The organism is Cellvibrio sp. PSBB023 (genome assembly GCF_002007605.1).
Classification (GTDB): domain Bacteria; phylum Pseudomonadota; class Gammaproteobacteria; order Pseudomonadales; family Cellvibrionaceae; genus Cellvibrio.
Map to the genome: position 1 here is coordinate 4,320,514 of NZ_CP019799.1, position 115,343 is coordinate 4,435,856.

Genomic DNA, 115,343 nt, shown 5'->3' on the forward strand with positions numbered 1-115,343 from the left:
GTCGCCATTACCTCGATCCACTGACCACGCCAGCCTCTGCATTGAGTGGTGACGTCTCGATCACACAGAGCAATAGCCCATTTCCCGCCACCGATATCATTAAGCGCTGGGCACGCGAGCATTTGCAATGACCCAATTGTTGCCTGCATTGACCCCGGAGCAGCTTTTTGCGCAATGCAAACTCGATTATTCCCTCTCCGAGTTGCGCACACTCACAGGACTCGATACCGCCATTTTCGATTTGCTCGTCAGGCAACCGATTCTGGATTTTGCAGAGCTTGTCCAACTCGCGCCCGCGAGCGAGTCGCATCACCACGCGGGGCCAGGGGGACTACTAACTCACACACTCGACGTTATTACCCTGGCGCTAAAAAAGCGCCGTGGTTATCAGCTTCCCATTGCTGGATCACTGACGGAAATAGCCAATCAACGGCACCTGTGGACATATGCCGTATTTGTCGGTTGCCTACTTCACGACATAGGCAAGCTGTCAGCCAATACCCGACTAGTGCCGGTCGCAAAAGACGGGACAGAAAAATCCTGGACACCCCATAGTGGCCCTATAACGCAACTAAAAAATATTAAGGGCTATCGCGTTGAGTTTCGTAAAACTCCTTACCAATACCATGCGCACTTGGCGCTCACTCATTGGAGTTTGGTACCGCAATACGCTCGCACCTGGTTGATTGAAGCCAGCAACATCATGGCTGAATTAACGGCCTGGCTGTGGGGAGATAAATTTGAATCAGGAACCATCGGTGAAATTATTGAATCTGCCGATCGGGAATCCACCGCGAAAAACCTGCAGCTTCCAATCGACAAACGATTCAGCAACCAAATTCCGGTTATAGACCGTTACCTCAAAATCATTCGTCAGTGGATTCAGGACGGTGCCATCAAAATTAACACCAACGGTGGGATGGGATGGGTTGATGAATATGGGCACCTGTACTTGGTGTGTCGCTCACTCGCTGAAAAACTCATTCAGGAATGCAATTCACAGGGGCTTAAAAGCCTCCCACAAGATCCTGTCAGGGTATACGACATACTCCAGGAGCATGGCTATGCGCTGTCGATGGAGGATGGCAGAGCCATTTGGCCAATTCGGGTAAAAACTGCAAGTTATGAACACAAGTTCACCTGCCTCAAGTTTGAAGGCAGGAAGCTGACGCTCCCATCCAGGCCACTGAGGGCACTGGAGGGTGTGATAAGTATCTGGGGCAATGAAATACAAGAAACGGCGCAGGTTACACAGGAACCTGCTGAGGAAAGTGTAAAAACATACGAACAGGATTCTGCTGCGGTCACGCAGGACACTGCTGCAATTCAGGAAACTGAAAAAACACAGGATGGAAGTACACATGCCGCTGACACAGCGGAGACTGAGGCAAACATTGCTGATATGCCATCGGATGATGAAATTATGGCGGCGATAGCCGCCTCTGAGGAACCTGAAATATACAGTGACACACTGGAACCGTCGGCAGAGGCCAGTGGATCACAACAGGATGGTGCGGAGGGTATGCAGGAAGCTGGCAGGAATACTGCGGGGCAATCACAGGAGAATGCCAGCGAACCTAGTGAAATTGGTGCAGTGGCTAGTAACGTTGGCCTAGTTAGGAATCTGGAGTACGAAGCCCCGGATACTGGGGCAAAATTTTTGGCATGGCTTCAGAGAGGCCTGCTTGAAAAAACGATCCTCATCAACAATCCCACCGCTGAAATCCACATTGTGGAGGATGGCGTCCTGATGATCGCCCCCGCGATCTTTAAAACATTTCTGCGACTACACAACCTCCCAGAAGATAAACACAAGAACCTGTCAAAACGCTTTGGGAACCTGCGAAAGCATATCCGCAATGGTGACATGAACATTCACCCCTATTGGGTTAGCTCATCTAACCGCGCCTCTAAGATTAATGGCTGGTTACTGCCATTCAACGTCATTTATGAAAATGACTATCCGGTACCTAAGCCCAACAAGTACATCAAAAAGAACTTGGGGGCGACAATGAATAATTAATCGCTATATAAAAAAATGTTATGAGAATCAAATCACATCAACAAGGCGCGCCAATACTCATCTGGCTATTTCCAAGTATATTTCGCGCCGCCTAAAAACTAGCCACGGTCGTGATTAAACCTCACGAGGGCTTTAGAAGCATGGAGACTTCAATGTATCTTTTAGACGTTGCAAAAGAATTTGCAGATATCAATATTTTTAATGACTACACACACAGGACGCTGCTCGAAAAAGTTAAAGTTTTTTGTGAGCGAAGCGGCGTGGTTACTCTGGAGGATGTAAATCTAACAAGTATTACAAGGTTCAAAAAGAAGACCTTGGAGGTGGCGAAGCCAGTCACTTACAACGGATACATTCGGTATATGCGATTATTGATGGACTACGCCATATCCATGGGCTACACCCAGCACAAAGAAAACCTTTTCAAAACTATTCGTCTGGCTCCTGTAGGTGAGATACCGCGCAAAGTCATGAATATGGATGTCATCGACACAGCATGCCGCCACATCGCACAAAATGCAGACGAGTATCGCCCCAGTGGTTTTGGCTAACCGTCATTTACACGCTTTATTACACAGGCATGCGGAGAAGACAGCTCGTTTCATTAAGGCTCAAAGATATTGATTTTGTGTCGTCCCAAATCACGCTCAGCTATGACGGCTCGAAAACACACCGAAGCTGGGTCATTCCGATGCATGAGACGGTCAATGCCCGGTTGCACGATTTGGTTCTGCGCTCTGAAGCGGCCCTGGGGCGAAAGCTGAAGGCGAATGACTTGCTTTTCTCTGTGGGGAGATTTTACCCGCGTTACAGAATGACTCGGGCAGGAGGAATGAAAGCGGAAGCTATTACTGGTTTTTTTAAGCGGCTGAGCAATAAGTTGGAAATTTCTATCGGTGCTCACCGCTTTCGTCACACGCTTGCTACCGAGCTGTGTAACCCACCTGGGCAGGAAGCCCCGGATATTTTTGCTGTACAGGCTCTTTTAGGCCATACCAGCATACAAACAACGCGGAGTTATACTGTAACAAGTAAAGCGAGGATGGAAACTTTGATGGAAAATGTGAGAGTGCCTTTTTCAAAAAGCTATTCGTGAGTTTGACTTTTGAAAAATTGACAGTAATTATAGGAAGGTTCTTCGCGAAAATACGCGAAGAACTGAGCATTGCTCACCGCTGTACAGAGGCAGATCTGTACCCACGAGAGGTTCATTTACTGAACCGCATGTTTGAAATACCCACCCCACTAAGCCAGTGGGGCAGGTGCTCTGATGTATGGTAGCTAGAGGCGGACTTGAACCGCCGACCCCAGCATTATGAGTGCTGTGCTCTAACCGGCTGAGCTATCTAGCCATAATTGAGAGGCGCGCATTTTGGCGACTGATGGGCGTGCTGTCAACCCCAAAAATCACCTTTGTGGTAATGCCAGCGGCGGCGGATGGGGGTATCATGCGCGCTTTGTTTTATTGCTTGCCCAACTTATACCGCAAACCCACCGATAAATAGGTTCACGATGGAATTTTTCGATCTCGCTCCCGTTACCCGCGCCCATGGCCTTGTGCATTTGCCTGGTTCCAAGAGTATCTCCAACCGCACGCTGTTGCTGGCGGCCTTGGCGCAGGGTGAGACGGATATTCGCGACTTGCTGAAGTCTGATGATACCGACCGCATGCTGGAGGCCTTGGCGGCGCTGGGTGTGAGCGTGACCAAAACTGGCGAGAATGATTATCGCGTAGTTGGCACGGGCGGCAGTTTTCTTAATAAAGAGGCTGACTTGTTCCTCGGCAATGCCGGTACGGCGTTTCGCCCGCTGACGGCGGCGTTGGCGCTGAGCGGTGGCACCTATAAATTGCACGGTGTGGCGCGTATGCATGAGCGCCCGATTGGCGATTTGGTCGATGCGCTGCGTCAGATAGGTGCAGATATCACTTATCTCGGGCAGGAAGGTTTTCCGCCGTTGCTGATCAAACCTGCGCAGATCGCTGCACATGGCAGCATCAAAATCCGCGGTGATGTGTCCAGCCAATTCCTGACCGCTTTGCTGATGGCCTTGCCCATGACCGGCAAAGAAACCCAAATCGAATTAGTGAGTGAGCTGATCTCCAAGCCCTACATTGAGATCACGCTCAAGTTGATGGCACAGTTTGGCGTAAACGTTCAGCGCGATGGTTGGGAGCGTTTTACCGTGCCGGCGGCGACGGGTTATGTCAGCCCTGGCACTGTTTATGTAGAGGGTGATGCATCCTCCGCTTCTTACTTCCTCGCGGCAGGTGCATTGGGCGGTGGCCCGCTGCGCGTGCAAGGCGTCGGTGCCAATAGTATTCAGGGAGATGTGGCCTTTGCCGATGCGCTTGCTGCAATCGGTGTGACTATTACCAAAGGTGAAAACTGGATTGAAGCTTCAGCGCCGTCGCTGCCGCTTAAGGCCTTTGATCGCGATTTCAACCATATTCCCGATGCCGCTATGACTCTCGCGGTTGTGGCGCTGTTTTGCGATGGCCCCTCGCGCTTGACCAATATCGCCAGTTGGCGCGTGAAAGAAACCGATCGTATCGCCGCGATGGCGGCCGAGTTGCGCAAGTTGGGTGCGATTGTGGAGGAGGGGGAAGATTGGCTGCGCATTACACCGGTAAAAAATTTAATTGCCCATGCGGCAATCGATACCTACGACGATCACCGCATGGCGATGTGCTTTTCGCTCGCCACTTTTGGTGGTGTGCCGGTGCGTATCAACGATCCTAAATGTACCGCCAAAACTTTCCCCACCTATTTCGATGTATTTGCATCGGTAGTGAAGTAAGGGCGGCGGTTATGGATAAGGAATTATTTTCGCTCGACTTTAAGGTGCGTGACTATGAATGCGATATGCAGGGCATAGTGAACAACAGCGTCTATCAAAATTATCTGGAGCATGCGCGCCACGAATATTTGCTCGCCAAAGGCGTGGATTTTGCCGAGCTGACGCGCCAGAAAATTCATCTAGTGGTTGTGCGTGCCGAACTGGATTACAAACTGCCTCTGGCCAGTGGCGACGAGTTTTATGTCACGGTAAATGTTGAGTCGTCATCGCGTGTGCGGTTTGATTTTTTGCAGAATATTTATCGCAAGAGCGACAACAAACTGATGCTTGCGGCCAAAATCACTGGCACCTCGCTCAATGAACGTGGTCGGCCCTTTGTGCCGGAGGTTATTGAGCGGTTGTTTGGCAGCAATACTGATACGCTCTAGTTCCCATCCCGTGCACTCGAAACCGTATAGCGGCGCAGTAGAATCTCAGCGTTGCTGTACGGTTTTTTGTTTATCAAGAATTGGCTGTATTTTTCTGAGGTGATGCCTATGTCGTACCAAGCACTGCAACAGCACTTTGTAAAAATTTCCCACTTTCAGCACCTGTCAGCTATTACCCAATGGGATCAGGCCGCAATGATGCCTGCCGGTGGCAACGACGCGCGCGGAGCTGCATTGGCTGAGCTCTCGGTATTAATTCATCAGCTCACTACGGCACCGCAATTAAGTGACTGGATTGATGTGGCTGAAAATGAACCTCTATCTCCCACTGAAAAAGCGAGCCTCGCCGCTATAAAACACCGCTGGCAGCAGGCGACCTTGTTACCGGAACAACTGGTGATGGCACAATCGCTTGCCAATTCCGAGTGTGAACACGCTTGGCGTGAACAACGTACCAACAATGATTGGGCCGGGTTTAAAACCAATTTAGCCAAGGTCGTGGATTTGGCGCGCGAGGAGGCAGCTATTCGTGCGGATGCTGCTGGTTTAAGCCGCTACGATGCCATGTTGGATATTTATGAGCCGGGCATGAGCAGTGCAACTCTGGATGCATTATTCGGCGAAGTGAAAACATGGCTGCCGGATTTTATTGTGCGTGCCGAGGCGCGCCAGGAAAGTAGAAATATCATTCATCCACAAGGGCCGTTTCCTATCGCACAGCAAAAAGCATTAGGGCTGGCAGTGATGAAACAGTTGGGTTTTGATTTTAATCACGGCCGTTTGGATGTGAGTGCCCATCCATTTTGTGGCGGCGTGCCAACAGATGTGCGTATTACCACACGCTATGACGAAAACGATTTTATGAAAGCGCTGTTTGGTGTGATCCATGAAACCGGACATGCGCGTTATGAGCAAAATCTACCAAAAGCCTGGGCCGGTTTGCCTGTGGGCGAGGCGCGCTCCATGGGCGTACATGAATCGCAAAGTTTATTTTTTGAAATGCAATTGGCGCGCTCAGCGGAGTTTGCGCAGTTGCTGGCGCCCATGGTGAAAGATTTTTTGGGGCGCACGCAAGATGCGGCCTTTAGTGAGCAGAATATTTATGCGCTTAATACCCGTGTAAAACGCGATTTTATCCGTGTGGATGCCGATGAGCTTACCTATCCTGCCCATGTCATATTGCGTTATGAAATAGAGCGCGCGTTGATTGAAGGCGAGATAAGGGTGGATGATATTCCTGCACTGTGGAATGAAAAAATGCAGGCCTATTTAGGCTTGTCCACAGAGGGAAATTATCGCCATGGCTGCATGCAGGATATTCACTGGGCCGGTGGTGCGTTTGGTTATTTCCCGTCGTACACCTTGGGTGCTATGTATGCTGCACAAGAGTTTGCGGCAGTGGAGCGTGTTGTTCCGCAATTGCGTGGCAAAATTGCGGCGGGTGATTTTGGTGAACTATTTGATTGGCTGAATACTACTATTTGGAGTAAGGCCAGCTTATTAGCAACCGATGAACTGATGGTAACAGCAACGGGTGAGCCCTTGAATGCCTGCTACTTTAAAGCGCACCTTGAGCGCCGCTATTTAATGGGTGAATAATGTTTGTTGGTTTTGATTACGGTACGTCCAATTGCGCCATGTCCTTTATCCATGAAGGTCGGGCGCAATTAATCCCACTCTATGACAATAATGCATTTGTACCTTCCACACTCTATGCGCTGGAGCGTGCGTTTATCGCTGAGTTGGTGGCGACGCAATTAACGGATGGCGATGATAAGCGTGCCTATGCCCAAAGTCGCGCTGCACTCTTAAGTCAGGCGCGTGCCGGAAAGTTGGAGCATGATCTTGAATCCGTGCGCGAGGGAATATTTTTTGGTACGGAGGCTATTGAACATTATATTGTCGCGCCCAGTGACGGCTATTTTATTAAATCGCCCAAGTCCTTTTTAGGTGCGAGCGGTTTGCGTCAGCAATCGGTCGATTTTTTTGAAGATGTTGTCGCTGCCATGATGCTCAACGTGAAAAACCGCGCAGAGCAATATTTACAAAAAACCATCACGCAGGTAGTGATTGGTCGCCCGGTGAACTTCCAGGGTATTAACGCACAAGAGAGTAACCAGCAGGCGCAATCGATTCTGGCGGCGGCGGGTAAACGCATTGGTTTTACCCATATTGAATTTTTATTTGAGCCGCTTGCTGCCGGGTTTGATTTTGAAACTCGCCTGACAGAAAACAAAACTGTCCTGGTTGTGGATGTAGGCGGCGGCACGACTGACTGCTCCATGGTATTGATGGGGCCGCAACATAGCCAGCAATTGGATCGTGCGCAGGATTTTTTAGGCCACACAGGCGAACGTGTCGGCGGTAACGATTTTGATATCCAGCTTGCGCAAAAAATACTCATGCCTCATGTCGGTATGTTATCGCCCTTGAAAACCGGGCTGCCCATGCCGCTGATGCCGTTTGTGAATGCCATGTCGATTAATGATATAGGCGCACAAACGGAATTTTACGATACCAAAACCGGCACCCTGCTAGAGCGATTAGCGCGGGAAACCCTGGAGCCAGAATTGCTTACGCGTTTTATTAATATGCGTGAGGGCAAACATAACTTTGCTGTTGTGCGCGAGGCGGAACTGGGCAAGATTGCATTGTCTACCCAGGCACAACACCGGTTTCCTCTGGATTTTATTGAATCCAATTTGGCCCCCGAATGCAGTGCCACCGATTACGCTAATGCCAGTGCGCAACTTTTGCAAAAAATTGCGGCATTAATCCGCGAGGCAACACAGCAAGCGGGCACTCACCCGGATCTGGTGTATATCACTGGCGGCAGCGCCAAATCGCCACTGATTCGCCAGGTGGTACGCGATTTATTCGGCGAGGAGATCGCTATTGTCGATGGCGATCACTTTGGCAGTGTGGCGGCGGGGTTGGGTGTGTGGGCGGAGCGGGTTTTTCACCAATAGTCGGGTAAAAACAGATTGAGATGTAAGAATCAACTGATTGCCAACAACTACGCAGCTGTGTGTCGCTCGTAGCTGTTGGATCTTGTTATAAGCCTATCAATTAAACGCTTTTCGTTCCCATCACTTCGCCCATTTTGGTGGGCGTTCCGGCTTGGTATTTATCATCCCATTGCATTTTGCCCTTGGCGAACAAAATGATGGCGGTGGAGCCGAGCTTGAAGCGGCCCATTTCTGCGCCTTTTTCCAATTGGATATTTTGGTAAGGGTAGTGCGAGGTGGCGATTTCGCGGCTGGCAAAGGGGGCGACAGCGCCGTCCCATACGGTTTCTATGCCAGCCACAATCATGGCGCCAACCAATACCACGGCCATAGGGCCAATGTCGGTATCAAAAATTGCGACCAAGCGCTCGTTGCGCGAAAACAGGCGCGGTACGTTTTCGGCGGTGACGGTATTGACGGAAAACAGGTCGCCGGGAACGCTGACCATGCTGCGCAATTTGCCGCCGTAAGGCATGTGGACGCGGTGATAATCCCGTGGCGATAAATACACCGTCGCAAATTCGCCTTCATTAAATTCAGCGGCGAGTTGTTCATCGCCACCGAGCAATTCTGCGGTGCTGTAGTCCTGGCCTTTGGCCTGGAAAACACGGCCGTTTACGATCTTGCCCAATTGGCTGATGGCGCCGTCAGCGGGGCAGACGATGCTGGTTTCGCGGGTATCTATGGGGCGTGCATCGGGCTTCAGGGCGCGGGTGAAGAAATCATTGAAGTGTTTGTATTCCAATGGATTCTCTTGCGCGGCGAGACTCATATCCACCTGGTAGCGTTTTACAAACCATTTGATAAACGTATTTTTGATAAAGGGCGTTTCACTATTGGCCAACCAGCCAGCGGCGCGCGACAGCGCATGTTGGGGAACCAGATATTGAAAGCCGATAAACAGTTTTGGATTCATGTGTTGTTATTGTTCCTGCGCGGGTCGATAGACCTTTTCTGACGGGATGGGCGATTTACAAAGTGACATAATAAGTGCCGGCGCAGTTTAACAAACTCGGCCGTGAGCGGCGACTGCCCCGGCATCATCTTCCGGGCGAAGCTGTGGTAAGGTGGCAGCCTCTGCGTTAACGAGGTGCCCTGTGCTGCAATTCCAGATTATCCCCGTCACCCATTACCAACAAAACTGCACCTTGCTCTGGTGTGATGAAACCCGTGAGGCGGCAGTGGTTGACCCCGGTGGCGATATAGCGCGCATTTTGGCGGTTGTGGCTGAAAAAGGGGTGACGCTACGCCAGATCTTACTCACCCACGGCCATATGGATCATATCGGCGGCACCGCAGAGCTGGTCGCGCAGGCCTCATTACCCGTCATTGGCCCCCATGCTGATGATGTATTCTGGATTGACCTGCTGCCGCAACAAGCGCAGATGATGGGCTTCAAGCCCGTTGCCGGTTTTGTCCCGGATCAATTATTGAACCATGGCGATAAGCTCAAGGTGGGAAATGCCGAGCTGGATGTGCTGCATTGCCCGGGGCACACGCCCGGCCATGTGATTTTTTATAACCGCGCGGCGCAATTGGCATTGGTGGGTGATGTGTTGTTCAAGGGCTCTATCGGGCGCACAGATTTTCCGCGCGGTAACCACGCCGACCTGATCAATGCGATTCGCACACGCGTATTACCCCTGGGCGACGACGTGCGTTTTATTCCAGGCCACGGCCCTATGTCCACCTTTGGCAATGAGCGACGGACGAATCCTTTTGTCGCTGATAAACATTACGGTTAATACGGCGGTATGTCGTTAGTGACTGATCTAAAAAAAACCAAACCGGGCGTTGATCCACACTGGAACCCCGGGTTTGATTTCAGCATTGTGCGCTCGGCCAAGCGGCGCAGCATCAGTATTGAAATTCGTCAGGCGCAGGTGGTTATCCGCGCTCCTGTGGGTGTGGCTGAGGTCTTGTTGCTGGACTTTTTGCGGCAAAAAGCGCAGTGGGTTCGGCAAAAAATCGTCGAGCAAACCCAACGATTGGAGCAACTTGAACCGCTGGTTGAGCCAGTGTATGGAGCGGGGGCGGAGCTACCTTTTTTGAATGAGCGTTTGACGCTGGTGATTGGGCGCGGTGCTTTGGCCGCCATTCGCCGGGTTGATCAACAGTTGCATGTGATTCTATCCACGCGCTCGCGCCTGCCCGATGAGCAGCAAATTCGCCAGTTGTTGATGCGCTGGTACCAACAGCAGGCGCTGCGAGTGCTAACCGATAAAACCCTGCAGTTAAGCACGCGCATGGGGCTGGTATGTACCGCAGTGACGGTGAAGGCGACGCGCTCCAAGTGGGGCCACTGCACCAATCGCGGGGCGATCCAATACAACTGGAATATACTGCTGGCACCTGAACACATAGTCGATTATCTTGTCGCACACGAAGTCTGTCATCTGCGCCATCAAAACCACAGCCGCGATTTTTGGGCTTTGGTCGCCAGTGTGTGTTCCTCTTTTGCGACCGATCGCGCCTGGTTAAAAGCGAACGGTGCGCGGCTCAGTTTATAAACACCAAAGGTATTTAGTGATGAATGACATTCCCTCTATTGAAAGTGCTATCGAACCCCTGAGTGATGATCCCGCTGAAAACCTGGATCGTTTTATTGTGGAAGCTATGGAGCTGGGCTGTGTCTGGGGGCTGCAAGGCCCGGATGGCTGGGCGCTGAGCGGCTCTGAAGACCACGACGATATCGATGTAATGCCCTTCTGGTCGCAAGAAAGTTTTGCGCGCGCGCATTGCCAAGATGATTGGAAAGACTACCAACCGGTGGCCGTTGATCTGGAAGAATTTCTGGAGGACTGGTTGCCCGGTATGCACGAAGATGTGTTGCTGGTAGGCATTAATTGGAACGATGCGCTGGAAGGTGAAGAGATTGAACCGCTGGATTTACTGGAAGAATTTGAACAGGAAATGAGCGATTAAGGTCTGAGCACAAAGGCGCCAGCCGCTAATAATAGCCATCATTGACCTGTGTTACATCGATATCCTCGCCGAATAATTGCAGGTGTAACAAATCCACCTCGTAGTCTTTGGCATACTCATCCAATGCTTTTAACGTGGCCACACCGGGGCTGACACTGTGCCAGAGCTGGCTGGTGTCATCGCGGGTTGCCAACACAAACTCCAGCGCGCCCGGAACGTGTTTCCGGCTCAGGTGACTAAACAGTTTGCGCTGTAATTGCAGCACGGAAAAATTAAAATCGGAACAGAGCCGCATCAGCAGCGGATACTGCGACTCGCGTCGATCCTGAAAACGAATTTCGCGGCTGGCGAAGAGTTCGTCCGGATCAAGCAATCGTTTGTGTGGTGGCTGCTGCATAGGATAAAGTCAGTTATACGTTAGTTGACGAATAGGCTGACCTTCGTGGTCGGGCGCAGTGCGACCTGCGTTCCAGTGTCCTGACGGGGGATAGAATAAAATGCCCAGTCTAGCGACTCAGTGTTACAAAACAAAAGACGAATAGACTGTTAAAAGCGCGTGGATTAGACCACAGCGTAGTTAATAGCCGAGTGCGCCCTTTCACATTTTTGTGGTTTCTATTTATTGTTTAATCGGAGCTTGACATGATTTCATCACCCAATCCCATCGCCTTGCAGGCAAAATCATGGATGCAGGTTTTTGTGGTTAGCCTGTGTTTATTGTTTGCAGGTTGTGCGGCAATCAAGCCCAAGCTGGAGCAGCCAACGGTTAAAGTCGCCGGGTTGCAATTGTTGCCCGCCCAGGGCTTGTTGCAGCCGATTGAGGTGAGCCTGTTGGTCACCAACCCGAATGATCGTGACCTGACATTGCGCGGTATGTCCTACGCCATTGGCATTGAGAGTTTTGATGTGCTGAGCGGCGTTAGCGATCAGTTGCCCACTTTGGCGGCTTATCAGGAGACACCGGTAAAAGTGGTTGTTACCGCCAATGTCTTGCAATTGGTGCGTTTGATTGAGCATTTTGGCCGCAATGGCATGAAAGAAAATGTTGATTATAATTTTTCCGCCAAACTGGATTTTAGCGCGTGGTTACCAGCACTGCGCGTGAATGAAAAAGGTTCAATCCCACTGGTTGCCAAAAAACGATAACACTCAGCCAGGCTGATTTTTCGCAACGCTATTTACACTGAGTTTTGTATTTTCAGGATATTCAATGACTGACGACATCGTACTGCCCGAAGCCGATGAACGCATCGCGCTTAAAGATTACACCGAGAAAGCCTATCTCGATTATTCCATGTATGTCATTCTCGACCGCGCCCTGCCGCATATTGGCGATGGTTTGAAGCCGGTACAGCGTCGCATTGTGTATGCGATGAGTGAGCTGGGCTTAAAAGCCAGCGCCAAATATAAAAAATCGGCGCGCACCGTGGGTGATGTGATTGGTAAATTCCATCCGCACGGCGACTCAGCTTCCTACGAGGCAATGGTGTTAATGGCACAGCCATTTTCCTATCGCTACACACTGGTTGATGGTCAGGGAAACTGGGGTTCACCCGATGATCCCAAATCGTTTGCGGCGATGCGTTACACCGAATCGCGTCTCACCAAATACAGCGAAGTATTGCTGGAAGAATTGGGGCAGGGCACGGTGGATTGGCAGCCCAACTTTGACGGCACGCTGGAGGAGCCGATGGTGCTGCCCGCGCGCGTCCCCAACGTGTTATTAAACGGCACCACCGGTATTGCAGTGGGCATGGCGACGGATATTCCGCCGCACAATTTGCGCGAAGTGGTGAATGCCTGTGTACATTTGCTCGATAATCCGCAGGCGACGATCAACGATTTATGCCAGCACATTCTTGGCCCGGATATGCCTACCGAGGCGGAAATTATTTCGCCGCGTGAAGAACTGATCAAAATGTACGAGACCGGGCGCGGCAGTGTGCGCATGCGTGCGGTCTGGCAAAAGGATGAAGAATCCGGCGATATTATTATCACCGCACTGCCGCATCAGGTGAGCGGTGCAAAAATCCTCGAGCAAATTGCTGCGCAAATGCAGGCGAAAAAATTGCCGATGGTTGCCGATTTGCGCGATGAATCTGACCATGAAAATCCCACTCGCCTGGTAATTATCCCGCGCTCCAATCGCGTTGATTTGGAACAGGTGATGCAACATTTGTTTGCTACCACCGAGCTTGAGCGTACCTATCGCGTCAACATGAACATGATCGGTATCGATGGTCGCCCGGCGGTGAAATCGCTGGTTAAAATTTTGAGCGAGTGGCTCAGTTTCAGAACGGTTACTACGCGCCGTCGTTTGCAGCATCGCCTGGAAAAAGTGGAAGAGCGCTTGCTGCGCTTGGCGGCCTTGATGGTGGTGTTCCTCAATGTGGATGAAGTGATTCGCATTATCCGCGAGGAAGATAATCCCAAGCCCGTGCTCATGAAGCGTTTCAACCTGATTGAAATGCAAGCCGAATATATTCTGGAAACCAAATTGCGCCAGTTAGCGCGTTTGGAAGAAATGAAAATTCTGGAAGAGAAAACTGCGCTGGAAAAAGAACGTGATGGTTTGCTCAAAATTCTTGATTCAGCGGTGAAATTAAAAAATCTGGTGCGCAAAGAATTAATTCAAATCGCCGACGCCTTTGGTGATGATCGTCGCTCACCCATTGTGGCGCGCGCCGAAGCACAAGCGCTGAGCGAAACGGAATTGCTCAGTGTTGACCCGGTGACGGTGGTGATTTCTGACAAAGGCTGGATTCGCGCCGCCAAAGGTCACGATATAGACCCAACCGGCTTGAGTTACAAAGCGGGCGACAGTTTCAAATTTGCAGTGCAAGGCAAGAGTAATCAGCAGGTTATTTTGATCGACTCAACCGGGCGCAGCTATTCAGTCCCAGCGCACAACTTGCCCTCCGCACGGGGGCAGGGCGAGCCTTTGAGTGGCCGCATCAGTCCGCCCAGCGGTGCAACCTTTGAGGGCGCATTGATGGGTGCTGATACGCAACGCGTGCTGATTGCATCCGATGCCGGTTACGGTTTTGTTGCCAAGTTGGAAGACCTCACCAGTAAAAACAAAGCCGGTAAAGCACTGCTGACCCTGCCGGAAGGTGCGCAAGTATTACCGCCGCAATTAATTAATTCACCCGAGCAGGTGCAGTTGGCTGCTGTGAGTAACGATGGCCGCCTGCTGGTATTCCCGGTGACTGAATTGCCTGAACTGGCAAAAGGCAAGGGCAACAAAATTATGAATATACCGGCAGCCAAGGTACAAACACGCGAAGAGTTTGTCGTGGCGTTGGCCGTTATTCACCCCGGCCAATTGTTAACCCTGCATTCGGGCAAGCGCTTTATTACCTTAAAAGCTGCAGACCTTGAGCATTACAAAGGCGAGCGTGGTCGCCGCGGTAATAAACTGCCGCGCGGTTTCCAAAAGGTGGATAAAGCAGAAGTGAGTGATAAATAAAGTAATGTAATAAAGGCGGTTATCCGCCTTTATTTTTGCCAGCTATTTTTTGCTGCACAGGCCCTGTGGCCGACAATCAATAATGGATCAGGAGTAGCTATGAGTGATAAAGAACAGCGTCGTCATGTGCGCACCAATTTTAGTTGCCGCATTAACATCGCCCATGACTCCATCGGCGAGTTGCAGGTTAAAACGCGCGATGTTTCCGATGGCGGTGTTTTTGTAGTGCTGGAGCCCGAACATATTCCACCGGTAGGTACACGCTTGAAAGGGCAGGTACAAGGTTTGATGGAAGATGCACCTGTATTGGAAATGGAAGTGGTGCGTGTAGAGCCCTCCGGTGTGGGCTTGCGTTTTGTTCAAGCAGATTAAGCTGGGGTAGGGCGATGAACTATTTGATGCGTGTGATGGTGGCGATGATTGCGTACCTGGCACTGCCAGCTTCGGCGGCAGTGGTGATTTTATATCACCATGTCAGCGATACCACGCCCAAGTCCACCAGCATCAGTCCCGCGGCGTTTGAAGCGCAGATGGATTACCTGGCCAAGAATAATTTTACGGTGGTGCCATTACTGGAACTCACTGAAAAATTGCGCAAAGGCGAGCCGCTGCCGGATAAAACCGTGGCCATCAGTTTTGATGATTCCTATGCGTCGGTATACGAATCCGCATTTCCCCGGTTAAAAAAACGCGGCTGGCCATTTACCTTTTTTGTGAACACTGACGCGGTTGGTACCGGAAAAATATTTGTAAATTGGGATCAGTTGCGTGAAATGGCAAAAGCGGGTGCAACCATTGCCAACCACAGCAGCAGTCACACCCACTTGCCCCGGCGCGAGGGGAGTGAATCTGCCGCGCAGTGGCGCGACCGTATCACACAAGATATTAATAACGCCCAACAAAAAATCAAACAGGAAATTGGAACTGCGCCCATGATCCTCGCGTATCCCTTTGGCGAGTACGATGTGGATGTGCAGCGCATTGCTAAAAAATTAGGTTACATCGCATTTGGGCAACAGTCCGGTGCGCTTTATGGCAAAGGTGATTTGCAGTCTGTGCCACGGTTTCCATTTGGTGGCAGCTTCACGGCGTTGGACGATTTTATTCTCAAGGTCAACACCAAACCTATGCCACTTACTGAGGTTGAATTTTATGGCGACAACAAACAGAAACAGGAAAACCTGATTGTGCGTGAGAGCGAAAAACCCTGGCTGGTGTTAACACTCAGCGATGATAGCCTGTTGAAAAAAATCAATTGTTTTGCCACTGGGCAGGGCGCTATTACCACGGCTGTTATCGACAATAAATTGTGGGTGCAACCAAATAAACCTTTAGGTACTGGTCGTACCCGTTACAACTGCACTGCCTATGCAGGAGAAAAAGGTCGCTTTTATTGGTACACCCAACAATGGCTGGCAACGGATAAACAAGGCAATTGGACCTACCGCGATTAGGTTTTTAAATAAGCTGGAAATAACCCCATTGAAATCATAGCCATTCAAATAACAACAATAAACGTGATGGTTCAATTAAGGAATTGATGTGTATAAATTAATTTTTCGTGGCGATTTGGTGGCGGGCGCAGAGCGCGCACAGACCATTGCCAATTTATCCCAGTTATTAAAACAATCTCCCGAACGCATAGAGCAGATATTGTTTAGCGGTAGTGCGCGGGTGGTTAAACGTGTCGATACACCAGACCTTGCGGCCAAATGGCAAAGCGCGTTTGCCAAAGCCGGTGCGCAATTAGTTATCGAGGCAGAAATAGCAACAGAAAAAGAAACACAAAAAGAAACACAAAAAGAAACGGAAACACAACAAGTGTTGGTTGCTCCTCGCGAACCAAACAATGAAGCAAAGCAAGAGACAGCATCGCTTGCAACTGAAATAGCAGGCGCGGTGGTGCAGGCCGAAGTGCCTGTGGAGGATGAAACCCGCGAGGCACCACAAAATAATAAACTCTGGAAAAATGTTTTAATAAGCTTGGCGTTGTTGCTGGTGCTTCTGGTCGCAAGTGTCGGGCTGCTCTGGCAACAGGGCTATCTGAATCGCTGGCTGCTATCGTCGGTGAGCGATGAAGAAAAAACCTTGCTCAATGCACTGGCCGATTCGAATTTGCTGGCTATCGCGCGTATGGATTTGGAACTTCTGCGGCGATTGGATTCCAGCGCTGCCAGCAGTGCAGCGCTGCAGGAAAACTTGCCCGGTGTGGATGCTGATTTTTGGTCAAGCCTTGAGCGCGCCGGCGTGAATGTGCCGCAGCAGGTAGCGCAAATCTATGCACTGGCTTATGCCGGCAATGAGGTGGAAGCAGCGCTATTAATCCGCGGCACTCTAGCCCCTGGGAAAATAAAAGGCTGGATTGATTCACGTTACGGTATTGATAAGGAAGATGAGCATGGCCTTTGGTTTTCCCGCATCAACCCCGACAATTGTGAAAAAGGTGAGCCGCTGCTTGCAAATCTTCAGCAGGGTCAGGTGATTCTTGGTTCGCCGGCTGCCGTCATGCGTATTGTCGGGCGCATAAAAGGCAATGCGCCTGCCGATTTAAATACCAACGACTGGCAAGAATCCCTGGCGGGGAAATTATTTTCACTCGCTATTTTTTCACCCGCCCGTTGGCAGGGTGATAATCAAGGCATGCTGCAATATGCCCTGGCAAAAGCAGCGCTAGCCATGAAGCCTGTGAGTGAAGTCTATGTGGATGCCGCACCTGACTTGGCTACACAAGGTATAAAACTTAGCGTGAGTATCAATAGCGATGACACCAAATTTATTCGCGATAGCCATGAGTTGGCAAAAAAATGGTTGGATGAAACCCGCAAGGAAATAGCCCAGGATTTTCCGGATGTAATTGCAACTTACAATCGTTTGAGCCTCAACTATTCCAGTAATCAACTGCAGGCCTCACTGCGTTTTGATCGCCAGATTAAAGATGAGCTGGCGAATTGGTTTGCCTCGCTCTTTCGCTTTTCCTCAGATCAAGGCACTGCCAATCTGGTGCAGCAAGAAGTGCTGAATGACAGCCCGCCGGTATTCACCGCCGCCACTATTGCACAGCTGCGCACTTTTTCTGCGCAAGACGAATTCATGGATGCTGTTTATAAAACCGTTGCCGGCCCTTTTGGTGTGGGCGTGGAATCGCTCGCACTCAAAGACGGCAAGGTAGAAATGAAGCTGGGCGTAAAAGCCTATGGCCTGCCCAATCTGGGTGATGAAGCTGTGCCTGCAGAGCTTGTTATTACTGATGTTACCGATGCCCAAGGCAATTCACTTTTACCCCGGCGTTCCTGTGGCGAGGCCGATGTACGTGCGGCTGAAGCCATTGCACACACCTATTCGAGTAGCCGATTTGAGGATGGCAAATTGGTATCTGGCCAGGTGTTGAGCGGCGAAAAAACTTTCTCGCTACCAGCGGGTGTGAATTTTTCCCAGATTGCGCAGATAAAGGGTTATATCGATTACCGTTTGCCCACAGCGGTAGAGAAAAAAGTGATTCAGGCACCGCTCGCTGGCAAAACAGTTGATCTGCATGGGTTGCGTGTTCGCTTTAAATCAGCGGCGGCAAGCAGTTTGGATTTTGAGTACAGCGGCGATACTGATCGCCTTTTGCAGGTGAATGCCTTGAATGCCAATACCCAGGTACTGGCGACCAGTGGCGCTATGCGCAGGGGAATGTTTTTTGGATCGGGTAAAGCCGCCAGTGTGGAGATCAAAGGTTCAGTGGCAGCCGCAGAAATTATGGTTGCCAGTGGGTTTGAACAACAGCGTTATGAATTTGCATTGACCCGCTTGGCGCCACCGGCCAAAGCGTTTTTCAGCGAGCGCGAAGTTCCGCCGCGGTTTGACGACAAAGCCTTTGAGCAGTTGTTGCTGGCCAAAGCGCCGGTGATTAATGAATTTCCGTTTTATCCCCCCAAGGCGCGTGTGACCGCTGCACCTGCGGAATTGGCGATTAATGATGTGCGCAGCAACAGTTTTGGTTTATCAATTGAAGGCGCAGCCTACACCGATTTGGCACTGCCACTTTACGGCCACATAGGTGTTGCACAATTGTTTATACAACACCTGGTAGATGCCGAGGGCAAACTATTTCCGGTGAACAAAACGGTGCCGCTGTATTTTGAACGGCAGGGTGGAATGACCTTTAATGGGGTTTATCAACCGGATGAAAAAACACCTTGGCTGCGCGCCGATTTTTCATTCAGGGCGGCCGATGTGCAGGTGGAAAAGATTAGCAAGTTACAGGGCGAGTTGCGCTTTTATCAGCCCCGCCACTTGCAAACTGCCAGCCTGCCGTTTGCGCTGGGGCCGATTTGGGGTGGGCCTAAATCCCGCGTGGAACTAATTGAGTGGAAAGCCGGGCGACTGGTGTTTAGTGTGCAGGGGAATTATGAGGAAATTGTGGGGCTTAAGGCGTTTAATGAAGCAGGTAAGCTGGTCAGCCAGCCGGCGCAATATTCTGCAATCTTTGGCGAGCCACAGCTAAATCTGGAAATTAGCGAAGTGCCAGCGCGTTTTGAAATTGAATACACCAGCGAGAGCGAAGAATTATTTGTGCCCTTTGCAATAGACTTGCCGGCGGGCAATTAAATCCGCTAACTCAGGCTGGCAATTCAGGCAAGAAACAAAAAACGCGCCGTTGATTGGCGCGTTTTTTTAAGGCGTGGTTGTTGATGACCACTTTTTAAGTCGAGCTTTTACTCAACTCATTTATGGGCGTACAACGATATTGATTTCATCCACCAATTGTTGGCCTTGGGCGTTGGTGACAACTTTATCGTTTTCATCGCGGACTTCGGCGCGCACTACCAGTTTGAGCTGCTGGTTGAGGGCGAGATCCAAATCCCCACTGACGGATAACTTGCCGGTTTGATCCAGGGTGATCAGGTCATCATCAAAGTCGTCTGATTTGGAATCCACAATCGACCAATTGACGTTATAGTCGTAATTGCTGTCTGTCGAATCATCAGCGAATGTGGCGGTGATGTTTAAGTCCAGATTACCGCCTTCGGTGACTGATAAATTGTCGGTGCCGCCGTTGCTGTTTTTAATCTCAATGGATTTGATTTGTTTTTTCAGGATAACCAGATCCAGCTCACCACTCTGGCCGCCACAACTGCCGGTCAGGACAACATCGGTTCCGGCATAGCTGCCATTCTTGGCAGTAATTTTGGCACCTTCGATCGTCAGCGATGCGCTCGGCGCAGCGGTCAAGTTACTGTTACTGGTAATAACGGCTGTGCTGTTGTCGTTGTAGGTGCCTGTCAGTGTGACGGTTGCGGACTCTCCTTCGCGCATATTCAGTGTTTTGTCGGAGCGCAGTGCAACGCTGACCAGGGAATCATTGATCGGGAAATTCAACACTGGGGAGCTGATGGTCTCGTCGCTGTTATTTTTCCCACGCGCCACAATGCTCACTGTGCCGCTATTTTTGGTGCTCAACTCGCCCTTGGTGTCGTCATTGAAACTGGCGAGTGTTGCGCCCTCGGTAATGGCCCAGGTCAGGGGGTATTCCAGCGTTAACCCGTTATCAAACAAGGCATTGGCAGTGAAGCTGGCATTTTTGCACTCATCGACTGAGCTGTTTGCCGGCGTTACGCTGATGCTGATCAGATTGGCATCGGACACAATAATATTCTGGGTAGTGCTCAGGCCGGCATATTCTGCGGTAACGATCAGCTCGCCCGGCTTACCGGCGGCGGTAAATAAACCGTTTCTAATACTGCCCAAACTGGTATCGCTGAGCTTCCAACTGGCTTTGCTGTTTAGGTTGGTGAGAGCGTTTTCGCTGTTGCGTCCATTCAGGTTGAGTTGCAAGGTGCCTTTGAAGTGGGCATAGCCCTCGTTGTCTTCCAATTCGATGCGGGTAACGCCATTTTTGCTGGCATCGACAGTTTGCGCAACGCGAGCGCTGTCGCCACCGCCGCCACAACTGATCAGGGCGCCGCTACCCAGAGCAAGCACTATGGCCAGTGAAATACGCTTGGTATTGATAAGGGTTGCCAGGGTCAGTGGAGATTTAGAACGCATAGGAAACTCCCAGGCCACAGCCATCGATACTTAAATTGTCATCTTTGAAATAGCGCGCGCAATCCAGCGCCCAATAATAGTTTTTGCCTTCTTTCACCCGGTCTTGCAGCGAGAAGCCGTAGCTAAACCCGCCAAAGCGATCTTTTTGGGCATTGCCAAGGCTGGGCAGGTGCGTTTCCAGCTCGGTAGAGGCGTAGCCCAGCAAAATGCTGACACGCAAATCGCCCGGCTCGTAATCTGGGTTGGAGAGGGTGATGTAGGCGCCGGTTTGCTGTTTGATCTCCAGCGTCATGCCATGTTTTTCTGCATTGCTCATGGGGACGCCCACCATGCCTTGCAGGCCTATGCCATCAAGCATGCCATTGGTCGCTTCCACATCGGCGCGAAATTGAAACAGGCTGGGGGAAAAGCTTTCGCCCGAGGCTTTGATTCTGGTGTAGGTCGCCTGACCGGAGATGTGGTATGCCAGAGGCAATCCATCCTGGGGTTGGGATTGCATCTGGGCAATCGCGCCAGCACTGCTGGCCAGTGCCAGGGTGCAGAGTGAAATAACCAATCGTTTACACATAGGTAATCCTTGCTGGGTGAAAGTTGGTGTTAATTATTCGAGTCTATCTCTTATTCGAGCTTATCCATTATTCAAGTCGGTTACTGCGAATGACGGTGCGTAATTCGTGAATGTACGCAGGGCCCCGGCTGGAGTATTTGCCCAGCTCGGCCACCATGGTGCTGCCGGTGAAGCGCGTTTCATCATGACGCAATTGCGCGCGCAATTGGCGCCAGGGGCGATAGGCATTGTGGGTGTTAATGTTGTTGAAGTATGCCGTAAGCGATTCTTCAACATTGTTAAATTTCTTAACCTCGTGTTTGGCGTTGGCTGCGCGGCGGCTGGGTACTAGGCCACAGCCCGGTTTATAGCACCAGTGGCCAAATAAATTGTGGGCTTCCTCGGCAAAGCGGGAGGTGCCCCAGCCGGATTCAACTGCCGCTTGCGCCATCACCATCGCCGGTGGGATTACATCCACCCGCAGTAATAAAATCTCTATGGCGCGCGCATCTTCCGGGTAGGTTTCATAGGTGACGTGGAATTTTTCGCGCAGCCGCGCCAAATTGCGCTTATTGACCCCGGTGAGTGTTGCGCTGCTGTCCCATTCTTCTTTGATCTTTAGCAACCGCTCGCGGGACTTTAACAGTTTGGTATTTTTTTCGTCGACCAGCGGGCGCAGCATCTCCAAAAATTGCGCTTTGCGCTCGGGTGTTTGTTCAATGGCGGCAAAGTCGGGCAACAGTGTATTGGAGGTAAGCTCATCGTCATCGAGTATGAGCTGTTGCAGCGGTACGGACATCATCCCTAACACCAGAATCAGGGTGGCGATTGGAAAGGCGATCAGTGCTAAACCCAACAGCCATTGTGACGCGTGTTTATTCATAACAGGGATTACCAACAGGTGAACAGGAAAGGGTTATAAATCGAGTTGTTTGCGCAGGGCTTCCATGCGCTTGAGGTTTTCCTCTTTGGTGAGCGGCGTTTCAATGGTCTCCGGTAGCAATTGCACGTTGGGTGCTGGCAACTCGGCGCCATTCATTACGCGCTCACACAATTTCAGGTAGTGACGCTCAAAAATCGGGAAGGCAACCTTCTCGGGATTGGTCATTAAAAAATACCAATCGCTAGCACACCCCGCGTGATAGACCGCCGGGTGGCTCCAGTGGTGCGCCGATTTCGGGCTGGGCGCGCGACAAGCTTCCACATAGGCGGCATGGGCATCGAGCAGGCCGAACTTTTCCGGATCGCCCTGACAGGCGCGAATCATACGGTTGAGGGTAGGTAGGTATTCCGATTCTTCTATCACCTTGCGCGCACCGCGCAAAATTGTCTCCGGCGCAAATTGCGCGAGCGAATTCAACCACAGGCGGCGCGCTTGATTGAGCAGTTCATTGTCTTTAAACGCCGCGTAATACTGGTTGTGATAATTGATGCGAAACAGCGCAAACACCTGATTGATCGCATCGATATGCGCATCCGTCGGTGTCGCCTGTTCACTGCGTCGGTCAGCTTGCCCAGCTGCGGTCGTTGAGCTGTTGTGCGAGGCTGCTATCTCGTGTGCGACCTGGTTGATTAGCGAATTGCTGTCCTGCATTTGGATTAACCTGCTGCGAATTAACGGTTGCCAGGGCGTGTTGTTTGGCCCAGTGGTATTTCACGTGTTGCAAAAATTTGGTGTTCCAACTGGCGTAGACCTGATTGCTGTCGCGCCAGAACAATACAAATTCGGCCACTTGCTGCTGCGCAAATTTCAAATCGATATTGGCCAGTTTCAAAACGTCATAGACATCTTTACTGGGGTTCCAGTTCTCCGGAATACGCTTGGGCTCGGTATCGTGTTCCAGCGCCGAGTGGTAGCGCTGCCACTGGCGTTTTACATGCTGGATAAACTTGCTGTTCCAGGTGCGGCCCACATCGCCGCGCTCCTGCCAGTAGACGACAAATTCCGGGATGGAATCCTCCACAAACGCGAGGCTGATATTGGCGTGTTTGACCAAGACTTCAAGGGCATCTTTACTCGGGCGCCACTGGCTGTGCATGGCGGTTTCCAAGTCGCGCTGAAGGAATTCGGTATCGCGGTCGCGGCTGTTGCGCTCTTGTTCTTCGCGCTGTTGGCGGGCGATTTGGGTTTCGTAGTTGCGCCATTTATGCAGCAAATCTTTTAAAAACTTGGCGCCCCAAGAGTGATTGGTCTCACCGCGCTCGCGCCAGTAGGTCACAAACTCGGGCACCTGCAGGCGTACAAAATCCAGCGGAATATTGTATTGGGCGATCTGGCGCAGCAGTTCCTGATCCGGCTGCCAGTTGGGTGATATCAGCGTCGCACCGCTATTGATCGCCGGGGCCATGGCTGCAATCGGCGCTATGGCGGCGGGTGCAGGCTGGGCGAAGGGCGCGGTGCTGGCATCATCAAACGCCAGGGTCAAGCGGCGGCTGTCCACATAGGGCGCGGAGGCGAGCAGGATAATGCCTTTGTCTTTCAAGCTGCGGCTGATGCGCTGTACATCAAAATCCGTCCAGAAAGGCATGAGTCGGCTCACCCAGCTTTCATCAATATCCAGCCACTGGCGATTGTTGGCCGGATGCAACGGCAAATAGGTTGCCATATCGCCCAAAATCGACAACATGCAGGCCTCTTCCAGCCCGATAGTGGCCGCCAGCGACGGGGAAATCAGCAGCGGGCGTTCCGGTAATAGCGATGAACTCATAATGCTCGGGGGCGTGTACGACCAGTTTAGGACAAAGGGGGGAATTGTAGGCCTATGGGCGAGTGCTTACCAGTAGCGCTTGGGTAGGGTAATAACCCTCATACCGGTTTGTCGCCAAGTCCATTTTTGCGGCTATGCTGATACTTAGTATGTTTGTATGGGCGCCAGTTTGGCGTTCTTGCTCCCATCCATAGAAAAAAAACAGGAAGCATTTGCCATGAAGTTGAACAGCCTCAACGCCAAAATGATGTCGATTATTGTGTTGGTCGTGATTAGTTACGTGATCATCCTGTGGGTGATGAATGCCCAGGCCAGCAAAATGCAGCGCGATCTGGCGGTCACCTATGCTGCCGAGCTGGCACAGCACGAAGCATTGGATGTGAAAAATCAGTTGGAAAATGCGATGAACGCCTCGCGCACCCTGGCCTATGCCTTGGCCGGGCTGCGCAAGGTTAACCCCGATCGCGCCGTGGCCAATGCGCTGTTGCGAGAAGTGTTGGCGCAAAACCCGACCTTTCTGGGGGTGTGGTCAGGCTGGGAGGCCAATGCCTTTGATAATCGCGATAACGACTATCGCAATACTACCGCCCACGATGCTTCCGGCCGTTTCCTGCCCTATTGGAATCGCGGCAGCGGCACATTGGAGGTTGAATCGCTGGTGGACTATGACACGCCCGGTGCGGGGGATTTTTACCTGCTGCCCAAAGCCAATCGGGCAGAGACCCTGATTGAGCCTTACATCTATAAGGTGGCAGGCAAAGACACATTGATCACCACCGTGGTGGTTCCCATTATTGACGCTGGCCGATTCCTGGGGGTGGCCGGTGTGGATATCGCCTTGTCGGATTACCAGGCCGAAGTCAGCAAGCTCAAACCCTATGAGACAGGCTATGCCAGCCTGTTTTCCAATACCGGCGTATATGTAGGTGATGCCCAGCCCGAGCGAGTTGGCACCCAGGTGGATGACCCGGAACTGGAAGCGGCAATCAGCGCTGGCAAGGTGTTGGGGCGCTACCGCTTTAACGATGTGTTGGATACTGAAACCTATGAGGTCTCGGTACCGGTGATTGTTGGTGCGACTACCACGCCTTGGTCATTCAAGGTCACTGTGCCCATGGAGCGCATGATGGAAACGGTCATTGCGATGCGCACCACGGCCATCATTATTGGCCTGATCAGCATTCTGGTGGTGGCGACGATTCTGATCTGGTGTATTCGTTTGTGGGTGTTAAACCCGATCGAATCGGCGCGTATCGCGGCGTTGCGCCTTGCTGACGGCGATTTGCGGGTTGCGATTCAGGTGCGCGGCGAGGATGAAATCGCCCAGCTACTCACGGCCATGCAAACCATGAGCGAGAAACTGGTCGCCATTATTGCCAGTATTCGCAGCTCTGCCGAAGGCTTGGTGCAATCGAGCGAGCAGATTGGCAGTACCTCCCAAAACCTGTCGCAAGCAGCCACCCAGCAGGCGGCCACCGTGGAGGAAACCAGTGCTTCGGTGGAGGAAATCTCCTCTGCTGTTGCGCAGAATTCCGACAATGCCAGCACCACTGATGGCATTGCCAGCAGCAGTGCTCAAACCGCCGCGCAAGGGGGCGAAGCCGTGCGCGAAACTGTGCTGGCCATGCGCCAGATTGCACAGAAAATCGGGTTGGTGGATGAGATTGCCTATCAGACCAACCTGCTTGCCTTAAATGCGGCGATTGAAGCTGGCCGCGCCGGTGAACATGGACGCGGGTTTGCCGTGGTCGCCGCCGAGGTGCGCAAATTGGCCCAACGCAGCCAGGAAGCGGCCAAAGACATTGGCTCCGTGGCGAGCCAAAGTGTGGCGCTGGCCGAGCGGGCGGGTAGTTTGTTGGATGAAATGTTGCCGGGCATTCGCAAAACAGCGGATCTGGTGCAGGAAATCAGTGCGGCCTCCCGCGAACAAACCACCGGGCTGGATCAAATTAATGCGGCAGTAAGTCAAATGGCGCAAACCACCCAGGTTAATGCCGCCGCTGCCGAGGAGCTGAATGCCACGGCTGAAGAGATGAGCAACCAGGCCATTCAGTTACAGGAAATGATGGAGTTTTTTAAAATCCGGCAGCGCTAGCCGTTATTTGCTCCCGGCGGTAACGCCGCCGGAGGGCAGGTAAATCAAAAACTGTGCCCCTTGGCTTTGATCCTCTGCGATTTCTATTTCCCCGCCCAATTTCTGCGTGATCAGGTTATACACAATCGACAAGCCCAAACCGGAGCCTCCGGTGCGGCGCGCGGTGGTAAAAAAGGGTTCAAAAATCTTATCGCGAATCTCGACGGGAATACCGCTGCCGTTGTCGCGGTAGTGAAGCAGTATTTTATCGGCATGGGTTTCCAGCGTGATGTGAATGCGTTTGTGTTCAGTGTGGGCAAAGGCGTGGTGAATGGAATTGGTAATCAGGTTAGTAATAATTTGCGCGATAGCGCCGGGGTAACTGTTGAGTGGTACTGCATCGCCGGGCGCCAGTTCGCAGGTAATATGATGTTTGCGCAACAGCGGCTGCAAGCCTTTGAGTGATAGTTCGATACAGGCGCGTAAATCAAATACTTCTTCATCACTGGCGATATGGATGGAACCGGAGAGTTTAAAGTCCCGCACCAATCCGGCAGCGCGGGTGAGGTTGTGGTTGATGAGTTGCAAGCCGTCGTCTATGGCTTGTAGGAATTGCGCAAATTCGTCTTCGCTGAGTTGTTCGTCGCGGTACAACTGCTGCACACGTTTTAATTCACTGGCGCAGTGGCTGGAGGAGGTGACAGCAATGCCCAGAGGCGTATTAATTTCATGGGCCAAACTGGACACCATGCGTCCCAGTGACGCGAGTTTTTCGCTCTCGATTAACTTGGCTTGGGTGTGATGTAAATTGCGCAGCGCGGTTTGCAGAATGTCAGTGCGCTCATTCACTTTTTGTTCCAACTGCTCGTTAATTTCTTTGAGCTTTTGTTCGTATTCGTTGCGTTGTGCCGCACTGACGGCACGCCCGTAGGTGTCGGCCAGGGCGCTGACAAATGCGATCTCTTCGTTTGTCCAATCGCGTGCATCGCCCTGGTGCTCACAACAAATAATACCCAGCATATTACCGCGATGGCGGATAGGGGCATCGAGCATGGAGGTAATGCCATTGGGGATTAAATAGTTATCGCGAAATTCATAGGTGCCGGGATCGGTGTGGGCATTGTTGGCGACTACTGCTCGCTCTGTATCCAGGCTATCAAAATAGCGGGGAAAATCCCGCCGTGCGAGGCACAAATCGCTATCCAGTTTGCACTCGTCGCCATCGATTAACATCTTGCCGCAAATAGCTTGTTTATCTTCAGTGAGCAGCCATATTCCCGCGCGATTAATACCCAGCCCGTGAATCGCGGCGGTGAGAATTAACAAACCGGCGCTTTGCATATCGCCTGCATCAATCATGGAGGACTTGGAGACATCCAGCAGTGTGTCGTAAAGATTTTTAGGCATAGGTTATTAATGTTGCATGTGGTCGGGGAAGTTGTGGCGAATCTCACGGAAGTGGTCAAACAGTTCCAGCGCGGCATCGGCTATGGCGGGGTCAAATTGTTTGCCGCTGCGCTCGCGGATGTACTGGATAATATCGTTTTCCTGCCAGGGTTTTTTATAGGCGCGCTCGGAGCCTAGTGCATCAATCACATCAATAATGGCCACAATGCGCCCTTCCAGTGGAATGTCGTCGCCTTTTAAACCGGCGGGATAACCATTGCCATCCCAATGCTCGTGGTGGGTGAGGGCAATGCGCGCGCCCATTTTTGCAATGGTGCGTGTGGAATTTTTTAACAGTTCATAGCCAATTTGTGCGTGGGTTTTCATCACTTCCCATTCGGCGTCATCGAGTTTTCCGGGCTTGTGCAAAATGGTTTCCGGTATGCCGATCTTGCCAATATCGTGCAGCGGCGAAGCGTATTTCAACATCTCCGCGTACTCGCTACTCTGGCCCAGTTTTAATGCAATCAGTTCACACATCAGCGCCACGCGCCGCACATGGGAGCCGGTTTCCTTGGAGCGCTGTTCAATGGCATCGCCCAGCACCAGCAGCAGTTCTTTTTGCGTTTCCTGAATATGTTCACGGCTGTGCAGGTTTTGGAAAATTAACGTGATGTTGGCGGCAAAGAGCGTGAGGATTTCATCCTGCAAGGCACTGTGCTCTTCATGGAAGCGGGTATAAAGCACGCTCTCGGTACTGCTGTTGGTGTGGTAGTAGCCAATAAAAATAGAGCCGTCGCGGTAGGATTGTTTTTGCGTCAGGGTTTGCTGAATGATTTTTTTGACATCGGCGGGCATGATGTCGGCACTCCAGTGAGTGTCGAGTTTGACTTCATCGCCGGTCGCGGCCAGCAATATCATTTCGGCATCGCCAAATAAATCCACATGCTGGCTGATTAAATACATCTCCGCCGTTTTAATGCCCAGCAATTGGATGGTGTGATTCAAAATAGCATTGCCAAATTGGTAAAGCGTTTGGCTGCGCAATACCGAGTCAGAGGCGGCAATGACTTTTTGCATGCCGCGTTTGCTGGTTTCAATGGTAATAATATCGCGATAGGAGCGAATGGACGAATACACACAGGTTTTTAATTTGGTATCGGTCAGTTCAGTTTTACTTTTGTAATCATTGATGTCGTAAGTGCGAATGACGGTTTCTTCCGGCGATGTTCCCGGCTGCCCGGTGCGCAATACGATGCGGGTAGTGTGATTGCCCAGCTCGTTGCGAATCTTGTGAATCAACTGCAAACCGGCATCGTCGCTCTCCATAATCACATCAATAAATGCCAGTGCAATATCCGGGTGATTTTGAAACAGGCTCAGACCTTCTGCCGCGCTATAAGCATTGAGGAACTGCAGCGGCAAATCATCGATATGAGTATTTTTCAGCACCAGTTGTGTAACGGCGTGAACCTGCTCTTCATCGTCGATAATCGCCACCTTCCAGGGCATGCCGGTGGCGCGTTTGGTAGTGGTCTGGGTTGTTGCCTGTTTTAGAAATTTCATAGTACACCTTCCTGAGGATGAAGAAAGTATAGGTGCAGATTGGCGATTAGCCGCCACTTCGTTAGACATTTTTGCCTTGTACAGGCCTTGTTACAGATTGATACAAACGCATGCGCACTGTTACACCCCTATGGACAGCAAATGATTAGGCTGTGCACATCAATGCATTAGCTATTAATCATCACATTTAAAAAGGAACCCGCTATGTATGCTCCTGCTGTTCGCGCATGCCTTCCCCTTGTTATCGGCCTGACCGCCTTGCCTGCGATGGCCGACTCGCCGCAACCTGAAACCGGTGTGGAGGAAATGGTGGTGCAGGGGCGTAAAAGTGATTACTCGGTGATTACTGAAAATGCGCAAAAAATTATCGATGCACCCGGTTCATTGGGCGATCCACTTATGGCCGTGTTCAGCCTGCCCGGTGTGTTAAGTGAAGGTGATGGCGGCGGTGCACCGGCGGTGCGTGGATCATCGCCCTCGGACAATTTGTACCGGGTGGACGGTGCGCCCGCTGGTTATGTGTTCCATGCGTTTTCTACTTCGATATTCAATGAAAATATCATTCAGGATTTCCAACTTTTTTCGGCGGGTTTCGGGCCAAGTTATGGTGGTGCTATCGGCGGTGTGTTTGACATAAAACTGCGCGACCCTCGCGATCAGGCCATAGCGACAAAAGTCGATGTATCGATTCTGCGCGCGGGCTTATTTGTCGAGGGCGCGGCGACTGAAAACTCGGCTTTTTATCTGTCTGCCCGCTCCAGTTTGCTGCAATATTTTTACGATGCTGACGAGGACGAAGAAGAGGATGGCATCAAGATTCAGGATGCGCCCGAAGACACGGATTACCAATTCAAATACCAGTACCGCTTGGGCGATCACCACAAATTCACCTTGAGTGCCAATGGTGCGACTGACCTGGTGGCGGCCGAGTTTACCGAGCGCTCAACCGAGGCGATGGAAGACCCGGATTTTGCGGGCGATGCCAAAGTCGAAAACACGTTCAACAACCAGTCCCTGCGCTGGCAATACGATTCCGGCAACGGTTCGCTGATGGATGTGCAGGTCGGCCACTATCGGGACAATGCCGATACCTTTTGGGGCGGCGATAAGTATTTTTTTGAATTGGAAAAAGAGGCCAGTTATCTGCTGGCGGATTACTCGCACGTGGTGGGCGCGGGCCATACCCTGTCGCTGGGTGGTCAGGCCCAGGTCAGTGACTATCGTTACCGCGGGCGTTTTATCAATTATGTCTGTACCGAGTTTGACCCGGACTGCCTGCTGCGTCGCGGTGAATTGCTGGAGCTGAGTGAACCCCTAAAGGTTCAGGAGCAACAGGTATATATCAATGATCATTGGCAGATGACAGAGCGACTGTCCGTTGACTTGGGGGTACATGGTCACCACAACGATTTGACCAACGAGTCCTTTGCCCATCCGCGTGTGGCTGTGTCGTGGGAGTTTATCGACGACTGGACCCTCAGCGCTGCCGGTGGCCGCTATAACCGTTTGCCTGATATCGACAAAGTCTTTGCCAGTTTCGGTAACCCGGAGCTTAAATCCCCCACCTCAAATCACTACACCCTGGGCATCAGGCACGAGTTGGACGACGGTTGGAGCTGGTCGGTGAATGGCTACTACAAAACCATGGCACAGTTGCCACTGGCGTCAGAGGTGGATGACACCAGCAAGCCGCCCTATACCAACAACACCGAAGGGGAAGCCTATGGTGTGGATATATTTATCAACAAGGATCGTATTGATCGCTGGTATGGCTGGTTTGCGATCAGTGCCTCGCACAGCAATCGCACCAACCAATTAACCGGTATCAAGCGGGATTACTATTTGGATACCCCCTTGGTCGTCAACGCCGTGGTGAATTACCAGCTCACCGACAACTGGAACCTGGGTACTCGCCTGACGGCGCAATCAGGGCGCGCCATTACGCCTATCGTCGGTGTTCAGCCCAATCCGTATTTTGAGGATCACCTGCTGCCGGTTTACGGTGAGCCCTATGGCGATAACCTGCCTCCTTATATCCGTCTGGATCTGCGCGCCCAGCGCCAAATGACGCTATTTGGTGTGCCCGGCACCTACAATATCGATGTGCTCAATGTGTTGAACCGCGAAAATGTCAGCGACCGCCATCTGGATTACAAGCGCACCCGGGAAACCGGACAGCTTTCCCTGAAAGATGAAGCGGGCCTGGGGCTGATTGTCTCATTGGGTCTGTCACTGCAGTTTTAGGTTGCGATTGAAATCGCTATGCCGACAGTATTTACTGGCGCCCTGAAAAGGGTGCCCTGCACACCTGGATAACAACGAGGAAATGTTGCTGATGTGGAAATGTGTATCTATCTCGCCCTTATCCATTGGGTTGCTGCTGGCCTGTTGTGTTGCCCTAGCGACACCGGCGATTGCGGGGGATTTATCCAGCGATATTCGCAAAGGTGCGGCGGGGCGCGATGAGGGCGACGGTGGTTATATTGAAATAGGCGCCGGTGTTGCGAGTTACACCAGTCCTATTCTGGGTATGCCCGAAGGCAATGAGCGGGATGAAATACACACCGATCCCTATCTCGATATCAATGCGCGTTACCAATATCGCGGATTATTTGTGGAGGTGTTTTCGCAAAGCCTGGAGCAAATTACCCTCGGATACATGTTTTACCATGGCGATAACTGGGCATTGGACTGGGTGGGGTTGGCGCAGCACGATGAGATGAGCACCGAGCAATCCTGGGAATACCGCAGCCTGAATCGGCGCCGGGGAGATTTTATGTCCGGGCCGCGCGCCACCGTGTATGTCGGCAACAACATAGTGCAATTGCACGCGCTGACTGACATCAGTAATACACACGGCGGCGAGTTGTACTCGCTCAAACTCGCGCGCTACTGGCAATACCGCAACTGGACCCTTCACGGCATTGTGGGCGCAACCTATCGCTCAAGCGATATCACGGATTATTATTTTGGCATAGATGAATCAGAGGCTTCGGAAAAGTATCCGGTGTATTCAGCCTCATCGGAAATTGCCTATGTGACCGAAGTGGGGGTGACTTACCCGATTAGCGAGAAATGGGTTTTTCGCAGTTTTATTCGCCGCATTGATATGGGTAGGGGAGCAACGCACAGCCCGCTTATTCTGGATGATCATGGCGAAATGATTTCCAGTGCCATCAGTTACGTGTTCTAGCGGGAGTTGTAGCAATGGAACATAGGGTTGCCCGCGCGCCGCAATTGAAAGGGCTATTAATCGCCATCTGCTTACAGGCATTTTGGTTTGCCAGTGTGAGCATGTTTATCACCATGCCGCCCTCTGCACAGGCAGAGACCGCCGTAGTCGACAGGGTGCAATTGCAGTTAAAGCCAAACCGTTGTGTGGCGTTGCACGAGGGGCAAGTGTGTTATCAAACTATCCAGTTGTGGTGGAGTGCAAACCAACCGGGCAATTATTGTTTGTATCAAGCGCATGCGAGCGAGCCGATTTTTTGTTGGCAAGATGTGTCTGAGGGTAAGTATCAATACGAATTTTCCAGCGATACCGCCGTGCAGTTGCAGATAATTGATACGCACACCAACACGCTCATTGTCAAAAATGTGGTGGAAGTGGCTTGGGTTTACAAAGCCAATACGCGCCGCAAAACCCATTGGCGACTGTTTTAACAACGCCCGCTTCTGCGTTCAGGATCTTATGAATACCGATATCCAAACCGATATTTTACTAGTGGAGGATGACGCCTCCCTCGCCGAGTGGATATTGCAGTATCTGCGTGGACACAATTACCAAATGCACCACATTACGCGCGGCGATCAGGTGCTGGTCAGCGTGAAGCAACAGCCACCGGCCTTAATTATTCTGGATGTTATGCTGCCCTACAAAAATGGCTTTGATCTCTGCCGCGAATTGCGCGGGTTTTATACGGGGCCCATATTAATGCTCACCGCCTGCGGTGAAGAAGCCGATGAAATTCTCGGGTTGGAATTGGGCGCTAATGATTACCTAACCAAACCTGTGCGTCCCCGTGTCTTGCTGGCGCGGATAAAAGCGCTGCTGCGGCGCGAGTCGGCCGAGCCTATGGATACGCATGCTCCGGAGGGGCAACTACAATTCGGGCAATTAAAAATCCTGCGCGATGCAAAAAGTGTGTTTTATGGCAATGAAATAATTCCTGTCACTGCCAATGAATTCGATGTGCTGTGGCTGCTGGCAAGCCACGCCGGGAAAGTGATTCGTCGCGAGGAACTGGTCACCCAATTGCGCGGCATTGAGTACGATGGTTTTGATCGCTCAATTGATATTCGTATTTCACGCCTGCGCAAAAAATTATTTGATAACACCGAACAACCCTATCGCATAAAAACTATCTGGGCGAAAGGTTATTTGTTTTCGCCTGAAGCCTGGGAGTAGTCATGCAACGGCTAACCCTATCGCTTTTATTGGTGGTGCTCACGGCAGTAGTTGGGCTCGGTTGGGGCATTGACCGCTGGTACAACACACAGTACGCCGATGAAGAAGACCCCGCCGTAAGTGCCTATAAAAAAATTGGCAGCGACATAGCGCGGCTAATTGATGCGGGCGCACCAACCCGTGAGTGGCTCACCGCCGCGAGTTTACCGACACAGTTGACCGCCTACGCCGATTTTCCCCTGCCGGACGATGTGCAAAAAAACTTTGAGACCGGCGCGCCCTTGCTGTTGAAATCTGGCGATCAGGTCTCGCTGCATTTTTATCTGGCGCGTCAGCAGCAGGTATTGTCTTTTACCTTGCCGGCGGAATTGAATTATGAAAACGACAATGCCCTGCGTTGGCTGCTGACGCTGATCTTTTACGGCGGTGTTATTCTCATGGTGCTGATTTGGTTGTATCCCCTATTGAGTCGACTCGCGCTGTTGCGCAAAACCGCGCAAGCGTTTGGTGCGGGTGATCTGCATGCACGCATCGCCGCCGACAAACATTCCTATATCCAAACTATTGAGCAAGATTTTAATCGCATGGCGCAGCGCATTGAGCAACTGGTTGACGACAATAAATTATTGTCGCGCGGTCTGTCCCACGATTTACGCACGCCGCTGGCACGTTTGCGTTTTGGTTTGGATGTATTGGAAGAAGCCAATCTGACAGCGGAGCAGCAACAAAATCTCGCCCATTTAAATCGCGATTTAATCGCAATGGAATCCCTGGTGGAGGCCTTGTTGAACTACGCCCGCCTGGAGCAAGCGACTATCACATTGACCACCCAGTCCATTTGCCTGGCGCATTTCGTAACGCAATTGCACAGCGATTTTTATTCCGAAGTGGAATTGCATATCGCCGCCGCCGCACAGGCGACCTGCTTGCAAGGGGATACTGAATACCTGGCCATGCTGATCCACAATCTGGTGCAGAATGCATTGCGTTATGGTTGCGGGCGAGTGCAATTAAGTGTGTTGCAATCGGGTAATCAATTGCAGCTATGCGTGGAGGACAATGGTTCCGGTATTCCAGAAGCTGAGCGTGAGAAAGTGCTTAAACCGTTTTGTCGCGGCACTGGCAGCCAGCATCAAGGGCGAGGTCACGGGTTGGGCTTGGCCATTGTGGAGCGCATCGCCCAGTGGCATGGTGCAGAGTTATTATTGACTGAATCGGCTGAGTTGGGCGGTTTGAGTGTGAGCGTTATTTTTGCCGGTAAACGATAGGGTTTTCGGATTAGCGAAACTATTTTCATTGTCAGCACCATTATGGTGCTAATTCTGCTGTTGTTTTCCTTCCTCTCAAAAAATGGGCGTATAAAAAATCCGCGCGTGTAATCGCGAGTAATAAGGATTCATGCTAAATTGCACCACGCAAACAGCCCCCCCCACAGATAAAGAATTACGCCTGCAGTGCGGACGTAGCACCCATACAATATTAATAAAAGCTCAACACAATAACAGGTTAGATGAATATGGAAAAATTCGAGGCACGTCAATTTACGGTCCGTTACAATAATATAATGCTGTATACGTTTCTGGCAGTGTTGTTGGTTTCAGCCTTGCTAATTAGTATCCAGACAATTAGCGAGACAAAAAATAAAAATACACAATTGATTGAACAATTCAAAACTGAAGCGATTGCTATTGATAATCTGATCGTTCGTGTTACGGTTTTGCTGGACTTAATGCAAAATAATGCGGAAGATTTTTTTCTCAACCCGCGTCCTGTAGCGAGTATTTATTTTAATGGTCTTGCTGATGTAGGGACGAACGAATATGGGCTTGATAATGTCCCTGCCCCTTATTCGATAGCGGATGCAGGTAATTTGACTGGCCAAGGTGACCTGGCCAGATTGTCACCAGAATTAAAAAACGAAATTGAAATGGCGTTCAATCTGAATAGCGATTTCAAATCTACCCTGAAAAGTGTGCCCAATGCGGCCTGGGTTTATTACACGTCTAAAAATAAATTTATTAACATCTACCCCTGGATACCTTCAGCAGAATTTAAATTCACCGATAAACTGTATAAGAAAGAGTTTTATACCTTAGGCGTTCCCGCAGCGAATCCAGGTAAAACTATTTTTTGGACATCTGTTTATCTGGATGAGGCTGGTAAGGGCGTTATGGTAACGGCGGCCAAGCCTGTCTATAACCAGGATGAGTTTCTGGGCACAGTCGCGATTGATTTTACACTGGATGAGTTGGGCAACTACGTTAAGGCGTTTCGTCCGGAGTTGGGTGAATTATCCATTATCAACTCTACCGGTCAATTGCTCGCGCATACCAAGCTGCCACTGACTGAAACCTCCGTCTTTAAGGATGCAATACCTGCCGGTGTTAATCTCGATGCGATTGCCCCCTCCTGCGCTGACCTGAAATTAGTACGGCTCAACCAAGGTTATCAGATGGTGTGTATCCAGCTAAAAAATGCGCCCTGGAAGCTTCTGTATATTGAAAAAAACCAGTCGTTTGTGAGCCGCATATTTTCGTCGATTGGAACTGTTTTTGTTGTGTTGTTAGCCTCCTTGGGAATTTTGCTTTACTTCATTAAAAAAATTACCTTTCGCGAATTTATCTATCCAGCCGCGTCTCTGGTTCGGCATATTTCAAAGCAAGGCATGGGTGATAGGGCGCCTAATCGGCGTGTGCCTGCTGCCTGGTTGCCTTGGTTTGCAAAAATCAGCGAAACCTTTCAACAGAACAGAAACCTGATTAATGAAATTAAACAAAAAAATACCGAGTTAACGGATCTCAATATCGCTCTTGAGCGCTATATGCCCAAATTTATTCTGATAGTGAGTTTAGATGAAGGTTGTGGTGCTACCAACATAGGGAGTTATTTTGCCAGTAGCCTCACGAAAAATAGCAGCGATAAAAAAACGGTTTATATGGAGTACCCCGCCAATACGCAAATGAGTGCTGCGTTTGGCTATGACGACAGTGAGCGGGTGCACAAGCACGCCAATGGGTTTGATATTTGGAATGATTTTGATCTGGGGGAGGTGCCAGAAGAAGCCGAGTCATCATTGTTAATGACCAAAATATTAAACCAGTATGCCAATATCGTTATGCATGCCACAGTCAAAGGCGATATCGACCATTTTATTGATGTGTATCTTGAGCCGTTATTCCGCTATACCAAAGCCATTGTGGTGATGGTGCCCAATACCGATAAAACAGGCGATAAAACCGCAGCAGTGATTAAAAGTATCCAGCGCCATGTGCGACAGGATCAAACTACGCTCTACACTATTTTGAATCGTGTAAGTGAAAATCTTGAAATTGATGTAAAAGTGAATTTCGATATTCCTTATGTTGCCGATTTGCAGCCAGTTACCCGTGCGGCGTTTAGCATCCCTGAACCTGCCGCAAAAGCGATCAATGAAATTGTTGAACGGATTGAGCGGGTGCATCAAGTCTGCATATTTATTCCCACGACGATTAATATCGATCAGCCGTTTGATTCAGCCATTTACGTCAATAGAACCATGGTGTTTTTGGGGGAGAAATTTGGCGGTGCGACATCTTCGCAAGCGCGCGGAGTATGGAATAGTGACGACTCCGGCATTGTCAATGAGGTTGTTCATCTGGTTGTGTCTTACACCACGGAAGATGATCTAAACCGGTTTGCCAATGAAGTCATTGAATTTATAAAACTACTCAAAGATGAGTTGCAGCAGGAAGCCATGGCACTCGAAATCAATAAAAAAATGATCTTGGTATAAGCCTATGCAGAGAATTAGCCGATTATTATTTTTACCTTTTATATTTTTGCTTGCGCTCAGTGCTAAGGCGGAAGAGGTTACCTATGCGAATGATAACCGTATCGAAATCCCGGTCGGGATTTACATCACCTCTTTATATGACCTGGATATTCCAGCAAAAAAATTTACGGTGTCAGCCTGGATCTGGTCAACCTATGACCCGGCATTGATGCCGGAAGATTATAAATTTCACAATAAAATTGAAATTACCAACGCGCGCACCTGGTCGATTATCGAGAACGAAAATTTCTCGATCAAAAACAGCGACGGCAAAATACACACCATGACCAAGTTTACCGCCGAAATAAATCAGGATTGGGATGTAAAACATTTCCCGTTCGATAAGCAAGAAGTGACGATTCATATCGAAAGTATTGAGCTGGATTCAAAACAAATTGTATTTGTGCCGGATACTACCAATAGTATGGTGGGCGATGAATTGACCTTGACCGGTTGGAATATTTTTCCGATTGAAATTCGCGCTTTTGATTATAAATACCCCACCACCTTTGGTATCCAAAGCGGTGCCAAGGGCATTTACCCCCGTATGTCATTTGTGGTTCCAATTGAGCGTTACGGTCACCGGATTTTCTGGACGTATTTTTTGGGCTTTTTTGTTTCTTACATCATCATCTGTATTTTGTATTTCTTTAGCGGTGAGCTGATTGAAAGCAGGGTGGGGTTGATCATGACCGCATTGTTCGCCTGTGTGGGTAATAAATACACCGTGGATTTATTATTGCCCTCCAATGATGTGTTTAGCTTGTCGGATCTGATACAGGTGGCCTCGTTTATTATTGTAGGCGTTGGTCTGCTGAGCAGTGTGATGCTGGTGGTGTTGATGCAGAAGGGAATGGAGGCGCTTGCGCATAAATTCGATATTGTCATCACATGGCTTGTCGCTCTGGGTTATCCCGCTGTTATGGTGTATGGCGTGTCCATGGCTCTGCAATAAAAGCCTTCCAATTATTCGATCCAAGCTTGCGCATTATGCTCTGGCAAAACCTGTGGGAAGAGGTGATTGAATTGTTGTAAATCCCTACCTGACTCCCCCTCTTTGAAAAAGAGGGGTTGGAGGAGATTAGGCTTGCGATACCGGCGTAGTCGGGTGATTGCCCCATTCCGCCCAAGAGCCGTGATAGGCGCGAATGTTCAAGCCTACCGCTTTGCCCACCAAATAGGTAAAGCCGGAGCGATGGTGGCTCTGGCAGTGGGTGACGATTCTTTTGTCCGCTGTAAAACCGAGTGATGCCAAATATTCACGCGCATCCGCGCGAATACGCAGCGCTTGATTGCGATCCATCAAGCTGGTCCACTCGCAATTAATCGCACCGGGAATATGGCCATTTTTCTGCGCGGTAATGCGCTCGCCACTGTACTCGGCAGGGCTGCGTGCATCCCACACCACAAAGTCGGCGCGATCCATTTCGCCCAACACATCGGTGACTTCCATCACTACCAGCGGGTCAATTTTTACATTCACAGCGCTGGGAGTGACAACGGGCATGTCCGTTGTGAGTGATTGGCCAGAGGCCATCCAGGCATGCAGGCCGCCATTCAGGTAGGAATAATTTTTATGGCCAATAGCATCCAGCGTCCAAATCATACGCCCGGCCCAGCCGCCACCTTCATCGTCATATACCACCACATGGGTGTCCGGTGTGAGGCCAAGGAATGAAAAGAGGCGATTGAGTTGCTCGGCGGTGGCGATCTTGCCCGGCACCGGCGCTGTACCGCAGACAATTTTTTGCGGCGGTACATGCACGGCGCCATCGATATGCCCTTGCAGATACGTCTGCTCGGCACACATATCAATAACCAGTAATTTGCTGGTGGGCTGTGCAAGCAGTGCCGCCAGTTGGGTGGGTTCGATGACAAAAGGTAATGCCATATTTTTATTCCTTTGAAAAAGTATAGAAATCCCCCCCGGCTGCGCCGCCCCCCTTTTTCAAAGTGGGTTATTGCTCCTTCCCTTTGAAAAAGGGAGGGCCGGGGAGGGATTTAGTTTTCGTTTAATGTACGCAAAATATAACGGTATGAATCCATACGGGTTGCACTGATTGTGCCATCTTCCAGCGCTTTTAATATCGCACAGCCAGGTTCATGGCGATGGGAACAGTCGCGGAATTTACAGTGGCCGATAAAAGGTTTGAACTCGATAAACCCCTCCAACACCTCATCCTCCTCCATATGCCACAAACCAAATTCGCGAATGCCGGGGGAATCGATCAAATGACCACCGCCGGGAAAATGCAGCAAAGTGGCGCTGGTGGTGGTGTGGGTTCCCTGCTGCCTTTCGGACAAATCACCCACGCGCAAGTTCGATTCCGGCAGCAGCGCATTCACCAGTGAGGATTTTCCCACGCCCGATTGCCCGACAAACACACTGGTGTAATCCGCCAGATAATGGCGCAACTCATCCAGCCCCTGCTCGGTTTTAGTGGACACCATCAATACCCTATAACCCAGCTTGCGATAGGTTGATTCCAAATAGGTGACTTTTTCGCGAGTGCTGTCATCAATACGGTCGATTTTATTGATCACCAATACCGGCTCTATGTCGATGGCATTGGCGGCGACCAGATAGCGGTCAATCAAATTGGCGTGGGGTTCGGGGTAGGGCGCGACCACAATCATAATGCGGTCGATATTCGCGGCCACGGTTTTCATATCGCCGTGCGGATCAGGGCGCTGCAGGGCAGAATCGCGCGGCATAACCGCCACCACCACACCCATAGGGTTACCGGTGCGCCAGACTACCCTGTCGCCTGTCACTAAAGAGCCAAGGTTGCTGCGAAAGTGGCAGCGCTGGTGTTGCCCGGCTTGCTCACCTTCAGTCGCCTCTACCACCACCTGGGTGCCGTAGTGGGTGATGATCAACCCCAACTGTTCAGGCCCCAAATCGCTTTCATTGAGCTGTTCATCGGCGACTTTATCGCGTTTCGCCACACGGGCGGTGCGTTCGTCCTGAATTTTTTCGATGCGCCATTGCTGGCGACGGGTCAGTTTGCGTTTAGACATGCGCTGATGATCTTGCTCTGTGAGGTAGGTGATGTTTGGCTAGACTGGGTAATTACTTTAAGCTGCGCGCAATTGTGCCCTATTTACGAAGTAAAAACCCATGTTGTCGAGGAATTACCCATGCTGAATGAAAACAACCTGATCTGGATCGATCTGGAAATGACCGGCCTCAACCCGGACACCGACGTTATTATCGAAATCGCCACCATAGTCACCGACGCCGATCTCAACATCCTCGCCGAAGGCCCTGTATTTGCCATCCATCAGCCTGACAGCATCATGTTAAATATGGATGACTGGAACACCAACCAACACGGCAAATCCGGCCTCACCCAACGCGTGCGCGAAAGCCAAATCAGCATTGAACAAGCGGAAGCCGAGACCATTAAATTTTTAGAGCAATGGGTTCCCAAAGGCAAATCACCCATCTGCGGAAACTCCATCTGCCAGGACCGCCGCTTTCTAGTACGCGGCATGCCCAAACTGGAAGATTATTTCCACTATCGTAATTTAGACGTAAGCACCGTAAAAGAATTAGCCCGCCGCTGGAGACCGGATGTCATCGCCGGCGTGAAAAAATCCGGCGCGCATTTGGCATTGGATGATATTAAGGATTCGATTGCAGAACTGCAGCATTATCGGGCGACGTTTTTTAGGATGGAATAGATTATGCGGAGTTGAAATGATAAGGGCGCCGGTTGGCGCCTTTATTTGGGTTTTTTGTTTCAGGTTTTGGTCAATAGCAGAAACCTAACCAATCAGAGGACGATACATTTGGTTTTTAAAATCAAGTGGGGAAAGTTTGCGGCCACCTCAATTTACTCGGAGATATTATTGTCGAGTTTTAATCAGCGACCAACCGTATCTGTGCGAGCCTCAACTATTTCATCTCTCGTCATTCGGCGTTTCTCTTCCAGATCTTCTCTTGGTAATTTGTGTGCGTCTATTTTCATGCGTTCATTATGCCAAGTGTTTTTAATTGTCGGATTAATACTTACGTTGCCACTTGGCTGGATTTTGTGTGTGTCGCCTTCGTGCTTGATGTATTCTCGCATCGCATCGCATCGCATTGTTGGCTGGCGAGCCATGAAGAATATGCAGACGGATTTAATCCTGGATGCACATAGTGTTTATTTTTTAGTACCTATATAACTTGTCGTCGACTCCAGTCCGTGCTTTCGAATAAACAATTCACCTTTCTCTAAAATATTATTGTCCTCAATAACCTTGAATCCAACTGCTCTTAACTTGTCTGGAAAATCCAAGCCATACAATCTAAGATGATCCCACTGCCAAAACGCATTGGTTCGACCCTCTGGAGTTGTAATGGACCAATCCTCATAAGTTGAGGATCGATTTATATCAATTGGAACGTCCAACAGTGCTTTCCCTCCTGGCTTTAGAACGCGAAACAGTTCCTGCATTGCCTTTCTATCATTATCGATATGCTCCAGGACATGAATACAAATTATCAAATCAAATTGATCGTCTTTGAATGAAAGTTTTTTTATATCTTCTTTGCGCATTGCGCGGCGGTGATCTATATCAACACTCAAGTATTCGACTTTAGGATTGCTGAGCAATAGCTTGGTCATTATTTGCTCAGGTGCAAAATGCAAAACCCTGATTGCTTCTTGATCATATTCAGAAAGTATTCTATCCAGGGTGTATTTGTAAGATCTGTGCCTGGGGTGAGAGTAGCATTCAGGACAGACTGATTTCTTAAATACAAAGTCATAGCCTACGTGGAAATCTACAAAGTGCTTTCCTGTCCAGCCGCACAGGTTACATTTTACCTGTTTATGTGGGGAAACTTTGTAAGCGCTACCAGCATCAAGCATGCCACCTAGTAGTTGTATCCATCTTTGCGAGGTAGACGATCTGTTGGTTGCCATTGCGTGGTATCTAGTATGCCGGGCAACCCTCAGTAGATTCCGCATTTTTATTCAACTCCTTATTCAAAAAACTTGTTATTAGCTCGCAGGCATTTTCTACGCCATTTTCGTTTCTAACCAAATTTGAGTAGTAAGCAATCATTTCCTGGTGCTGCTGGCTTCCTTCAATATGGAGCAGGATGTCGGCAACTCGATCAGCAAAAAAATCTTCAGGAAAGACAGAACCTCCTAAACCAAACATCATAACTCTCACACCGTTAGCGGGCTGGTCATACATTCGCGGCCTAACTATTTGAGGAATACCTGCGCGTAACGCCTGTGCAAGTGTACCTATGCCGCCATGATGAATCAGGCATCGAGATTGAGGTAAAAGATGGGAGAATTTGGCGTGCTCTAGATATAGTAAAGCGACGTCATTCACCTTTGTTAATTTATCAAATGCCGTCCTTCCGTGCTTGGCGCAAAATATCCCGGGTGAACCTAGTTTTCGACAAATTGGTATCATCTCTTCAATTAATGCCTCAACATCCTCGACGGCAGTGCCGGGGGTAAATACTATAGGCTTACCGTGAGCACGAATAAATGAATCGACAAACGTTTCTTGTTCACCCTCTATTTCCTCAATAAAGGGGAAGCCAACGAAGGTGTATTTTCCTGAGCGATTGTCAAAAGGTTCGCTAAACCACTGTGGCGTTAGCACAATTTCAGCAGGAACATTCATTTTGGGGACAATTGCTTTTTCTCTTCGGAAACTAAATTTTTGTATAAAATGATCCCAGCTACTCGCAACGGGTGCCAGCCCTAGCTCTTTTCTGTGAGCATTTAATTGATCTTTTACCTCGAATGAAAAACGTAATTTCATAAACTGCATTGGAATGGTGACATGGCGAATCCACCATGGACTTCTGTCAGAGTAAAAGCTCGCGCAGAGGATTGCATCCTCATAATTCGCGGGAATTTGGGATGGGGCGTAATGTGTATATATGATAGGAATGTCAAATGCCTCGCAGGCTAAGACTGCTGGGCTGAGATTGCCGTGAGTAACGACCAAAAATTTTATCCCTTGCTGAACTTTTTCAGAAATATAACTATAAGCAGCTTTGTAGCTTTTACCTATTACGTTTTCATACCTTTCTTTGCGGCCTTCCCGTGTTTCTCCAGACAGATCTGCGCTTTCTCGGGCGCGCAATTGATCTTCAGTACTGCCTATCGGGTAAAAGTCAACGCCTATGTCTTCGGCGTAGGAACGAAAATATTCGTTAGCTAGAAGTGTAGTGGGTATACGGCTACTCATCTTCTTTGCGATTGCTAGCAATGGGTAAACGTCACCGAGCGATCCAAAAGCGACAAAAAGTACTTCTTGTTTTTTCATTGTTCCGCTCTCTAAAGATTGTAAAACTACTCGCCGGTAGGCGAGTAGTTCTTGATATTGGATACTACGCAGTGCGAATTAATTGCACTTCCAGTAGCCATTGCCGTAGGAGTCGGTACTAACCCATTTGCAGGGTCTTGTTGGTGGTTGCGGGTAGGACACACAGCTATAAGTAACGGTGCTAAAATACGTTCCATATGGGCATTGTTGACCACCACTTACGGCTTTCATTTCATCTTTGGATAAAGTACGCATATCAATTTCCTTGCTTTAGTTTATTTGAAGAACACGCAAACTGCGTGCAAGCTATTTAACGTCCTTATCAAGCCAGTCAATCGCCAGCTTACATTTACACTCTTTCATTGAAAAAGCGCAAATTTTCCATGTTCTAGGTTTTTCCGATGTAAATACTTCTGTCTGCTGACTCTATGGTTTCAGGGCGATGCGCAACAATTACGCGAGTGATTGCCAACTGCTTGACGTACTTGTTAACCAGGGACTCATTTTGAATATCCAGATGGCTAGTTGCCTCATCAAGAAACAATATCCGTGGTTGTCGATAAAGTGCTCGGGCAAGGACTATTCGCTGTTTTTGCCCGCCACTTAAACTTGAGCCCATATCGCCTACCAATGTCTGGTAATCCATGGGTAGCTTAAGGATTTCATCATGTATGCACGCTTTGCTGGTGGCCTCGTAGATTTTGTTCCAATTAGATTCCGCTTCGAATAGGGTAATGTTGTCTTTTAGCGAGCCTGATACCAGTTGATCATCTTGCATGACACCGGCGATTTGACTGCGATAGTGTTTTATTTTCTTCAAAGGCTTTCCGTCGACTAAAATCTCGCCAGAAGTTGGTTCCAGAAGCCCCATAAGGCACTTAAGTAAGGTTGTTTTTCCGCAACCGCTTGGGCCAACTATTGCAACACTTTCACCTGGATGAATTTCAAAGGATACACTGGAAAATGCGTCTTCTTCCGCGCCGTCAAATCGATAAGTCAAGTCGTTAACGGTAATTTTCCCCTCAAGTGGGGGAAGGGTGATGCTGTCATCGGGTCTTGATGTGTGCTCATTGATGTTCTCTTTTTTGGTGAACACAATATCGCTAATTCTCTCTAAATGTATATCCAGCATTTTAAAGTTAACCAGCTGATCAATCAGGTTGTTGACGGCACTTACGAAGCTCACCTTAAAACTCATAAATGCAAATAGCATTCCCAGAGTAAAACTTCCATCCATTACCAGGAAGGCAGCAAGTAGTACAATAAGAATATTTTCCAAGCCAAAGAGAAGGTGTTGTGCTGAGGAGAACGCGATTCCCCAACGAGTAATTTTTATCTGCTTATTTATCGCGGTAGCTAGTCTATTCAACCAATGTTGTTGCCGGTTGTTTTCCTGCTGGAACAACTTGATAGTTTGAACAGCTCGCAGAGTCTCCATGAAGTGAGAGTTCTCATTGGCGTCCGCTATTAGTTTTTCATGATTTAGCTGTTTAAATGGCTCATAAAAGAAGATTCTCAGCCCAACATAAAGTGCAACGACACCCAGTACAAGAAGCGTTAGATTGATGCTGTAGTAGAGCATTACTGCAAGGGTTGCAAGTGCCATGATACCGTCGAGTAGTGTGCTTATTATGCCCGTAGTAATCATCTGCCTTATGTGTGTAAGTGATCCAAAGCGAGAAACCAGATCACCTATATGACGTTTTGTGAAATAACTTAATGGCAGTCTTGAAAGGTGATAGAAAAGATTGGCTGCCATTTGTATGCTCAGCTGACTTGTAAGCCGCAGCAGCAAAAATTCTCTGAAAATTGACACCAGAATTTGTGTAAGCAGGACAAACGTAAACCCCGCGCCTATGGAATACAACAGCTGATTGGTATTTTGATTTGGGATCAGGTCGATAATGATTTGCGAATAAAGAGGAGTAACTAATGTGAAGCATTCAATAAAGATCGATACAATAAATATCTGAATTAATGCCCTCTTTAGGCCACTAATTTTGCTCCAAAGGTCTGATATCCTAAGATGCTTGTATTCATTTTTCTTTTCAAATTCTGACGTGGGAATAAGTTCAAACGCCACTCCCGTGAACCGCTTGGAGAATTCCGCCAAGCTAATTTTTCGTCTTCCGTACGAAGGGTCATGGAGCACAACATGGTTTGAGCCGACGGACTTTAGCACCGCAAAGTGATTTATATCCCAGTGAATAATGCATGGCAAATTCAACTGCGATAGTTCTTCTACTTCAAGTCGGACGGCGCGAGATGCCAAGCCAATTCTTCCAGCGATATCGGATAACTGTGCCAAGTTGGAGCCGTACGCAGAAATAGGATAGGTTCTTCTTAGACTGGCTAAATCCACGGAGTAGCCGTGGAAGCCAGAGATCATTGCAAGGCACGCCAAGCCGCATTCTGCTGTTTCAGACTGCAGAACAATAGGTAGCTTTTGGTGTCGAGAGAAATCGAGAAGGTTTAAAGATTCGAAGGAGCTAAATCCGTTTTCTGGCTCGGGTATTTTCTGGCTATCAGTAGTCATGCGAGTTGCCCGAAAAATAGCGATTTTTAATCCATGAGATAACGGAAATTTTTCTGTTTCCCGTAGCAATGAAGAATGGCATTCCTTCTCCAAGGATAAATTCATTTTTATCAATAAATATTGTTCGTTGTTGAACTATTGCATCCACTCGAAGCTTGGGATGAGACATTTCATCTATGACCAATTTTTTATCTACTTTTTTAATTTTTGCAGTTACGTTGATCTGATTGTTATCTAAAATATTGGTTAGTTTTACATTAATTATTTTTTCTGGATAAAAGTGTTCCGTCAAGGTGGGTGGGGTATAGAAAATAGCAGTGATATTTTCTTTATCGTCTAGAGACAGTGTCCCTGAAAGTCTTTCAGAGACATCTACTTTAATCACGCTATTAAGGGTTATGCCAAGTACTAGCCATAAAGCGGCGAACACTACAAAGAATTTTGTGTGGTTCGGTCTCAGGATTACTTCACCATTTAATTTTGAATTGAATTCATCAATTACTTGCTGGCGAAACAAGCTAGGCACTTCTTTTTCATTACTCATTTCTGTCACGCAAAGTTATTTTTATTCTTCAGCTCGACGAATAAATCAGAGATTCGATGAGCATAGTCCATAGTAAATTAAGATGTCCCCGTATCTATTTAACTACGGGGTGGTGGGGTGGTATAGTCGTTATGACCAATAGTAAGATATGGGTTCTTTGCTGAACCGTCAACAGTTGATTTTTGTTGTGGCGTTTAAATTATCTTTAGTGTGGCGCTAGTATGTTTTTTATCGCAATGATTCTCTGCTGGGGGTATTAATAGGATTGAAGAGGGGCTTTGCCTATTTAATAAGGCAAGTTAAGGCGTGCTTGCAGGCGAACATTTTCCTCGGTAATGGCGCAAGTCTCAACTTAATTATCAGAAGTGGCGCGACTGATTGGCTTTAGGTGGTCAGCTGCAAGCCAGCAAACCCCACAAAAATAAGCACGAGGCTCACTGGCCGCCTTGGAATTTATGTTAGTGCATTCCACCTATCCCTAGATAAAACGCGTGCGCGAAAGCCAAATCAGTATTGAACAAGCTGAAGCCATTAAATTTTTAGAGCAATGGGTGCCTAAAGGCAAATCACCCATCAGCGGCAACTCCATCTGCCAAAACTGCCGCTTCCTCGTGCGCGGCATGCCCAAACTGGAAGATTATTTCCACTACCGCAATTTAGACGTAAGCACCGTAAAAGAGTTCGCCCTCCGCTGGAGACCTGATGTAATCGCCGGTGTAAAAAATCCGGCGCGCATTTGGCGTTGGATGATATTAAGGATTCGCTTGCAGAACTGCAGCATTATCGGGCGACGTTTTTTAGGATGGAGTGATTATATCCTTTGGGAGAGAAAGGCGACTTATTAGTCGCCTTTTTTTATGTGAATAAGTAGATGAAGTATGGCTTTTGGTTTTATGAAATTATCTATCGTTATCACTTTTTTATTAATTTTTATTGGTTTGTTATTGAATTTATATTCGGCACAAAATCAATTGTTGTTTGTTGTCATTAATTCATGGCTGCCTATATCCATTTTATGGATAGCGATTACCACCGTTGGCGATGGTGCGGTTGCAGACTGCATTTTTTACCTGTTTTTCAGGGGGCGCAGTGATGTATTGGCCAAAGGATTGGTTGGCGGTACAGCAGCTTTAATTGCATCGCAGGGCTTAAAGAAAGTGTTTTCCATTCCTCGTCCAGAGCACACAGAAGGTTTTAAAAATGATTTTCATCTGTTGACGGAGAGTATGGCTGTTACGAATTTTTCGATGTCATCTGGCCATACGGTGGTGAAATTTATATCTGGTGTGTTGTTGCTTTGGTATTTGAAACTGAGTGCTTGGAGAAAAATATTCCTCATTGCTGCGATGATTGCTGTAGCAATATCCCGTGTTGCACTAGGAGTGCATTGGCCTGCGGATGTATTGGTTGGTGCCGGGGTGGGCATGTTGATCGCGGTTGGTTGTGTATTGCTGCCAAGCAACATTAACAACAAAGGAGGCTTGTTAGTTGTGCATCTTTTATATTTGCCTTTTTTATTAATGCTTATCTACAACTACTTTCTTTGATGCTATGCAAGTTATGGCTCTTTTTAATTAACCTATTTATCCCAACTTGCTGCGTGGTAAGTCTATTAATCTCCGCCACCATCCCTACCACTATCTTCCCAATCCCTGTCATTATTTTTGTCGCTTAGGAAATAAACATTGCCTCCATCATCTGTATTGAGAGCCTGTTTGATGTGGGAGATTATCACCAAGTTGATATTAAAGGGAAGTTACGCGACATTACTGCAGTGCCCTTAGGGGGCTTTGCTTGGTGATCCTGATAGGTCAGGGTAAGGTTGTGTTTGTGGTAATTGACTGTAATGGTGCCGGTTCCGTGTCTATGCGATGATCTTATGTTTAATATTGGCGAGTGATTAAAGCCAGTAATCTAGTGTTTTATTAAGCGGTTTTGTTGTGTGAAATGGATAATAATCATGGACAAAATAAAAATGAAAAGTACGGAGCGTGAATCACTTAAATCAGCAGAAAACCTTCCTCTGGTGTCAATCATAATTCCCACTTTAAATGAGGGAAAATATATATCGCAAACATTGCAGCAATTGCATGATCAAACCTACCCCCAAAATCGGATGGAAATTATTGTCGTTGATGGCGGTTCAACGGACAGTACATTCGATATTGTTAGTCAATGGATTAACAGGTCAGTTTTAAATATAAAAATTTTACCAAATACTAAGCGGATATCGAGCTGTGCCCGCAATATAGGGGTGAGTGTTGCCCAGGGCGAGTACGTGTTGTTTATTGATGCTCATGTGTTTATTCCATCATCGCAACTAATCGAGAATATGGTGCGTGCAGCGCACCGTCAGAGCGCGCTGGTTTTAGGTAGACCTCAGCCGCTAACCCCTCCTGCGTTAAGCGTCTTTCAATCTGTAGTGGCAAATGTCCGTGGTTCAAGGTTCGGGCATTCCACCCGCTCATTTATTTATTCTGATGCTGAAGGATGGGTGAGTCCTGTGAGTGTTGGGGTTATGTATCACATTTCACTGTTTGATAAGGTGGGGTGCTTTGATGAAAGTTTTGATGCGGCGGAAGATGTAGATTTTAATTTCAGGTTGGAGCAAGAGGGATATAAGGCTTATATCAGTTCTGATTTCAAGGTACTTTACTACCCTCGGAAAAATATCGCGGGACTTGTGAAACAAATGTTTCGCTATGGTTTGGGGCGGGCAAGGTTTACGAATAAACATATTGGTGGATTACAGTTTGAAATATTCTTTCCTGTTTTTGCATTAATGATTCTATTGGTCATTGGTTTCATGGCATTTAATAGTTATATGCACATACTATGCATGACTTTTTGTGCGATTGGCTATTCGTCCTTGGTTGTTCTGTTATATAGAACTTTTGATGATGTGAAAGAATTGTTGCTCGCTCCTTTTGTTTTGCTGTCTATTTATATTGGTCTGGCGTTAGGGCTTTTGGCGGGACTAATTGAATGTCTTAATAAAAAATTCTGTAAGCGTAAGGAATCTTATAATGAATGAGCTGAGAGCATCAATTCAGGATCTTGGTTTTTGCCATATACAAAATGTTTTTTCGAGCGATGAGTTGGATCGCTGTGATTCTATTATTACAACGATGATGGAAAAAGAGGGGTTTATTGTCGATCTACTAAAAAGTGATATGTCGGGTGATTGTGATGTTAAACGGCAGCAAATGGAAATTTTAAGACCTTCTTTATTATCTGCCAGTTTGAGAAAGTCTCAGGTTTATAAGCAATGTTATTTAATAGCGAAGGAGTATTTTGGTGGTTCGGCTTACTATCTGTTTGATCATGCCATTTTTAAAATGCCGAATAGCACCACGATAACGCCTTGGCATCAGGATCAGGCCTATTTGGGGGATGACGTGATTATTCCCAGTTTGCATTTCTGGATACCGTTTCAGGATACCGATGCGAATAATGGGGCAATGCAGTTTATCAAGGCAAGTCACCATAAACTGCTGAAGCATAGATTGGCGTATCAACATAATTCACATGTGCTGACAGCAGTGGATTACTCCGAAAATAACTGTGTGAGTATGGATATTAAACGTGGTGATGTTTCAGTGCACACCAACTTCACATTACATTCAGCAACTGCAAACCATAGCGAATTACCACGTAAGGCCTGGGTTATCCATTTTGGCGAAAAACCGGAGATTTATAAGAGAGTTGCTAAAGTGAAAAACGGTTTTATTAAAAACATGAACCGCTTTTTACGCTCCAGTCATTAATAGGCTTCAATCTAAATGTATTGTGGCGCTTTATTGAGCACGGCGAGGATTTTATTGGCCTGATGCAAATATATAGCTGATTAGACTAAAAATAACCAGTCAACTTGAAAAAACGCTAATGTGGTTTACCCTTTTACGATGTATGTGAGGCGAATTGCCCCATCACATTGTTGTGAAAGAACAGGAGTTATTCACTCGTTGGTACTGTAATGCACTTTGCGTTACATCCTTTCCTTAGCCAAACAGTAAATAATGAAGCGTACATACAATTAATATTTACTGTAAGTAAGCCGGATAGTTATATCCATGCGCTGTTAGTAAGGTAACTCAAACAGTCGGCTGATTTTTATTTACTGGAGCATTTATGATTTTATGTAGTCCACGTTGGTGGCGCACCTGTATTAATAGTCTCTTTGCGTTATTTCTCATCAGTGTCGCGGCACATTCCCAAGCAGATGCTATCACTTATGTTGAAACCCAGACGAACAACGTCAATGGGGTGGCCGGACTCTTAGGTATCAGTGATGTGGCTGTCAGCCCTGATGGTAAGTTTGTCTACGCCGCATCCTACCAAGCGAATGCAATCAGTGTTTTTGAGCGTAATGCAGAAACAGGGCGATTGACCTACAGAAGTACGAATACTGGAGTATCTGCTGCTTTTAGCGTAGATGTCAGCTCTGATAACAAGAGTGTGTACGCGGCATCACCTACCGGTAGCGTGGTGTATGCCTTTGAGCGGAATCTAACCACAGGGGCATTGACCTCGATTGGTTCGGCATCAGGTTCACCAACAGGAGGTTTTGTGTCTGTTAGTGTCAGCCCTGATAGCAAAACAGTGTACGGCGTTGGCGGCAGCCCCAGTGGTTTGGTGGTGTTTAGCCGTGATATTGGGACAGGCGCTATTGCACGAGCGGCTGATTATGCTGATAACACCAACGGATATGCGTTGGGCCAGCTGTTTAGCCCCACTGCCAGTCCGATCAAAAATATCGCGTCAAGTGCCGACGGGCAGTTTGTGTATGTAACCTCGACCGTTGACAATGCGGTCACGCTTTTTAGCCGCAATGTAACGGGAGCGCTAACACAGATTGCTGTTTATGTAGATGGCGTGGCGGGTGTTGATGGTTTGCAGGCGGCGTCATCGGTAAAACTGTCTCCTGACGGTCAGCATCTTTATGTCACCGGTCAGGGGGAGTCATCTGTTGCTATCTTTGGTGTTGATGAAATCACGGGAGAGTTAACCTACATCACCAAAGTGACAAATGGCGTAAATGGCATTACCAATCTGCAGGGCACTCGTAGTTTGACGATCAGCCCGGATGGCAGATACGTATTGGTCAGTGCCATAAACTCTAGTTCGGTCACAGCCTTTTCCCGCGATGCTGCAACAGGTTTGTTAACGATTGACAGTGTTGCTATTAATGCTGTCAACGGGGTGACGAATATGTCTTCCCCATCGGGCATGGCGACAGACCCCCTGAATCGCCATTTATACGTAGCTGGGCAGGTATCAAACAGCCTGGTCGTATTTTCCTTGCCTACTCCTGCTATTAAATTATCAGCAAACACTGCTACAGCCATAGTATCTGGCCCTGCCATTACTTTGGATCCGCAACTTGAGGTGTTTGACTCTGACAGCCCTAGCCTTGCATCTGCAACCGTCACTATTAATAGCGGCTTCATCAATACTGATGCACTTGCAGTACAGACGGTGGCAGGTATTACAGCTGCTTATGATGCAGCTACAGGTGTGTTGACACTGAATGGCGTAGCATCGCTTGCTGATTATCAAGCAGTACTTAGAAGCTTGAGCTATCAGGCCGGCGCAGATCCTTCATTGGGGCAAGGTGACTCTTCAGCGAGACTGATCAGTATTCAGATTTCGGATGGTGAAAACACCAGTGCTGCTGTTGCTATTGAGGTGACTGTAGAAAAACCAAGTAGCTTTATAGTCAATTTTGTGGATTGGGATAGCACAGTATTAAGTTCCCAAGTGGTTGCAGCAGGTACTGCGGCTACGGCACCCTCGGCTCCAAGTCGCACGGGCTACAGCTTTACCGGATGGAGTCTGGCTTTTGATAATGTAACGGCTGATCTGACGGTGACCGCTCAATACAGTATCAATACTTATACGGTGATTTTTGACCTGAATGGCGGTAGCCGTACCGGTGGTGGAGCCTTAACCCAAACGGTAGATTATGGTCTGGCCGCGATGGCTCCGGTTTTTACAGGGCCTGCAGGTACCACCTTCACTGGTTGGAGTACCAGTTTTGATGCAGTGACTGCCGATTTGACCGTGACGGCTCAATACAGCATCAATAGTTATAGCGTCACCTTTAATTTGGACGGTGGTAATCGTACCGGCGGCGGCGCCTTAACCCAAACAGTAAATTATGGTTTGGCTGCGACAGCTCCTCTCTTTACTCCACCTCTCGGCAAAACCTTCTCAGGCTGGAGTACCAGTTTCAATGCCGTTACGGCTAATCTCACTGTCACAGCGCAATACACAATCAATACTTACACAGTGACTTTCGATCTGGATGGCGGTAGCCGTACCGGTGGTGGTGTCCTGGTGCAAACGGTTAATTACGGCGAGGCAGCAACAGCGCCAGTATTAACTGCTCCTGCGGGAAAAACCTTCAGTGGTTGGAGCGGCAGTTTCGATAATGTTACGGCTAATCTCACTATCACGGCGCAATACACTCAAAATAGTTACACAGTTACAGCGACAGTCGTCGGTGATGGAATCGTGACGCCAGCAACCCAAGAAGTGCAGTCAGGCTCTAATGCGATGCTTACACTGAATTTGTTGCGTGACGGTGATTACGTATCACTTGGCAGTAACTGTAATGCCACTTTATCTGGCAGTCAGATAACCACTTCTGCCATCACTAGCGATTGTGCAATCACAGTGACTGTTTACGCAGCAACTGTAGCGGCGAAAAACAGCGATAAAAATCTGGCAGTTAATGAGGCCAGCCGTTTTACGATAACGGGCGGCGTGGGCGATAAGCTGTTAACCGAAGCATCGCTCAAGCGTTCCGGTGATGAAACTGCTCTCGATCTCACTGATGCGAATGCGCTGGTCAAGTTGCAGTCTGATGGCAGCTATTTGTTCAGTTCCAATCGCACCGGGCGCTACACCTTGACCTATGTTGATTCCGTATCAGGTGAGCGTGTGACCCTGGGCTTTGATGTGCTGCCCTACATTGCCTTTACATCCAGTAAGCAACCGGTACAGCAAAACACAGCGACCAAGGTCAGGGTTTGGTTGAGTGACGAGCCAATTGAATATCCTGTTGTGGCAGATTTTGTTGCTACTGGTTCGACTCTGGCATCTGAGCAATTTGAATTAACGGCCGACGATAACTTGCATCGAACCTATGAGGTTACTGCCACTGCCGAGGTAGCTAATATCAGCCTCAAGCAAGAAGGATTGGTTGCAGCCTTGAGAGGTACTCCTGCGGTGCACACTTTGGCGGTACAGCAACAATTGCCGGCATTGGCTCTGACGGTCAGCGCAGCCCAAAATGGGCAGCAGGGTTCTGTCGTGACGACTGCTGATGGTGATGTTGTTCTGAATGTAGTGGAGCTCAATGGTATTAATGCGACTTACACTTGGTCAGCAGATGGATTGGTGTTGGTGACCAATGGTGCCAGCGCGAGCTTTAGCACGGGAACAGTACCGCAAGGTCTTTATACTGTGACGGTTCAGGCAACCGCCTTGGATGGTCGCACCGGTCAATATGATTTTGTTGTTCGTATTGTTGCTGATTGCCCTCTCAGTTCTTGTGCTGATACGGGCTACAACGGCGTTCCTGCTGTAGCTAATCCCCATAGCGCTACGTCAAACCGCCTTGCGTTGTGTCCATCTGTCGATGGTGCCACTAATCGTGTGGCTAGCTGCCAAGTTGAAGGTGCCGCTTCGCTTTATGCCGAGGCTCCAAGCCAATACACTTTGGCGCTGGGCGCACTTTCTGGTGATCAGTCTTGGGCAACGGGCCAGTTTGGCCTTGCCGTTAATGATCAAACCCTGGCTGATGATAAGGGCTATAGCCACTTGGGCGCGGTAGCGAATTTTGATGTGCTGGGCTTGGATCATCCGGGCGAGGCGGTATCGATTCTTGTGCCATTACCTACCGGCACCAAAATTCCCAAGGATGCTGTATGGCGTAAATACATTGCCAATCAATGGCGAGACTTTGCAGTTGATGATGACAATAAGCTCCACAGTGCTGCGCATGATGCATCAGGCTTGTGCCCCGGTGTATCTGCCGATACATGGATGGAGGGCTTGGTGCAAGGTTTTGATTGTGTTCGCCTGACCATTGAAGATGGCGGTCCAAATGATGCTGATAACACTGCAAACAATGTCATCCGTGATCCAGGTGTATTAGCTGTAGCACTGACACCGGAGCCGCCAGTTGAGCCTCCAGTGACTCCACCTACCGATCCTGTTGTTAAGGATGTGAGTGTCAAATCAGGTGGCGGTAGTATGGGCGGCGGTAGTCTATTACTGGTTGGATTGCTGGGCCTGGTCCGTTTCCGCAAAACGCTCGCGGCAATTATGTTACTGCCCTTGCCCGCGTTGGCGGAGGGCGTTTACTTCGGTGTGGATGGCCTGGCAGTAGAGACATCGGTAGAGAATACGAATGTCTCGGCCAAGATTGACAATATAGCCGGGGTGGCGGAGGTGGATGATAGTTCACGTACAGGCTGGCGGGTGTATGGCGGGTTGCCGCTTACCAATAGTCTTTTTGTAGAGCTTGGTTGGCTCGACATGGGCGAGATTACTACTCGGTTCAGCGGTATCCCTGAATCAACGAATCCTGCCCAGCTAACGGCTGTCGCTCCGCAATCTGGCAAGGGCTTTGAGTTGGGAATGCGCTGGCAAATGACAGACCGCTTTGAGCATCTCAAGCCAAGCCTCAGGGCTGGTGTTTGGATGATGGATTTCAAGCAACGCTACATTGAAGATGCAGGTATTAATCGTGACAGCGAGGGCGACAACGTCGCTTTTATTGGCGCCGATGCGCAATGGGTGTTGAGTGAACATTGGTCTACGAAGCTGGGTGTATCGCGTTACTACACTCAGGAATACGGCACTGTGACCCTTAACCTGGGCGTGGTATACAACTTCTAATAGTTAAACAGATCTTTGTTTGCCCCTAATGAATCATGCAAATGATTCATTAGGGGCTATTCACTCACAGAAATATATTTCCTTCCTTACGATTGAGCAGCATTCTGGGTAATCCAATTACTCGGATTTATTTTGCTTCATGGTAAGGACCAGGCAGCATACCGCGTGATTTATCGTTTACTGCAACCAAATTAGCTTGTGAAGATAAACCGTAGGTTTTATCAACCAGAGCACCAACGATTTGATCTGCAATCGCACCAACCAATGCGCCTACAAGTCCACCACCGCCATCACTCGAGCTCTGTTGTGCGAAAACTTTTGCTTCCCATAATAGTGTTCCGGTGCGGGTATCAACCAGGCGAACGGTAGAATCCACGACAGCAACAGATGAGATTACCTGAAACTTTTGTCCCCATTGATTGATGTGAACATACAGTACCGCATCAGCACCGGTAACACTGTGTATTTTATCCAACGGGACACTGTTCATTTCAGCTGGTGTTGGTAGGCCATTTTCTTTGAGTAAGGTATCAACTACAGCAACCGGAAAAACATAATAGCCTTTCTCTGCCAAGGGTTTGGATATTGTTGATAAAAAGGTATAGGTTGAGTTGACATCCGTTGAGTCGCTCATTGGCGGGATCACCAAAATGGATCGGGGTTTTGCAGCATGAAACGCCGTGTAGTCATAAGGTTTAACTGCGCAACCGGAGGTGATGGTGAGTATCAGTAAACCGAGTATTAATCCTAAATTTTTCATTTCATTCTTTCCCTTTTTCCAGACGAGTTAGCAATCCATCAACAAAAATAGCAGACTCAGGATAGTGAGCCAGCTCTTCATTCAGGGATAGTTTTGCCTGTTCACTATTGCCCATGCTGGCGTAAAGCATTCCCATGTGAGCAAAAACACCTGGTGGAACCGGCTTTCCTTTGCTCGCCGCTATTTCAACATCCTGACGCAGTTTGGTGAGTTGTTGATCTGCGGTTGCTTCTCCAGGGTTTTTATACATATCGTAAACAACTTGCTCGTAGTTGCCCCAATGATATGTTGTCTGATTATTGACACAGCCAGTCAGGCAGAGTGCCAGTACTAAACTTACTATTATTTTCATTGTCATTTTCCTTATTATTTCTCAATATTCCAAACGCCGTTCTGTAAATCGCGAACCATATTGTTTACCGCTTCGGTGATCGCATAATTCAATACTTTACCGTTGAGTGTGGCATCGTAACCCGCTGTGCCGCCAAAACCGACCACTTCGCGATTGCTCAATACGTATTCACCCGCTCCTTGAGTTGAGTAAATAATTTCCGAGGTTCTGACATCAACAATATTCAGCGCAACCTTGGCATAAGCTGTTTGTTTTTTGCCTGAGCCCAAAATGCCAAACAATTGCTGATCGCCAGTCACTTTGCGGCCGAATTCAGTTACATCGCCGCTGACTGCATAATTTGCACCTTTCAGTGTTTGGTTTATACCCGAGATTTTTGCTTCAGTCTCCAGGCCGCTCATGTTGTCGCGATCCACAACACTAAAGCGATTGGTTTGTTGCAGGTGGGTTTTCAAAATGGTTTTTGCCTGGTTACCCAGATTATCCACATTGGTAGAGAACATACCTTGCAGATACGTAGAGCGATTTTGGAAATTGCCTACGACCAATGTGTACTTGGTGCCTTGATAAGTAGTGCCGTGGGTTTCAACTGTCTGTGGGGTGATTTCGCGGTGTGACTCTGTTGCACAAGCGGTACATAATGCGATTAGGCAGCCAACCCCGATACTCTTTATTATTTTCTGGCCGATAAATGTAACCATTAAAAACATCTCCATTCGTTAATTTACAGTGAGTGAGCGTTACGCAAAGGTAGCGCTTATTTTTGTTTCACAAAAAACCACTGATAATAATCAGTGGTTTTTGATCTACAGAAATAGGGTTGTAGAGCAATTTATACGTTAAACAAAAAATGCAGCACGTCGCCGTCTTTGACTACGTATTCTTTGCCTTCTTTGCGTGATTTACCTGCCGTTTTGGCTCCTTGTTCGCCTTTGTATTGCACAAAGTCGTCGTAGGAAATGGTTTCGGCGCGGATGAAGCCTTTTTCAAAATCGGTGTGGATGACACCGGCGGCTTGCGGCGCTGTGGCACCTACCGGGATGGTCCATGCACGGACTTCTTTTACGCCAGCAGTGAAATAGGTTTGCAGGCCAAGCAGTTGATAACCGGCGCGAATCACGCGGTTAAGGCCGGGTTCTTCCATGCCCATTTCGGCAAGGAATTCTTTTTTGTCATCGCCTTCCAATTCAGCAATGTCAGCTTCGAGTTTGTTGCAAATCGGCACCACGATGGATTTTTCTTCTTCCGCGATTTTGCGGACTACATCCAAATGCGGGTTATTTTCAAAACCATCTTCTGCCACGTTAGCGATATACATGGTTGGTTTCAGCGTAAGCAGATTGATTTCTTTGAGCAGCGCAATTTCTTCTTTATCGAGCGGGAATGAACGCAGTGGCTTGGCTTCATTCAGGTGTGGCTGCACTTTTTCCAGTAAGGCTTTGATGGCCATCGCGTGCTTATCGCCGCCTTTGGCCGATTTGGCGTAGCGGTTAATGGCTTTGTCTACCGCTTCCAGATCGGCGAGGGCGAGTTCGGTATTGATTACTTCAATATCGGCCGCCGGATTTACGCCATTGGCTACGTGGATCACGTTATCGTCGTCAAAACAGCGCACAACGTGGGCGATGGCGTCGGTTTCGCGAATATTGGCGAGGAATTTATTGCCCAGACCTTCGCCTTTTGAAGCGCCTGCTACCAGGCCTGCGATATCCACAAATTCCATGGTGGTGGGAACAATGCGCTCGGGTTTAACAATTTCGGCCAGTTTGTCCTGGCGAGGGTCGGGTACTACCACTATGCCGGCGTTGGGCTCGATGGTGCAGAAAGGAAAGTTTTCCGCGCTGATACCGGCATTGGTCAATGCATTAAACAGTGTTGATTTGCCGACGTTGGGCAGGCCGACGATGCCGCAATTGAAACCCATGATGCTATTCCGCTAATGAGAAGTATGAAAAATAAGGGGTATAAATCGAAAGGGCGCGATTATACATGCTCGGCGTCTATTAGACGAAGTTTGCCCCGCTGCCAAGAGTGCTTGGATTTACGGATGGCTATTTTTTGGGATCGGTGTGCAGGTTTTTCATCGCCGTGTTCCAGTCACCTTTAAGCGCGTCGGGCAGGCATTGAATGGAGCGGGTGATCGCCTCGTCAATCAATTCCTGCTCGGCGGCGGGTGCGCGTTTCAGTACAAAGTTGGCGACTTGCGCGGCAACACCGGGGTGGCCGATACCCAAGCGCAGGCGAGGGAAGTTCTGGTTGTTGCCGAGGGCGGCGATGATATCGCGCAGGCCATTGTGGCCTCCGTGGCCGCCGCCCTGCTTAAAGCGTGCGACGCCGGGGGCGAGATCCAGTTCGTCGTGGGCGACTAAAATGGCCGCGGGTTCGACTTTGAAAAAGTTGGCCATGGCGCCAACGGACTGCCCGCTGCGATTCATATAGGTGGTGGGAATTAACAAGCGCAAATCGCGCCCTTGATAATTTACGCGCGCGCTCAGGCCAAAGTATTTGCTGTCGGTTGCCAGTGTGGCGCCGAGTTTATGGGCCAGTTCGATCACAAAATCTTGCCCGGCATTGTGGCGTGTGCGGTCGTATTCGCTGCCCGGGTTGCCGAGGCCGACAATTAACTGAATCGTGTTGGTCATGGTTGAGCCCTGGTAGTCAATGAAACGAGCCAATGGCTCAAAAGCAGAGTGCGGCGCGCATTGTCGCTTTAATAACACGCAAAAAAAAGGCCGGATCCGAAGATCCAGCCCTTTTCAGCAGTGGGTAAAAAGCAATTACGCTTCTTCGCCTTCTGCAGCGCCTTTCGGCTTCTGGATGGTTGCAACAGCCAGGTCGTGATCCGCGCCTTTTTGCAGGTCGGCAGAGATAACGCCAGATGGCAGTTTCAGGTCAGAAATATGGATGATAGTGCCAACTTCAGCAGCCGCCAAATCTACTTCAATGAACTCTGGCAACTGGTGTGGGAAGCAGATGATGTCCAATTGGGTCAGGTTGTGAACCACTTTACCGCCCTGGATTTTCACGCCTTTTGAGCCAGCTTCATTGATGAAGTGCAGAGGTACGTGAGTGTGTACCTTGGTTGACTTGTCAATGCGCAGGAAGTCCAAGTGCAGAACAACAGGCTTGGATGGGTGACGTTGAACATCTTTCAGGATCACATCTTGTGCAGTGCCATCAACATTCAGGCTGATGATGTGAGAGTAAAATGCTTCGTGTTCCAAGTGCTTCATCAGTTCGTTTTCAGAAACTGAAACGCTGGCTGGAGCTACGTTGCCACCGTAAATTACGGCAGGAACTTGTTTTGCCAAACGACGCAGGCGGCGGCTCGCACCTTTCCCCAAGTCGTTACGGGCTGTTGCATCTAATTTAAAGTCTTCAGACATGGTTACGTCCTCAATTTTCCGTGTAGATCCGCGACCAGAATCTACCGGGTTTCAGTAACCGCACAGCAAATGTTGTGCGGTGGTTTACCAGGTGCAATGTTGCGTTATGAATTAGCGAAACATTGCACTCAGGGATTCTTCATTGCTTAAGCGGCGCACCGCTTCAGCGAGCATTCTTGACAGTGTCAGGCTGCGAATACGCGGGCAATTTTTTGCGGCTTCGCTGAGCGGGATAGAATCGGCAACGACCAGTTGATCCAGCTCGGAATTGTTCAGGTTTTCGATCGCCTTGCCTGACAGTACCGGGTGGGTACAGTAGGCCACCACTTTTTTGGCGCCTTGGGCTTTCAGTGCTTTGGCAGCGCTGCACAGAGTACCAGCGGTATCGATAATGTCATCTACCAGCAAACAGGTGCGGCCTTCCACTTCACCAATAATGTGCATTACTTCAGCAACATTAGCGCGTGGGCGACGTTTATCAATAATCGCCAGATCAATACCCAATTGTTTGGCTACCGCACGGGCGCGCACTACGCCGCCGATGTCCGGTGATACCACAATCAGGTCTTCAAATTTTTGTGCTTCTATATCTTCCAGCAGTACCGGTGAGCCGTAAACATTATCAACAGGGACATCAAAAAAACCCTGGATTTGTTCGGCATGCAAGTCAACAGTCAATACGCGGTCAACACCTACACCTACCATCATGTCGGCGACCACTTTTGCAGTGATGGGTACACGTGCGGAGCGTACACGGCGATCCTGACGGGCGTAGCCGAAATAGGGAACTACGGCGGTGATGCGGCCAGCGGAGGCGCGACGCAAGGCGTCGACCATCACAATCAATTCCATCAGGTTATCGTTGGTGGGTGCGCAGGTGGGCTGCACCACAAACACATCGCGACCGCGCACGTTATCGTGCAACTCTACGGCAATTTCACCGTCAGAAAACTGGGACACAGAAACATTGCCAAGCGGCATGCCCAGGTGGCCAACAATTTTTTTAGCGAGGTCCGGGTTTGCGTTGCCGGTAAAGACCATTAAGTCAGTCACGTCAGATACCTTTTGGTGATTGCTGGGGTGATTGTTGGTGCGTGGATGCCAGAGCCGATACTTTCTGTTTGCGCAAAGCAGCGTTTTTTACCCTAAGGAATTCCAGCCGGTTTGGCGATTTTGGTTGGGTAAAAAAGAAAGTGTTTTGAATAGTCATGATGAGAAAATAGATGGCAGGGGCGGAAGGACTCGAACCTACGAATGGCGGGATCAAAACCCGCTGCCTTACCACTTGGCGACGCCCCTGTTGTTCTTGATCAGTTTGGCGGAAGCAGTTTGTAGAGCGGTGATTGGTTTACACCTTGTGCTACAAAACCGGGCAGATCACTGGGCAATAATGCCTGCACTTGCTGTGCTTTTTCTGCCGACTCAAAGCTTGCAAAAACGCATGCTCCGGTTCCCGTCATTCTTGCGTTGCGATCAAATTTCTGTAGCCAGTTGAGTGCTTTATCTACTTGTGGGTAGAGCCTTCTCACCAGTGCTTCGCAGTCATTTTTACCGCCCCGCTCAAGGAAGGCCGCCACTTTAATGGCCGACGTATCTCTTGTCAAATCTTTATGTAAAAAAATTTCTGCAGTGGATACATGGCAATCAGGTTGCACAACCAAAAACCATTTTGGCTGCATTTTAATAGGTTCTAACGCTTCGCCGACCCCTTCTGCCCATGCGGTTTGGGCATTAATAAAGACGGGCACGTCGGCACCGAGTTGCAAACCTATTGTTTGCAGTTGGTTTCTGGTTAGCCCGCAATTCCATAAATGGTTAAGTGCGACGAGCGTTGTTGCCGCATTGCTGCTGCCACCGCCAATGCCACCGCCCATGGGCAGTCGTTTGTGTAATTGGATATCCACACCGGCATCGGCAGTTTTGTAGGCTTCCAATTTGCGCACGGCTTTAATAATTAAATTTTGCTCGAATGCGACGCCGGGCAAATCGGGCGAGAGGGTGATCTGGCCATCTGTTCGGGTGCTAAATGTCATTTCATCGCCGTAATCAAGTAGTTGAAACAGGGTTTGCAACTGGTGATAGCCGTCGGCGCGGCGGCCGGTAATGTGCAAAAACAAATTCAATTTGGCGGGCGATAGCAGGGTCAGGCTAGTCATTCAGAGTATCCACAGGCTTTTAATGGGGCGCCTGATTGCCCAGTTGCCAGTCGCGAATCACCAGAATCAGGCGCACATCGTCGTGTTCAGCGGTGATTTTTCCTGGCAGGGTAAAGGTTTGGTCGGCGGGCGCTGTGCCGCCGCTGTGCGCACGGAAGGTGTAATTTTTGTAGTTGCTGTAGGCAATGGACCAGCCGCCTTGTTGTAACTGGGCGATCAAGCCGGATTCATTCTGCTGCAGATGGGTAATCCGCTGTTTTGGGGCAGGCACGCCGCGTACCCAGTAGGTGAGTTCCGCCACCGGTAAGGTCCAGCCTGCTGCTTTTTTGATAAGGGCTTCGGCGCTGCGGGCTTCCAGTGCATCGCTGCCGGTTTGTTCAAGACGTACCTTGCCGGGGGTGCCGGTGATGATCATGCGTTTCTGGCCGAGCGGGCCACTCAGGTTGATCTGGTAGTCGGCGAGTTGTTGGGCCCACTTGAGCGAGGCGCTGCCGCTCTCATCCGGGGTGCGAATACCCAGTTTTCCATTCAGTTCCCAGTGGGTGATGCGTTGTAATTGCTGCTGGTGAGCGACCAGATCCGGCGGTGGCGTAAATGAACCGCGATGGGCACAGCCGCTGATTGTCAGTAATAGCAGCAGGCAGATAAAACAGCGTTGCATCATAAGTCGGCCTTGAGGCGGTCAAGTGTTTCGCGAATGGTGTCGCTGTCCGGTTCCCGCTGTTGGGCTTCGCGCCAGATGCGACGGGCTTCTTCTTTATCGCCAATCACCCAAAGCACTTCGCCCAAGTGAGCGCCAATCTCCGCATTGGGAGCGGCTTCGTAAGCCTGGCGCAGGAGGTTTAACGCATCCGGGTATTTGCCGGTGCGGTAGTGGAGCCAGCCCATGGAATCGATAATGGCGGCGTCATCGGGTTTCAGTCGCAGTGCTTTTTCCAGCAATTCATAGGCTTCGCTGTAGCGCTGGGTGCTATCAGCCAATATGTAGCCCAGGGAGTTGAGTGCCGCCACATTGTCGCTGTCCTGTTTGAGGATTTGCCGCAGGTCGCGCTCGGTGGCGGGCAGGCGCTGGCGTTCGTTATTGAGCATGGCACGGGTAAACAGCAGGCGTGTACTGGTGGGAAAGTTGGCCAACCCTTCGTTGAGTACCTGCTCGGCTTGTTGCAGGTGTTCGTGTTTGATGAGTGTTTGGCCGTGCAGCACATAGAGCGCTTCGCTTTGGTCCGGGTAGCGCAGGCGCACACGATTCATGTGTTGTTCCGCGCTGAGGAAGTCCTCCTGGCGGACAAAAATATCCAGTAGTTGCAAGGTGGCGGAGAGGAAATCGTTGCCGCCATTCACTTGCAGGTAGTGGATGATCGCCTCTTGCAGGTCGTTGCTCGCCTCGGCCATGCGCCCTAAATAATAGTGGGCTGTAGCTATGTGTTGATCGCGATTTAGCAGCTCTTCAAAGGCGTTGTGCGCAGTTTCAAGGTCCCGCCGCTCCAGCGCAATAATGCCCAGCGATAGCAGCATGTCACCGTTGGCGGGCAGTTGCTGGCTGAGAATGGAGAATTGCTCCTGTGCCAGCGCCATGTCGTAACGGGTCAGGATGCGAGCATATTGTTGGCGCAGGCTGGTGTTTTCGGGGTAGAACTCCAGCAGATTGGCCATTTTGGTGATGGCTTCCTGGTCGCGCTTGAGTTGATGCAGCAGGTTTGCCTCCAAAATGGCGGCGGGGATGCTGCGCGGGTGCAATTTCAGGGTTTTGTGGACCTGTTGCATCGCCTCGTCGTATTCCCCGTTTTGCTGCAGCAATATGCCAGTGCCGACGAGCAGTTGTTCGTCCTCCGGGTGACGCTCCAACTCTTGCCTGAAGTCATCCAGCAGGCGATTTCTGGCATCGTCTTCAATACTGGCTGCGCTGGCGGCGATATTCTGGAACAGCGGCTCGCCACCTTCGTCCAGCAGGCGGCGCGAGTAGTCAAAGGCTTCGTGCAGTTGCCCTAATTGCAAGTGAGCCAGGGAGGCGTTGGCCAGTGCATCTTGATTATGTGGTGCTTCGTTGGCCCAGAGTTTTGCCATTTCCAGTGCCGTTGGGTAATTGCTTACATAGCGGGCGATCAGGGTGGCGCGCTCGGCGACTTGAGGGTCGCGGGTTTCGCGGGCCTGCTGCACATAGTTACCCAGTGCTAAATCATATTGCGCGCGGCTACCGGCAATTTCGGCGGTCAGGAGTGAGTAGAGCGTTTCTGTCGGGAAGGGGCGGGCGGGAATTTGTACATGCACTTCCGCTTCGGGCGACACTATGGCCGGTGCCTGATCCACTGCTGCCACACTGCGACTTGCCTGCAAGCTGCAGCCGCTCAGTACCCAGTAGAGGGTCATGCTCGACAGTATAAGAGGACGGTGTTTGATCATGCTCGACCAGCAACAGAATAAAGAGGGCGCAAAGAGGTGCGCGGCCGGACATCATAAACGGGCGACTGGCTTATAAAAAGAGGTCAGTTGTCATTAATCGTTAAAGTACGGCAATCCCTAGAGTCCGCGCTGTAAAGCGAGCTGCGGTTCCGCCAGCAACCGTGTGCGGGTACGCAAATAGGTCTGCTGGATCAAGTGGGCATCAACACTGGCGCGATGGCGGCGGGCGCCCAGCTCTTTGGTCAATTGCTTTTTGGTGGCATCCCACAGGAGAAGTTGGGCTTCGCTGGCGATCATCTCGATGGGGCTGAGGTGAAAGAGTGGTTGGACGCGGGCGGCGAAAAACAGGCAGTTGAGCCAGGCGCTGTCGTGCGTCCAGGCATCGCTATAGGCGGTGATGGAGCCCAGAAACTGGTTGAGTTCGGTGCAGACCTGACGAGCTGGTTTGCCGCGCTCCTGCAGTAGCGCTGTGCTGATGCCGTGCATGGCCTCAGCCTCGGCCGACCAGTGTTGCCACTCTGCCACGGGTTTTATCAGCGCGCAGTAGCGCTCGCCATTGGCCTTGATTGCCCCGATTTCGATGGGGTAACTGCGGGAGCCAAAGCCGGAGGCTTCAATGTCGATGATGGTCGGGCAGGGGTTGTGACGCATAAATTTTCCTTTAACGGCCTATCAGTATAGGACTGGTGCCCTGAATAATCTTGAAAAATAGCCAGTGTTTATGACCCTATTATCGGCTTGCCTCTTGTCACGCCAAGCGGCGAACCCGACAATACCGCCCTCAAATCACAACTAGCGCCCCCGATGACCCTGTTAGCCTTTGGCATAAATCACACAACAGCCCCTCTCGCGCTGCGCGAGCGGGTCGCGTTTGCGCCGGAAAACCTGCAGTCTGCAATGCAGGAGGCCTGCGCGCACGCGGGTTTGGCCGAGGTGGCGATACTGTCTACCTGCAACCGCACCGAAATTTACGCCTCCAGCGAGAGCGATGCCGCGGCGCTTCAGGCTTGGTTGGTCGCCCACACCGCGATTGATGCCGCCGACTTGAGCAACAGTTACTACTGCTACAAAGACCATGAAGCGGTGCGCCATATGATGAAGGTGGCTGGCGGTCTGGATTCGCTGGTACTGGGTGAACCGCAAATTTTGGGCCAAATGAAATCTGCCTTTGCGGTGGCAAAGGAGGCGGGTACCCTCGGCGCCGAGTTACATGCGACTTTCCAGCAGGTGTTTAACATTGCCAAGCGAGTGCGCACCGAGACGGCGATTGGGGAAAACCCGGTGTCGGTGGCTTATGCGGCGGTGAGTCTGGCGCAGCAGATCTTCTCTAATTTAAAGCAGGACACGGCACTGCTCATCGGCGCCGGTGAAACCATCGAGCTGGTTGCGCGCCATTTGGTTGAGCAGGGCATCAAACATATTATTGTCGCCAACCGCACCCTGGATCGCGCCCAGCGCCTTGCGCGCGAATGCAAGGGCGAGGCAATTTTATTGGCCGATATTCCCGAGTATTTGCATCGCGCTGATCTGGTGATCTCCTCCACTGCAAGCCAATTGCCCTTATTAGGGAAGGGCGCGGTGGAATCTGCCCTGAAAAAGCGCAAACACAAACCCATGTTTATGCTCGATATCGCCGTGCCGCGCGATATTGAAGAACAGGTGGGCGAGTTGGATGACGTGTACCTTTATACGGTGGATGATTTGCACGCGGTGATTGATGAAAACAAAAAGTCCCGCGTCGCCGCTGCCGATCAAGCGGAAGAAATTATTAGCGAGGGCGTTGAGCAGTTCCTTCGTCACCAGCGCGCGCTCAATGCGGTGGAAACAGTGAAAGCCTATCGCCAGAAAGCAGAACAGCTGCGCGACCTGGAATTACAAAAAGCGCTGCGCAGTTTGCAGGGCGGTGCCAACGCTGAACAGGTATTGCAACAGTTTGCGCGCAACCTCACCAACAAATTAATTCACTCGCCCACAACCGTGTTGAAAGAAGCGAGTGCCAGCTCCCGTCACCATGTTATCCAGGTGGCGCACGAACTATTTGAACTGTCGTTTACCTCCGACGGGTCTGTTAACCCTGCTGCTGATCCCGGCAGCGATGCAAGTGAGCAATAATGAAAGCGTCTATTTTAGAAAAACTGGATCGCCTTAAAGAGCGCTACGAAGAAGTGAGCGCGATGCTGTCCGAAGCTGATGTCATCAACAATCAAAACAAATTCCGCGATCTCTCCAAAGAGTATGCGGAACTTGAGCCAGTCGTGCAGGGTTACCAAAATTATTTGAACCTGCTGGCCAATATCGAAGAAGCCAAACACCTGTTGGTGGATGGCGACGATGATATGAAGGAAATGGCCGAGGAAGAATTAAAAGACTGCGAGGCGCAACTTGAGCCCATGCAGTTGGAATTACAAAAACTGCTATTGCCCAAAGATCCAAACGACGAAAAAAATTGTTATCTGGAAATCCGCGCCGGCACCGGTGGCGACGAAGCGGCGATTTTCTCTGGCGATTTATTCCGCATGTATTCCAGGTATGCCGAAACCCAGGGTTGGCGTGTGGAAGTGCTCAGCCAGAATGAAGGCGAGCATGGCGGCTACAAAGAAATTATCACCTTGGTTAGTGGTCAGGGTGTGTATTCAAAATTGAAATTTGAATCGGGCGCGCATCGCGTACAGCGCGTACCGGAAACTGAATCCCAAGGGCGTATCCACACTTCCGCCTGCACGGTGGCGGTAATGCCCGAAGCGGACGAAATGGAAGAGATCAACATCAACAAAGCCGATTTGCGGATCGATACTTTCCGCGCATCTGGCGCCGGTGGTCAGCACGTTAACAAAACTGACTCGGCGATTCGGATTGTGCATATTCCCACTGGCTTGGTGATTGAATGCCAGGATGAACGTTCGCAGCATAAAAACCGTGCCCGTGCGATGAGTTTGCTGGCAACAAAATTAAAACAGCAGCAGGAAGATGCAGCGCACAAATCGCTCTCTGACGAACGTCGCAATCTGGTCGGTTCCGGTGATCGCTCCGAACGCATCCGTACTTACAACTATCCGCAGGGGCGTGTGACTGATCACCGCATTAACCTCACACTGTATTCATTGGATGCGATCATGCAAGGCGATCTCGATCCGGTCGTTGGCCCGCTGGCGAATGAATATCAAGCAGACCAATTGGCGGCGATTGCGGATTAATGCACAGCATCACCGTTGCACAATGTTTGCAACTGGCGCGCGAACTGGAATCCATAAGCGATTCCGCGCGCCTGGATATTGAATTAATCCTTTGTCATATTTTGCAAAAAAATCGCACCTGGCTATTCACCTGGCCGGAAGCGCTGCTGACGCCTGTGCAGGCAGATAGATTCCAGGTTTTTTTTAATCGCCGAAAAAGTGGTGAACCGGTTGCCCATATTCTTGGCCAGCGCGAGTTTTGGTCGCTGCCACTCGCGGTGAATAATTCCACTCTGATTCCACGCCCGGACACCGAGTTGTTGGTGGAAACAGTATTGGATTTATTTGCGCAGGATGCGCCGCAGCAAGCACGTCGCGCTTTGGATTTAGGCACAGGAACCGGGGCAATTATTTTAGCTATCGCCAGCGAAAAACCTCACTGGAAATTACTGGGGGTGGATTTCTCGGCAGATGCCGTTGCACTCGCTGAATACAATCGTGCAGCCTTGGGTTTAAACCATGTTGCCATCGCGCAGAGCAATTGGTTTGAACATGTTGGCGCGCAACTATTTGATGTGATTGTTAGCAACCCGCCCTATATTGATCCGCAAGACCCACACCTGACGCAGGGGGATGTGCGTTTTGAACCCTTGTCCGCACTGATTGCCGATAACCAGGGTTTGGCCGATATTGAACACATTGTTGCGCAGGCTGGACATTACTTGCAGGCGCAGGGTTGGCTGCTGGTAGAGCATGGTTATGATCAGGCGCAACGGGTGCGCGATTTATTCACTCAGCGCGGTTTTGTGCAAGTGGAAACCCGGCGCGATTTGGGCGGTAATGAACGCATCACCCTGGGCAGGAAAAGTCAGGAGTAAACCATGAATGACGAACAACTGCGGCGCTACTCGCGCCAGATTATGCTGCCCGATGTCGACCTGGATGGGCAGGACAAATTGCTGGCAGCCCATGTGCTGATAATTGGCTTGGGTGGTTTGGGTTCGCCGGTGGCCATGTATTTGGCGGCGGCCGGTGTTGGGCACCTGACGCTGGTGGATTTTGACGCGGTGGATTTAACCAATCTGCAACGTCAAATTGTGCATACTACAGCGCGCATCGGCATGAACAAAGCGGCTTCGGCGGCGCAGAGTTTGCGCGAATTAAATCCCGATGTTCGAGTGGATACCATCGAACAATTGCTGGATGCCGATGCACTGCTTGCACAGGTTAAGATGGTAAGTCTGGTGATCGACTGCACGGATAATTTCCAAACCCGCTTTGCTATTAACGCCGCCTGCGTTGCGGCAAAAGTGCCACTGGTGTCGGGTGCGGCGATTCGTTTGGAAGGGCAGGTTGCCGTGTTTGATGCGCGCCTTGAAACCAGCCCCTGCTATCGCTGTTTATATGAAGAAGATAGCGATGATTTAACCTGTGCCGCCAATGGTGTGTTGGCTCCTTTGGTGGGGGTAATTGGTTCAATGCAGGCGCTGGAAGCGATTAAATTAATCTGTGGTTTTGGCACAGGCTTGGCTGGGCGCTTGCTGTTGCTGGATGCGCGCCACAGTCAGTGGCGCGAATTGAAATTGCCTAAGGACCCCTGTTGCCCCCTGTGTTCCAAGTGAACAGTCAAGGCCGGTAAAGCCGCAAATAAGTCTTGTCTTTTGCCCTGCGAGCTAATTAGTATTGCCGTCAATTTTCAGTGCCGGTTTCGTTCGGAATCTGTTGCCTTAATCCCCGCTTCCCTTAATTACTATTTCCCCATACAGGTATCAACATGAGTGAACAGAAAGATAGTTATGCTGCCGGTTTTTTCCCCCGGTTGATTTTTGGCTCGCGCTGGCTGCAACTGCCGCTGTACTTGGGTTTGATTGTTGCCCAGTGCGCCTACGTATTTCTCTTTATCAAAGAACTGACCCATTTGGTGATTGATGTCAATTCGCTCAGCGAACAAACCATTATGCTGATTGTGCTGGGCCTGATCGATGTGGTGATGATTTCCAACTTGTTGGTTATGGTTATCGTGGGTGGTTATGAGACATTTGTATCGCGCCTGCGACTGAACGGTCATCCCGATCAACCTGAATGGCTGAGTCACGTGAATGCCACTGTATTGAAAGTAAAACTGGCTATGGCGATTATCGGTATCTCCTCAATCCACTTGTTAAAAACCTTTATCGAGGCAGGTAACATCGGGCTGCCCGGCGCAAAATTCACAGAAGAAGGTGTGATGTGGCAAACCATCATCCATATGGCGTTTATCGCCTCGGCTATTGGAATTGCCTATACCGACGTGCTAATGCAACGCGTGAGCGCGGCGAACAAAAACGGCCACTAAATAATCCTGAGCGTGGGCAGGTCTTGCCCACGCTTTTCTTTCCTATCACTCGCTTGTCTTCCCTCTGAGCATTCGCTTTTTTATGGCAGCCCAATTGGCAAGGTACAAAAAACCGCAGCACGCAATTTCCTGGGGATTGCTGGTAATAATGCTGTTATTGCCGGTTGTGGGTGTTATCAATCTATTCCTGCACTTTCACACTGTGTTGCCTTTGGCCGCAATGGTGTTTACCAGCCTGCTTGCCTATTATTTTTATTGGCAAGACAAACGCCGCGCGCAGCGCAATGAGTGGCGTATTCCTGAGGCAAATTTACATTTCTGGTCCTTGGTGGGCGGTTGGCCGGGGGCGTTTGTGGTGCAGCAGCAATTTCGCCACAAAACCAAAAAAATATCCTTTTTGTCAGTATTTTGGTTGATAGTGCTGTCTCATCAAGTGTTATGGTTTGATTGGTTATTGATGGATGGTAAATGGCTGTTGTCAGTGTTAGCTTGATCGACGGCAGTTATCGCAACATAAACTTACAGAGAAGGAGCAGGCTATGAATATAGAAGTGAGTGGGATTTTAGGGCTTATTTTACTGATTTGTGTTGTCTACGCGATTGTAAAAACAACGCAAAGCAATGCCAGTACGGGTAACAAGGTGATCTGGATTGTTGTGCTCTTGTTGTTGCCACTGCTGGGTTTTATTTTGTGGTTTTTATTTGGCCCAAAATAAACCAGCTCGCCCCAGAGTGGGCATCGCTTGCGCGTTACTCTCTCTGGGGTTGCAATCCGCTTAGTTAAAAAAACCTTTCTTTAAGGCTTCATGCTGTTCCGGTTTCAAGCGCGGACCAAATTGCGAAACAACTTTGGCGGCTGCAAGGTTGGCAAATTCTGCGGCGGTTTTAAAATCCTTGCCTTGGTTTATCGCGTACAAGAATGCACCGGCAAACATATCGCCAGCACCGTTGGTGTCAACGGGAGTTGCGGCGGCGCCTGCTACCCGAGTCAAAGTGTTGCCGTCAAAGACCAGTGCGCCTTCTGCGCCGCAGGTAATGGCGAATTGTTTGCAATATTTTTTCAGGCCTTCACAGGCGTCTTCAATGCTGTGGGTTTTGGTGAAGCCAATCGCCTCGTCGCGGTTGCAGAAAATCAAATCCACGCCGCTGCCAATCATCTCCACCAAGCCATCGTAGAAAAATTGCACCATCGCCGGGTCTGACAAACTCAGTGCGGTTTTGGTGTTGCTGGCTTCGGCGTGTTGGCGCAGTGTAATGGCGGCCGCGCGGCCCGTGGTGGAGCTGACCAGGTAGCCTTCGATATAGACATAATGCGATTGGGCAATGGCATTAAGATCCAATTCATCCACGGACAGTGTTTCGCTAATGCCGAGAAAGGTATTCATGGTTCGCTCGGCATCGGGGGTAATCATCACCAGGCATTTGCCGGTAATTCCGGCTGGCGGAGTGATGTGCGCGGGAGTGGTAACGCCAGCGGCGTGAATATCATTCAGGTAAAACGCGCCGTTTTCATCGTTAGCAACTTTGCAGGAATAAAAATTATCGCAGCCAAAATAACTGGCAGCGATGATGCTGTTGGCGGCTGAACCGCCGCTGGCGCGATGGGATGCGACCAAATGATCGCTGAGGTAGTCGATTAAACTGTTTTGGCGCGCTTCATCTACCAAGGTCATCACACCTTTGGCTACCGCCATGCGGGTGAGGTCGGCATCGGTGAGGGTGATTTCGGTATCGACCAGTGCCGCGCCTATGCCGTAGATGTGATAGTGCTTGTTCATACGCAGTTAACCTTTTGCAGAAGAGTGTGGCGAGCGCCATGTGGGGCAGCATTATGCAAAATTCACCCTGAGCGATAAAGCACAACCGCTTGCTGTGCGGCAATTTACATTATTCATCCTCGCATTCACCGGGGGTGGCAGGTAAACTGGCGCGCATTATTTGCAGTTACTGCAACCGCTATTTTGCCTCTCTCACCAGTAAGATTTTTTCATGACCAAACGTCGCAGCAATACCAGTCGCACCAGCAATCGTCGCTCTAAATCCGCCCCGCGCTCGGCGCGCACTGGCTGGGCTTTGGCGCGTATGTGGATTGTGTACAGCCTGTTACTGGTTGTGGCGCTATTGGGTATTTGGACCTTCTACCTGGATTCGGTGGTGCGCGCCAAGTTTGAAGGCAAAAAATGGTCGCTGCCAGCGCGGGTGTATGCGCGACCGCTGGAGTTGTATGTGGGGCAGTCCCTGTTGCCTCCGCTGTTTGAACAGGAGTTGCGCGCACTGGGCTATCGCTTTGAGGGCAATCTCCAGGCGCCGGGGCAAGTGGTGAAAAAAGTCAGTGCCACGTCCAGCGAGGTGACTTATCACATTCACAGTCGCGGGTTTGATTTTTGGGATAAAAAAGAAGTCCCGCGTAAATTTATGTTGCGGGTTGCCAATGGCAGCGTGCAGGGGCTGATTGATTTGGCTGGTGCCGATTTACCGCTGGTGCGTTTGGAGCCGGAAGAAATTGGCGGCTTTTACCCGGCGGATAAAGAGGATCGCCTGCTGGTGCGTCTCTCGGATTTGCCGCCGCTGTTGGGTGAAACCCTATTGGCCGTGGAGGACAAGCATTTTCTGGATCACCACGGCGTATCGCCATTGGCGATTTTGCGCGCGGCCTGGGTGAATGCCACCAACGGCGGTGTCGTGCAGGGCGGTAGTACCATCACCCAACAGTTGGTGAAAAATTTCTATCTCACCAATGAGCAAAGTTTACTGCGCCGTAAAATTCCGGAAGCGATTATGGCGCTGCTGCTGGAAGCGCATTACAGCAAATCCGAAATTTTGGAAACCTACATCAACGAAGTGTTTTTAGGCCAAAGCGGCGCTCGCTCGATTAACGGCTTTGCCCTGGGCGCACAACACTATTTCCGCCAGCCGCTGCGCGAGTTGGATACCCACGAACTGGCACTTTTGGTCGGCTTGGTAAAAGGCGCGTCCTATTACAACCCCTGGCGCAACCCTGAGCGTGCAAAAGCGCGTCGCAATGTAGTCTTGGGTGTGATGCATCAGGAAGGCCTGATTGATGCGCAGCAACTCAAAGCGGCACAGGCTGCGCCCCTGGGCATAGTGGCGGAAGGGGAGTCGCGCAGCACCACTTATCCGGCGTTTATGGATTTGGTGAAGCGCCAGCTCAAGCAGGATTACAACGAAGACGATCTGCGCAGCGAAGGCTTGCGTATTTTTACCAGCTTATCGCCCATGGTGCAGCGGCAAGCGGAGCGCGCCTTGCAAGCGCGCCTGCCAGAACTGGAAAAACGCTTTAACACCAAAGGCGTGCAGGCGAGCATGGTGGTCACCTCGGTGGGTGGCGGTGAGATTCTGGCTCTGCTGGGCGATCGCGATCCGCGTTTCACCGGGTTTAATCGCGCGCTTGATGCCAAGCGCCAAATCGGCTCCCTGATGAAACCCTTTGTATTCCTCGCGGCACTGGAACAGCCGCATAAATATAATTTGGGCACCATTATCAGCGATGCCCCAGTCAGCTATAAATCGGGCGGTAAATGGTGGGCGCCGCAAAACGCCGACAAAAAAGATCACGGCGATATCCCGCTCTATAAAGCATTGGCCTTTTCCTACAATCAGGCAACCGCTCGTTTGGGTATGACACTGGGGCTGGATACTGTGGCCGATGTAGTCAAGCGCGCGGGTTACGAAGGTAAGGTTCCCGCACTGCCTGCCATGTTGCTCGGCTCGGTGGAGATGACGCCATTGGATGTGGCTGGCATCTATCACACCCTCGCCGCCGATGGCGTTTACACCCCGCTCAATGCCATTCGTGAAGTGTTGGCAGCGGACGGCAAACCGCTGAAACGCTATCCGCTGGAATTGGAGCAGCGCTTTGATGCAGAAGCCAGCTTCCAGTTGCAGTACGCCATGCAGCGCACCATGCGCGAAGGCACCGGGCGCAGCGCCTATAACCAGTTGCCTGCCAGTTTTGAGGTGGCCGGTAAAACCGGTACTACCAACGATCAGCGCGATAGCTGGTTCGCTGGATACAGCGGCGAGCATTTGGCTGTGGTATGGCTGGGGCGCGATGACAACAGCGCAACCCCGCTCAGCGGTGCCGGTGGCGCCTTGCAGGTTTGGTCGGAGTTTATGAAGCAGTTGCCCAGCCGCAGTTTGCCGCAGGAGCCACCGCCCGGCGTGAGTTTTGACTGGTTGGACGGTGCTACCGGCAAGCTCAGTGCGGAAGGCTGTATCGGTGCCTTGTGGCTACCGCTGCGCGACGACCAACGGCCACCACAATCGGCCGATTGCCTGTTGCCCAACAGCACTAACCCGGTAAAAAACTTCTGGCAGCGGCTGGTTAACTAGGCCGCTGTCACACCACCCCTCTTATCCCGCCAAAAATAAGTCACTCAGGTGAATCCGAAGCTCACTAGACTGTGTCTTAGTGTGTGAGTTGGGGGCAATAATCAACATCCTGCCCGGATTTTTCCTGAGAGGTTTTCCCATGACATTACTTCCTCGCATCTTCCAACGCCTGTCTGGCGTATTGGGGTTAGCGTTCTTGTGCGGATTGGCGCTGACCCTGCCCGCACAGGCGGCGGAGTTGGAAGGCTCGGTCGTGCCGCTGAACGCTAGCGCCCCGGCTGCCTTGCCTGCTCCCGAACTGGTTGAGCCCGCACCCAATGCCTCGTCATCCGCCATGCCCATGACGCCAATTGATGAGCCTGCGCCATCCCTGGCTCCACCTGAACAGCATTACGCTGCCATGCCTCAGGATGAGCAGGCGTTGGAGGCACTTGAGGAGCGCATGGAGCAGGTTCTCAGCCGACACAATCGCGGCAGTAATATCGATTTGTCGCAGTTGGTGCCTATCACCGCCATAGTATTTGCCCTGGGCGGCCCGATTTTCCTGCTGTGTTTTTTGATCACCAAACGCTACCAATATCGCCAATGGCACCAGCAAAGCCTGAATGACAATATCGACAAGTTCCTGGCTGCCGGGCGCGACATCCCGCCCGAACTGCTGCGCACCGATGAAGCCAAGACTACCGACAAACTGGGTAATCGCGACAAGGGCGTGCGCAATATATGCATCGGCACCGGAGTGCTGATTTTTCTCACCATCCTCACAGGGTTAGATACTGGCTCGATCGGGTTTATCTGGATTGCGCTGGGGGTCTCCCAAGTCCTGATCTGGCATCTCAACCAGCCCAAAGCCGGGCAGCCGCTTGCACCACAGGTTGAGCAGCAGGACTAAGCGGTAATGTCCCTTTCCGATCAGGAATTAATTGCGCGGGTGGTTAGCCGCCGGGATCAGCATGCCTTTGCGCAGCTGGTTCTGCGCTACCAGTCGGCCTTGCGTATTTGGGCGCGACGCCTGTGCAATGGCGACACCCATCTCGCCGACGACTTGGCGCAGGAGACCTTCATGAAGGCCTACGCTGCGCTGGGCGCGTTTCGCGCGGAAGCCAAGTTCTCCACCTGGCTGTATCGCATCGCTTTTAACATTGCGGCGAATCGCTGGCGCGCCAAGAAAATCGAATGGTGTGAACTCGACGAAAACGAAGAGATCGAAGCAGAGCAATGCAGCGTAAAACAATTCCACGCGCAAAAAGATGTGGAAGCCGCCATGCAAACCCTGAGTGCAGCGCAGCAGTTGGCGATTCGGTTGTGTTATGAAGACGGCTTTTCCCACGAGGAAGCGGCGAGTATTATGGGGATTCCCCTAGGTACAGTAAAAACCCATATCGCCCGCGGCAAAGCCAAACTGCAAACCCTGTTAGCATCCTGGCAGGATGCTCTGCCGCAATAACCGGCCACGTGAGGTTGATGATGAACGACAGCAAAACACTGAATACCCACCCGGCACAAAGCGATAGCTTTGACGATTTTTTGCGGCAGCAATTACACGCCGCTTACATTGATGACGATGGTTTTACCGCGCAATTCATGGCGCGTTTGCCCGCACCCAAAACGCTGAACCCCTGGTTGGAAAAAGCCATCATTGCTGTGCCGGTATTGCTGATCAGCCTGTTGGTGCTCAGCCATTTCCCCTGGCGCGAATTGGTGCAACCAGTTTATGGCTGGTTCTTATTGCAGGATCTGACCAGCCTGTTGTCGATGGGGGTTGCGGTATTTATCGCCTTGGTTGTAGCGCCGGTGGCCTGGTTATTTAGCGGCGAATCCTGACAGCGACGGATAATTTCCGTCGCCCTGCATCTTACTCAAGGGATTATCACTATGAACAAATGGTTAGGTTCTCTGGTTGCCGTTGTCGCCCTGTCACTGCCGGCCCTTTGTGCGGCGGAAGTGGCAGTGATTGTGCATCCATCGGCGGGAGTCGATAGCCTCACAGAAGGCGAGGTGGCGCAGTTATTTTTGGGGAAAAGCAAAAGTTTCCCCAACGGTGAGCAGGCGGTGCCCATCAACCAAAATGAAGGCTCCGCAGCACGGAAAACATTTAATGAAGCGGTGTGTAAGAAAAATGCCAGCCAGTACAAGGCCTACTGGTCGCAATTAGTCTTTACCGGCAAGGGTATTCCCCCCAAAGATGGTGGCGATGATGCCGCTGTCAAAGCACTGGTAGCGGCCAACCCCACCATGATCAGCTATATCGATGCCGCTGCTGTGGATGCTTCCGTCAAAGTGGTGTTCAAGGTGCCGTGATGGCATTCGACACGCCAACACCTATCCCCCTATGACTGAGCCTGCCTGGTGCGGGCTTTTTTCTGGGCAAATTCCATCACATAAATCCCTGCTGGCAGTCTAAGTAGGCTAAAATGCGCGCCTTTTTTACCCACATGTAGTCACTATTTACGCTTTTTACCTTTTTTAGTCGCACAGTCGCAGAGAAATTACCCGTGATCTCCACCGCTAATATCACCATGCAATTTGGTGCCAAACCGCTTTTTGAAAATGTTTCGGTCAAATTTAACAACAGCAATCGCTACGGCCTGATTGGCGCGAACGGCTGCGGAAAATCCACCTTTATGAAAATTCTGGGTGGCGATCTGGAGCCCTCTGCTGGCCAGGTGATGCTGGAACCCAACGTGCGTTTGGGTAAATTGAAACAGGATCAATTCGCCTATGAGGAATTCTCGGTGGTGGATACGGTGATTATGGGCCACACCGAACTCTGGGCGGTAAAAGCAGAGCGCGATCGTATTTATGCCTTGCCGGAAATGAGCGAAGACGACGGTATGCGCGTGGCAGAACTGGAAGTGGCTTTTGCGGAAATGGATGGCTACACCGCCGAATCCCGTGCCGGCGAATTATTGTTGGGATTGGATATTCCGATTGAGCAACATTTTGGTCCTATGAGTGCGGTTGCACCGGGCTGGAAATTGCGTGTATTGCTGGCGCAGGCTTTGTTTGCTGACCCCGATGTACTGCTGTTGGACGAACCCACCAACAACCTCGACATCAACACCATTCGCTGGCTGGAAGGCATGCTTACGCAGCGCAACAGCACCATTATTATCATTTCGCATGACCGTCACTTTCTGAATGCGGTCTGTACGCACATGGCAGATCTGGATTACGGCGAACTGCGTGTATACCCCGGTAATTACGACGATTACATGATGGCGTCCACCCAGGCGCGCGAAAAATTATTGAATGAAAACGCGAAGAAGAAAGCGCAAATTGCCGAGCTGCAAACTTTCGTAAGCCGTTTCTCGGCTAACGCATCCAAGGCGAAGCAGGCCACCTCGCGCGCGAAACAAATCGATAAAATTCAGTTGGATGACATCAAGCCATCCAGTCGCGTTAGCCCCTACATAAAATTTACCCAGAACAAAAAATTGCACCGTCAGGCCGTTACTCTGGAAGCCGTGAGTAAAGGGTTTGATCGCCCGCTGTTTTCCGACTTGAGTTTGCAAGTGGAAGCCGGTGAACGCATTGCGATTATCGGCCCCAACGGCGCCGGTAAAACCACCTTGCTGCGCTGTTTATATGGCGATTTGCAGCCGGATGCAGGCACGGTGAAATGGGCAGAGCAGGCCGAGATTGGTTATTTTGCACAGGATCACGCCGCCGATTTTTCCTACGACAGCAATTTGTTTGACTGGATGAAACAGTGGACCAAAGGCGATGAGCAGTTGGTACGCGGCGCACTCGGCCGCATGTTGTTTTCCAACGACGACGTGAAGAAAAATGTAAAAGTATTATCCGGTGGTGAAAAAGGTCGCATGCTGTTTGGCAAACTCAGCCTGATCAATCCCAATGTATTGCTGATGGACGAGCCCACCAACCACTTGGATATGGAATCCATCGAGGCATTAAACCTCGCGTTGGAAAATTACCCAGGCACTTTGATTTTTGTCAGCCATGACCGCGAATTTGTATCGTCGCTGGCGACTCGTATTATCGATATGCAGCCATCAGGTATTGTGGATTTCCACGGCAGCTACGAGGACTATTTACGCAGTCAGGGCATTTATACCGTTTAATCCCCAGCCCCAAAGCAACCCCCTCCCAACCTCCCCCTCAAAAAAGGGGGGCGTTGACTCTCTTTGGCCCTCCCTTCGACAAGGGGAGGGTTAGAGTGCGGTTCCTAGTCTTTGCTGCCTAAGTTAGTTAGTATCGGTGCTCGATAAAAATTGCAGCAGCCGGGTAGGAAGCATGGCAGATACCACCAATTTTGATTTTCTAAACGAACATGACCCCGTTTTTGTACAGCTTGCGGCAGCGGCTGAGCGTTCTTTCATCAGTGATCCTAACACTACGTTGATTAAGTTGCGCCAACTGGGTGAAGCCATAGCTCAGGATTTGGCCGCGCGCTGCAATATTCGCTTCGATGAACGCACCACGCAGTTGGAGTTACTGCAGCAAATTCGCCATGAGATTCGCCTGGAGCCTAATGTGCTGGAGCTGTTCCACTTATTAAGAGTGGAAGGCAATAAAGCGACTCACCAATTTAAAACCCACCACAAAGAAGCTATTACCGGTATGCGTGCCGCGCGCGAGCTGGCTGTTTGGTACCAGCGTGCATTTGGTAAGCAAGGCGCTGCATTTAAGCCAGCGCCGTTTGTGGCTCCTAAAGATCCTTCAATCGAATTGCGTGAGCTGCAGATTCACATTGCGCAGTTAAAAAGCCAATTAACAGCAACGAATCAGCAGGCATCCGGCAACACTCAACTGCAAGAACTGTTGCAGCGCGAAAAAGAAGAATATGAAGTGCTGGCGCAGCAGATGGATGCTGAAGCTCGCCAATACAAACAGCTAGCTCAAGATACTGAAAAGAGGCTTATCGCCCAGCAGCAAGAATTTGAAGCGCGAATAAAGCAGCTGCAAGATGATCTTGCCCTTCAGTCAGCTGAGCATCAAAAAATCTTGCAGCAACAAGTGGTGCAAGTCAGCCAAAAAACGCAAAAGGCCAGTGCACAATTAACGCTCAATGAAGAGTTAACCCGCGTTATTATTGACCAACAATTAATTGAGGCTGGTTGGGAGGCGGATACCCAAGAGCTGAATTACAAAAAGGGCGCGCGCCCGGAAAAAGGTAAGAACAAAGCGATTGCCGAATGGCCCACAACGGCGGGGCAGCGCGCAGACTATGTGTTGTTTGCCGGGCTAATTCCCATTGCCGTAGTAGAAGCAAAGCGCGAAAACGAAAACGTCGCCGGTAAAATTCCGCAGGCCGAGCGTTATTCTCGCGGCTTTAAAATGGATGCAATGCTGATGCCTGCTTGGGCGGAGCAGGGCAGAACCATCGCCTGGCCAGATGCTGCCGAAGGCCATTATCACATTCCTTTTGTCTATTCTTGCAATGGCCGTGCATTTGTCAAACAGTTAAAGGAACAATCGGGCACATGGTTTAGAGATGTGCGCGAGCCTTCCAATATTGCCGAGCCGCGGGAAAAATTTCATTCGCCGGCGGGCTTGTTGGATAAATTAAAACGCAGCCGTGAACTTGCCGAACAAAAATTAAAAGCCGAAGGTTTTGCTTACCTCAAGCTGCGGGATTATCAAGAAAAAGCGATTGTTGCTGTTGAGTCTGCACTAGCCAACGACCAGCGTAATTGTCTGCTGGCGATGGCAACCGGTACCGGAAAGACCCGCACCATTATCGGTTTGATATATCGCTTCCTAAAAGCTGAACGATTTAAACGCATTTTGTTTTTGGTGGATCGCACGGCCTTGGGTAATCAGGCATTGGATTCTTTTAAGGAAGCCAAGCTGGAAGAAAACAAAACCCTCTCCTCGATTTACAACATCGCCGAATTGGGCGATATGGCCGCCGAAGCGGAAACGCGCGTGCAGGTGGCTACCGTGCAGGCGATGGTAAAGCGTTTGTTTGCCTCGGATAACCCACCCACAATTGATGCCTACGATTGCATCATCGTTGACGAAGCTCACCGTGGTTATACTCTTGATCAGGAAATGACGGAGGGCGAATTAGCCACGCGCGATGCTGCGCAATATCTTTCCAGTTATCGCCGCGTATTGGATTACTTTGATGCAGTTAAAATTGGATTAACCGCCACACCTGCAAAACACACCAGCGAGATTTTCGGTAAACCCGTTTATACCTATTCCTATCGTGAAGCCGTGGCCGACGACTGGTTAATCGACCATGAACCGCCGATTCGCTATGAAACCTTATTGAGCAAAAATGGCATTAAGTTTGATAAAGGTTCGGCGGTCAGTGCGATCAATACCTACACCGGTGAAATTGAATCCGCCATGTTGGAAGATGAAATTAATTTTGATGTGGAAGCCTTTAATCGCAAGGTGATTACCGAAGGGTTTAACCAGGTTATTTGTGAGCAACTCGCCAAAGAGTTAGATCCTTTTGGCGATGAAAAAACTATGATCTTTTGTGCGACCGATTTACATGCCGATATGGTTAAACGCCTGTTAGATGAAGCCTTTATAGAAATTCACAACGGCAGCTACAACGAAGCAGCGGTGCGCAAAATTACCGGTAAAAGCGACAAGGTTGAGCAACTCATTCGCAACTACAAAAACGAACGCTACCCCACTATTGCTATTACCGTTGATTTGCTTACCACAGGTATAGATGTCCCCAAAATTTGCCATTTGGTTTTCCTGCGCCGTGTTAAATCCCGTATTTTGTACGAGCAAATGATTGGCCGTGCCACACGCCCTGCCGATGACATTGGCAAAACCGTGTTCAAAATTTATGACCCGGTGGATATATACGCTGCCTTACAAGATGTAAGCACCATGAAGCCGCTGGTGCGCGACCCCAATATCACACTCGAACAGTTGGTTGATGAACTGACTAATCCTGATACGCTTGAGAAAGGTTTAAATGCACCCGGTGTGCAAGCTGAAACCAGCCGTGCGCAAGATGTATTGGCAGAGCTTGGCCAGAAAATTATGCGCGTCATGCGTAAAGCGCATAAAGCGGCAGAGTCCAAACCCGAGTTAAAACAAAAGTTGGATGAACTGGAAAACATTTGGGGCGTTGCGCCGCAAAAACTGCATCAGCACTTGCATGAGTTAGGCCCACGCCAAGCGGCAGAATTTATGCGCCGCAACAGCGGCTTTTTAAAATCAGTAGATGAAGTGAAATTCATTCTGGGCAGTGAACATAGGCCGATTATTTATGAAGGACGCGATGAGCTTTTAACGCGCGAGCAAAACTTTGGCGTGCATGAAAAACCGGCGGACTACCTGCTCAGCTTTAATGATTTTATAAAAAACAATATCAACCAATCCGCCGCACTATCGGTAGTGGTGAATAAACCCAAAGACTTAACGCGCGAGCAACTCAAAGAAATCAAAGTGCTGCTGGATAACAACGGCTACAGCGAGACCAAACTCAAAGCCGCATGGCGCAATAGCACCAACCAAGAAATCGCCGCCAGCATTATTGGTCATATTCGCCAAGCGGCATTAGGTGAGCCACTACTCCCCTTTGATCAGCGCGTAAATAACGCTTTGCAAAAAATCCTTGCCTCACACTCTTGGCTGCCTCCCCAGCGAAAATGCCTTGAGCGTTTAGGTAAGCAGTTAGTGCATGAAGTCATTATTGATCACAGCTTCGTCAATACTGCCTTTGCGCAAGAGGGCGGTGCCAAACGAGTAGATAAGCTGCTGGATAATCAGTTGAATCAGGTCTTGGGGCAGTTAGCAGAGGAGTTGTGGGGCTAGCCTAACTATTTGTTAAGAAATGCAAATGTTATTGCTGGGTTGATGGTGAAAGATGAAGCTTTGTCCGCTGTCCTTAAACAAAGGACATTTGATAGGGCAACAACCATGAAGAGTCAAGACATTCTACTCCTTTTAAAACTGGTGTCCTTATACAAGCTGGAGCAGCATGAGTTGCAGCTTGGCCTGGAGGGAGGGGCATTGTTAGTCACTGCACAAGAGTACTGGTCCGGCGGTTCATGGCAGGGGTGGGAGCTGAGTGATGAAGACCCCGATATAGCACCAACTGTTCAAGCAAAGGATCGGTACAGCGTTAGAAATCTTGAGGCAATGACCGGCATTAGTAAAAGCGAAATCAGTGCATCGCTAAAGCGCTCGTTTAATGCAGGTTTGGCATCATTAGACCGTAAGGTAAAATTCCCAAGAGCAAATAACCGTGCCCTAAAAGAGTTTATTGTGCATGGGCTAAAGTATGTGTTTCCTGCCGGGCCAGGGAAAATCATGCGTGGTATACCTACATCGCTAGCGGCTCCGGTTATGGCTGGAAAATTAATGTCTGCAGGTGATGTGATTAATGTATGGCCAGACCCTACCGGTAATCAAAAAGGCCAATCCATTCAACCGCTTTTTAAATCAGTCCCCAAAGCGGTTAAACAAGATCCTGAGCTTTACAAATTGCTAGCGCTGGTGGACGCAATTCGCCTGGGTAATGCTCGTGAAACCCAGTTAGCTGTTAAGTTATTAGATGATGAATTGCAATTATGAGCCGTTACAACGCCCACCGTTTTATGATTCAGCAGGTAGCCCAGCAGCTTGGTAGCGATTTACTAAGCCAAGTTGCGTTTGTGGGTGGCTGTACCACTGGTCTGCACATTACCGATGAGTTCACCAAAGAAAAAGTACGCTACACCGAAGACGTAGACTTAATTATTCACGTATTGGGCTACACAGGTTGGCACAAATTCAGTGAGCAAGTGACTGCTCGTGGTTTCAAAATATCAATGGAAGATGACGTCAATTGCCGGTTCCGCTTGGGCAGTTTGTGTGTAGATTTTATGCCCGACGATGAAAATGTATTAGGTTACTCCAATCAGTGGTATAGCGATGCACTGGCGACCGCGCAGCCCTACCCAATAGATAACGGGATCATTATCCGTTTAGTAACACCTGGCTATTTTCTCGCCACCAAATTCGAAGCGTTTAAAGGTCGCGGCAATGGCGATTTACTCGCCAGTCGCGATATGGAGGATATTTTAAATTTGGTCGATGGCCGCGAAGAATTACTCACCGAAGTGAGGCAGCTAGCACCCGAGTTAAAAACCTATTTGACCAACGCATTTACCCTGCTGCTTGAAATGCCTGAAATTAACTATTTAGTGCAATCTACTGCTGACAACGATTCAGGCAGAGAAGATATTATTTTTGAGCGCTTAGAACGGCTAGCGAAACTGTAAACAAAACCCCACCCTAACCCTCCCCTTCGCAGGAGAGGGAACTAAAACTCCTCCCCCCTGTTGAGGGGGGAGGCTGGGAGGGGGTTAAACAACTAACGAGATGACCATGACCAACAACGATATAGTCCAAAAACTCTGGAACCTGTGCGACGTACTGCGCGACGACGGCATTAACTACAGCGATTACGTCACTGAATTGGTCTTGCTGTTATTTATCAAAATGGAATTTGAAAATACCGAAGCGGGTTTGCTGAATAAACACAAATTGCCCGAGGGTTGCCGCTGGGGCGATTTGAATTCCAAATCCGGTGTAGTGTTGATGAACTACTACAAACAAGTGCTGCTGGATTTATCTAAAAGTAGTGACAGTTTAATTTCAGCAATTTACACCGATGCCCAAACCCGCCTGCGTGAGCCGCGCCATTTGGAGCAATTAATTAAAACGCTGGATGGCATCGATTGGTTCAGTGCGCAAAAAGATGGCTTGGGTGATTTGTATGAAGGCTTGTTAGAAAAAAACGCCAACGAAACTAAATCCGGCGCGGGGCAATACTTTACCCCGCGTGCATTAATCGACAGCATCGTGCGCTGTATCAAACCGCAAGCAGGTGAAACCATTCAAGACCCGGCAGCGGGCACGGCAGGGTTTTTAATTGCAGCGGATAAATATATTCGCGATGCAACTGACAACTTAATCGACCTCAAGCAAAAAGATCGCGACTTTCAAATTCACAACGCCTTTATCGGTGTGGAATTAGTCCCAAGCACTCGCCGCCTTGCATTAATGAATTGTTTATTGCACGGCATGGAGGGCGATGACGAAGGTGTAGTGCATTTGGGTAACGCCTTGGGTGATACCGGCAAAAGCTTACAGAAAGTGGATGTGGTACTCGCCAACCCGCCGTTTGGCACCGCCAAAGGTGGCGAAGCCAGTATTACCCGCGACGATCTCACCTACAAAACCAGTAACAAACAGCTCGCGTTTTTGCAGCATATTTACCGCACCTTAAAACCCGGTGGCCGCGCGGCGGTGGTATTGCCAGATAACGTTTTATTTGAAGCAGGCCAAGGCAGCGATATTCGCCGCGACTTAATGGACAAATGCAACCTGCACACTATTTTGCGTTTACCCACCGGCATTTTTTACGCGGCGGGTGTAAAAACCAATGTGTTGTTTTTTACCAAAGGCACCGCACAAAATCCCAAGCAGGAAGAAGGCTGTACCCAAAATGTGTGGGTGTATGACCTACGCACCAATATGCCCAGCTTCGGCAAACGCACGCCCTTTGGCGAGCAACATTTAAAACCCTTTGAAGCCTGTTACGAACTTTTGCACTCCGTAGGTTGGGCTGAGCGCAGCGATGCCCAACAATCCGAACTCCCCGCAACCACGTCGCCCAGCCAGTGTTGGGCATCGCAAGCTCAGCACCAACCTACATTATGCGACTTCGCATGGATGGCGGAGGATGTGGAAAGAACACCGGAAAATTCCCGCCTACGAAATTTCACCCGCGACTACATACGCGACACCAAAGGCGACTCGCTGGATATTTCATGGCTAAAAGATAACGACTCAGTCGATGCGGCGAGTTTGCCCGAGCCAGATGTATTGGCAGCGGAAGCCATGAGTGAATTAACGGAGGCGTTGAGAGAGTTAGATGGTTTGCTTGCGGCATTGGGCGCGGGGGACCAAGCCAAGGTGCAGAAGGATTTGTTGGCAGAGGTTTTGGGGTTGGGTGAGGTGAAGGTGTGAGTGATTTTAATTTGCCGGAGGGTTGGTCGGTTTGTACTTTGGCTGACATTGGTAATATCCAAACTGGAAATACTCCCCCAAAAAAACAACCAGATTTTTACGGCGATAGTTTCCCAATATTTAAGCCTGGCGATTTAGATGCTGGCTCTAGAGTGCTTCACGCCAGTGAGTATTTATCTGAGGCTGGTCGTGCCGTGTCGCGATTTATTCCGGCAGGAAGTACCTATGTAACTTGCATCGGGGCGACAATCGGAAAGACTGGATTTGTGGTTGTTGATGGAACCTGCAATCAACAAATTAATACAATTACGCCTGAATTTGGATTAAGCCAAAAATGGATTTTTTATTGGATTTGTAGTCCGAATATGCAGACTGCAATCATTTCAAATTCATCAAGTACAACTTTGCCAATTTTAAATAAAAGCAAGTTTTCAAGTCTTGAAACTATAATTCCCCCCCTCGCCGAACAACAACAAATCGCCCAAAAACTCGATGAACTTCTCGCACAGGTAGACACCCTAAAAACCCGCCTCGACGCCATCCCCAATATCCTAAAACGCTTCCGCCAATCGGTGCTCGCCGCAGCGGTTAGTGGGAGGTTGACGGAGGAGTGGAGGGGAGAAAACAGGCTTGCTAATTGGTTAGAGACAACTCTAAGTGAGTGTTCTGATAGAATTGGTGATGGACTTCATGGAACGCCAAGCTATTCGAAAGATGGCGATTTTTACTTTATTAATGGGAACAATCTATCAAACGGTAAGATTGTCATTAAGGACAGTACGAAAAAGGTAAATTTTGAGGAATACAATAAGCACAAAAAAGATTTGAATTTAAATACTTTACTAGTTTCGATAAATGGAACTATTGGTAACTTGGCTCTTTATCAAGGTGAGCCTGTGATTTTAGGAAAGAGTGCGTGCTATATAAATTTTAAGCCTTTAATGAATAGGAACTTTGCATTTATTCTGCTCTCTTCGTTTAATTTTTTTGAATACGCTGTGCGTGAAGCAACAGGTGCGACAATTCAAAACGTTCCGCTAAAGGCCATTCGAAATTATAGGTTTTGTCTTCCTTCTCTCGAAGAACAAACCGAAATCGTCCGCCGCGTAGAACAACTCTTCGCCTACGCCGACCAAATCGAACAACGCGTAAAAGACGCCCAAGCCCGCGTAAACCACCTAGCTCAAAGCATCCTAGCCAAAGCCTTTCGCGGCGAACTCACCGCCGACTGGCGTGCGCAGAACCCGGAATTAATCTCTGGCGAAAATTCCGCAGCGGCGTTGTTGGAGAGGATTAAGGCGGAGCGGGAAGCGGTGGGGAAAACGAAGCGCAAAGTAAAAGCTGGCGTGGCTGTGAAACAGTAAATTTGATAGTCTCTACTTAATAGTCGAGCCTACCTTGAAAAGGCAATTGTATGAAACCGGTAAAAAATAGCGATCACCTAAGCGAAATCCGAATCGCGGGATATAAATCCATCGCGGAATGCACTTTAAAAATGGGGTGCTTGAATGTGCTGATCGGCGCAAATGGTGCAGGTAAGTCCAACTTTATTGGCTTTTTCCGCTTGATTGCAACGCTCTTGGATCATCGTCTCCAATCACTGGTCGGTAAAGCTGGTGGTCCCGACGCTATTTTGCATTTTGGTCGAAAAAAAACCGAGCGCCTAGCGGCGGAGTTATATTTTGGCAACAATGGCTACAAGTTTGCGCTGGAGCCAACCAACGATAACCGCTTGATGTTTCAACGTGAGGCGCTCTGGTGGAACGTGACAGGTGATGCTGGCGTGTGTTCTGGGCATTTTGAGTCAGAAGCTGAGCAGCATAAATCAAACATTAAACAATATGTTTTACCGCCCATGAGAAGATGGCGCGTATACCATTTTCACGACACCAGCGACTCTGCAAAAGTAAAGCAAATCCACCGCATTAATGATAACGATTACCTGCGTGAAGACGGTGCAAACCTCGCTGCGTTTTTGTTTCGATTGAAAACTCATCACACCAGCCACTACAAGCGCATTATAAAAACTATCCAGATGGTTGCTCCATTTTTTGGTGATTTTTACCTGCGCCCCACCGTGGATAACGCCGATTACATTCAGCTTGAATGGACTGAGCGCGAGCAGGATGTGCCGTTTAAGGCGAGCGAGCTGTCAGATGGCACGCTGAGGTTTATGTTGCTAGCGACAGTGCTTTTACAGCCAGAAGAATTTATGCCCAGCTCAATTATTATTGATGAGCCAGAGCTAGGCTTACATCCTTATGCGATTAATGTTCTTGCGAATTTAATTAAAAGTGCCAGTGAGGAACATCAATTAATTATTTCCACGCAGTCGGTCGAGTTGGTAAATGAGTTTGATGCAGAAGATTTAATTGTGGTGGATAAGGTCAATAGCGCTTCTACCTTTAAGCGACTTGACCTTAAAGAATTGAGCGTTTGGCTCAGTGAGTATAGTTTGGGCGATTTATGGAAGAAAAACCTGCTTGGCGGGAGGCCGCAGCGATGATAAGGATTAATGTGTTTGTAGAAGGGCAAACCGAAGAAACGTTTGTTCGCGACGTACTTGCACCTTATTTTGTTAATAGCCAAATTTATCTGTCTGCAACAATTGCCAGAACCAGCCCTGGCCATAAGGGTGGAATAGTAAGCTATGGAAAAATAAAGTGGCAGCTTGAAAACTTGTGCAACAGCGATCCATCTGCCTACGTTACCACCATGATGGACTATTACAAATTTCCGGAAGATTTCCCTGGGTTAGGTGACATTAAGGATGTTGTCGCCTTGCAGCGTGTGCAAAAGATAGAGAAAGCACTTTTCGTCGATATAGGTGCGCGCAACTTTATACCCAATTTAATGTTGCATGAGTTCGAAGCACTATTGTTTTGTGCGCCTGAAAAGTTCGGCGATTGGATTGATGAAGCTGCGCCAGTACAACAGCTGATTCAAATAAAACAACAATTCGATTCACCAGAGCACATTAATAACGATCCTAATACGGCGCCCTCAAAACGTATTTTGCGATTAATGCCTAAGTATAAAAAGCCGTTACATGGGCCCTTGATTGCAGGTGACATAGGGTTAGATGAAATACGAGCGCAATGCCCTCATTTTAATCAATGGATAAACAAATTATCTGCGCTGTCGCAGCAGAGGTAACTTATGGCTGTTTGGTTAGTTCGCGCCGGTTCTCACGGCGAATATGAACAAAAATTTCTGCAGGAAAATCGCATTTATTTAACCTGGGATTATTTAAATAGTCCGTTAGATAAATTACCGGAACGTGATGCCTTAATCAAAACACTGAGCGGTTTGGATGCTGAAGCTAAGCCTAGAAAACTGGTGAATCATGCTAGTCAGATTTGGCCCTTTGCGCATGATATGCAAGTTGGGGATCGCATCATATTGCCCTCCAAGCTCCAGCCGGTAATTTATATCGGAAAAATCACCTCCGGATATCATCACCAAGCGGATGCCGCTAACCCGTTCTATCACTGGCGCAGTGTGGAATGGTTGCCTGATGCTGTGCCGCGTTCCCATTTTTCGCAGGATTTGCTTTATAGCTTTGGTGCATTTCTTACCGTGTGCCGCATTACTCGTAATAACGCGGAAATGCGTTTAGCACAAATGGAAGCGAACGGGTGGAAAACGGAATCGGTTAAGGATCTTATTGCTCACACCAACGAATCCAATGAGTTGGATGCAACTGATGAGCAGGTTGATACGGACTTGGAGGAGTTAGGGCGTTCTCAAATCGTTAAATTGATAGAACGTAAATTTAAAGGGCATCAACTGACCCGATTAGTGACTGCCATACTGCAAGCTCAAGGCTACACTTGTTGGCAAAGCCCTGAGGGCGCCGATGGTGGGGTGGATATTCTTGCTGGCGATGGCCCAATGGGTTTTGGTAGTCAACGTATTTGCGTAGAGGTTAAATCTGGTGATGGTTTGGTTGATCGCCCAACGGTGGATAAACTCATGGGGGCAATGACTAAATTCAATGCCACTCAGGGATTATTTGTTGCTTGGGGCGGTTATCGATCCAATGTACAAAAAGAACTGGCATCCAGTTTTTTCCGTGTGCGTCTCTGGAGCCAGAAAGAATTGCTTGAGCAGTTATTTCTGGTATATGAAAAGCTGGATGACGAAATTAAAGCGGATTTGCCATTGATGCGTATCTGGACTGTGGCGCAGCTGGAATAAATCTTAATTGGCCTAGCCCCCTTCAAAAAGGGGGCTAGGGTAGGCTTGCCTTACGCCTTTTTCACAAACTCTGACTTCAACATCATGGCGCCAATGCCATCGATTTTGCAGTCGATATCGTGATCGCCATCCACCAGACGATTAATTTTTACCTTGGTGCCGACTTTCACCACCGACGAAGAGCCTTTGATTTTTAGATCCTTGATCACTGTGACGTAATCGCCGTCGTTGAGTTGATTGCCGTTGGCATCGCGCACGATTAGCGTGTCGTCATCACTGTTATTTTCAGTCGCTTCGCCGGACCATTCATGGGCGCACTCCGGGCAAACCAGCAGGCTGCCATCCTCATAGGTGTATTCGGAATTGCATTTGGGGCAGGGTGGGAGTTGGCTCATAAAATCAATCTCTTGGCTAATAAACAAAATACGCTTTAGCGTGTAATGGAAAACGATGGCAGCGCCCACTGTGCCTTGACGGCAATCAGGCGGATGCAGAGCACCAAGGCAATACTGCTGAGGGTGTTAATCAAGGTTGGGGTGCCCAGATGGTCTAGCAAGCAATAGGCGATTCCACCGGCAGCGCTGGCAGTGGCGTAAATTTCGCGCTTGAGTACCAGCGGAATATCGTTGCAAATTACATCGCGGATAGCGCCGCCAGCTACACCTGTAATCACGCCCATCATGATGGCTACCGGCGGTGAGACAAAGGATTGCTGCAGGGCGATTTGCACCCCAATCACGGTAAAGACGGCGAGGCCAAAGGCGTCCGATACAATCATGATGCGCTCATCAAAGCGGTGGCTAATGCGCCCGCCCAGCAGTGTCAGTATCACGGCGATAGTCACCAGCAGCAAATAGACCGGGTTTTTAATCCAGCTCACCGGGTGAATGCCCAGCAGTAAGTCGCGCAGGGTGCCGCCACCCAGGGCGGTGACAAAGCCAATCACCAGCACCCCGAAAATATCCATTGATCGCCTGCCGGCGGCCAGTGCGCCGCTGATGGCAAACACCAGTACGCCAAAGCTATCGCTCAGCGTTAACCAATCCACAGTCACCATTTATTTACTGCCTGTACCACTGGCGGGTTGGTTGGCGTAGCTGACACCGTGTTTTTCCAGGTATTCGCGGATCAGTTGGCGCACCACTTGCGAGGGCGTTACATCCTGCTCGGCACACAATTGTTCAAAGGCATCCTTTTTGGTTGGGTCAATCAACACAGTCAAGCGCGCTGTTTTTTGTTCCATAGCGATTTTCTCTTTATCGGTAGTGGATGTTGCTGACATCTTCCGGGTATCGAGCGGTGGCCGCACCCGGTTCAGGCGCGGCATTTTAGCGGGTTGTGAGGCAGAGGGTTTCATTTTTCCTGCTGTATTAAGGGTGTAATGAGAGTGGTCGTTAGTGTAACAACATTATAATGTTATGTTAATGTAATTATAATATTGTTATTCTGATGCGAGTGACGGTGAGCGCTCGCTTACGCCGTTTAAACTCTGTTGTGGTTGCCTGTATGAAATTGAAGTGTTTACTGGGGGGAGGTTCTGCCATGCCGGAAGGGAAAATAGTGCACAGTACCAGCGATAGTTACGGCACTATTTTGGTGGTGGATTACCCGCGCTACCGCGCACTCAGTTTCGATTCCATCTACGAGCAGAGTGGCTTTTATCTGGAAAAACCCTATGCGGTGGTGCACGAATACATTCGCATCATGATGCTGGTGCTGGGGTTTTCGGAGCCGCGCCACGCCACGCTATTGGGCTTGGGGGGCGGTAGCTTGCTGCGCAGCCTGCATCACTATTTGGACCATTGCGATTTTCATGTGGTGGAGCTGCGCGCCAAGGTATACGACATCGCCCGCGATTATTTTGATATTCCCGATGATCAGCGTGTATGGGTTTCGATTGAGGATGCCGGGTTGCAAATCCAGTCCAGTAAAGATGCCAGTACCGATATTATTTTTGCCGATTTGTACGATGCTTATCACATGAGTCCGTTGCAGGTGCAAAAGCAATTTGCCCAGGAGTGCAGCCGCACGCTCACCCGCAATGGCTGGCTGGTAATGAATTTTCATCGCCTGCCGGATACTCACTCTGCTTTTTTCATTGCCTTGACCGGGCATTTTTCCACCCTGTTGGTGTGCTCCGGTGAGTTTGGCAATCACATTTTATTTGCCTGTAAATCCCACTCCGTAAATTACGACCAGGCGCCCGCCAAGCTAAAAAATATGGAAGCAATTCTCGACGAGACGTTTATGCCGTTGTTTCATCGGCTCAAGCCGGTTGCATCCAGCGCGCGGGTTTAAAAGCTGGTTTTGATTTTTACCGACAGTTGGTACTTATCAATGTCCTTGCCGCCATCGAGCGGGTAGGACAAATCAATATGCGCGATATTGTGGATGCCTTCCTCACGCCCGCCGGTGCGGGTGCCGGAAATGCGCAGGCCTATACCGACATCGCGCAGGGTTTGCTGGTAGGTTTGCGGCACAGCCGTATTGCCCCATACCTGCCCTTGGTCATAAAACACCGCCGCGCCCATATGAAACAGCGAAAACCATTCTTTTTCGCCAAAATAGCGCTGCTCAATGGTTAACAGCCGCAAATGTTCGCCGGCTATAAAGCGGGCGGGATAACCGCGCAAACCGGTATCGCCACCCAGTTCCAGTGGTGTATCGGCAAACAGGTTTTGGCCATATACCTCGCTCGCCATGACATAAAATTGCCCGCGCGAAAAATTTTGCCAGTGGTAGGCAAGTGCGGCCGATGTCAGGGATTGTGTCGCGCCATTGTGATTGTAAAAGCCGGAACTTGCCCACTGGCTGGTCAAGAGTTGGGTGGGCGATAGCTGAAATGCTTTGGTGTAGTCCAGCGCAAGCAGAGTCGCATTATCCAGCGCTGGGGTTGATGAATGTACCTGTCCCAAACGCCAGCGAAATTGTGAACCGAGGTTGATATCTTCAATGCGATTAATTTGTTGAACATTACTCGCCTCAATAAACCGGTCGTGCAAATAGGAATATTCCAGCCACAGGATTTGGTAGTCGCGGTCATAGGGCAGGGTGAAACTGGGGGCGATATTGGGGGCGATATTGGGGGTGTTATAGGGGTCGTTATCGACATTCGGATTAGGGTCGGTATTAGGAGTGTCTTGCAGCGGCACCGGGTAAAAATGTGCGCTGACATCATCAAACCCTATGCTCAGGCGATGGGTTCTGTCGTCGTTGGAGCCATCCAGTTTTACGCCATAAAATAACGAGTAAAACCGATTGTCGTGGCCAAAGCGCCAAGCCTCTTCTCCGGCGTCAAACAGGCTGTCTTCGCGCACATAATTTTCATAATCCACCCCGGCAGACCAAGGGGTGCGAATAGAGCGAAACGGATTGCTGAAATGAAATTCCTGCGCCTGGCCATCGCTATTATCTGAATAGGCAAAGGACAATTGTTTTTGGTTGGCAAAATTCGGATCGCGGTAGGCGATGGTATCGCTGGTGCGCTCAGTGGTGGAGTCGTGCTCTATTTTTACGCTTTTCCCCAAGCCTAAAAAATTGGAGTCGTAAAGTCCGTAGCCATAATGGGTGCTGCCACCGGCTGTGGAGTAGGTCAGTTTGGGAACAAGCGTCCAGACCTCACGCACATCCACAACCACTTTGGTGGTGTCTGGTGGGGTGGCGTTTGCGGGTGATGCGGTGCTGTTGCTGTCGGTTTGTGCGGCGGTGCTGGTCACCTTGGCCGAGGCAAAATAGCGCCGCTCGCGCAAGCGTCGCTCGCTTTCGGCGAGTAAATGCTTGTCGGCAGGTTCGCCCTGCTTAAAGGTGAGGTCCTTTTTTATAACCTTGGGTTTGGTGTTGATGTGCAGGCGATTCACCAAACGAAACAGTGCATTATTTTCGTCGGGGTTGGATTCATCGAACACGGGATGCACCCGAATAACCACTTCCTCTATCACCGGTGGCGGCGCGCTCGTCGCACTCGAATGATGTTTTTTATGCTCATTGCCCCAGGCCTGGCTGCAGATGAGTACCCCACTGCACAACACAATTCCCACGTCGCGATAGAACATGATTTGCCTCTCTCGTGGCATCAATGGCATGGCTGAAGCAACCCGGCAGTGCATGGTCAAATAAAGGGTTATTTCATGCGGGTGACAATAGGTTCCTCAACTTAAGGGACGCTTAAGACAAACGCCGTGTTAGTCGGTTGTTGGCGATAGGGATGTTGTTGTTTTGCTATTTTTTATCTTTTTTTGCACCTTAATTTTCCCTTAAGTTTTCGTACTTATTCTGCACCCTGAGAACTCCCAAATCCGAGGGTGTAGTAATGAAAGAGCTGTCACTGAACCTGCAATCTGCAACCCCTGAAACCACGGCAACCCCTTGGCATATGCCGCGTTTGCCGCGCATCAGTATTCCCCGTTTTGGTTTGCACACACCCGGCTCGCCCGAGCGGGCGGCAGTAGAGGCTTATATTCATGACCGCTTTGCCGGTGTGCATCACGCAGAGGTCACCCATTTCCTGCCTAACATTATCAGCTTGCGCTGCGGTGGCGATTATTCTGCCGCCGTGGGCCTGGCGCCTGCCGGTAACGGCAAAGTATTTGCTGAACAGTATTTGGATGCACCTGTTGAAACGGTTATTAGTGAAAAACTCGGCTTGCAAGTTGCGCGCGATCAAATAGTAGAGATTGGCAATCTGGTCTCCACCTGGAAAGGCAGCAGCTTGCTGTTGTTTATTGTGATTGGCGAAGTCATGGAGCGCTTGGGTTATCACTACGTGATGTTTACCGGCACTCGCGAAGTGAAAGCCCTGCTTGCGCGCTTACGCTATTCCCCGGTTGTGCTTGCGGATGCGGACCCCGCACGTTTACCCGATGGTGGCGCCAGTTGGGGCACTTATTACGCCAACAATCCTCAAGTCATGTTTGGCGATAACCGCCCCGCGATGGAAGCGGCGCGCAAAAACCCAATGTATCGCGCCACAGTCGCGGCGATCAGTCGTCCCATTGAAAAAATCTGCGCCGGTTTTCGCGCGGTTAACCAGGACGCGCTAGCCAAAGTAGTGGAGCAATCTCATGAATAATATTCTTGCCGCCATCTACGCTCATGCCAGTGATACACCAGAAAAAATAGCCTTGACCGGTGCCACCACACAGCTGACCTATGCGCAACTTGCCGCGCAGATTGATTCACTCAGCGAGTGGTTTATCGCCCAACAGATTGGCCGTGCCGGTTTGTGGGGTGAGAATGGCATTGAGTGGATTGTGGCGGATCTCGCCGCCTGGAAAGCAAAAATAACGCTGGTGCCGCTACCGCGCTTTTTCTCTGCCGCGCAATTGCAGCATGTGTTGTCCGAGGCGCAGTTATCCTGCTTGTTAGTCTGCGGTGATATGGCCTCTGTCGCTGCCGTTAGCGCGCGCACCGCGTCGCCCATCGCTGGCATTTACCTTGATCAATTAGCTCTATCGACAACCGCAACGACAACTACAACTACCGACAGAAACGATAAGGCCATCGAAGGTATTGCCAAAATTACTTTCACTTCCGGCACTACCGGCACACCCAAAGGCGTGTGCCTGTCTACCGCCGCACTGGAAAATGTGACCCTGGCATTGGCGGAACGTATTTATGCCACACCCGGTACAGAACAAACCGTGCAACGCCATTTGACGTTATTGCCACTGAGCACGCTGTTGGAAAATATTGCCGGTGTCTATGTGCCCTTGTATCTGGGTAAAAATATTGTGGTATTACCCGGCGTCGCGCTTGGGTTTAGTGGGAGTTCGCAGTTATCCCTGCCCACATTGTTGCAGCAGTTACACGCACATCAACCCAATAGTGTGATTCTGTTACCGCAAATTTTGCAGGGTTTTGTCGCTGCTAGTTTGCAAGGGTTTAGGTTGCCGGGTTCGCTGGCCTTTGTGGCTGTGGGCGGTGCAAAAACCTCGGCGAATTTAATTGCCCAGGCGCGTGCATGCGGCATTCCTGTGTACGAAGGTTATGGCCTTTCCGAGTGCGCATCCGTGGTGAGTTTGAATGCGCCGGTTGCCGACAAAATGGGCAGTGTGGGCAAACCCTTATCCCATGTGCAAGTGCGTATCGACCAGGGTGTTATTTTTACCCGTGGCAATGCGTTTAGCGGTTATCTGAATGCGGAAGGGAAAAGCCTGCAAGGCAATATCGACTTGCAAGCCAACGCAGAATGGGTAAATACCGGTGACTTGGGTTATCTGGATGATGACGGATTTTTATTTATCACCGGCCGTGAAAAAAACCTGTTGATCAGCAGCTTCGGGCGCAATATTTCCCCTGAATGGATTGAAGCCGAACTGGGCTTGAATCGCACCATTGCCCAGGTCATGGTGATGGGCGATGCCCAACCCTTTTGCAGTGCGATTATTGTGCCTTATCCCCATGTGACGGCAGAGCAGATTCGCAGTGATATTTCCCGCGTGAATAAAACCTTGCCGGATTATGCGCAAGTCAAAAAATTTATTATCGCGCGCGAACCATTTACCGCCGCCAACCAATTGTTAACCGATAACGGTCGCTTGCGTCGCCTGGCGATCAGTATTGCTTACGCGGAATCCATTGATGCGATTTACGCCACAGCAGATTATCCCGCGACTATTTCTTCCCGTGAAACAGGCAGCCCGGCTGCAGGAGTTGTTTATGACATTCTTTGATCGTTTACAAACCGAAACCCAACACCAACGCAATTATTTACTGAGTGCGCCTATTATCCAGCGCTGCATTGGCCAGGGTAAATTCAGTTTGCAAGAGTACATCGCCTTTTTGACGGAAGCATTTCATCACGTAAAGCACACAGTGCCACTGTTGATGGCCGTGGGCAGTCGCTTGCCAGCGGAAAAAGAAAATTATCGCGAGGCAATTGCGGAATACATTGAAGAAGAATTGGGCCATCAGGAATGGATTTTAAATGACATTGCCGCCTGCGGTATCGACAAAGACACCGTGCGCCATGGCCGGCCAAATGCAGCGACAGAATTAATGGTGGCCTACGCCTATGACACCGTCATGCGCAATAACCCTATGGCATTTTTTGGCATGGTGTTTGTGCTGGAAGGCACCAGTATCAACCTGGCGTCACAGGCGGCGGATATTATCCAACAGCATTTGGGATTGCCGAATAAAGCCTTTTCCTACCTGCGTTCACACGGCAGCCTGGATCAGGAACATATGGTGTTTTTTGCCAAATTAATGAATGGTTTGGTAGAGCAAAAAGACATGGATGACATTGTGCATGCAGCAAAAATGTTTTTCACCTTGTACGGCAATATCTTCCGTTCGATTGAACAAACAGCGATTGCCCAAGCAGCCTGATCAGGAGCGCAGTCTATGAACATTCGTGGCAAAACCATTTTATTAACCGGTGCCACCGGGGGCATAGGCCAAGCCATTGCCCATCGTCTGGCGAGTGAAGGTGCGGTATTGATTTTGGTGGGGCGCTCGGTAACAAGTTTGCAGCAATTAGCCGCCAACCTGGATTTGCATCGCACGAAAGGTTTTGTGCTGGAGGCGGATATTGCAACCCATGCGGGGCGCGAAAAAATTCGCACGGCATTAATCGCCTTGTCGCAGCCAGTGGATGCCTTAATCAATTGCGCTGGCATCAGTTTGTTTGGTTTGCTGCCAGATAATGAACCGGAAGCGATTGAAAATGTGATTGCCACCAATGTTACTGCTACAGTGTTATTAACACGCTTGGTGTTGCCCTATTTGCATCGCCAGCAGGGGCGCATCATTACCATTGGTTCCAGTTTTGGCGGTTTGGGTTACCCCGGTTTTGCAGTCTATTGCGCCACCAAATTTGCATTGCGCGGTTTTAGTGAAGCATTGCGCCGCGAACTGCAAGCGGATGAATCGGCAACCGGTAATGTACAAGTGGCCTACCTTGCGCCGCGCGCCACCCAAACCGCCATTAATAGCGATGCGGTATGTGCCATGAATCGCGAATTGGGCAATGCTATGGATGAGCCGGAAGTGGTGGCATTTGCGGTGGAAAAAATGTTGCGTGCAACACAAATGCGCGATCGCAACATCGGCTGGCCTGAGCGATTATTTTTGCGCATTAACAGTATTTTTCCCGGCATTATCGACGGCGCCTTACGCAAACAGTTACCCATTATCCGTCGCTATGCAAAAGCGAATTCTCACGGCAGTACGGCGGCACTCACAGCCGGGCTTGAAAAAACAACGCAACCCAGTCATTCATAATCGAGGTGGAACCATGAAAACATTACTGATCAAGTTGCTGGCGATAATTACCTTCTGTGTTGGTGCCAGCTTTGCCATGGCCGATGAGGCGAGCGATTTACACGGATTGCAAACCCGTTGGGCCGAGATTAAATACAACACGGCAGCGGCCGAGAAAGAAAAAGCCTTTTTGGCGTTGATTGGCGATGCAGAAAAATTAACGGCTGCACACCAATCGGCGCCTTTTTTAATTTGGGAGGGAATTATTCGCTCCACCTATGCCGGTGTTAAAGGAGGTTTGGGCGCATTGGATCAGGTCAAACAAGCCAAAAAACTCTTTGAGCAATCCATCGCTCTGCAACCGGATGCGCTCAATGGTGCGGCTTACACCAGTCTCGGTTCACTCTATTACCAAGTGCCCGGTTGGCCCGTCGGTTTTGGCGATGACAAAAAAGCCAATGAAATGTTGTTGAAAGGCTTGAGCTATAATCCGGATGGCATAGACTCAAACTACTTTTACGGCGATTACCTGCTCGACCAAAAGCAGTACAAAAAAGCCGTTGTGGCATTGGAAAAAGCTCTTAAGGCTCCAGCGCGCCCGGGGCGTGAATCTGCGGATGCTGGCCGCAGAGCTGAAGCCAGTGCCGCACTGGCCAAAGCGCAAAAACATTAAAGAAGAATATTGGATTGATGACAAACATTCTTACCACGGAACGCTGAATGCAAATATTGTTAGTAGAGGATGACAGTTTACTGGCGGACGGCATTGTCAGTGCGTTAAGGCGCGCTGGCTTTGCCGTTAATTGGCTGGACAATGGCAAAGCGGCGTGTACCTATGTTGTCGCCGAGCCGCCGGATATTTTATTGCTGGATCTCGGCCTGCCCGACATGGATGGGCTTGATGTATTAAAACTGGTGCGACAAAAAAAACTGCACACGCAAGTATTAATCCTCACCGCGCGCGACACCACCACCGATAAGGTGGCGGGGCTGGATTCCGGCGCCGACGATTACCTCACCAAACCCTTTGCCCTGGATGAACTGCTCGCGCGCCTGCGCGTACTTGAGCGGCGTTTGGGCACAGCCTTATCTTCCCTGATCACTATTGCTTCTGTCACCGTCAATACGGCGCAGCATGAAGCGAACGTGGACGGTTCGCCGCTGAGTTTATCGCGCCGTGAATACATGCTGTTAAAAGCGCTGATGGAAAGTGCCGGTGTTATCCAAACCCGTGAAGGATTGGAAGCAAAACTTTATTCCTGGGGCGATGAAGTGGCGAGCAATGCCATTGAAGTGCACATCCATAATTTGCGCAAAAAATTGCCCACTGATTTTATTCGCACCCTGCGTGGCATTGGTTATATGGTGCCCAAACCGTGAAATCCATTCGCCGGTTTCTGGTGATCGTATTGGTAGCTATAGTCACCTTGGCAAATTTTGCGGCAGCGGTGCGCGGTTATCTGGGCAGTATGGATGAAGCGGAGCGCTTGTTTAATCAGCGCATGTTACAGCAAGTGGATTTATTAAATTACACCTTGCCGCTGCGTGCATCGCAAGCGGATGCCGGTGCGGTGATTGATTTTCCGGCGCGCCCCAGCGACATAGAATCCTCGCTGGAATTTCAGTGGGTGCGCAACGACGGCACATTGCTGGCGCGTTCAGCGGCCATGCCTGACACAGTGCTCTGTTCGCTGGAAGAAGGTTTTCGCTATTTTAATTTTAATAATTACCGCTGGCATTTATTGGTGACCGCCAGTGCCGATAAACAGAGTTGGTATATTTTGGCTGAGCGCGATGACCAGCGCTATCGTTTAGCCGAGTCGATGATTTTGCAGGCGGTATACCCCATGGTGCTCGCCATTCCATTAATCGCGTTAATTATTTGGTGGGTTGCTGGTGTAGGCTTGCGGCCTGTGGCCAAACTCGCCACTGAATTGCGCCAGCGCGAAGCAACGGATTTATACCCGATTGAGCAGCAGGATATGCCGATAGAACTGGTGCAACTCACCCAGTCTGCCAATGAATTGCTACGCCGTTTGGATGCCTCTTTCGCGCGTGAAAAACGTTTCTCCGGCGATGCCGCCCACGAACTGCGCACGCCGCTTGCTGCGCTAAAAATACACTGCGAAAACTTATTGCATGAATTGCACCCGGCACCGGAATCCGTTGTGAAATTGCAATTGGGTATTGAGCGCATGAGTTATTTGGTGGAGCAAATTCTGTTGCTCAATCGCACCGCGCCGGATCATTTTATGGGGCAATTTGAACCGGTGAATTTAACCCTGCTGGCCAAACAAGCGGTGGTGGATTACAGCGCACCACTGGCACAAAAAAATCACCAGATTGAATTTAACGGCGATGAATGTTGGGTAATGGGGGATCGCGCGGCGTTGGCAACATTGCTGAATAACCTGCTCGGCAATGCAATTAAATATACTCCGGCCGATGGCATTATTGTGGTGAACACCTGGCAACGCGGTAAGGATGTCGTGCTGGAAGTCATGGATAACGGCCCCGGCATTCCGGTTGCACAGCAAGCGCGGGTGTTTGATCGCTTTTATCGCATGGGCGGCGATCGCCACAACTCACAAACGCCTGGTTGCGGTTTGGGGCTGTCCATTGTGCAACAGGTTGTCGAGTTGCACGCGGCGCACATTGCACTCACACAATCGCGTTTTGATCACGGCCTGTTGGTGATGGTGACCTTTGCCGCCTGCTCACTGCCAGATAGCACAACCACGTTTGAGTCTGCACCTTCCCGAGTGTCTCATCATGAACAAAATCGCTAATTGCCGGATGCGCTGTGTGCTGTTGGTCGCGCTGTTTGCGGTGCAGTCGGTATGGGCCGATGTGCCTACCTTCACCATTGAAATACGCGGGCATTTATTTTATCCCGCACAATTGGTAGTGCCAGCCAATACCAAAATTAAACTCATTGTGATCAATCAGGACCCTACACCGGAAGAGTTTGAAAGTTACGAACTCAATCGCGAAAAAGTGATTATGGGCGGTGCCAAGGCCACTATTTTTATTGGCCCACTCAAGCCGGGTGACTATCCTTTTTTCGGCGAATTTAATCCCAAAACGGCGCAGGGTTTAATCCGGGTGGAGAACTGAGATGGTCGATGCCGTATTGTTAGTTCTGCGTGAGGTGTTGGAGGCCGCGCTGATGTTTAGCCTGCTGCTCGCCCTTAGTCGCCAGCAACACCTGGGCAGCGGTTGGTGGTTGTGGGCGCTGCTCATGGGCGTTGCCGGTTCCTGGCTGTTGGCACACTACGCTTACGCTATTGCAGATGCGCTGGACGGCACAGGGCAGGAATTATTAAATGCCTTTTTGTATGCAATGGTCGCGCTGTGTTTTGTGGTGCTGGCGCTATTGCTTATGCCCTTATTGTGGCGACCGGGCAACTCGTCGCACCACCTTGGTTTGTCGTTTTTATTTATCGTTATTGTCAGTTTTTCATTGATGCGTGAGGTGTCGGAAATCTGGATTTATCTCTCCAGTTTTGCCCCTCATTCCGATGCGCTGTCATCGGCGCTGATTGGTGCAGTTATTGGTACAGGTATAGGTTTGAGTTTGGGGGCAATCCTGTATTACGTGTTGGTATTTATGCGTCCGGTTTTTTTTCTGCCTGTTTTTTTGCTGATCGCCGCGCTCTTGGCTGGCGGTTTATCCATGCAAATTGCCAAACAATTATTGCAAATCGGTATGTTGGATTCAGCGGAGCCTTTGTGGGATAGCAGTTTTATTGCCAATGAACAAAGTTGGTTTGGGGAATTGCTCTACGCCTTACTCGGCTACGATGCGCAGCCAACGCCCATACAAATTTTATTTTACCTTGTCGCCATCGTGCCCATTTTGTTCGCGTTGATCTGGTCAGCATGGCGCTTGCGAGGAAAGGTTAATGCCTAGGTTTCGTGTCCTGATGACTGCTGCTTGTATTGCGCTTGGTGCGGCGCCGGTTTATGCCGACATCAGCCGCGTTTATCAGCCCTATGTTGAGCAGGGCGAGCGCGAGTTGGAGTACGGCGCCAGCCTGCGCGATGTGGGTGGCGAAAATATTTTATTAAACCGTGTCGGTGTCGGTTATGCCTGGAACGATAAGATTTTCACTGAGGTTTATTTGCTCACCGAATCCATCAGCCACGAGGGCGATGAAATTCGCGGCTACGAAGCGGAATTGAAATGGCAAATTACCGAGCAGGGCGAATACTGGGCCGACTGGGGCTTATTGGTGGAGGCTGGCGGTGCGCGGGATATTGATCGTCGCGAGCTGGCCGTTGGTGTGCTTTGGGCGAAAGAGTTGGGCAATCGCTGGGTCGCTACCGCCAATGGCTTTGTGGAATATGAATACGGCGATGATGTTGTCGATGAACTGGAAACTGCACTGCGCGCCCAGTTTCGCTACCGCTATTCGGCGGCGCTGGAACCTGCGCTGGAGCTTTATCTGGACGATCAGGATTGGGCGGTCGGCCCGGCGGTCATGGGAATCCAAAAACTCGGTGGGCGCAAACAGTTGCGCTGGGAGCTGGGCCTATTGTTTGGTTTGGATGCCGAAACCCCGGATACCAGCTTGCGCTTTGGGCTTGAATTTGAATTCTAGAAGTTGATTTAATTTTTCAAATAAGAATTGTTATTATTTGTATTGATAATAATTCTCATCTTTGAGTATGATGGGCGCCTGAATTAATGGCCTGCCAGGGTGGCAGGTGTTTTAGGAGCCTGACATGAAAACCCTGCTGCGTATTGCCCTGCCTTTTCTCTACCTGTGTGTGCTGGGTGCGCCTGTGGTGCACGCCCACACTCCCTTTATTGCCCCTGTCGCATTTGAACCGGCACATCAAGGGTGGATTAGCTTGGATGCCGGTTTTGCCGAAACTTTTTTTCATTCCGATGTCGCCTTCGATAAAGGTCACTTCCAGGTATTGACCCCGGCGGGCACTTGGGTGGCACCTGCACGTGTAGAGCAATTCACCAGTCGTAGTGTGCTGGAGTATCAAGCGCAGCAAGAAGGCACCTACAGGTTCACTACTGGCACTCGTTTGGGCGCGGTGTTTCGCATGTACGAGATCAATGGCGAACGCAAACATACTCGCGACCCCAAAGAAGTATTACCCAAAGGGCACAAGCTGCTCGATCACTACCAATCCGTTACGCTGGCCGAAACCTACGTCACGCTGAAAGCACCAACTACGGCGGCGTTCAAACCCTATAACAAAGGCCTGGAGTTGGTGCCCATCACTCACCCCAATGATTTGTACGCGGGTGAACCGTTTGAATTTTCTGTATTGCTGGACGGCAACCCCCTCGTTGAACAGCCAGTGAGTATTTTTAGCGCGCAGGACGCCACCCAACAGCAACAACCGGTGCTGACTGCCACAACAGATCGCCAGGGCAAGGCCAGCATTACCTTGAACTCGCCTGGCGTTTATTTGCTGCACCTGCGCAAAAGTGCCCCTGCACCCAAAGGGGCTGAAGCGCCTCATTACGGTTATATCTACACCCTGAGTTTTGCCGTGCAGCCTGAGTTGTAATTACATTGTTCTGTGTTTTTTTTCTCTCTTCATATCAGTCTCGGATTTCTATTATGTATAAAAAGTACAGTCTCCTGCTCGTGACCTTATTGGTATTGGCCGGTTGCCAATCGGTGCCTAAACCAGAGCCTCAGGTGGCGCAGCACCAGCGCGATCACGGTGCCAGTGCGGCCCATCGTCAGGCGTTTATCAAGGACTATGATCGCAATGGCGATGGTGTTGTCACGCGTGAGGAGTTTGATCAGGCGCGTGCAGCGCATTTGCGCGCGATGGATAGCAATCAGGATCAACGTGTAGATGAAACCGAATATGTGCAGGAGTTTGTGGCGCGTATGACCGACGAACAAAAAGAGCACAAAACCAAACAACTGAAACAGGCCCATGTTCGTTTCGGGGTGTTGGATCGCGACAAGGATGGCGATTTGACGGTGCAGGAATTTGCTTTGTCCGGTGCGCGTATTTTTGCCGGGTGGGATCTCAATCAGGATGGTGTTGTCGATGCACAAGACCCCTTGCCAACACCATAGTGCCAATCGTTTAACACGCAAATACTAAAAATCAAAACTCTTCAAAGAGTGTGCCTTGTTAGCCAAAAAAATACCTGCATTGCGCCCTGAAAAAAAACGGTGCGGTGCCTAAAAAAATGATGTTGTTTTGGTTAATGAGGCAGATATGAAACAGTGGTTTTCCTGTAAGTTCCCCTATGGGTTTAGTCGCAATACCCTGTTGATGACTGGTGTATTTATTGCCAGCGCCCAGGTGTGTGCAGCAGACACGGCAGCACAGAGCGGTGAACCCAAAAAGAAATTGGGGAAAGTGGTTGTGACCGCGCAAGCGGAAAAAGAGTCGTCGCACCCTTCAAGTAAGTTGGTAACCCGCGAGATCCTGGATGATCAGCAGGTGACGGATATGGATGATCTGGTGCGCTATATTCCCGGCGTGAGTGTGAGTGACATTGGTCGTTTTGGTGCAACGGGTTTTTCTATTCGCGGCCTCGATGGTGATCGTGTTGCCATGACTGTAGATGGTTTGGCAATGGGAGAAACGCTCGATCCCCTCAGTTATCAAGCCTATGATTTTTTTCGCTCCACACGCGGTGGTTTGGATATCGACGCGCTGAAATCGGTGGAAATTATTAAGGGTGCAGATTCCATTGCCTCAGGCAGCGGAGGTTTGTCGGGTGCGGTGATGTTTGTAACCAAAGATCCGGCAGATTATTTGGCAGCGCAAGGCGATGATACTTTTCTCAGCGTAAAAACCGGTTATGCCAGTGAAAATGATGAAGCATTACTCAGCGCGACGCTGGCCAATCGCACCGGTGCCTGGGAGAGCTTGTTGGTACTGACCCAGCGCCAGAGCAATGAAGTGGATGTGCAAGGCAAGGGTGAAAATATTACCGGTGGTGCGCGGGAAATTGCGGACCCGCTTGATGCGGAATCCACCAACGGATTATTCAAATTGTATTTCCACGCAAGCCCATCCCATCGTCTAGGCATTGTTGCAGAACACTATCGCGCTAACTCACAACTCGACAATTTATCGCGTGTGGATGCTAGCTATCTCACGCGCACAACCGATGATGACAATGAACGCGACCGCATTGGTGTGAATTACCAATGGCTTGCCGAGTCGCGCTGGTTTGATACATTTAATTGGCATTACGACTATCAAAATACCTACAACAGCGGCTATACCCTGATGCTATTTAAATCGGCGACCTGCCCGCAAGCGGTATCGCCCTGCTACCGCTCGGAAGATCGCTATTACGAGCAGGATTCCCATTCCACCCGCGTCAAATTCAGTAAAAATATTGTCAGCGCAGGACTTGAACAGGAATTGATTTACGGTGCGGGTGCGGAAGTGCGCGATGTCAGTTATGCATCGATCGATACGCGCTACCTTGGCGAGAGCGATACTGTATCACTGGTAGAAGTTGATCCGGATTTTGTGCCAGAAACCTCCGTCACACATTGGCATGCTTATGTGCGCGATCAATTATCACCGCGCCATTCTGCCTGGACATTTACCCTCGGTGCGCGCGCTGATAATTATCAATATTCGCCAACACTGGGCGCGCAATATCAGGATGTATCGGCAACCGTTGGCGATGTGAGTTTTACCCAAGCCACCTGGCAATTGGGTGCTGATTATCAGTTCAATTCACAGCAGCATGCGGGTATACATCTGGGCACCGGTTTTCGCGCGCCGTCTACCGAAAATCTTTATTACGCCACAGTGACCAGCGTTGCAACGGATGTTGCTGCGGGGCAAGAAGTCGTGTTATGGGATTCAGTCGCCAACCCGGATTTGGACGCAGAAGAAAGCCTGAATAAAGAATTGCGTTACGGTTTTAGCAATCAATTCCTGCAAGTGAATGTGGCAATTTTTCACGATGACTACAGCAATTTTATTGAAACCCAAACGCTCACGCGCTTAAACGACACTGTGTTTCAAACCTGTAGTCGCGGCACTTGCACCACCACAACAGGCGATACCTACACCATGCCGGTTAACACTGGTGAAGTGGTCGTAAAAGGTTTTGAAATAGACGGGCAGTGGAATCTGGATCGCAATATCGCCCTGCGTTTTGCTTACTCCTATAACGACGGCGAAAAGAAAAATGGTGATCCATTGCTGAGCATTGTGCCGCACTCGGGTGTTATTGGTGTTGAGTATCAGCCGGATGATCGCCGCTGGGCCGCGAGTTTGACTATGACGCGCACAGGCAGCAAAGAGGCTGAGGACGTTGTAGTCACCGCCGCAAATGGTACACAAACACAAGGTGCCCCATTTTTAACCGATGCCTTCACGCTGTTTGATTTGCAAGGTCGCTATCAGCTAACACCTGCGCTCAAAGTGACGCTGGGCTTATACAACATTACCGACGAACAATATTGGCGCTGGCAGCGCGTGCAATTTGTCACCGAGGGTAGTGGTGGCGCACGCGGTGGTGTGACTGGCGATGGCATTAATCGCTATGCAGAACCCGGGCGCAATCTTAAAGCCAGCCTGAGTTACGCATTTTAATTATCGCTACACATTCGCGGCGCACCGCTCATAAAAAACGGCGGCGCTGCGGATTGTTCAACAGGAAGAGAGGACATTTTTATGGCACAGCAAGCAAACATCGCACTGGTTTTTGGTACGGACACTGGCAATACCCAGGAGGTGGGCGAAAAAATTGCAAAAGCACTGCGCAACTACGGTTATACCGTGGACATGATGAATGTGAATGAAGTGACATCGATCGTGCTGCAACAATATCGCTTTTTGGTGATGGGCATTCCTACCTGGGATTTTGGTGGCATCCAGGAAGATTGGGAAGATTTTGAAGCCGATTTGCAAATGGCTGATTTATCAGAAGCAGTGGTAGCGCTCTACGGGTTGGGTGACCAGCGCGGCTACGGCGATTATTTTGTCGATGCCATGGGGTGGCTCTACGAACGCGTGCAAGCAACCGGTGCGCAGTTGATCGGTCACTGGCCAGCCGATGGCTACAAGGTAGCGGCTTCATTAGCCTTGAATGAAAACAAAACGGAATTTTGTGGACTAGCCATCGATGAAGATCAACAGTTTGAATTAACCGATGGTCGTGTTGCCACCTGGGTCAGCCAAATTGTGGCGGAATACGAACGCTGCGCGCTGGCGTCCTAGGTTTTTAAATTCCACAGGAGAACAGCATGACTAGCACCAAGCATTCCGCAGACGCTCTCGATAACAGCATTTCCGCCCAGCACAAGCAGATGCTTGTGCAAGCGATTCATCGCTGGCGCTATTTGCTGGACGGCGCCCGCCGCGAACTTCACGCGCAGGATTGGCACGCCGCCGTGGATGCTTATCAGGAAGCGCATTCACAAGCAGAATTATTAATTCATATTGCCGACTGTAAAAACTGCGCCATTAAAAACTATGTGCGCACGCTACTCGAATATGGCTACAGCCTATGCCAAACCAACCAATCAGACGCACTGCTACGCTTGCTCGATATCGCCCGACAAACATTGGACTGCTACGCAACCGCCACACTTTCGCAGCAACTGTTAAAACCCTTATTCAGTTTGCTGGATGCCAATAACCAACAGCGAGACCTGTGGATCAACCAATTATTTGTAGAGGACGCCTTGCAGCAGCGAGCGGTTCATTAAGGTAAATGTAAAGTGCAGATAAAATAATTTTTTAAATAAAATGTCGTGCATCAGGTTTTATCCGATTTTTCCGCACGCACTTTCAAAATGTCGGCAAGATTAATTTCAATCCAGTCTGCCAGTGCTTCTACTTTTTCGCTGATTTGTTTGCCCATTGGGGTGAGCAAATATTCCACGTGGGGCGGGACAACCGGGTAGGAGATGCGTTCTATAAAACCGTCGCTCTCCAGTGCTTGTAGTGTTTGTGCCAGCATTTTTTCGCTGATGCCTGTGACCTTGCGGCGCAGTTCGCTGAAGCGGTGGGTGCCTCCGCGCAGGGCGATCAAGAGCAGTACACCCCAGCGGCTGGTGACGTGGTTGAGTATGTCGCGGGAGGGGCATTTGTCGGCCATGACATCGCCGCGCAGCATGGCTTCTTTCAGGCTTTTGGCGGCGGTCGCTTTGCGGAGGGGCTGGTTGGTCATTTCATACTTACCTTTTTGTGCGTACTTACTAAAAGTTAGCTAGGTTGGTATTGTGACGGCTTCTTCCACTGAAAGAAAGGTATTTAATCATGATTGTTGTTACTGGCGCGTCTGGCCAATTGGGCCGTTTGGTTGTGAATGGGTTGTTGAAAAAGGTGGCGGCAAGTGAGATTGCACTGGTGGTGCGTACGCCGGAAAAGGTGGCCGATTTTGCCGCGCTTGGGGTGCAAGTGCGGCAGGCGGATTACGATCAGCCGGAGACCTTGGCTGCCGCCTTCAAAGGGCTGATAAGTTGTTATTAATTTCCGCTAACGAAGTAGGCCGCCGGGTGCCGCAACATCGCGCGGCGATTGAGGCGGCGCAGCAAGCCGATGTTGGGCTGTTGGTGTATACCAGCCTTTTACATGCCGATACATCGCCTTTGCCATTAGCGGATGAACATAAAGAAACCGAGCAATTAATTCGCGCGGCGGCTATTCCGTTTGTGATTTTGCGCAATGGCTGGTACAGCGAAAATTATGTGGCGAGCATTGATTCTGCATTGCAATTGGGCGCGGTGTTTGGCAGCGCGGGCGAGGGGCGAATTGCCTCTGCGGCCTGTGTCGATTATGCCGAGGCTGCTGTTGCGGTACTAACGCAAGAGAATCAGGCAGGACGCATTTATGAATTGGCGGGCGATGAGTCCTACTCTCTGGCTGAGTTCGCGGCAGAAATTGCGCGGCACTCGGGTAAGCACATTGTGTATCACAATTTGCCGGAGGCAGATTATAAAGCGGCGTTGGTTGGTGCCGGGTTGCCGGAAGGGTTGGCGACTGTGTTATCTGAATCTGACGTGGGCGCATCAAAAGGCGGGTTGTTTGATAACAGTCACCAACTCAGCCAATTAATTGGCCGCCCGACCACCTCGTGGAAAGTGTCGGTGGAAAACGCTATTAAGGGTTAATTATTGGTTGTAGGCCATCAATGCGCAGTTTGCGCATTGATGGTGGTATACACCATGATTGTTATGGCGATTTTTTCTGTGCAGCCTTCACTCGGGTTGCAAAATCACTAACGCCCTTTGTGGTACGTTCTACTTTTTGAATGGTGCCGTCTGCATTGAAGTGTAAATATTCGGCAGCACTGTGGCGCTGCTTTTTGTTACAGCTTGAACTCGCATCATTTAACCAGCGGTGATAAAACAAAATCCATTGGCCTTTATATTCCACAATGGAGTGATGGTTATTTGCATTGTTTTCCTCCTCCATTATTACACCTTGATATTTCCATGGCCCCTTGGGTGACGTGGCAGTGTAATAACTCAGCACGCGATTATTTTCCGGCATGGTGAAGTAATAAATGCCGTTGCGTTTAAATATCCAGGGGCCTTCCATTTTGGGTTCATAACCGCCCATATCCATTTTGTAAAAGTCGCCTTTAATACTGCGCATATCATCAGCCATTTCCACGACTTGATAATCGCTATTTACGCCATGGAAATACAAATAGGCTTTACCGTCATCATCAATAAACATACTGGGGTCGTTGGCGTAGGGCGTTTTCCACAAGGGCGCGCCAATCATATCTTTGAACGGGCCTGTGGGTGAGTCACTTTCTGCGATACCAATGCCCATCCATTTGGTGCTTTTTTGCGGATTTACGCGGTCTTTAATACCGGTTCCCGCAGGGAAGACAAAATAATATTTTCCATTTTTATACACAGCATCTGGTGCCCAGGCGTAATTGTCGGCCCAGCGTAGATCCTTGAGTGACAGTATGGCGCCGTGTGCAGTCCAGTTAACTAAATCCGTGGAGGAAAACGCATGCCAATCCTGCATGTGAAAATCTTCCTGGCACTCTTCATCGTGGGAGGTGTAAAGGTACATTTTGCCATCGGCCCAAACGCGGCCTGATGGGTCGGCAGTTTTAATATTGCTACCAAAATTGAGTGGGTTTTGTGCGCAAGCAGCGAGGGAGCCAAGTGATAAGCACAAGGCAGTGACAGTGCGGGTAATGTATTTCATGGTTATTGTTCCAAGCCAGTTGATCTCACTGACCGCGTACCATGCCGATAGGTTGATAGTTATGTGCCGCGTACAAACTGCATAGCAGGCTTGTTATTGTGCAAATAACTATAACAAGGTTTGCGCTTGTTGCCTATGCGCAATAAAAAGGGATTGGTGTTTAGAAGCGCTCTTCGTCACGCAGGGTTAAGACTTCATAGCCAGTGGCGGTGACGGCGATGGTGTGTTCCCACTGTGCGGACAGTTTTTTATCGCGAGTCACGACTGTCCAGCCATCGCGTTTTAATTTCACTTTGGCCTCACCTTGATTGATCATAGGTTCAATAGTGAAGGTCATGCCTTCGCGCAATACCAGGCCGGTATTGGGTTTGCCGTAATGCAGTACCTGTGGGCCTTCGTGCATAGCGCGGCCGATACCGTGACCGCAATATTCGCGTACTACGGTATAACCATTGGCGGAAGCATGTTGTTGAATCGCAAAACCAATATCGCCCAGTGTTGCTCCTGGTTTTACTGCACGAATGCCTTGCCACATAGCTTCATAGGTTTGTGCCACCAGTTTTTTAGCGAGTGGTGATACTTCACCGATCATGTACATTTTGCTGGAGTCGGCAATAAAACCATTTTTTTCCAGGGTGATATCCACATTAATAATATCGCCCGCCTTTAAAAATTGCGTTGCCGATGGCATACCGTGGCAAACAACATCATTAATTGACGTATTTAACGCGTAGGGAAAATCGTATTGACCTTTGCTGGCGGGGCGCGCGTTAAGTGTGTTGATAATAAAATGCTCAACCCAATCATTAATTTCCATGGTGGAAATTCCGGCTTTTATACGCGCATCGAGAAACGCAAACACCGAGGCAAGCAAGCGGCCGGATTCGCGCATCAGCATTAAATCATCAGCACTTTTTAAAAAAACCTTATCCATGATTTTTTTTACCCAGGCTAATGGGTTGATTCATTTCAACGGCGGCGAGTTGCAGTTGTTCACGCAAAATCTCGCTATAAGTGAGGGTGGGATTGGTTTCCGCCAGCATGCCGATTTTTATCCAAAACTCTGCTTGCGAATTAATGGAGCGCACCATAGCGGCACTGGCCTTGCGGATTTCCTCGTGCAGTTCATCACTGATTTTGACAATCCCCATGGTAATCCTCTCAATAGCGGAAATATATGAAACATATATACATCGTATATTGGTGGCGGATGAAGATCAAGGGGGGGCGTTTATACCCTTATCGACCTAAGCGTGAGTGCTATTTGCTGTGCCATTTGTTGGATTAGGCAAAAAATCGCGTGTATCAGGCAAACCGGTTGCGACGCTCTTGAATAATACTAAATGGCATTTGGGCGATGTTTTGTGAATGCCACTGAATTTATCGAGCGTATCTAATTGGTTTGTTTTTAATAACCTGCTGCGAGGTGAGGAGCGACAGTCGGTTTAGTTTTGTTAATCCGCCTTTCTTTATTGCGAGGTCGGTGGGATTATCGGGCTGTGCCACATGCGGTACCTGGATTCCGAACGATAAGCGAAATAAAGCGGAGCCTGTCTATGTCTAATCAGTTTTATCATTTACTTGCGACCTGGCTTCCACTCAAAGATCACGCGAATTGGGTGTTGGGTGCAATTATTCATACGCGCGGATCGGTGTATCGCAAAACCGGCGCACTCATGCTGCTCAGTGATGCCGGACATCAATTAGGCATGTTGAGCGGTGGTTGTATTGAATCCGATTTACTGTTGCAAGCGCGCAAAGTGATTGCTTTGGGAAAATCCCGCCGGGTTATATACGACGCAAGCGACGACAGTAATATCGCCTGGCGCTTGGGAATTGGCTGTGGTGGCGCCGCTGAAATTTTGTTGCATCCCTGTAATCACGCCAATGATTTTTTGCAATTACCTGCCATCTTTTCCTGCTTGCAACAACAGCAAGCCTGTCAGTTTGAATTGCAACTCGATAATGCCTGCGCCAGTTTTACGCCTTGTGCTCGGGCATTTACCCAGCGTCAACACGGTCACGTGTGCGAACGGGAGGGCGCCTCTGAAAATCGCCAATGGTTGAGTAGTTTGATTAATCCACTGCCGCATTTATTGGTGTTGGGCAGTGGCATGGATTTAATTCCCCTGTGCCAATTGGCGTTGGTATTAGGGTGGCGTGTGACGCTGGTGGATCAACGTTTACATGCCGGCAAGCGCGAAAATTTTCCGTCAGGCATTACCGCGCTAAATAGTTCGGTGGCCGAACTGGACAGCAACTTATTGCAGCATGTGGATGGTGTGATTATCGCCCATCACAATCTGGGGCTGGATGCCGCGGCGGTGGCCGCACTGCAAACACGTTCATTGGCGAACCCTTATATCGGTTTGCTCGGCCCGGCTAAACGTAAGGCCGATGTGCTTGCTGCCGCAGGGCTGGATGAAACGCAATTGAATTATCCCATTGCCGGGCCCATGGGGTTGGCCTTGGGCGGCGATTTACCTGAAAGCATTGCTTTATCGGTATTGGCCGAATGCCACGCCAGGATTTTTGGTAGTAACGCACAATCGTTAAATACGCTGAATGCAGTGGGTGACCTTATGCCTGCATTCAATAGAGTTGTCGGTACATCAACCAACAGGTGCGCACATGAATAATATCAATAACCATCCCCAGCGTTTGGATTGCCTGATTTTAGCGGCGGGTAGTGCCAGTCGCTTTGGTGGCTGTAAACAATTGGCCGATTGGCGCGGGCAGCCTTTGCTTGCTGCAACTATTGCCGCAGCTTGTGAACTTGCACCGGAGCGTATTCTGGTGGTGGGTGGTGCATTCTACCCGCAGCTTTTGCAGGCGCTGCCCAGGTTAAATGCACTGGCGAATCGCACAACTTCTATTGAGTTGTTGGAATATCGCGCCTGGAATCTGGGCATGGGAAATTCGCTGGCGTTTTCGATCAAAGAATTACAAAACAGTAATCCGGTGTTGGTTTTGCTCGGTGATCAGCCCTTGGTCAGCGCACAGGATTTACATAATTTATATCACCACTGGTGCGTTAACCCGGAGCGTATTGCCTGTGCCAGTTTTGCCAACACCTCGGGCGTTCCCGCTATTTTCCCCGCGCACTTTAAAGCGCGCTTGTATGAATGTCGCGGTGATCGCGGCGCTAAAAGTGTACTCATGCGTTACAGCAATCAGGTTGTTCCGGTTGCTATGCCATCGGCAGAGTTTGATGTTGATACACCAGCAGACCTTTCCAAGTATTTAAAAAAAGCTATTTAAAAAAAGCAATTTAACCGTTTTGTTAGTCAACTGATTTTTTGCCAAGGAGTTACCCATGATTTCGCTTACGATTAATGGTAAAACCCGCGAGCTGGACAGTGACCCGGATACCCCCTTGCTGTGGGCACTGCGCGACGAATTAAAAATGACCGGCACCAAACTGGGGTGCGGTATGGCACTGTGCGGTGCCTGTACTGTGCATATGAATGGCAGCCCTGTGCGCGCGTGCAGTTTGCCTATTTCGGCGGCCGCCGGCGCAAAAATCGAAACCATTGAGGGTATCGATTCACCTGCATTTCACGCTGTGCAACAAGCCTGGCGCGAATTGGATGTGGTGCAGTGCGGCTATTGCCAGTCGGGGCAAATTATGTCGGCCACCGCGTTGCTGCAAGGCAATAAAAAACCAAGCGATGCACAAATTGATGCCGCTATGTCAGGCAACCTCTGTCGCTGTGCAACCTATCATCGCATTCGCAGCGCCATTCATCGCGCGGCCGATAATTTGGGAGGAAAAGCCTGATGAATTTCCTGAAACGACAAACGATTCACGCGCAACAACACACTGAGCCTTCGGCTTTATCGCGCCGTCATTTTTTACAGGCGGCAGGGTTGGGCGGTGGGTTATTAATTGGCAGTGGTTTTGTGGCGGGCAGCGCACAGGTTTTTGCGGCGGAAAAAACACCTGTGGATGCCAGCGGTGATATCCCTTTTTTTAATGCTTTTGTAAAAATTTCGCCCGACAGCAAAGTGACCATTGTGGTTAAACATCTGGATATGGGGCAGGGCGTTAGCACTGGTTTGACGGCGCTGGTAGCGGAAGAGCTGGATGCAAATTGGGAGCAAATGGCTTGGGAGTTTGCTCCGGCGGATGCAAGCCGCTACAACAATTTATTTTGGGGGCCGGCGCAGGGTACCGGAGGTTCTTCCTCCATCGCCAACTCCTGGATGCAATTGCGCCAAACCGGCGCGGCCGCGCGCGAAATGTTAGTGGCTGCCGCGGCGGCGGAATGGAAAGTGCCCGCTAATGAGATTCAGGTAAAAAACGGTGTTATCTCCCACGGCAAACGCACTAGCACTTTTGGTGCGCTGGCCGCTAAGGCCGCCGTCTTACCTGTGCCGCAAAAACCGACAGTAAAAGATCCAAAAGATTTCACCTTAATCGGCAAAACTATTCCGCGCAAAGACAGCCTTGAGAAAACCAATGGCACCGCGATTTACACGCAAGATATCCAGTTACCCGGCATGCTCACAGCGCTGGTGGTTTATCCGCCGCAATTATTTGGCAAGGTTAAAAAAGTGGATGCTGCCAAAGCCAAAGCATCGCCCGGTGTTGTTGCAGTGGTGGAATTTCCGCGCGGCGTTGCAGTGATTGCCGAGAGTTTTTGGGTCGCGCAAAAAGCCCGCAAATTAGTGCAGGTCGAGTGGGATTTATCCGCCTGCGAAACCCGCAGCAGCGATGAATTATTTAACGCCTGTCACGAAGCGGCCAAGAAGTCTGGCGCCGTTGTAAAAACGGTGGGCGATGCAGTTGCAACACTGGCAAATGCCGAGGGCGTGATTAGCGCTGAATATGAATTGCCCTACCTCACGCACGCGGCCATTGAACCGCTGAATTGCGTGGTGAAAGCGGACAAAGCAAGCTGTGAACTCTGGTATGCCTGCCAAATGCCCACGGTGGATCAGCAACAAGTGGCGGCAGCAGCAGGCATTAAACCCGAGCAAGTCAATATTCACACGCTCTATGCGGGCGGCAGCTTTGGTCGCCGTGCTTGCCCCAGTGATTACGTGGTAGATGCTACGAATATCGCCAAGCAACTTCCCGGGCGCGCCATCAAAATGGTGTGGACACGCGAAGATGAAATTCTCAATGGCCGCTACCGGCCAATGGCGGTTCACCATGTGCGCGGTGCCGTATCGCCCACAGGAAAAGCCATCGCTTGGCAGCATCATGCCGTGGCTCAGGCGATTTTGCGCGGTGGTCCGTTTGAAGCCATGATTCAAGGGCCAGTGGACAGCACGGTTGCGGAAGGCATTGATGATATGCATTACGCCATTCCCAATTTGCAGGTGCAGGCGACGGAGATCCCGATAAAAGTATCAACCCTTTGGTGGCGCTCGGTGGGGCATTCGGGCAATGCGTTTGTGGTGGAAACCTTTATCGACCAGCTTGCCCATGCTGCCAAAAAAGATCCG

General features: G+C 49.9%; 107 protein-coding genes, 2 tRNA genes and 1 pseudogene (2 of these 110 only partly in view). 73 read left to right on the forward strand and 37 right to left on the reverse strand.

Annotated elements, in window-relative coordinates; genetic code table 11:
• From B0D95_RS18705 to B0D95_RS18720, 4 genes are all read left to right on the forward strand, one after another.
• Positions 1-131, forward strand: partial view of a hypothetical protein gene (locus B0D95_RS18705; RefSeq protein ID WP_078045282.1) — the end only. It extends 277 nt beyond the left edge of the window; only the last 131 of its 408 coding nucleotides appear in the window; its start codon lies beyond the left edge, outside the window; it ends in the stop codon at positions 129-131.
• A complete protein-coding gene (gene mobH, locus B0D95_RS18710; protein WP_078045283.1) occupies positions 128-2,023 on the forward strand; it encodes a MobH family relaxase in 1,896 nt (631 codons plus the stop codon). Before B0D95_RS18705 ends, mobH begins: the two co-directional genes overlap by 4 nt.
• A 152-nt stretch (positions 2,024-2,175) precedes the next feature.
• Positions 2,176-2,574, forward strand: coding sequence for a hypothetical protein (locus tag B0D95_RS18715; protein WP_078045284.1), 399 nt, complete (start codon positions 2,176-2,178; stop codon positions 2,572-2,574).
• A gap of 29 nt (positions 2,575-2,603) precedes the next feature.
• On the forward strand, positions 2,604-3,119 hold the full coding sequence (locus B0D95_RS18720; protein ID WP_246841799.1) for a site-specific integrase: 516 nt from the start codon (positions 2,604-2,606) through the stop codon (positions 3,117-3,119).
• Between the two features lie 179 nt (positions 3,120-3,298).
• Here the strand turns inward: B0D95_RS18720 and B0D95_RS18725 are convergent.
• Positions 3,299-3,375 (reverse strand) — tRNA-Met (locus tag B0D95_RS18725).
• 160 nt (positions 3,376-3,535) lie between these two features.
• Between B0D95_RS18725 and aroA the strand changes: the two genes are divergently transcribed.
• The 4 genes from aroA to yegD all read left to right on the forward strand — a co-directional run bounded on the left by aroA (position 3,536) and on the right by yegD (position 8,219).
• Positions 3,536-4,822 carry a 3-phosphoshikimate 1-carboxyvinyltransferase gene (gene aroA, locus B0D95_RS18730; RefSeq protein WP_078045286.1) on the forward strand — a complete coding sequence of 429 codons (1,287 nt, stop codon included), beginning with the start codon at positions 3,536-3,538 and terminating at the stop codon, positions 4,820-4,822.
• An 11-nt stretch (positions 4,823-4,833) separates the two neighbouring features.
• The gene (locus B0D95_RS18735) at positions 4,834-5,250 is read left to right on the forward strand and encodes a thioesterase family protein (protein ID WP_078045287.1); all 417 of its coding nucleotides are present in this window, start codon (positions 4,834-4,836) and stop codon (positions 5,248-5,250) included.
• A 108-nt stretch (positions 5,251-5,358) separates the two neighbouring features.
• On the forward strand, positions 5,359-6,849 hold the full coding sequence (locus B0D95_RS18740) for a carboxypeptidase M32 (RefSeq protein ID WP_078045288.1): 1,491 nt from the start codon (positions 5,359-5,361) through the stop codon (positions 6,847-6,849).
• Positions 6,849-8,219 carry a molecular chaperone gene (gene yegD / locus B0D95_RS18745; RefSeq protein WP_078045289.1) on the forward strand — a complete coding sequence of 457 codons (1,371 nt, stop codon included), beginning with the start codon at positions 6,849-6,851 and terminating at the stop codon, positions 8,217-8,219. The genes B0D95_RS18740 and yegD overlap by 1 nt, the downstream gene beginning before the upstream one ends.
• 100 nt (positions 8,220-8,319) lie before the next feature.
• On the opposite strand, the gene asd is transcribed toward yegD, so the two are convergent.
• Positions 8,320-9,174 (reverse strand): archaetidylserine decarboxylase, encoded by an 855-nt coding sequence (gene asd / locus B0D95_RS18750; RefSeq protein WP_078045290.1) that lies wholly within the window; start codon positions 9,172-9,174, stop codon positions 8,320-8,322.
• 181 nt (positions 9,175-9,355) lie between these two features.
• Here asd and B0D95_RS18755 point away from each other — a divergent pair, with 181 nt between their 5' ends.
• The 3 genes from B0D95_RS18755 to B0D95_RS18765 are packed head-to-tail and all read left to right on the forward strand — an operon-like array spanning position 9,356 to position 11,183.
• On the forward strand, positions 9,356-10,003 hold the full coding sequence (locus tag B0D95_RS18755; RefSeq protein WP_078045291.1) for an MBL fold metallo-hydrolase: 648 nt from the start codon (positions 9,356-9,358) through the stop codon (positions 10,001-10,003).
• A gap of 9 nt (positions 10,004-10,012) precedes the next feature.
• The gene (locus tag B0D95_RS18760) at positions 10,013-10,768 is read left to right on the forward strand and encodes a M48 family metallopeptidase (RefSeq protein ID WP_078045292.1); all 756 of its coding nucleotides are present in this window, start codon (positions 10,013-10,015) and stop codon (positions 10,766-10,768) included.
• Between the two features lie 19 nt (positions 10,769-10,787).
• The gene (locus B0D95_RS18765) at positions 10,788-11,183 is read left to right on the forward strand and encodes a DUF2750 domain-containing protein (RefSeq protein ID WP_078045293.1); all 396 of its coding nucleotides are present in this window, start codon (positions 10,788-10,790) and stop codon (positions 11,181-11,183) included.
• A 25-nt stretch (positions 11,184-11,208) separates the two neighbouring features.
• On the opposite strand, the gene B0D95_RS18770 is transcribed toward B0D95_RS18765, so the two are convergent.
• Complete coding sequence (locus tag B0D95_RS18770) at positions 11,209-11,580, reverse strand: hypothetical protein (protein ID WP_078045294.1); 372 nt, start codon at positions 11,578-11,580, stop codon at positions 11,209-11,211.
• Between the two features lie 245 nt (positions 11,581-11,825).
• Between B0D95_RS18770 and B0D95_RS18775 the strand changes: the two genes are divergently transcribed.
• The 5 genes from B0D95_RS18775 (at position 11,826) to B0D95_RS18795 (ending at position 19,245) form a co-directional block, all read left to right on the forward strand.
• Positions 11,826-12,329 carry an LEA type 2 family protein gene (locus tag B0D95_RS18775; protein ID WP_078045295.1) on the forward strand — a complete coding sequence of 168 codons (504 nt, stop codon included), beginning with the start codon at positions 11,826-11,828 and terminating at the stop codon, positions 12,327-12,329.
• Positions 12,330-12,393: 64 nt separating this feature from the next.
• Complete coding sequence (gene parC, locus B0D95_RS18780; RefSeq protein ID WP_078045296.1) at positions 12,394-14,652, forward strand: DNA topoisomerase IV subunit A; 2,259 nt, start codon at positions 12,394-12,396, stop codon at positions 14,650-14,652.
• A 99-nt stretch (positions 14,653-14,751) separates the two neighbouring features.
• On the forward strand, positions 14,752-15,024 hold the full coding sequence (locus tag B0D95_RS18785; protein ID WP_078045297.1) for a PilZ domain-containing protein: 273 nt from the start codon (positions 14,752-14,754) through the stop codon (positions 15,022-15,024).
• Between the two features lie 14 nt (positions 15,025-15,038).
• On the forward strand, positions 15,039-16,106 hold the full coding sequence (locus B0D95_RS18790; protein ID WP_078045298.1) for a polysaccharide deacetylase family protein: 1,068 nt from the start codon (positions 15,039-15,041) through the stop codon (positions 16,104-16,106).
• 88 nt (positions 16,107-16,194) lie between these two features.
• Positions 16,195-19,245: a hypothetical protein gene (locus tag B0D95_RS18795; RefSeq protein WP_078045299.1), complete on the forward strand. Its 3,051-nt coding sequence runs from the start codon at positions 16,195-16,197 to the stop codon at positions 19,243-19,245.
• A 120-nt stretch (positions 19,246-19,365) separates the two neighbouring features.
• Here B0D95_RS18795 and B0D95_RS18800 read toward each other — a convergent pair whose 3' ends face one another.
• From B0D95_RS18800 to B0D95_RS18820, 5 genes are all read right to left on the reverse strand, one after another.
• A complete protein-coding gene (locus B0D95_RS18800) occupies positions 19,366-20,685 on the reverse strand; it encodes a hypothetical protein (RefSeq protein ID WP_078045300.1) in 1,320 nt (439 codons plus the stop codon).
• The gene (locus tag B0D95_RS18805) at positions 20,675-21,253 is read right to left on the reverse strand and encodes a hypothetical protein (RefSeq protein WP_078045301.1); all 579 of its coding nucleotides are present in this window, start codon (positions 21,251-21,253) and stop codon (positions 20,675-20,677) included. Before B0D95_RS18805 ends, B0D95_RS18800 begins: the two co-directional genes overlap by 11 nt.
• A gap of 67 nt (positions 21,254-21,320) precedes the next feature.
• The gene (locus tag B0D95_RS18810; protein ID WP_078045302.1) at positions 21,321-22,115 is read right to left on the reverse strand and encodes a glucosaminidase domain-containing protein; all 795 of its coding nucleotides are present in this window, start codon (positions 22,113-22,115) and stop codon (positions 21,321-21,323) included.
• Between the two features lie 33 nt (positions 22,116-22,148).
• Positions 22,149-22,826 carry a replication protein P gene (locus B0D95_RS18815; protein ID WP_078045303.1) on the reverse strand — a complete coding sequence of 226 codons (678 nt, stop codon included), beginning with the start codon at positions 22,824-22,826 and terminating at the stop codon, positions 22,149-22,151.
• On the reverse strand, positions 22,738-23,940 hold the full coding sequence (locus tag B0D95_RS18820; protein WP_078045304.1) for a DnaT-like ssDNA-binding domain-containing protein: 1,203 nt from the start codon (positions 23,938-23,940) through the stop codon (positions 22,738-22,740). The genes B0D95_RS18815 and B0D95_RS18820 overlap by 89 nt, the downstream gene beginning before the upstream one ends.
• 217 nt (positions 23,941-24,157) lie before the next feature.
• Here B0D95_RS18820 and B0D95_RS18825 point away from each other — a divergent pair, with 217 nt between their 5' ends.
• Positions 24,158-26,035 carry a methyl-accepting chemotaxis protein gene (locus B0D95_RS18825; protein WP_168172487.1) on the forward strand — a complete coding sequence of 626 codons (1,878 nt, stop codon included), beginning with the start codon at positions 24,158-24,160 and terminating at the stop codon, positions 26,033-26,035.
• Between the two features lie 3 nt (positions 26,036-26,038).
• On the opposite strand, the gene B0D95_RS18830 is transcribed toward B0D95_RS18825, so the two are convergent.
• Together B0D95_RS18830 and B0D95_RS18835 are read right to left on the reverse strand one after the other, a co-directional pair.
• Complete coding sequence (locus B0D95_RS18830; RefSeq protein ID WP_078045306.1) at positions 26,039-27,421, reverse strand: sensor histidine kinase; 1,383 nt, start codon at positions 27,419-27,421, stop codon at positions 26,039-26,041.
• 6 nt (positions 27,422-27,427) lie between these two features.
• Entirely contained in the window at positions 27,428-28,966 is a 1,539-nt protein-coding gene (locus tag B0D95_RS18835) for a response regulator (RefSeq protein ID WP_078045307.1), read from the reverse strand.
• A gap of 204 nt (positions 28,967-29,170) precedes the next feature.
• Here B0D95_RS18835 and B0D95_RS18840 point away from each other — a divergent pair, with 204 nt between their 5' ends.
• The 7 genes from B0D95_RS18840 to B0D95_RS18870 all read left to right on the forward strand — a co-directional run bounded on the left by B0D95_RS18840 (position 29,171) and on the right by B0D95_RS18870 (position 38,140).
• On the forward strand, positions 29,171-31,210 hold the full coding sequence (locus B0D95_RS18840; protein ID WP_078045308.1) for a TonB-dependent siderophore receptor: 2,040 nt from the start codon (positions 29,171-29,173) through the stop codon (positions 31,208-31,210).
• A 91-nt stretch (positions 31,211-31,301) separates the two neighbouring features.
• A complete protein-coding gene (locus B0D95_RS18845) occupies positions 31,302-32,159 on the forward strand; it encodes a MipA/OmpV family protein (protein ID WP_168172488.1) in 858 nt (285 codons plus the stop codon).
• Between the two features lie 14 nt (positions 32,160-32,173).
• Positions 32,174-32,629: a DUF3019 domain-containing protein gene (locus B0D95_RS18850; protein ID WP_078045310.1), complete on the forward strand. Its 456-nt coding sequence runs from the start codon at positions 32,174-32,176 to the stop codon at positions 32,627-32,629.
• A gap of 28 nt (positions 32,630-32,657) precedes the next feature.
• Positions 32,658-33,374, forward strand: coding sequence for a response regulator (locus B0D95_RS18855; protein WP_078045311.1), 717 nt, complete (start codon positions 32,658-32,660; stop codon positions 33,372-33,374).
• Between the two features lie 2 nt (positions 33,375-33,376).
• Positions 33,377-34,642: an ATP-binding protein gene (locus B0D95_RS18860; RefSeq protein ID WP_078045312.1), complete on the forward strand. Its 1,266-nt coding sequence runs from the start codon at positions 33,377-33,379 to the stop codon at positions 34,640-34,642.
• Positions 34,643-34,938: 296 nt separating this feature from the next.
• Positions 34,939-37,146, forward strand: coding sequence for a cache domain-containing protein (locus B0D95_RS18865; RefSeq protein ID WP_168172489.1), 2,208 nt, complete (start codon positions 34,939-34,941; stop codon positions 37,144-37,146).
• 4 nt (positions 37,147-37,150) lie between these two features.
• Complete coding sequence (locus B0D95_RS18870; RefSeq protein ID WP_078045314.1) at positions 37,151-38,140, forward strand: hypothetical protein; 990 nt, start codon at positions 37,151-37,153, stop codon at positions 38,138-38,140.
• 126 nt (positions 38,141-38,266) lie between these two features.
• On the opposite strand, the gene B0D95_RS18875 is transcribed toward B0D95_RS18870, so the two are convergent.
• Positions 38,267-39,076 (reverse strand): sulfurtransferase, encoded by an 810-nt coding sequence (locus B0D95_RS18875; RefSeq protein ID WP_078045315.1) that lies wholly within the window; start codon positions 39,074-39,076, stop codon positions 38,267-38,269.
• A gap of 110 nt (positions 39,077-39,186) precedes the next feature.
• Positions 39,187-40,206 carry a small ribosomal subunit biogenesis GTPase RsgA gene (rsgA, locus tag B0D95_RS18880; protein WP_078045316.1) on the reverse strand — a complete coding sequence of 340 codons (1,020 nt, stop codon included), beginning with the start codon at positions 40,204-40,206 and terminating at the stop codon, positions 39,187-39,189.
• A 120-nt stretch (positions 40,207-40,326) separates the two neighbouring features.
• On the opposite strand from rsgA, the gene orn (B0D95_RS18885) reads away from it, so the two are divergent.
• Positions 40,327-40,872, forward strand: coding sequence for an oligoribonuclease (orn, locus tag B0D95_RS18885; protein WP_078045832.1), 546 nt, complete (start codon positions 40,327-40,329; stop codon positions 40,870-40,872).
• A 464-nt stretch (positions 40,873-41,336) separates the two neighbouring features.
• Here orn (B0D95_RS18885) and B0D95_RS18895 read toward each other — a convergent pair whose 3' ends face one another.
• From B0D95_RS18895 to B0D95_RS18910, 4 genes are all read right to left on the reverse strand, one after another.
• Positions 41,337-42,101: a class I SAM-dependent methyltransferase gene (locus B0D95_RS18895; RefSeq protein ID WP_168172490.1), complete on the reverse strand. Its 765-nt coding sequence runs from the start codon at positions 42,099-42,101 to the stop codon at positions 41,337-41,339.
• Between the two features lie 10 nt (positions 42,102-42,111).
• Positions 42,112-43,473, reverse strand: a complete 1,362-nt coding sequence (locus tag B0D95_RS18900; RefSeq protein ID WP_078045319.1) for a glycosyltransferase — start codon at positions 43,471-43,473, stop codon at positions 42,112-42,114.
• A 388-nt stretch (positions 43,474-43,861) separates the two neighbouring features.
• Positions 43,862-46,009, reverse strand: coding sequence for a peptidase domain-containing ABC transporter (locus tag B0D95_RS18905; protein WP_078045320.1), 2,148 nt, complete (start codon positions 46,007-46,009; stop codon positions 43,862-43,864).
• The gene (locus B0D95_RS18910) at positions 45,999-46,553 is read right to left on the reverse strand and encodes a hypothetical protein (protein ID WP_078045321.1); all 555 of its coding nucleotides are present in this window, start codon (positions 46,551-46,553) and stop codon (positions 45,999-46,001) included. The genes B0D95_RS18905 and B0D95_RS18910 overlap by 11 nt, the downstream gene beginning before the upstream one ends.
• Positions 46,554-47,038: 485 nt before the next feature.
• On the opposite strand from B0D95_RS18910, the pseudogene orn (B0D95_RS18915) reads away from it, so the two are divergent.
• The 5 genes and pseudogenes from orn (B0D95_RS18915) to B0D95_RS18935 form a co-directional block, all read left to right on the forward strand.
• Positions 47,039-47,364 (forward strand): annotated as a pseudogene (gene orn, locus B0D95_RS18915) (oligoribonuclease); the annotation flags it as partial.
• Positions 47,365-47,431: 67 nt separating this feature from the next.
• On the forward strand, positions 47,432-48,100 hold the full coding sequence (locus tag B0D95_RS18920; RefSeq protein ID WP_078045322.1) for a phosphatase PAP2 family protein: 669 nt from the start codon (positions 47,432-47,434) through the stop codon (positions 48,098-48,100).
• A gap of 413 nt (positions 48,101-48,513) precedes the next feature.
• On the forward strand, positions 48,514-49,587 hold the full coding sequence (locus B0D95_RS18925) for a glycosyltransferase family 2 protein (RefSeq protein ID WP_078045323.1): 1,074 nt from the start codon (positions 48,514-48,516) through the stop codon (positions 49,585-49,587).
• Positions 49,580-50,320, forward strand: coding sequence for a phytanoyl-CoA dioxygenase family protein (locus B0D95_RS18930; RefSeq protein WP_078045324.1), 741 nt, complete (start codon positions 49,580-49,582; stop codon positions 50,318-50,320). Before B0D95_RS18925 ends, B0D95_RS18930 begins: the two co-directional genes overlap by 8 nt.
• 364 nt (positions 50,321-50,684) lie before the next feature.
• Positions 50,685-55,463 carry a beta-propeller fold lactonase family protein gene (locus tag B0D95_RS18935; RefSeq protein WP_078045325.1) on the forward strand — a complete coding sequence of 1,593 codons (4,779 nt, stop codon included), beginning with the start codon at positions 50,685-50,687 and terminating at the stop codon, positions 55,461-55,463.
• Between the two features lie 127 nt (positions 55,464-55,590).
• Here B0D95_RS18935 and B0D95_RS18940 read toward each other — a convergent pair whose 3' ends face one another.
• The 12 genes from B0D95_RS18940 to B0D95_RS18995 all read right to left on the reverse strand — a co-directional run bounded on the left by B0D95_RS18940 (position 55,591) and on the right by B0D95_RS18995 (position 65,168).
• A complete protein-coding gene (locus B0D95_RS18940) occupies positions 55,591-56,223 on the reverse strand; it encodes a GNA1162 family protein (RefSeq protein WP_078045326.1) in 633 nt (210 codons plus the stop codon).
• Between the two features lies 1 nt (position 56,224).
• Positions 56,225-56,575: a DUF4810 domain-containing protein gene (locus B0D95_RS18945; protein WP_168172491.1), complete on the reverse strand. Its 351-nt coding sequence runs from the start codon at positions 56,573-56,575 to the stop codon at positions 56,225-56,227.
• 14 nt (positions 56,576-56,589) lie between these two features.
• Entirely contained in the window at positions 56,590-57,276 is a 687-nt protein-coding gene (locus tag B0D95_RS18950) for a CsgG/HfaB family protein (protein ID WP_078045328.1), read from the reverse strand.
• A 131-nt stretch (positions 57,277-57,407) separates the two neighbouring features.
• Positions 57,408-58,499, reverse strand: coding sequence for a redox-regulated ATPase YchF (gene ychF, locus B0D95_RS18955; protein WP_078045329.1), 1,092 nt, complete (start codon positions 58,497-58,499; stop codon positions 57,408-57,410).
• Between the two features lie 127 nt (positions 58,500-58,626).
• On the reverse strand, positions 58,627-59,217 hold the full coding sequence (gene pth, locus B0D95_RS18960; protein WP_078045833.1) for an aminoacyl-tRNA hydrolase: 591 nt from the start codon (positions 59,215-59,217) through the stop codon (positions 58,627-58,629).
• Between the two features lie 135 nt (positions 59,218-59,352).
• Entirely contained in the window at positions 59,353-59,961 is a 609-nt protein-coding gene (locus B0D95_RS18965) for a 50S ribosomal protein L25/general stress protein Ctc (protein WP_078045330.1), read from the reverse strand.
• Between the two features lie 111 nt (positions 59,962-60,072).
• Positions 60,073-61,014: a ribose-phosphate pyrophosphokinase gene (locus B0D95_RS18970; protein ID WP_168172492.1), complete on the reverse strand. Its 942-nt coding sequence runs from the start codon at positions 61,012-61,014 to the stop codon at positions 60,073-60,075.
• A 171-nt stretch (positions 61,015-61,185) separates the two neighbouring features.
• Positions 61,186-61,260 (reverse strand) — tRNA-Gln (locus tag B0D95_RS18975).
• A gap of 11 nt (positions 61,261-61,271) precedes the next feature.
• Entirely contained in the window at positions 61,272-62,117 is an 846-nt protein-coding gene (ispE, locus tag B0D95_RS18980; protein WP_078045331.1) for a 4-(cytidine 5'-diphospho)-2-C-methyl-D-erythritol kinase, read from the reverse strand.
• Between the two features lie 19 nt (positions 62,118-62,136).
• Positions 62,137-62,781, reverse strand: a complete 645-nt coding sequence (gene lolB / locus B0D95_RS18985; protein ID WP_078045332.1) for a lipoprotein insertase outer membrane protein LolB — start codon at positions 62,779-62,781, stop codon at positions 62,137-62,139.
• The gene (locus B0D95_RS18990) at positions 62,778-64,484 is read right to left on the reverse strand and encodes a tetratricopeptide repeat protein (RefSeq protein ID WP_246841656.1); all 1,707 of its coding nucleotides are present in this window, start codon (positions 64,482-64,484) and stop codon (positions 62,778-62,780) included. Before B0D95_RS18990 ends, lolB begins: the two co-directional genes overlap by 4 nt.
• A 150-nt stretch (positions 64,485-64,634) precedes the next feature.
• Complete coding sequence (locus B0D95_RS18995) at positions 64,635-65,168, reverse strand: exonuclease domain-containing protein (protein ID WP_078045334.1); 534 nt, start codon at positions 65,166-65,168, stop codon at positions 64,635-64,637.
• Between the two features lie 153 nt (positions 65,169-65,321).
• Here B0D95_RS18995 and hemA point away from each other — a divergent pair, with 153 nt between their 5' ends.
• From hemA to B0D95_RS19030, 7 genes are all read left to right on the forward strand, one after another.
• Positions 65,322-66,629 carry a glutamyl-tRNA reductase gene (hemA, locus tag B0D95_RS19000; protein ID WP_078045335.1) on the forward strand — a complete coding sequence of 436 codons (1,308 nt, stop codon included), beginning with the start codon at positions 65,322-65,324 and terminating at the stop codon, positions 66,627-66,629.
• A complete protein-coding gene (gene prfA / locus B0D95_RS19005; protein WP_078045336.1) occupies positions 66,629-67,711 on the forward strand; it encodes a peptide chain release factor 1 in 1,083 nt (360 codons plus the stop codon). Before hemA ends, prfA begins: the two co-directional genes overlap by 1 nt.
• On the forward strand, positions 67,711-68,568 hold the full coding sequence (gene prmC / locus B0D95_RS19010) for a peptide chain release factor N(5)-glutamine methyltransferase (RefSeq protein ID WP_078045337.1): 858 nt from the start codon (positions 67,711-67,713) through the stop codon (positions 68,566-68,568). The genes prfA and prmC overlap by 1 nt, the downstream gene beginning before the upstream one ends.
• Positions 68,569-68,571: 3 nt before the next feature.
• Positions 68,572-69,312, forward strand: a complete 741-nt coding sequence (locus B0D95_RS19015; RefSeq protein WP_078045338.1) for a molybdopterin-synthase adenylyltransferase MoeB — start codon at positions 68,572-68,574, stop codon at positions 69,310-69,312.
• A 152-nt stretch (positions 69,313-69,464) separates the two neighbouring features.
• Complete coding sequence (locus B0D95_RS19020; protein WP_078045339.1) at positions 69,465-70,025, forward strand: TIGR00645 family protein; 561 nt, start codon at positions 69,465-69,467, stop codon at positions 70,023-70,025.
• A gap of 148 nt (positions 70,026-70,173) precedes the next feature.
• The gene (locus tag B0D95_RS19025; protein WP_210403650.1) at positions 70,174-70,518 is read left to right on the forward strand and encodes a DUF1294 domain-containing protein; all 345 of its coding nucleotides are present in this window, start codon (positions 70,174-70,176) and stop codon (positions 70,516-70,518) included.
• 46 nt (positions 70,519-70,564) lie between these two features.
• On the forward strand, positions 70,565-70,741 hold the full coding sequence (locus B0D95_RS19030) for a PLDc N-terminal domain-containing protein (RefSeq protein ID WP_078045341.1): 177 nt from the start codon (positions 70,565-70,567) through the stop codon (positions 70,739-70,741).
• A 60-nt stretch (positions 70,742-70,801) separates the two neighbouring features.
• Here B0D95_RS19030 and B0D95_RS19035 read toward each other — a convergent pair whose 3' ends face one another.
• The gene (locus B0D95_RS19035) at positions 70,802-71,803 is read right to left on the reverse strand and encodes an adenosine kinase (RefSeq protein WP_078045342.1); all 1,002 of its coding nucleotides are present in this window, start codon (positions 71,801-71,803) and stop codon (positions 70,802-70,804) included.
• Between the two features lie 211 nt (positions 71,804-72,014).
• Here B0D95_RS19035 and mrcB point away from each other — a divergent pair, with 211 nt between their 5' ends.
• The 14 genes from mrcB to B0D95_RS19105 all read left to right on the forward strand — a co-directional run bounded on the left by mrcB (position 72,015) and on the right by B0D95_RS19105 (position 89,540).
• Complete coding sequence (mrcB, locus tag B0D95_RS19040) at positions 72,015-74,378, forward strand: penicillin-binding protein 1B (RefSeq protein WP_078045343.1); 2,364 nt, start codon at positions 72,015-72,017, stop codon at positions 74,376-74,378.
• 139 nt (positions 74,379-74,517) lie between these two features.
• The gene (locus tag B0D95_RS19045) at positions 74,518-75,270 is read left to right on the forward strand and encodes a DUF6249 domain-containing protein (protein ID WP_078045344.1); all 753 of its coding nucleotides are present in this window, start codon (positions 74,518-74,520) and stop codon (positions 75,268-75,270) included.
• Positions 75,271-75,276: 6 nt separating this feature from the next.
• Entirely contained in the window at positions 75,277-75,825 is a 549-nt protein-coding gene (locus B0D95_RS19050; protein ID WP_078045345.1) for an RNA polymerase sigma factor, read from the forward strand.
• 17 nt (positions 75,826-75,842) lie between these two features.
• Positions 75,843-76,202: a hypothetical protein gene (locus tag B0D95_RS19055; protein ID WP_078045346.1), complete on the forward strand. Its 360-nt coding sequence runs from the start codon at positions 75,843-75,845 to the stop codon at positions 76,200-76,202.
• A 51-nt stretch (positions 76,203-76,253) separates the two neighbouring features.
• Positions 76,254-76,679 (forward strand): phosphate ABC transporter substrate-binding protein, encoded by a 426-nt coding sequence (locus B0D95_RS19060; protein ID WP_078045347.1) that lies wholly within the window; start codon positions 76,254-76,256, stop codon positions 76,677-76,679.
• A 194-nt stretch (positions 76,680-76,873) separates the two neighbouring features.
• Entirely contained in the window at positions 76,874-78,463 is a 1,590-nt protein-coding gene (locus B0D95_RS19065; RefSeq protein WP_078045348.1) for an ABC-F family ATPase, read from the forward strand.
• A 172-nt stretch (positions 78,464-78,635) separates the two neighbouring features.
• Positions 78,636-82,136 (forward strand): type I restriction-modification system endonuclease, encoded by a 3,501-nt coding sequence (gene hsdR / locus B0D95_RS19070; protein ID WP_078045349.1) that lies wholly within the window; start codon positions 78,636-78,638, stop codon positions 82,134-82,136.
• 9 nt (positions 82,137-82,145) lie between these two features.
• Positions 82,146-82,898 carry a hypothetical protein gene (locus tag B0D95_RS19075; RefSeq protein ID WP_246841657.1) on the forward strand — a complete coding sequence of 251 codons (753 nt, stop codon included), beginning with the start codon at positions 82,146-82,148 and terminating at the stop codon, positions 82,896-82,898.
• Positions 82,895-83,587 (forward strand): hypothetical protein, encoded by a 693-nt coding sequence (locus tag B0D95_RS19080; RefSeq protein WP_078045350.1) that lies wholly within the window; start codon positions 82,895-82,897, stop codon positions 83,585-83,587. Before B0D95_RS19075 ends, B0D95_RS19080 begins: the two co-directional genes overlap by 4 nt.
• Positions 83,588-83,693: 106 nt before the next feature.
• Positions 83,694-85,340, forward strand: coding sequence for an N-6 DNA methylase (locus tag B0D95_RS19085; protein WP_078045351.1), 1,647 nt, complete (start codon positions 83,694-83,696; stop codon positions 85,338-85,340).
• Positions 85,337-86,704 carry a restriction endonuclease subunit S gene (locus tag B0D95_RS19090; RefSeq protein ID WP_078045352.1) on the forward strand — a complete coding sequence of 456 codons (1,368 nt, stop codon included), beginning with the start codon at positions 85,337-85,339 and terminating at the stop codon, positions 86,702-86,704. Before B0D95_RS19085 ends, B0D95_RS19090 begins: the two co-directional genes overlap by 4 nt.
• 50 nt (positions 86,705-86,754) lie before the next feature.
• Positions 86,755-87,846, forward strand: coding sequence for an AAA family ATPase (locus B0D95_RS19095; RefSeq protein WP_078045353.1), 1,092 nt, complete (start codon positions 86,755-86,757; stop codon positions 87,844-87,846).
• A complete protein-coding gene (locus B0D95_RS19100) occupies positions 87,807-88,496 on the forward strand; it encodes a DUF4276 family protein (RefSeq protein WP_210403651.1) in 690 nt (229 codons plus the stop codon). Before B0D95_RS19095 ends, B0D95_RS19100 begins: the two co-directional genes overlap by 40 nt.
• 3 nt (positions 88,497-88,499) lie before the next feature.
• The gene (locus tag B0D95_RS19105; RefSeq protein ID WP_078045355.1) at positions 88,500-89,540 is read left to right on the forward strand and encodes a restriction endonuclease; all 1,041 of its coding nucleotides are present in this window, start codon (positions 88,500-88,502) and stop codon (positions 89,538-89,540) included.
• Between the two features lie 50 nt (positions 89,541-89,590).
• On the opposite strand, the gene B0D95_RS19110 is transcribed toward B0D95_RS19105, so the two are convergent.
• The 3 genes from B0D95_RS19110 to B0D95_RS19120 are packed head-to-tail and all read right to left on the reverse strand — an operon-like array spanning position 89,591 to position 90,897.
• Complete coding sequence (locus B0D95_RS19110) at positions 89,591-89,935, reverse strand: zinc ribbon domain-containing protein YjdM (protein ID WP_078045356.1); 345 nt, start codon at positions 89,933-89,935, stop codon at positions 89,591-89,593.
• A gap of 35 nt (positions 89,936-89,970) precedes the next feature.
• Entirely contained in the window at positions 89,971-90,597 is a 627-nt protein-coding gene (locus B0D95_RS19115) for a trimeric intracellular cation channel family protein (RefSeq protein WP_078045357.1), read from the reverse strand.
• The gene (locus B0D95_RS19120) at positions 90,598-90,897 is read right to left on the reverse strand and encodes a RepB family protein (RefSeq protein ID WP_246841658.1); all 300 of its coding nucleotides are present in this window, start codon (positions 90,895-90,897) and stop codon (positions 90,598-90,600) included. It lies immediately after the preceding gene.
• Between the two features lie 149 nt (positions 90,898-91,046).
• Here B0D95_RS19120 and B0D95_RS19125 point away from each other — a divergent pair, with 149 nt between their 5' ends.
• Positions 91,047-91,838, forward strand: a complete 792-nt coding sequence (locus B0D95_RS19125; RefSeq protein ID WP_168172493.1) for a spermidine synthase — start codon at positions 91,047-91,049, stop codon at positions 91,836-91,838.
• On the opposite strand, the gene B0D95_RS19130 is transcribed toward B0D95_RS19125, so the two are convergent.
• On the reverse strand, positions 91,835-93,592 hold the full coding sequence (locus B0D95_RS19130) for a hypothetical protein (RefSeq protein WP_078045359.1): 1,758 nt from the start codon (positions 93,590-93,592) through the stop codon (positions 91,835-91,837). The genes B0D95_RS19125 and B0D95_RS19130 overlap by 4 nt on opposite strands.
• A gap of 257 nt (positions 93,593-93,849) precedes the next feature.
• Between B0D95_RS19130 and B0D95_RS19135 the strand changes: the two genes are divergently transcribed.
• The 15 genes from B0D95_RS19135 to B0D95_RS19205 all read left to right on the forward strand — a co-directional run bounded on the left by B0D95_RS19135 (position 93,850) and on the right by B0D95_RS19205 (position 107,422).
• Positions 93,850-94,608, forward strand: coding sequence for a thermostable hemolysin (locus B0D95_RS19135; RefSeq protein ID WP_078045360.1), 759 nt, complete (start codon positions 93,850-93,852; stop codon positions 94,606-94,608).
• Complete coding sequence (locus B0D95_RS19140) at positions 94,601-96,211, forward strand: AMP-binding protein (protein ID WP_078045361.1); 1,611 nt, start codon at positions 94,601-94,603, stop codon at positions 96,209-96,211. The genes B0D95_RS19135 and B0D95_RS19140 overlap by 8 nt, the downstream gene beginning before the upstream one ends.
• On the forward strand, positions 96,198-96,869 hold the full coding sequence (locus tag B0D95_RS19145) for a TenA family transcriptional regulator (RefSeq protein ID WP_078045362.1): 672 nt from the start codon (positions 96,198-96,200) through the stop codon (positions 96,867-96,869). Before B0D95_RS19140 ends, B0D95_RS19145 begins: the two co-directional genes overlap by 14 nt.
• Before the next feature lie 15 nt (positions 96,870-96,884).
• A complete protein-coding gene (locus B0D95_RS19150; RefSeq protein WP_078045363.1) occupies positions 96,885-97,763 on the forward strand; it encodes an SDR family oxidoreductase in 879 nt (292 codons plus the stop codon).
• 13 nt (positions 97,764-97,776) lie between these two features.
• Entirely contained in the window at positions 97,777-98,415 is a 639-nt protein-coding gene (locus B0D95_RS19155) for a hypothetical protein (RefSeq protein ID WP_078045364.1), read from the forward strand.
• A gap of 47 nt (positions 98,416-98,462) precedes the next feature.
• On the forward strand, positions 98,463-99,122 hold the full coding sequence (locus B0D95_RS19160; protein ID WP_078045365.1) for a response regulator: 660 nt from the start codon (positions 98,463-98,465) through the stop codon (positions 99,120-99,122).
• Complete coding sequence (locus B0D95_RS19165; protein ID WP_078045366.1) at positions 99,119-100,531, forward strand: HAMP domain-containing sensor histidine kinase; 1,413 nt, start codon at positions 99,119-99,121, stop codon at positions 100,529-100,531. The genes B0D95_RS19160 and B0D95_RS19165 overlap by 4 nt, the downstream gene beginning before the upstream one ends.
• The gene (locus B0D95_RS19170) at positions 100,515-100,859 is read left to right on the forward strand and encodes a cupredoxin domain-containing protein (RefSeq protein ID WP_078045367.1); all 345 of its coding nucleotides are present in this window, start codon (positions 100,515-100,517) and stop codon (positions 100,857-100,859) included. The genes B0D95_RS19165 and B0D95_RS19170 overlap by 17 nt, the downstream gene beginning before the upstream one ends.
• Before the next feature lies 1 nt (position 100,860).
• The gene (locus tag B0D95_RS19175; RefSeq protein ID WP_078045368.1) at positions 100,861-101,655 is read left to right on the forward strand and encodes a hypothetical protein; all 795 of its coding nucleotides are present in this window, start codon (positions 100,861-100,863) and stop codon (positions 101,653-101,655) included.
• A complete protein-coding gene (locus B0D95_RS19180) occupies positions 101,648-102,346 on the forward strand; it encodes a hypothetical protein (protein WP_149867954.1) in 699 nt (232 codons plus the stop codon). Before B0D95_RS19175 ends, B0D95_RS19180 begins: the two co-directional genes overlap by 8 nt.
• A gap of 124 nt (positions 102,347-102,470) precedes the next feature.
• Positions 102,471-103,277, forward strand: a complete 807-nt coding sequence (locus B0D95_RS19185; RefSeq protein WP_078045370.1) for a DUF4198 domain-containing protein — start codon at positions 102,471-102,473, stop codon at positions 103,275-103,277.
• Between the two features lie 53 nt (positions 103,278-103,330).
• Positions 103,331-103,804 carry an EF-hand domain-containing protein gene (locus B0D95_RS19190; RefSeq protein ID WP_078045371.1) on the forward strand — a complete coding sequence of 158 codons (474 nt, stop codon included), beginning with the start codon at positions 103,331-103,333 and terminating at the stop codon, positions 103,802-103,804.
• Between the two features lie 145 nt (positions 103,805-103,949).
• Entirely contained in the window at positions 103,950-106,304 is a 2,355-nt protein-coding gene (locus B0D95_RS19195) for a TonB-dependent hemoglobin/transferrin/lactoferrin family receptor (RefSeq protein WP_078045372.1), read from the forward strand.
• An 81-nt stretch (positions 106,305-106,385) separates the two neighbouring features.
• Positions 106,386-106,931, forward strand: coding sequence for a flavodoxin (locus tag B0D95_RS19200; protein ID WP_078045373.1), 546 nt, complete (start codon positions 106,386-106,388; stop codon positions 106,929-106,931).
• Between the two features lie 26 nt (positions 106,932-106,957).
• Complete coding sequence (locus tag B0D95_RS19205; protein ID WP_078045374.1) at positions 106,958-107,422, forward strand: hypothetical protein; 465 nt, start codon at positions 106,958-106,960, stop codon at positions 107,420-107,422.
• A 50-nt stretch (positions 107,423-107,472) separates the two neighbouring features.
• Here B0D95_RS19205 and B0D95_RS19210 read toward each other — a convergent pair whose 3' ends face one another.
• Positions 107,473-107,886, reverse strand: coding sequence for a helix-turn-helix domain-containing protein (locus B0D95_RS19210; RefSeq protein WP_256386840.1), 414 nt, complete (start codon positions 107,884-107,886; stop codon positions 107,473-107,475).
• A gap of 89 nt (positions 107,887-107,975) precedes the next feature.
• Between B0D95_RS19210 and B0D95_RS20905 the strand changes: the two genes are divergently transcribed.
• Both B0D95_RS20905 and B0D95_RS19215 read left to right on the forward strand, forming a co-directional pair.
• Entirely contained in the window at positions 107,976-108,188 is a 213-nt protein-coding gene (locus B0D95_RS20905) for an NAD(P)H-binding protein (protein ID WP_246841659.1), read from the forward strand.
• The gene (locus B0D95_RS19215) at positions 108,179-108,829 is read left to right on the forward strand and encodes a KR domain-containing protein (RefSeq protein ID WP_246841660.1); all 651 of its coding nucleotides are present in this window, start codon (positions 108,179-108,181) and stop codon (positions 108,827-108,829) included. The genes B0D95_RS20905 and B0D95_RS19215 overlap by 10 nt, the downstream gene beginning before the upstream one ends.
• 61 nt (positions 108,830-108,890) lie before the next feature.
• Here the strand turns inward: B0D95_RS19215 and B0D95_RS19220 are convergent, their stop codons facing one another.
• The 3 genes from B0D95_RS19220 to B0D95_RS19230 all read right to left on the reverse strand — a co-directional run bounded on the left by B0D95_RS19220 (position 108,891) and on the right by B0D95_RS19230 (position 111,040).
• On the reverse strand, positions 108,891-109,889 hold the full coding sequence (locus B0D95_RS19220; RefSeq protein ID WP_078045375.1) for a family 43 glycosylhydrolase: 999 nt from the start codon (positions 109,887-109,889) through the stop codon (positions 108,891-108,893).
• Between the two features lie 160 nt (positions 109,890-110,049).
• Entirely contained in the window at positions 110,050-110,823 is a 774-nt protein-coding gene (map, locus tag B0D95_RS19225) for a type I methionyl aminopeptidase (RefSeq protein WP_078045376.1), read from the reverse strand.
• Positions 110,816-111,040: a ParD-like family protein gene (locus B0D95_RS19230; RefSeq protein ID WP_078045377.1), complete on the reverse strand. Its 225-nt coding sequence runs from the start codon at positions 111,038-111,040 to the stop codon at positions 110,816-110,818. Before B0D95_RS19230 ends, map begins: the two co-directional genes overlap by 8 nt.
• A gap of 405 nt (positions 111,041-111,445) precedes the next feature.
• On the opposite strand from B0D95_RS19230, the gene B0D95_RS19235 reads away from it, so the two are divergent.
• The 4 genes in view from B0D95_RS19235 to B0D95_RS19250 are tightly spaced (at most 55 nt apart) and all read left to right on the forward strand, a layout consistent with a single transcriptional unit that may run on beyond the window.
• Positions 111,446-112,528, forward strand: coding sequence for an XdhC family protein (locus B0D95_RS19235; protein WP_078045378.1), 1,083 nt, complete (start codon positions 111,446-111,448; stop codon positions 112,526-112,528).
• The gene (locus B0D95_RS19240) at positions 112,521-113,150 is read left to right on the forward strand and encodes an NTP transferase domain-containing protein (RefSeq protein WP_168172494.1); all 630 of its coding nucleotides are present in this window, start codon (positions 112,521-112,523) and stop codon (positions 113,148-113,150) included. The genes B0D95_RS19235 and B0D95_RS19240 overlap by 8 nt, the downstream gene beginning before the upstream one ends.
• Positions 113,151-113,205: 55 nt before the next feature.
• Complete coding sequence (locus B0D95_RS19245) at positions 113,206-113,670, forward strand: (2Fe-2S)-binding protein (RefSeq protein WP_078045380.1); 465 nt, start codon at positions 113,206-113,208, stop codon at positions 113,668-113,670.
• A protein-coding gene (locus tag B0D95_RS19250; protein ID WP_078045381.1) for a xanthine dehydrogenase family protein molybdopterin-binding subunit crosses the window boundary here: on the forward strand, positions 113,670-115,343 show its 5' portion. It continues 531 nt past the right edge of the window; 1,674 of the gene's 2,205 nt are visible here — the first part of the coding sequence; it begins with the start codon at positions 113,670-113,672; its stop codon lies beyond the right edge, outside the window. Before B0D95_RS19245 ends, B0D95_RS19250 begins: the two co-directional genes overlap by 1 nt.

Bases quoted from the DNA above. Each gene is read 5' to 3' on its own strand.
- B0D95_RS18825 (WP_168172487.1), top strand. From the start codon at position 24,158: ATGAAGTTGAACAGCCTCAACGCCAAAATGATGTCGATTATTGTGTTG.
- B0D95_RS19095 (WP_078045353.1), top strand. From the start codon at position 86,755: ATGAAACCGGTAAAAAATAGCGATCACCTAAGCGAAATCCGAATCGCG.
- B0D95_RS18950 (WP_078045328.1), bottom strand. From the start codon at position 57,276: ATGGTTACATTTATCGGCCAGAAAATAATAAAGAGTATCGGGGTTGGC.
- hsdR (WP_078045349.1), top strand. From the start codon at position 78,636: ATGGCAGATACCACCAATTTTGATTTTCTAAACGAACATGACCCCGTT.
- yegD (WP_078045289.1), top strand. From the start codon at position 6,849: ATGTTTGTTGGTTTTGATTACGGTACGTCCAATTGCGCCATGTCCTTT.
- B0D95_RS19020 (WP_078045339.1), top strand. From the start codon at position 69,465: ATGAGTGAACAGAAAGATAGTTATGCTGCCGGTTTTTTCCCCCGGTTG.
- B0D95_RS18940 (WP_078045326.1), bottom strand. From the start codon at position 56,223: ATGAAAAATTTAGGATTAATACTCGGTTTACTGATACTCACCATCACC.
- B0D95_RS19170 (WP_078045367.1), top strand. From the start codon at position 100,515: ATGAACAAAATCGCTAATTGCCGGATGCGCTGTGTGCTGTTGGTCGCG.
- B0D95_RS18895 (WP_168172490.1), bottom strand. From the start codon at position 42,101: ATGGCAACCAACAGATCGTCTACCTCGCAAAGATGGATACAACTACTA.
- map (WP_078045376.1), bottom strand. From the start codon at position 110,823: ATGGATAAGGTTTTTTTAAAAAGTGCTGATGATTTAATGCTGATGCGC.
- B0D95_RS18785 (WP_078045297.1), top strand. From the start codon at position 14,752: ATGAGTGATAAAGAACAGCGTCGTCATGTGCGCACCAATTTTAGTTGC.
- B0D95_RS18830 (WP_078045306.1), bottom strand. From the start codon at position 27,421: ATGCCTAAAAATCTTTACGACACACTGCTGGATGTCTCCAAGTCCTCC.
- B0D95_RS19015 (WP_078045338.1), top strand. From the start codon at position 68,572: ATGAATGACGAACAACTGCGGCGCTACTCGCGCCAGATTATGCTGCCC.
- B0D95_RS18865 (WP_168172489.1), top strand. From the start codon at position 34,939: ATGCTGTATACGTTTCTGGCAGTGTTGTTGGTTTCAGCCTTGCTAATT.
- pth (WP_078045833.1), bottom strand. From the start codon at position 59,217: ATGACCAACACGATTCAGTTAATTGTCGGCCTCGGCAACCCGGGCAGC.
- B0D95_RS19055 (WP_078045346.1), top strand. From the start codon at position 75,843: ATGATGAACGACAGCAAAACACTGAATACCCACCCGGCACAAAGCGAT.
- B0D95_RS19150 (WP_078045363.1), top strand. From the start codon at position 96,885: ATGAACATTCGTGGCAAAACCATTTTATTAACCGGTGCCACCGGGGGC.
- B0D95_RS19030 (WP_078045341.1), top strand. From the start codon at position 70,565: ATGAATATAGAAGTGAGTGGGATTTTAGGGCTTATTTTACTGATTTGT.
- B0D95_RS19035 (WP_078045342.1), bottom strand. From the start codon at position 71,803: ATGAACAAGCACTATCACATCTACGGCATAGGCGCGGCACTGGTCGAT.
- B0D95_RS18720 (WP_246841799.1), top strand. From the start codon at position 2,604: ATGCGGAGAAGACAGCTCGTTTCATTAAGGCTCAAAGATATTGATTTT.
- B0D95_RS19155 (WP_078045364.1), top strand. From the start codon at position 97,777: ATGAAAACATTACTGATCAAGTTGCTGGCGATAATTACCTTCTGTGTT.
- lolB (WP_078045332.1), bottom strand. From the start codon at position 62,781: ATGATGCAACGCTGTTTTATCTGCCTGCTGCTATTACTGACAATCAGC.
- B0D95_RS18910 (WP_078045321.1), bottom strand. From the start codon at position 46,553: ATGAGTAATGAAAAAGAAGTGCCTAGCTTGTTTCGCCAGCAAGTAATT.
- prfA (WP_078045336.1), top strand. From the start codon at position 66,629: ATGAAAGCGTCTATTTTAGAAAAACTGGATCGCCTTAAAGAGCGCTAC.
- B0D95_RS19025 (WP_210403650.1), top strand. From the start codon at position 70,174: ATGCTGTTATTGCCGGTTGTGGGTGTTATCAATCTATTCCTGCACTTT.
- B0D95_RS18900 (WP_078045319.1), bottom strand. From the start codon at position 43,473: ATGAAAAAACAAGAAGTACTTTTTGTCGCTTTTGGATCGCTCGGTGAC.
- B0D95_RS19045 (WP_078045344.1), top strand. From the start codon at position 74,518: ATGACATTACTTCCTCGCATCTTCCAACGCCTGTCTGGCGTATTGGGG.
- B0D95_RS18935 (WP_078045325.1), top strand. From the start codon at position 50,685: ATGATTTTATGTAGTCCACGTTGGTGGCGCACCTGTATTAATAGTCTC.
- B0D95_RS19130 (WP_078045359.1), bottom strand. From the start codon at position 93,592: ATGTTCTATCGCGACGTGGGAATTGTGTTGTGCAGTGGGGTACTCATC.
- B0D95_RS18995 (WP_078045334.1), bottom strand. From the start codon at position 65,168: ATGCGTCACAACCCCTGCCCGACCATCATCGACATTGAAGCCTCCGGC.
- B0D95_RS19110 (WP_078045356.1), bottom strand. From the start codon at position 89,935: ATGAGCCAACTCCCACCCTGCCCCAAATGCAATTCCGAATACACCTAT.
- B0D95_RS18735 (WP_078045287.1), top strand. From the start codon at position 4,834: ATGGATAAGGAATTATTTTCGCTCGACTTTAAGGTGCGTGACTATGAA.
- B0D95_RS19185 (WP_078045370.1), top strand. From the start codon at position 102,471: ATGAAAACCCTGCTGCGTATTGCCCTGCCTTTTCTCTACCTGTGTGTG.
- B0D95_RS18925 (WP_078045323.1), top strand. From the start codon at position 48,514: ATGGACAAAATAAAAATGAAAAGTACGGAGCGTGAATCACTTAAATCA.
- B0D95_RS18945 (WP_168172491.1), bottom strand. From the start codon at position 56,575: ATGAAAATAATAGTAAGTTTAGTACTGGCACTCTGCCTGACTGGCTGT.
- B0D95_RS19125 (WP_168172493.1), top strand. From the start codon at position 91,047: ATGAAATTGAAGTGTTTACTGGGGGGAGGTTCTGCCATGCCGGAAGGG.
- B0D95_RS18850 (WP_078045310.1), top strand. From the start codon at position 32,174: ATGGAACATAGGGTTGCCCGCGCGCCGCAATTGAAAGGGCTATTAATC.
- B0D95_RS18990 (WP_246841656.1), bottom strand. From the start codon at position 64,484: ATGACCCTCTACTGGGTACTGAGCGGCTGCAGCTTGCAGGCAAGTCGC.
- B0D95_RS19050 (WP_078045345.1), top strand. From the start codon at position 75,277: ATGTCCCTTTCCGATCAGGAATTAATTGCGCGGGTGGTTAGCCGCCGG.
- B0D95_RS19245 (WP_078045380.1), top strand. From the start codon at position 113,206: ATGATTTCGCTTACGATTAATGGTAAAACCCGCGAGCTGGACAGTGAC.
- B0D95_RS19210 (WP_256386840.1), bottom strand. From the start codon at position 107,886: ATGACCAACCAGCCCCTCCGCAAAGCGACCGCCGCCAAAAGCCTGAAA.
- ispE (WP_078045331.1), bottom strand. From the start codon at position 62,117: ATGACTAGCCTGACCCTGCTATCGCCCGCCAAATTGAATTTGTTTTTG.
- B0D95_RS19105 (WP_078045355.1), top strand. From the start codon at position 88,500: ATGGCTGTTTGGTTAGTTCGCGCCGGTTCTCACGGCGAATATGAACAA.
- B0D95_RS19060 (WP_078045347.1), top strand. From the start codon at position 76,254: ATGAACAAATGGTTAGGTTCTCTGGTTGCCGTTGTCGCCCTGTCACTG.
- B0D95_RS19135 (WP_078045360.1), top strand. From the start codon at position 93,850: ATGAAAGAGCTGTCACTGAACCTGCAATCTGCAACCCCTGAAACCACG.
- B0D95_RS18835 (WP_078045307.1), bottom strand. From the start codon at position 28,966: ATGAAATTTCTAAAACAGGCAACAACCCAGACCACTACCAAACGCGCC.
- B0D95_RS19180 (WP_149867954.1), top strand. From the start codon at position 101,648: ATGCCTAGGTTTCGTGTCCTGATGACTGCTGCTTGTATTGCGCTTGGT.
- rsgA (WP_078045316.1), bottom strand. From the start codon at position 40,206: ATGTCTAAACGCAAACTGACCCGTCGCCAGCAATGGCGCATCGAAAAA.
- B0D95_RS18770 (WP_078045294.1), bottom strand. From the start codon at position 11,580: ATGCAGCAGCCACCACACAAACGATTGCTTGATCCGGACGAACTCTTC.
- B0D95_RS19235 (WP_078045378.1), top strand. From the start codon at position 111,446: ATGTCTAATCAGTTTTATCATTTACTTGCGACCTGGCTTCCACTCAAA.
- B0D95_RS19120 (WP_246841658.1), bottom strand. From the start codon at position 90,897: ATGAAACCCTCTGCCTCACAACCCGCTAAAATGCCGCGCCTGAACCGG.
- B0D95_RS18905 (WP_078045320.1), bottom strand. From the start codon at position 46,009: ATGACTACTGATAGCCAGAAAATACCCGAGCCAGAAAACGGATTTAGC.
- B0D95_RS19200 (WP_078045373.1), top strand. From the start codon at position 106,386: ATGGCACAGCAAGCAAACATCGCACTGGTTTTTGGTACGGACACTGGC.
- B0D95_RS19240 (WP_168172494.1), top strand. From the start codon at position 112,521: ATGAATAATATCAATAACCATCCCCAGCGTTTGGATTGCCTGATTTTA.
- B0D95_RS18760 (WP_078045292.1), top strand. From the start codon at position 10,013: ATGTCGTTAGTGACTGATCTAAAAAAAACCAAACCGGGCGTTGATCCA.
- B0D95_RS18800 (WP_078045300.1), bottom strand. From the start codon at position 20,685: ATGCGTTCTAAATCTCCACTGACCCTGGCAACCCTTATCAATACCAAG.
- B0D95_RS18840 (WP_078045308.1), top strand. From the start codon at position 29,171: ATGTATGCTCCTGCTGTTCGCGCATGCCTTCCCCTTGTTATCGGCCTG.
- orn (WP_078045832.1), top strand. From the start codon at position 40,327: ATGCTGAATGAAAACAACCTGATCTGGATCGATCTGGAAATGACCGGC.
- aroA (WP_078045286.1), top strand. From the start codon at position 3,536: ATGGAATTTTTCGATCTCGCTCCCGTTACCCGCGCCCATGGCCTTGTG.
- B0D95_RS18790 (WP_078045298.1), top strand. From the start codon at position 15,039: ATGAACTATTTGATGCGTGTGATGGTGGCGATGATTGCGTACCTGGCA.
- B0D95_RS18875 (WP_078045315.1), bottom strand. From the start codon at position 39,076: ATGGCATTACCTTTTGTCATCGAACCCACCCAACTGGCGGCACTGCTT.
- B0D95_RS19145 (WP_078045362.1), top strand. From the start codon at position 96,198: ATGACATTCTTTGATCGTTTACAAACCGAAACCCAACACCAACGCAAT.
- B0D95_RS19085 (WP_078045351.1), top strand. From the start codon at position 83,694: ATGACCAACAACGATATAGTCCAAAAACTCTGGAACCTGTGCGACGTA.
- B0D95_RS19080 (WP_078045350.1), top strand. From the start codon at position 82,895: ATGAGCCGTTACAACGCCCACCGTTTTATGATTCAGCAGGTAGCCCAG.
- mobH (WP_078045283.1), top strand. From the start codon at position 128: ATGACCCAATTGTTGCCTGCATTGACCCCGGAGCAGCTTTTTGCGCAA.
- B0D95_RS19220 (WP_078045375.1), bottom strand. From the start codon at position 109,889: ATGAAATACATTACCCGCACTGTCACTGCCTTGTGCTTATCACTTGGC.
- asd (WP_078045290.1), bottom strand. From the start codon at position 9,174: ATGAATCCAAAACTGTTTATCGGCTTTCAATATCTGGTTCCCCAACAT.
- B0D95_RS20905 (WP_246841659.1), top strand. From the start codon at position 107,976: ATGATTGTTGTTACTGGCGCGTCTGGCCAATTGGGCCGTTTGGTTGTG.
- B0D95_RS19160 (WP_078045365.1), top strand. From the start codon at position 98,463: ATGCAAATATTGTTAGTAGAGGATGACAGTTTACTGGCGGACGGCATT.
- B0D95_RS19140 (WP_078045361.1), top strand. From the start codon at position 94,601: ATGAATAATATTCTTGCCGCCATCTACGCTCATGCCAGTGATACACCA.
- B0D95_RS19190 (WP_078045371.1), top strand. From the start codon at position 103,331: ATGTATAAAAAGTACAGTCTCCTGCTCGTGACCTTATTGGTATTGGCC.
- B0D95_RS18715 (WP_078045284.1), top strand. From the start codon at position 2,176: ATGTATCTTTTAGACGTTGCAAAAGAATTTGCAGATATCAATATTTTT.
- B0D95_RS19205 (WP_078045374.1), top strand. From the start codon at position 106,958: ATGACTAGCACCAAGCATTCCGCAGACGCTCTCGATAACAGCATTTCC.
- B0D95_RS18805 (WP_078045301.1), bottom strand. From the start codon at position 21,253: ATGTGTAAACGATTGGTTATTTCACTCTGCACCCTGGCACTGGCCAGC.
- B0D95_RS18860 (WP_078045312.1), top strand. From the start codon at position 33,377: ATGCAACGGCTAACCCTATCGCTTTTATTGGTGGTGCTCACGGCAGTA.
- B0D95_RS18870 (WP_078045314.1), top strand. From the start codon at position 37,151: ATGCAGAGAATTAGCCGATTATTATTTTTACCTTTTATATTTTTGCTT.
- prmC (WP_078045337.1), top strand. From the start codon at position 67,711: ATGCACAGCATCACCGTTGCACAATGTTTGCAACTGGCGCGCGAACTG.
- B0D95_RS18740 (WP_078045288.1), top strand. From the start codon at position 5,359: ATGTCGTACCAAGCACTGCAACAGCACTTTGTAAAAATTTCCCACTTT.
- B0D95_RS19230 (WP_078045377.1), bottom strand. From the start codon at position 111,040: ATGGGGATTGTCAAAATCAGTGATGAACTGCACGAGGAAATCCGCAAG.
- B0D95_RS19195 (WP_078045372.1), top strand. From the start codon at position 103,950: ATGAAACAGTGGTTTTCCTGTAAGTTCCCCTATGGGTTTAGTCGCAAT.
- B0D95_RS18820 (WP_078045304.1), bottom strand. From the start codon at position 23,940: ATGAGTTCATCGCTATTACCGGAACGCCCGCTGCTGATTTCCCCGTCG.
- B0D95_RS19100 (WP_210403651.1), top strand. From the start codon at position 87,807: ATGGAAGAAAAACCTGCTTGGCGGGAGGCCGCAGCGATGATAAGGATT.
- B0D95_RS18810 (WP_078045302.1), bottom strand. From the start codon at position 22,115: ATGAATAAACACGCGTCACAATGGCTGTTGGGTTTAGCACTGATCGCC.
- B0D95_RS19175 (WP_078045368.1), top strand. From the start codon at position 100,861: ATGGTCGATGCCGTATTGTTAGTTCTGCGTGAGGTGTTGGAGGCCGCG.
- B0D95_RS18775 (WP_078045295.1), top strand. From the start codon at position 11,826: ATGATTTCATCACCCAATCCCATCGCCTTGCAGGCAAAATCATGGATG.
- ychF (WP_078045329.1), bottom strand. From the start codon at position 58,499: ATGGGTTTCAATTGCGGCATCGTCGGCCTGCCCAACGTCGGCAAATCA.
- B0D95_RS18855 (WP_078045311.1), top strand. From the start codon at position 32,658: ATGAATACCGATATCCAAACCGATATTTTACTAGTGGAGGATGACGCC.
- B0D95_RS18765 (WP_078045293.1), top strand. From the start codon at position 10,788: ATGAATGACATTCCCTCTATTGAAAGTGCTATCGAACCCCTGAGTGAT.
- B0D95_RS19115 (WP_078045357.1), bottom strand. From the start codon at position 90,597: ATGGTGACTGTGGATTGGTTAACGCTGAGCGATAGCTTTGGCGTACTG.
- mrcB (WP_078045343.1), top strand. From the start codon at position 72,015: ATGACCAAACGTCGCAGCAATACCAGTCGCACCAGCAATCGTCGCTCT.
- hemA (WP_078045335.1), top strand. From the start codon at position 65,322: ATGACCCTGTTAGCCTTTGGCATAAATCACACAACAGCCCCTCTCGCG.
- B0D95_RS18930 (WP_078045324.1), top strand. From the start codon at position 49,580: ATGAATGAGCTGAGAGCATCAATTCAGGATCTTGGTTTTTGCCATATA.
- B0D95_RS18815 (WP_078045303.1), bottom strand. From the start codon at position 22,826: ATGCAGGACAGCAATTCGCTAATCAACCAGGTCGCACACGAGATAGCA.
- B0D95_RS18920 (WP_078045322.1), top strand. From the start codon at position 47,432: ATGGCTTTTGGTTTTATGAAATTATCTATCGTTATCACTTTTTTATTA.
- parC (WP_078045296.1), top strand. From the start codon at position 12,394: ATGACTGACGACATCGTACTGCCCGAAGCCGATGAACGCATCGCGCTT.
- B0D95_RS18965 (WP_078045330.1), bottom strand. From the start codon at position 59,961: ATGTCTGAAGACTTTAAATTAGATGCAACAGCCCGTAACGACTTGGGG.
- B0D95_RS18845 (WP_168172488.1), top strand. From the start codon at position 31,302: ATGTGGAAATGTGTATCTATCTCGCCCTTATCCATTGGGTTGCTGCTG.